The organism is Proteus terrae subsp. cibarius, from assembly GCF_011045835.1.
GTDB lineage: Bacteria > Pseudomonadota > Gammaproteobacteria > Enterobacterales > Enterobacteriaceae > Proteus > Proteus cibarius.
This window is the reverse complement of the sequence record NZ_CP047349.1, coordinates 1,614,805-1,730,147: the sequence shown is the minus strand read 5'-3', so window position 1 is coordinate 1,730,147 and position 115,343 is coordinate 1,614,805. Positions and strand designations below refer to the sequence as shown.

At 37.0% G+C, this 115,343-nt stretch carries 112 protein-coding genes, 2 tRNA genes and 1 pseudogene (2 of these 115 only partly in view); 56 read left to right on the top strand and 59 right to left on the bottom strand.

Annotated elements, in window-relative coordinates; all coding sequences use genetic code 11:
• Positions 1-303, top strand: partial view of a MetQ/NlpA family lipoprotein gene (locus GTH25_RS08125; protein WP_109420116.1) — the 3' end only. 513 nt of this gene lie to the left of the window's left edge; the window shows 303 of its 816 coding nt (coding positions 514-816); the start codon falls outside the window, past its left edge; the stop codon is at positions 301-303.
• 129 nt (positions 304-432) lie between these two features.
• On the opposite strand, the gene acnA is transcribed toward GTH25_RS08125, so the two are convergent.
• Positions 433-3,105, bottom strand: a complete 2,673-nt coding sequence (gene acnA / locus GTH25_RS08120) for an aconitate hydratase AcnA (protein WP_099659695.1) — start codon at positions 3,103-3,105, stop codon at positions 433-435.
• Positions 3,106-3,324: 219 nt separating this feature from the next.
• On the opposite strand from acnA, the gene GTH25_RS08115 reads away from it, so the two are divergent.
• A complete protein-coding gene (locus GTH25_RS08115) occupies positions 3,325-4,155 on the top strand; it encodes a hypothetical protein (protein WP_099659694.1) in 831 nt (276 codons plus the stop codon).
• A 61-nt stretch (positions 4,156-4,216) separates the two neighbouring features.
• Here the strand turns inward: GTH25_RS08115 and cysB are convergent, their stop codons facing one another.
• From cysB to topA, 3 genes are all read right to left on the bottom strand, one after another.
• Positions 4,217-5,191, bottom strand: coding sequence for an HTH-type transcriptional regulator CysB (cysB, locus tag GTH25_RS08110; protein WP_075672088.1), 975 nt, complete (start codon positions 5,189-5,191; stop codon positions 4,217-4,219).
• Positions 5,192-5,428: 237 nt separating this feature from the next.
• Positions 5,429-5,953: a superoxide dismutase family protein gene (sodC, locus tag GTH25_RS08105; protein ID WP_099659693.1), complete on the bottom strand. Its 525-nt coding sequence runs from the start codon at positions 5,951-5,953 to the stop codon at positions 5,429-5,431.
• A gap of 155 nt (positions 5,954-6,108) precedes the next feature.
• Positions 6,109-8,706, bottom strand: a complete 2,598-nt coding sequence (gene topA / locus GTH25_RS08100) for a type I DNA topoisomerase (protein ID WP_075672092.1) — start codon at positions 8,704-8,706, stop codon at positions 6,109-6,111.
• A 307-nt stretch (positions 8,707-9,013) separates the two neighbouring features.
• Between topA and GTH25_RS08095 the strand changes: the two genes are divergently transcribed.
• Positions 9,014-9,262, top strand: coding sequence for a YciN family protein (locus GTH25_RS08095; RefSeq protein WP_088495697.1), 249 nt, complete (start codon positions 9,014-9,016; stop codon positions 9,260-9,262).
• Positions 9,263-9,737: 475 nt separating this feature from the next.
• Here the strand turns inward: GTH25_RS08095 and sohB are convergent, their stop codons facing one another.
• Positions 9,738-10,784 carry a protease SohB gene (gene sohB, locus GTH25_RS08090; protein ID WP_075672096.1) on the bottom strand — a complete coding sequence of 349 codons (1,047 nt, stop codon included), beginning with the start codon at positions 10,782-10,784 and terminating at the stop codon, positions 9,738-9,740.
• A 213-nt stretch (positions 10,785-10,997) separates the two neighbouring features.
• Here sohB and GTH25_RS08085 point away from each other — a divergent pair, with 213 nt between their 5' ends.
• Together GTH25_RS08085 and cobO are read left to right on the top strand one after the other, a co-directional pair.
• The gene (locus GTH25_RS08085) at positions 10,998-11,759 is read left to right on the top strand and encodes a YciK family oxidoreductase (protein ID WP_191902114.1); all 762 of its coding nucleotides are present in this window, start codon (positions 10,998-11,000) and stop codon (positions 11,757-11,759) included.
• A 25-nt stretch (positions 11,760-11,784) separates the two neighbouring features.
• Positions 11,785-12,375: a cob(I)yrinic acid a,c-diamide adenosyltransferase gene (gene cobO, locus GTH25_RS08080; protein ID WP_075672100.1), complete on the top strand. Its 591-nt coding sequence runs from the start codon at positions 11,785-11,787 to the stop codon at positions 12,373-12,375.
• 44 nt (positions 12,376-12,419) lie between these two features.
• Here cobO and GTH25_RS08075 read toward each other — a convergent pair whose 3' ends face one another.
• From GTH25_RS08075 to rnm, 4 genes are all read right to left on the bottom strand, one after another.
• Positions 12,420-13,367 carry a hypothetical protein gene (locus GTH25_RS08075; RefSeq protein ID WP_075672102.1) on the bottom strand — a complete coding sequence of 316 codons (948 nt, stop codon included), beginning with the start codon at positions 13,365-13,367 and terminating at the stop codon, positions 12,420-12,422.
• Positions 13,368-13,567: 200 nt separating this feature from the next.
• Positions 13,568-14,491 (bottom strand): 23S rRNA pseudouridine(2605) synthase RluB, encoded by a 924-nt coding sequence (gene rluB, locus GTH25_RS08070; protein WP_075672104.1) that lies wholly within the window; start codon positions 14,489-14,491, stop codon positions 13,568-13,570.
• Positions 14,492-14,914: 423 nt separating this feature from the next.
• Entirely contained in the window at positions 14,915-15,535 is a 621-nt protein-coding gene (locus tag GTH25_RS08065; protein ID WP_023582284.1) for an L-threonylcarbamoyladenylate synthase, read from the bottom strand.
• 24 nt (positions 15,536-15,559) lie between these two features.
• Entirely contained in the window at positions 15,560-16,420 is an 861-nt protein-coding gene (gene rnm, locus GTH25_RS08060) for an RNase RNM (protein ID WP_075672106.1), read from the bottom strand.
• Positions 16,421-16,726: 306 nt separating this feature from the next.
• On the opposite strand from rnm, the gene GTH25_RS08055 reads away from it, so the two are divergent.
• The 7 genes from GTH25_RS08055 to GTH25_RS08025 all read left to right on the top strand — a co-directional run bounded on the left by GTH25_RS08055 (position 16,727) and on the right by GTH25_RS08025 (position 23,883).
• The gene (locus tag GTH25_RS08055) at positions 16,727-18,304 is read left to right on the top strand and encodes an anthranilate synthase component 1 (protein WP_164530474.1); all 1,578 of its coding nucleotides are present in this window, start codon (positions 16,727-16,729) and stop codon (positions 18,302-18,304) included.
• Complete coding sequence (locus tag GTH25_RS08050) at positions 18,304-18,897, top strand: aminodeoxychorismate/anthranilate synthase component II (protein WP_075672110.1); 594 nt, start codon at positions 18,304-18,306, stop codon at positions 18,895-18,897. Before GTH25_RS08055 ends, GTH25_RS08050 begins: the two co-directional genes overlap by 1 nt.
• Before the next feature lies 1 nt (position 18,898).
• Complete coding sequence (trpD, locus tag GTH25_RS08045) at positions 18,899-19,897, top strand: anthranilate phosphoribosyltransferase (protein ID WP_075672112.1); 999 nt, start codon at positions 18,899-18,901, stop codon at positions 19,895-19,897.
• Positions 19,898-19,901: 4 nt separating this feature from the next.
• Entirely contained in the window at positions 19,902-21,257 is a 1,356-nt protein-coding gene (gene trpCF / locus GTH25_RS08040; protein WP_075672114.1) for a bifunctional indole-3-glycerol-phosphate synthase TrpC/phosphoribosylanthranilate isomerase TrpF, read from the top strand.
• Positions 21,258-21,296: 39 nt separating this feature from the next.
• Positions 21,297-22,487, top strand: a complete 1,191-nt coding sequence (gene trpB, locus GTH25_RS08035; RefSeq protein WP_036937130.1) for a tryptophan synthase subunit beta — start codon at positions 21,297-21,299, stop codon at positions 22,485-22,487.
• Complete coding sequence (gene trpA, locus GTH25_RS08030) at positions 22,487-23,293, top strand: tryptophan synthase subunit alpha (protein ID WP_075672116.1); 807 nt, start codon at positions 22,487-22,489, stop codon at positions 23,291-23,293. The genes trpB and trpA overlap by 1 nt, the downstream gene beginning before the upstream one ends.
• A gap of 275 nt (positions 23,294-23,568) precedes the next feature.
• Positions 23,569-23,883 carry a BON domain-containing protein gene (locus GTH25_RS08025; protein ID WP_006536978.1) on the top strand — a complete coding sequence of 105 codons (315 nt, stop codon included), beginning with the start codon at positions 23,569-23,571 and terminating at the stop codon, positions 23,881-23,883.
• Between the two features lie 676 nt (positions 23,884-24,559).
• On the opposite strand, the gene ompW is transcribed toward GTH25_RS08025, so the two are convergent.
• Positions 24,560-25,195 (bottom strand): outer membrane protein OmpW, encoded by a 636-nt coding sequence (gene ompW / locus GTH25_RS08020; RefSeq protein ID WP_164530473.1) that lies wholly within the window; start codon positions 25,193-25,195, stop codon positions 24,560-24,562.
• Positions 25,196-25,630: 435 nt separating this feature from the next.
• Here ompW and GTH25_RS08015 point away from each other — a divergent pair, with 435 nt between their 5' ends.
• Entirely contained in the window at positions 25,631-26,404 is a 774-nt protein-coding gene (locus GTH25_RS08015) for a YciC family protein (RefSeq protein WP_075672118.1), read from the top strand.
• 116 nt (positions 26,405-26,520) lie between these two features.
• Here GTH25_RS08015 and GTH25_RS08010 read toward each other — a convergent pair whose 3' ends face one another.
• Entirely contained in the window at positions 26,521-28,341 is a 1,821-nt protein-coding gene (locus GTH25_RS08010; protein ID WP_223672446.1) for a SulP family inorganic anion transporter, read from the bottom strand.
• 309 nt (positions 28,342-28,650) lie between these two features.
• Here GTH25_RS08010 and GTH25_RS08005 point away from each other — a divergent pair.
• Positions 28,651-29,199 (top strand): annotated as a pseudogene (locus GTH25_RS08005) (septation protein A); the annotation flags it as partial.
• Positions 29,200-29,571: 372 nt separating this feature from the next.
• Positions 29,572-30,003 carry an acyl-CoA thioester hydrolase YciA gene (gene yciA / locus GTH25_RS08000; protein ID WP_006536988.1) on the top strand — a complete coding sequence of 144 codons (432 nt, stop codon included), beginning with the start codon at positions 29,572-29,574 and terminating at the stop codon, positions 30,001-30,003.
• 143 nt (positions 30,004-30,146) lie between these two features.
• Here the strand turns inward: yciA and tonB are convergent, their stop codons facing one another.
• Positions 30,147-30,866, bottom strand: coding sequence for a TonB system transport protein TonB (tonB, locus tag GTH25_RS07995; RefSeq protein WP_099659689.1), 720 nt, complete (start codon positions 30,864-30,866; stop codon positions 30,147-30,149).
• A gap of 112 nt (positions 30,867-30,978) precedes the next feature.
• Positions 30,979-31,161 (bottom strand): YciY family protein, encoded by a 183-nt coding sequence (locus GTH25_RS07990; RefSeq protein WP_036913581.1) that lies wholly within the window; start codon positions 31,159-31,161, stop codon positions 30,979-30,981.
• A gap of 305 nt (positions 31,162-31,466) precedes the next feature.
• Here GTH25_RS07990 and cls point away from each other — a divergent pair, with 305 nt between their 5' ends.
• The 3 genes from cls to GTH25_RS07975 all read left to right on the top strand — a co-directional run bounded on the left by cls (position 31,467) and on the right by GTH25_RS07975 (position 33,625).
• The gene (cls, locus tag GTH25_RS07985) at positions 31,467-32,927 is read left to right on the top strand and encodes a cardiolipin synthase (RefSeq protein WP_075672124.1); all 1,461 of its coding nucleotides are present in this window, start codon (positions 31,467-31,469) and stop codon (positions 32,925-32,927) included.
• Positions 32,928-33,036: 109 nt separating this feature from the next.
• Positions 33,037-33,366, top strand: coding sequence for an HI1450 family dsDNA-mimic protein (locus tag GTH25_RS07980; protein ID WP_369961051.1), 330 nt, complete (start codon positions 33,037-33,039; stop codon positions 33,364-33,366).
• 61 nt (positions 33,367-33,427) lie between these two features.
• Positions 33,428-33,625: a hypothetical protein gene (locus GTH25_RS07975; protein WP_075672126.1), complete on the top strand. Its 198-nt coding sequence runs from the start codon at positions 33,428-33,430 to the stop codon at positions 33,623-33,625.
• Positions 33,626-33,713: 88 nt separating this feature from the next.
• On the opposite strand, the gene GTH25_RS07970 is transcribed toward GTH25_RS07975, so the two are convergent.
• The 7 genes from GTH25_RS07970 to GTH25_RS07940 form a co-directional block, all read right to left on the bottom strand.
• Positions 33,714-34,145: a carboxymuconolactone decarboxylase family protein gene (locus GTH25_RS07970; RefSeq protein ID WP_075672128.1), complete on the bottom strand. Its 432-nt coding sequence runs from the start codon at positions 34,143-34,145 to the stop codon at positions 33,714-33,716.
• A gap of 198 nt (positions 34,146-34,343) precedes the next feature.
• Positions 34,344-34,625, bottom strand: coding sequence for a hypothetical protein (locus GTH25_RS07965; RefSeq protein ID WP_075672130.1), 282 nt, complete (start codon positions 34,623-34,625; stop codon positions 34,344-34,346).
• 171 nt (positions 34,626-34,796) lie between these two features.
• The gene (locus GTH25_RS07960; protein WP_099659688.1) at positions 34,797-35,252 is read right to left on the bottom strand and encodes a GNAT family N-acetyltransferase; all 456 of its coding nucleotides are present in this window, start codon (positions 35,250-35,252) and stop codon (positions 34,797-34,799) included.
• 202 nt (positions 35,253-35,454) lie between these two features.
• Positions 35,455-35,994, bottom strand: coding sequence for an Ail/Lom family outer membrane beta-barrel protein (locus GTH25_RS07955; protein ID WP_075672134.1), 540 nt, complete (start codon positions 35,992-35,994; stop codon positions 35,455-35,457).
• Between the two features lie 467 nt (positions 35,995-36,461).
• Positions 36,462-36,779 carry a hypothetical protein gene (locus GTH25_RS07950; RefSeq protein ID WP_099659687.1) on the bottom strand — a complete coding sequence of 106 codons (318 nt, stop codon included), beginning with the start codon at positions 36,777-36,779 and terminating at the stop codon, positions 36,462-36,464.
• 63 nt (positions 36,780-36,842) lie between these two features.
• Positions 36,843-37,145: a putative quinol monooxygenase gene (locus tag GTH25_RS07945; RefSeq protein WP_075672138.1), complete on the bottom strand. Its 303-nt coding sequence runs from the start codon at positions 37,143-37,145 to the stop codon at positions 36,843-36,845.
• Positions 37,146-37,421: 276 nt separating this feature from the next.
• A complete protein-coding gene (locus GTH25_RS07940; RefSeq protein ID WP_164530472.1) occupies positions 37,422-37,790 on the bottom strand; it encodes a hypothetical protein in 369 nt (122 codons plus the stop codon).
• A 160-nt stretch (positions 37,791-37,950) separates the two neighbouring features.
• Here GTH25_RS07940 and leuE point away from each other — a divergent pair, with 160 nt between their 5' ends.
• On the top strand, positions 37,951-38,541 hold the full coding sequence (gene leuE, locus GTH25_RS07935) for a leucine efflux protein LeuE (RefSeq protein WP_229578441.1): 591 nt from the start codon (positions 37,951-37,953) through the stop codon (positions 38,539-38,541).
• A gap of 348 nt (positions 38,542-38,889) precedes the next feature.
• Positions 38,890-39,813: a tRNA 2-thiocytidine(32) synthetase TtcA gene (gene ttcA, locus GTH25_RS07930; protein WP_099659686.1), complete on the top strand. Its 924-nt coding sequence runs from the start codon at positions 38,890-38,892 to the stop codon at positions 39,811-39,813.
• 307 nt (positions 39,814-40,120) lie between these two features.
• Here the strand turns inward: ttcA and zntB are convergent, their stop codons facing one another.
• Entirely contained in the window at positions 40,121-41,104 is a 984-nt protein-coding gene (gene zntB / locus GTH25_RS07925; protein ID WP_075672146.1) for a zinc transporter ZntB, read from the bottom strand.
• A 374-nt stretch (positions 41,105-41,478) separates the two neighbouring features.
• Here zntB and GTH25_RS07920 point away from each other — a divergent pair, with 374 nt between their 5' ends.
• Positions 41,479-41,820, top strand: a complete 342-nt coding sequence (locus GTH25_RS07920) for a DUF4377 domain-containing protein (protein WP_099659685.1) — start codon at positions 41,479-41,481, stop codon at positions 41,818-41,820.
• A gap of 281 nt (positions 41,821-42,101) precedes the next feature.
• Positions 42,102-42,662, top strand: a complete 561-nt coding sequence (locus GTH25_RS07915; RefSeq protein ID WP_075672150.1) for an Ail/Lom family outer membrane beta-barrel protein — start codon at positions 42,102-42,104, stop codon at positions 42,660-42,662.
• 593 nt (positions 42,663-43,255) lie between these two features.
• Here GTH25_RS07915 and GTH25_RS07910 read toward each other — a convergent pair.
• Positions 43,256-44,875 carry a peptide ABC transporter substrate-binding protein gene (locus tag GTH25_RS07910; protein ID WP_075672153.1) on the bottom strand — a complete coding sequence of 540 codons (1,620 nt, stop codon included), beginning with the start codon at positions 44,873-44,875 and terminating at the stop codon, positions 43,256-43,258.
• A gap of 223 nt (positions 44,876-45,098) precedes the next feature.
• Here GTH25_RS07910 and tpx point away from each other — a divergent pair, with 223 nt between their 5' ends.
• The gene (gene tpx, locus GTH25_RS07905) at positions 45,099-45,602 is read left to right on the top strand and encodes a thiol peroxidase (protein WP_075672155.1); all 504 of its coding nucleotides are present in this window, start codon (positions 45,099-45,101) and stop codon (positions 45,600-45,602) included.
• A 68-nt stretch (positions 45,603-45,670) separates the two neighbouring features.
• Here tpx and tyrR read toward each other — a convergent pair whose 3' ends face one another.
• The 8 genes from tyrR to pspA all read right to left on the bottom strand — a co-directional run bounded on the left by tyrR (position 45,671) and on the right by pspA (position 52,424).
• Positions 45,671-47,236 (bottom strand): transcriptional regulator TyrR, encoded by a 1,566-nt coding sequence (gene tyrR, locus GTH25_RS07900; protein ID WP_075672157.1) that lies wholly within the window; start codon positions 47,234-47,236, stop codon positions 45,671-45,673.
• 153 nt (positions 47,237-47,389) lie between these two features.
• The gene (locus tag GTH25_RS07895; protein WP_083629079.1) at positions 47,390-47,809 is read right to left on the bottom strand and encodes a hypothetical protein; all 420 of its coding nucleotides are present in this window, start codon (positions 47,807-47,809) and stop codon (positions 47,390-47,392) included.
• A gap of 535 nt (positions 47,810-48,344) precedes the next feature.
• Entirely contained in the window at positions 48,345-49,388 is a 1,044-nt protein-coding gene (locus tag GTH25_RS07890; protein ID WP_075672159.1) for a YcjF family protein, read from the bottom strand.
• A complete protein-coding gene (locus tag GTH25_RS07885) occupies positions 49,385-50,779 on the bottom strand; it encodes a YcjX family GTP-binding protein (RefSeq protein WP_075672161.1) in 1,395 nt (464 codons plus the stop codon). Before GTH25_RS07885 ends, GTH25_RS07890 begins: the two co-directional genes overlap by 4 nt.
• Complete coding sequence (locus GTH25_RS07880) at positions 50,760-51,014, bottom strand: phage shock protein PspD (protein WP_223672449.1); 255 nt, start codon at positions 51,012-51,014, stop codon at positions 50,760-50,762. Before GTH25_RS07880 ends, GTH25_RS07885 begins: the two co-directional genes overlap by 20 nt.
• Before the next feature lie 118 nt (positions 51,015-51,132).
• Positions 51,133-51,489: an envelope stress response membrane protein PspC gene (pspC, locus tag GTH25_RS07875; RefSeq protein WP_164530471.1), complete on the bottom strand. Its 357-nt coding sequence runs from the start codon at positions 51,487-51,489 to the stop codon at positions 51,133-51,135.
• Positions 51,489-51,719, bottom strand: coding sequence for an envelope stress response membrane protein PspB (gene pspB, locus GTH25_RS07870; protein ID WP_069369279.1), 231 nt, complete (start codon positions 51,717-51,719; stop codon positions 51,489-51,491). The genes pspC and pspB overlap by 1 nt, the downstream gene beginning before the upstream one ends.
• A gap of 36 nt (positions 51,720-51,755) precedes the next feature.
• Positions 51,756-52,424: a phage shock protein PspA gene (pspA, locus tag GTH25_RS07865; protein WP_075672165.1), complete on the bottom strand. Its 669-nt coding sequence runs from the start codon at positions 52,422-52,424 to the stop codon at positions 51,756-51,758.
• A gap of 214 nt (positions 52,425-52,638) precedes the next feature.
• Here pspA and pspF point away from each other — a divergent pair, with 214 nt between their 5' ends.
• The 9 genes from pspF to gstA all read left to right on the top strand — a co-directional run bounded on the left by pspF (position 52,639) and on the right by gstA (position 62,027).
• The gene (gene pspF / locus GTH25_RS07860) at positions 52,639-53,634 is read left to right on the top strand and encodes a phage shock protein operon transcriptional activator (protein WP_099659682.1); all 996 of its coding nucleotides are present in this window, start codon (positions 52,639-52,641) and stop codon (positions 53,632-53,634) included.
• Between the two features lie 292 nt (positions 53,635-53,926).
• Positions 53,927-55,612: an ABC transporter substrate-binding protein SapA gene (gene sapA, locus GTH25_RS07855; RefSeq protein ID WP_099659681.1), complete on the top strand. Its 1,686-nt coding sequence runs from the start codon at positions 53,927-53,929 to the stop codon at positions 55,610-55,612.
• Between the two features lie 3 nt (positions 55,613-55,615).
• The gene (sapB, locus tag GTH25_RS07850) at positions 55,616-56,581 is read left to right on the top strand and encodes a putrescine export ABC transporter permease SapB (RefSeq protein WP_075672193.1); all 966 of its coding nucleotides are present in this window, start codon (positions 55,616-55,618) and stop codon (positions 56,579-56,581) included.
• The gene (gene sapC / locus GTH25_RS07845; RefSeq protein WP_075672171.1) at positions 56,568-57,461 is read left to right on the top strand and encodes a putrescine export ABC transporter permease SapC; all 894 of its coding nucleotides are present in this window, start codon (positions 56,568-56,570) and stop codon (positions 57,459-57,461) included. Before sapB ends, sapC begins: the two co-directional genes overlap by 14 nt.
• Entirely contained in the window at positions 57,461-58,462 is a 1,002-nt protein-coding gene (gene sapD, locus GTH25_RS07840; protein WP_075672173.1) for a putrescine export ABC transporter ATP-binding protein SapD, read from the top strand. Before sapC ends, sapD begins: the two co-directional genes overlap by 1 nt.
• Positions 58,452-59,261 (top strand): putrescine export ABC transporter ATP-binding protein SapF, encoded by an 810-nt coding sequence (sapF, locus tag GTH25_RS07835; protein ID WP_075672175.1) that lies wholly within the window; start codon positions 58,452-58,454, stop codon positions 59,259-59,261. Before sapD ends, sapF begins: the two co-directional genes overlap by 11 nt.
• Before the next feature lie 203 nt (positions 59,262-59,464).
• Positions 59,465-60,253 (top strand): enoyl-ACP reductase FabI, encoded by a 789-nt coding sequence (gene fabI, locus GTH25_RS07830; RefSeq protein WP_075672177.1) that lies wholly within the window; start codon positions 59,465-59,467, stop codon positions 60,251-60,253.
• 245 nt (positions 60,254-60,498) lie between these two features.
• Positions 60,499-61,203: a DUF3592 domain-containing protein gene (locus GTH25_RS07825; protein WP_099659679.1), complete on the top strand. Its 705-nt coding sequence runs from the start codon at positions 60,499-60,501 to the stop codon at positions 61,201-61,203.
• 212 nt (positions 61,204-61,415) lie between these two features.
• Positions 61,416-62,027 (top strand): glutathione transferase GstA, encoded by a 612-nt coding sequence (gene gstA / locus GTH25_RS07820; protein ID WP_075672181.1) that lies wholly within the window; start codon positions 61,416-61,418, stop codon positions 62,025-62,027.
• Between the two features lie 68 nt (positions 62,028-62,095).
• Here gstA and pdxY read toward each other — a convergent pair whose 3' ends face one another.
• The 4 genes from pdxY to anmK form a co-directional block, all read right to left on the bottom strand.
• The gene (gene pdxY, locus GTH25_RS07815) at positions 62,096-62,965 is read right to left on the bottom strand and encodes a pyridoxal kinase PdxY (RefSeq protein WP_075672183.1); all 870 of its coding nucleotides are present in this window, start codon (positions 62,963-62,965) and stop codon (positions 62,096-62,098) included.
• Between the two features lie 122 nt (positions 62,966-63,087).
• A complete protein-coding gene (gene tyrS / locus GTH25_RS07810) occupies positions 63,088-64,362 on the bottom strand; it encodes a tyrosine--tRNA ligase (protein ID WP_036913193.1) in 1,275 nt (424 codons plus the stop codon).
• Between the two features lie 132 nt (positions 64,363-64,494).
• Positions 64,495-65,148, bottom strand: a complete 654-nt coding sequence (gene pdxH, locus GTH25_RS07805; RefSeq protein WP_069369294.1) for a pyridoxamine 5'-phosphate oxidase — start codon at positions 65,146-65,148, stop codon at positions 64,495-64,497.
• Positions 65,149-65,191: 43 nt separating this feature from the next.
• Positions 65,192-66,304, bottom strand: coding sequence for an anhydro-N-acetylmuramic acid kinase (gene anmK / locus GTH25_RS07800; protein WP_075672185.1), 1,113 nt, complete (start codon positions 66,302-66,304; stop codon positions 65,192-65,194).
• 221 nt (positions 66,305-66,525) lie between these two features.
• On the opposite strand from anmK, the gene GTH25_RS07795 reads away from it, so the two are divergent.
• Positions 66,526-66,993, top strand: a complete 468-nt coding sequence (locus tag GTH25_RS07795) for an outer membrane lipoprotein (protein ID WP_075672187.1) — start codon at positions 66,526-66,528, stop codon at positions 66,991-66,993.
• Positions 66,994-67,309: 316 nt separating this feature from the next.
• Here GTH25_RS07795 and slyA read toward each other — a convergent pair whose 3' ends face one another.
• Together slyA and GTH25_RS07785 are read right to left on the bottom strand one after the other, a co-directional pair.
• Positions 67,310-67,738, bottom strand: a complete 429-nt coding sequence (gene slyA / locus GTH25_RS07790) for a transcriptional regulator SlyA (RefSeq protein WP_075674400.1) — start codon at positions 67,736-67,738, stop codon at positions 67,310-67,312.
• Between the two features lie 451 nt (positions 67,739-68,189).
• Complete coding sequence (locus GTH25_RS07785) at positions 68,190-68,429, bottom strand: DUF1289 domain-containing protein (protein WP_109418925.1); 240 nt, start codon at positions 68,427-68,429, stop codon at positions 68,190-68,192.
• 185 nt (positions 68,430-68,614) lie between these two features.
• Between GTH25_RS07785 and gloA the strand changes: the two genes are divergently transcribed.
• Entirely contained in the window at positions 68,615-69,022 is a 408-nt protein-coding gene (gloA, locus tag GTH25_RS07780) for a lactoylglutathione lyase (RefSeq protein WP_036937247.1), read from the top strand.
• A gap of 96 nt (positions 69,023-69,118) precedes the next feature.
• Positions 69,119-69,757: a ribonuclease T gene (gene rnt, locus GTH25_RS07775; RefSeq protein WP_099659676.1), complete on the top strand. Its 639-nt coding sequence runs from the start codon at positions 69,119-69,121 to the stop codon at positions 69,755-69,757.
• A 122-nt stretch (positions 69,758-69,879) separates the two neighbouring features.
• Here rnt and GTH25_RS07770 read toward each other — a convergent pair whose 3' ends face one another.
• Positions 69,880-70,221: a Grx4 family monothiol glutaredoxin gene (locus tag GTH25_RS07770; protein WP_006537039.1), complete on the bottom strand. Its 342-nt coding sequence runs from the start codon at positions 70,219-70,221 to the stop codon at positions 69,880-69,882.
• 355 nt (positions 70,222-70,576) lie between these two features.
• A complete protein-coding gene (locus GTH25_RS07765) occupies positions 70,577-71,041 on the bottom strand; it encodes an OB-fold protein (RefSeq protein WP_075673238.1) in 465 nt (154 codons plus the stop codon).
• Between the two features lie 551 nt (positions 71,042-71,592).
• Between GTH25_RS07765 and GTH25_RS07760 the strand changes: the two genes are divergently transcribed.
• On the top strand, positions 71,593-72,408 hold the full coding sequence (locus GTH25_RS07760) for a sulfite exporter TauE/SafE family protein (protein ID WP_075673237.1): 816 nt from the start codon (positions 71,593-71,595) through the stop codon (positions 72,406-72,408).
• A 142-nt stretch (positions 72,409-72,550) separates the two neighbouring features.
• On the opposite strand, the gene GTH25_RS07755 is transcribed toward GTH25_RS07760, so the two are convergent.
• Entirely contained in the window at positions 72,551-72,907 is a 357-nt protein-coding gene (locus GTH25_RS07755) for a hypothetical protein (RefSeq protein WP_075673236.1), read from the bottom strand.
• 373 nt (positions 72,908-73,280) lie between these two features.
• On the opposite strand from GTH25_RS07755, the gene sodB reads away from it, so the two are divergent.
• Positions 73,281-73,859, top strand: coding sequence for a superoxide dismutase [Fe] (gene sodB, locus GTH25_RS07750; protein WP_072062546.1), 579 nt, complete (start codon positions 73,281-73,283; stop codon positions 73,857-73,859).
• A 137-nt stretch (positions 73,860-73,996) separates the two neighbouring features.
• On the opposite strand, the gene cydH is transcribed toward sodB, so the two are convergent.
• Positions 73,997-74,080, bottom strand: coding sequence for a cytochrome bd-I oxidase subunit CydH (cydH, locus tag GTH25_RS19360; RefSeq protein ID WP_103004765.1), 84 nt, complete (start codon positions 74,078-74,080; stop codon positions 73,997-73,999).
• A gap of 268 nt (positions 74,081-74,348) precedes the next feature.
• On the opposite strand from cydH, the gene purR reads away from it, so the two are divergent.
• Positions 74,349-75,374, top strand: a complete 1,026-nt coding sequence (gene purR / locus GTH25_RS07740; RefSeq protein WP_075673235.1) for an HTH-type transcriptional repressor PurR — start codon at positions 74,349-74,351, stop codon at positions 75,372-75,374.
• A 26-nt stretch (positions 75,375-75,400) separates the two neighbouring features.
• Here the strand turns inward: purR and punR are convergent, their stop codons facing one another.
• Positions 75,401-76,303, bottom strand: a complete 903-nt coding sequence (gene punR, locus GTH25_RS07735) for a DNA-binding transcriptional activator PunR (RefSeq protein ID WP_075673234.1) — start codon at positions 76,301-76,303, stop codon at positions 75,401-75,403.
• 118 nt (positions 76,304-76,421) lie between these two features.
• On the opposite strand from punR, the gene punC reads away from it, so the two are divergent.
• Together punC and cfa are read left to right on the top strand one after the other, a co-directional pair.
• A complete protein-coding gene (gene punC, locus GTH25_RS07730) occupies positions 76,422-77,639 on the top strand; it encodes a purine nucleoside transporter PunC (RefSeq protein ID WP_075673233.1) in 1,218 nt (405 codons plus the stop codon).
• A 305-nt stretch (positions 77,640-77,944) separates the two neighbouring features.
• A complete protein-coding gene (cfa, locus tag GTH25_RS07725) occupies positions 77,945-79,099 on the top strand; it encodes a cyclopropane fatty acyl phospholipid synthase (protein ID WP_075673232.1) in 1,155 nt (384 codons plus the stop codon).
• Between the two features lie 81 nt (positions 79,100-79,180).
• On the opposite strand, the gene GTH25_RS07720 is transcribed toward cfa, so the two are convergent.
• Positions 79,181-79,852 carry a riboflavin synthase subunit alpha gene (locus GTH25_RS07720; protein ID WP_075673231.1) on the bottom strand — a complete coding sequence of 224 codons (672 nt, stop codon included), beginning with the start codon at positions 79,850-79,852 and terminating at the stop codon, positions 79,181-79,183.
• Positions 79,853-80,165: 313 nt separating this feature from the next.
• Here GTH25_RS07720 and GTH25_RS07715 point away from each other — a divergent pair, with 313 nt between their 5' ends.
• The 5 genes from GTH25_RS07715 (at position 80,166) to GTH25_RS07695 (ending at position 84,428) form a co-directional block, all read left to right on the top strand.
• Positions 80,166-81,539: an MATE family efflux transporter gene (locus GTH25_RS07715; RefSeq protein WP_075673230.1), complete on the top strand. Its 1,374-nt coding sequence runs from the start codon at positions 80,166-80,168 to the stop codon at positions 81,537-81,539.
• A gap of 148 nt (positions 81,540-81,687) precedes the next feature.
• Positions 81,688-81,764: transfer RNA gene (locus GTH25_RS07710), tRNA-Val, on the top strand.
• A 30-nt stretch (positions 81,765-81,794) separates the two neighbouring features.
• Positions 81,795-81,871: transfer RNA gene (locus GTH25_RS07705), tRNA-Val, on the top strand.
• 467 nt (positions 81,872-82,338) lie between these two features.
• Complete coding sequence (gene pykF, locus GTH25_RS07700) at positions 82,339-83,751, top strand: pyruvate kinase PykF (protein WP_156733378.1); 1,413 nt, start codon at positions 82,339-82,341, stop codon at positions 83,749-83,751.
• A gap of 437 nt (positions 83,752-84,188) precedes the next feature.
• Positions 84,189-84,428: an Lpp/OprI family alanine-zipper lipoprotein gene (locus GTH25_RS07695; protein WP_036913221.1), complete on the top strand. Its 240-nt coding sequence runs from the start codon at positions 84,189-84,191 to the stop codon at positions 84,426-84,428.
• Positions 84,429-84,514: 86 nt separating this feature from the next.
• Here GTH25_RS07695 and GTH25_RS07690 read toward each other — a convergent pair whose 3' ends face one another.
• From GTH25_RS07690 to ydiJ, 11 genes are all read right to left on the bottom strand, one after another.
• Positions 84,515-85,042 carry a hypothetical protein gene (locus GTH25_RS07690; RefSeq protein ID WP_075673228.1) on the bottom strand — a complete coding sequence of 176 codons (528 nt, stop codon included), beginning with the start codon at positions 85,040-85,042 and terminating at the stop codon, positions 84,515-84,517.
• Positions 85,043-85,195: 153 nt separating this feature from the next.
• Positions 85,196-86,113, bottom strand: coding sequence for a L,D-transpeptidase family protein (locus GTH25_RS07685; RefSeq protein WP_075673227.1), 918 nt, complete (start codon positions 86,111-86,113; stop codon positions 85,196-85,198).
• A 116-nt stretch (positions 86,114-86,229) separates the two neighbouring features.
• The gene (gene sufE, locus GTH25_RS07680) at positions 86,230-86,658 is read right to left on the bottom strand and encodes a cysteine desulfuration protein SufE (protein ID WP_075673226.1); all 429 of its coding nucleotides are present in this window, start codon (positions 86,656-86,658) and stop codon (positions 86,230-86,232) included.
• 22 nt (positions 86,659-86,680) lie between these two features.
• Positions 86,681-87,919 (bottom strand): cysteine desulfurase SufS, encoded by a 1,239-nt coding sequence (sufS, locus tag GTH25_RS07675; RefSeq protein WP_075673225.1) that lies wholly within the window; start codon positions 87,917-87,919, stop codon positions 86,681-86,683.
• A gap of 11 nt (positions 87,920-87,930) precedes the next feature.
• The gene (sufD, locus tag GTH25_RS07670) at positions 87,931-89,238 is read right to left on the bottom strand and encodes a Fe-S cluster assembly protein SufD (protein WP_109418930.1); all 1,308 of its coding nucleotides are present in this window, start codon (positions 89,236-89,238) and stop codon (positions 87,931-87,933) included.
• Positions 89,213-89,959: a Fe-S cluster assembly ATPase SufC gene (gene sufC / locus GTH25_RS07665; RefSeq protein ID WP_075673223.1), complete on the bottom strand. Its 747-nt coding sequence runs from the start codon at positions 89,957-89,959 to the stop codon at positions 89,213-89,215. The genes sufD and sufC overlap by 26 nt, the downstream gene beginning before the upstream one ends.
• A gap of 44 nt (positions 89,960-90,003) precedes the next feature.
• Complete coding sequence (sufB, locus tag GTH25_RS07660) at positions 90,004-91,506, bottom strand: Fe-S cluster assembly protein SufB (protein ID WP_075673222.1); 1,503 nt, start codon at positions 91,504-91,506, stop codon at positions 90,004-90,006.
• Positions 91,507-91,523: 17 nt separating this feature from the next.
• A complete protein-coding gene (gene sufA / locus GTH25_RS07655; RefSeq protein ID WP_075673221.1) occupies positions 91,524-91,892 on the bottom strand; it encodes a Fe-S cluster assembly scaffold SufA in 369 nt (122 codons plus the stop codon).
• Between the two features lie 421 nt (positions 91,893-92,313).
• Positions 92,314-92,934 (bottom strand): hypothetical protein, encoded by a 621-nt coding sequence (locus GTH25_RS07650; RefSeq protein ID WP_075673220.1) that lies wholly within the window; start codon positions 92,932-92,934, stop codon positions 92,314-92,316.
• A 169-nt stretch (positions 92,935-93,103) separates the two neighbouring features.
• The gene (gene menI / locus GTH25_RS07645; RefSeq protein ID WP_075673219.1) at positions 93,104-93,517 is read right to left on the bottom strand and encodes a 1,4-dihydroxy-2-naphthoyl-CoA hydrolase; all 414 of its coding nucleotides are present in this window, start codon (positions 93,515-93,517) and stop codon (positions 93,104-93,106) included.
• Positions 93,514-96,570, bottom strand: coding sequence for a D-2-hydroxyglutarate dehydrogenase YdiJ (ydiJ, locus tag GTH25_RS07640; protein ID WP_164530470.1), 3,057 nt, complete (start codon positions 96,568-96,570; stop codon positions 93,514-93,516). Before ydiJ ends, menI begins: the two co-directional genes overlap by 4 nt.
• Positions 96,571-96,786: 216 nt before the next feature.
• Between ydiJ and ydiK the strand changes: the two genes are divergently transcribed.
• Positions 96,787-97,899: an AI-2E family transporter YdiK gene (gene ydiK / locus GTH25_RS07635; RefSeq protein WP_075673217.1), complete on the top strand. Its 1,113-nt coding sequence runs from the start codon at positions 96,787-96,789 to the stop codon at positions 97,897-97,899.
• Between the two features lie 455 nt (positions 97,900-98,354).
• Here the strand turns inward: ydiK and ppsA are convergent, their stop codons facing one another.
• On the bottom strand, positions 98,355-100,727 hold the full coding sequence (gene ppsA / locus GTH25_RS07630; protein ID WP_075673216.1) for a phosphoenolpyruvate synthase: 2,373 nt from the start codon (positions 100,725-100,727) through the stop codon (positions 98,355-98,357).
• Positions 100,728-100,946: 219 nt separating this feature from the next.
• Here ppsA and ppsR point away from each other — a divergent pair, with 219 nt between their 5' ends.
• The 10 genes from ppsR to GTH25_RS07580 all read left to right on the top strand — a co-directional run bounded on the left by ppsR (position 100,947) and on the right by GTH25_RS07580 (position 112,396).
• Entirely contained in the window at positions 100,947-101,813 is an 867-nt protein-coding gene (gene ppsR / locus GTH25_RS07625; protein ID WP_075673215.1) for a posphoenolpyruvate synthetase regulatory kinase/phosphorylase PpsR, read from the top strand.
• A gap of 121 nt (positions 101,814-101,934) precedes the next feature.
• Entirely contained in the window at positions 101,935-102,981 is a 1,047-nt protein-coding gene (locus tag GTH25_RS07620; RefSeq protein ID WP_075673214.1) for a 3-deoxy-7-phosphoheptulonate synthase, read from the top strand.
• Positions 102,982-103,241: 260 nt separating this feature from the next.
• Positions 103,242-103,424 carry a hemin uptake protein HemP gene (gene hemP / locus GTH25_RS07615; protein ID WP_075673213.1) on the top strand — a complete coding sequence of 61 codons (183 nt, stop codon included), beginning with the start codon at positions 103,242-103,244 and terminating at the stop codon, positions 103,422-103,424.
• A gap of 81 nt (positions 103,425-103,505) precedes the next feature.
• Positions 103,506-105,692 carry a TonB-dependent receptor domain-containing protein gene (locus GTH25_RS07610; RefSeq protein ID WP_075673212.1) on the top strand — a complete coding sequence of 729 codons (2,187 nt, stop codon included), beginning with the start codon at positions 103,506-103,508 and terminating at the stop codon, positions 105,690-105,692.
• A gap of 68 nt (positions 105,693-105,760) precedes the next feature.
• Positions 105,761-107,788, top strand: a complete 2,028-nt coding sequence (locus GTH25_RS07605) for a TonB-dependent hemoglobin/transferrin/lactoferrin family receptor (protein ID WP_099659667.1) — start codon at positions 105,761-105,763, stop codon at positions 107,786-107,788.
• A 39-nt stretch (positions 107,789-107,827) separates the two neighbouring features.
• Positions 107,828-108,877, top strand: coding sequence for a hemin-degrading factor (locus GTH25_RS07600; RefSeq protein WP_109418935.1), 1,050 nt, complete (start codon positions 107,828-107,830; stop codon positions 108,875-108,877).
• Positions 108,878-108,892: 15 nt separating this feature from the next.
• Positions 108,893-109,708: a heme/hemin ABC transporter substrate-binding protein gene (locus tag GTH25_RS07595; protein ID WP_075673209.1), complete on the top strand. Its 816-nt coding sequence runs from the start codon at positions 108,893-108,895 to the stop codon at positions 109,706-109,708.
• Positions 109,708-110,712, top strand: a complete 1,005-nt coding sequence (locus tag GTH25_RS07590; protein WP_075673208.1) for a FecCD family ABC transporter permease — start codon at positions 109,708-109,710, stop codon at positions 110,710-110,712. The genes GTH25_RS07595 and GTH25_RS07590 overlap by 1 nt, the downstream gene beginning before the upstream one ends.
• The gene (locus GTH25_RS07585) at positions 110,709-111,503 is read left to right on the top strand and encodes a heme ABC transporter ATP-binding protein (RefSeq protein WP_075673207.1); all 795 of its coding nucleotides are present in this window, start codon (positions 110,709-110,711) and stop codon (positions 111,501-111,503) included. The genes GTH25_RS07590 and GTH25_RS07585 overlap by 4 nt, the downstream gene beginning before the upstream one ends.
• 524 nt (positions 111,504-112,027) lie before the next feature.
• Positions 112,028-112,396: a helix-turn-helix domain-containing protein gene (locus GTH25_RS07580; protein ID WP_069369334.1), complete on the top strand. Its 369-nt coding sequence runs from the start codon at positions 112,028-112,030 to the stop codon at positions 112,394-112,396.
• An 87-nt stretch (positions 112,397-112,483) separates the two neighbouring features.
• On the opposite strand, the gene GTH25_RS07575 is transcribed toward GTH25_RS07580, so the two are convergent.
• The 5 genes from GTH25_RS07575 to arnT form a co-directional block, all read right to left on the bottom strand.
• Positions 112,484-113,503, bottom strand: a complete 1,020-nt coding sequence (locus tag GTH25_RS07575) for a lipoate--protein ligase (protein WP_075673206.1) — start codon at positions 113,501-113,503, stop codon at positions 112,484-112,486.
• A gap of 77 nt (positions 113,504-113,580) precedes the next feature.
• Positions 113,581-114,072, bottom strand: a complete 492-nt coding sequence (locus GTH25_RS07570) for a C40 family peptidase (protein WP_036937364.1) — start codon at positions 114,070-114,072, stop codon at positions 113,581-113,583.
• 149 nt (positions 114,073-114,221) lie between these two features.
• Positions 114,222-114,620: a 4-amino-4-deoxy-L-arabinose-phosphoundecaprenol flippase subunit ArnF gene (arnF, locus tag GTH25_RS07565; RefSeq protein WP_099659664.1), complete on the bottom strand. Its 399-nt coding sequence runs from the start codon at positions 114,618-114,620 to the stop codon at positions 114,222-114,224.
• On the bottom strand, positions 114,617-114,958 hold the full coding sequence (arnE, locus tag GTH25_RS07560) for a 4-amino-4-deoxy-L-arabinose-phosphoundecaprenol flippase subunit ArnE (RefSeq protein WP_075673204.1): 342 nt from the start codon (positions 114,956-114,958) through the stop codon (positions 114,617-114,619). The genes arnF and arnE overlap by 4 nt, the downstream gene beginning before the upstream one ends.
• Positions 114,958-115,343: the 3' end of a lipid IV(A) 4-amino-4-deoxy-L-arabinosyltransferase gene (gene arnT / locus GTH25_RS07555; RefSeq protein WP_075673203.1), read on the bottom strand. The gene runs 1,279 nt beyond the window's last position; the window shows 386 of its 1,665 coding nt (coding positions 1,280-1,665); its start codon lies beyond the right edge, outside the window — the gene reads right to left on this strand; it ends in the stop codon at positions 114,958-114,960. The genes arnE and arnT overlap by 1 nt, the downstream gene beginning before the upstream one ends.

Genomic DNA, 115,343 nt, shown 5'->3' with positions numbered 1-115,343 from the left:
GATAATCCACTTAAACTTAAAATTATGGAGCTAGAAGGCGCACAATTACCACGAGTTTTAAACGATCCAAAGGTGACTGTCGCAATTATCAGTACAACTTACATACAGCAAATTAATTTATCTCCTACCAAAGACAGTATTTTTATTGAAGATAAAAACTCTCCTTACACCAATATTATTGTGACAAGAGAAGAGAACAAAGACGCTGATAACGTGCGGGATTTTATTAAGGCTTACCAATCACCCGAAGTTGCCACCGCGGCCGAAACCATTTTTAACGGCGGCGCAATTCAGGGCTGGTGATAGAAGCTCAATTTAGCATCAGGTCTTCTTTCAAAATACCAAGCATCATCTAAAGCAATATCTATACGAGGAATATAACGCCCCATTATTTTTATAATGAGGCGTTTGATTTATTACAACTAAACCTAATTAAAGCATATTACGAATAACATAATGCAATATGCCACCGTGTTGGAAATAGGCTAATTCAGTTTGAGTATCAATACGACAACGCGCCATAATGGTTTCAGTGCGATTATCTGCGAAAGTAATATTAACTGCGACATCTTGGCTCGGTGTTAATGCATTAAGCCCTGTGATCTCAATTTTCTCATCACCTTTTAAGCCCAATGTTTGACGTGTTACCCCTTTAGGAAACTCTAAAGGTAAAACTCCCATACCGATCAAGTTGGAACGGTGAATACGCTCAAAAGAGCCTGCGATAACGACTCGTACACCTAATAAACGTGTTCCCTTCGCAGCCCAGTCTCGACTAGAGCCTGAACCGTATTCACTACCAGCAATAATCGCTAATGGTGTATTTTCTTGCTGATAACGCATTGAGGCGTCATAAATAGCCAGTGTTTCACCTGTTGGGATATGCTTAGTAAAACCACCCTCTACTCCAGGCACCATTTCGTTACGAATACGAATATTGGCAAATGTGCCTCGCATCATGACTTCATGATTACCGCGCCTTGATCCATAAGAGTTAAAATCTTTCGGCTCGACACCGTGTTCACGTAAATAACGTCCCGCTGGACTATCCGCCTTAATATTACCCGCAGGTGAGATATGATCAGTTGTCACCGAATCACCTAAAATAGCCAAAATACTGGCTTGATGAATATCTTTAATTGGCGCTGGTATTTTTGACATTCCTTCAAAGAAAGGAGGATGTCGAATATAGGTAGAATCGGGCTGCCAATCATAGACAGGTGTATCTTGTGTTTTCAGTGATTTCCATGTTTCATCACCTTCAAATACAGCGGAGTACTCTTTATGGAACATTTCTGTTTTAACTTTCTCAACAGCATCAGCAATCGCTTTACTATCAGGCCAAATATCTTTTAAATAAACAGGATTGCCCTGTTTATCTTTACCTAATGGCTCTTTAGTGAGATCGATATTCATATTTCCTGATAAAGCATAAGCAACCACTAAAGGCGGTGAGGCTAACCAGTTGGTTTTCACTAAGGGATGAATTCGACCTTCAAAGTTACGGTTACCAGATAATACAGCCGCAATAGTTAAATCATTATCCTTAATTGCACTTTCAATCGGTGCTAATAAAGGTCCTGAGTTACCAATACATGTTGTGCAACCATATCCCACAAGGTTAAATCCTAATTCATCAAGATAAGGGGTTAATCCTGCAAGATTAAGATAATCCGTGACCACTTTAGAGCCTGGAGCCAAAGAAGACTTAACCCAAGGTTTACGCTGTAATCCTTTTTCTACCGCATTTTTAGCCAGTAATCCGGCAGCCATTAAAACATTAGGGTTTGATGTGTTGGTACATGATGTGATCGCTGCAATAACGACAGCACCATCAGTTAACTCAAATGCTGGATAATCATCGATTTTTACTTGAGGAGTATTCGCCAGTGGTTTCTTATTAGTTTCAAGATCTACTGCCGCTTTAAATGCTTTCGGAACATTAGGTAAATTAACTCTATCTTGAGGACGTTTAGGCCCAGCAAGGCTTGCTTCAACAGTTCCCATATCTAGCGATAAAGTTGACGTAAAGATAGGCTCATCGCCAGTATGGCGCCATAAACCTTGTTCTTTACTATAAGCTTCAACAAGCGCAATTTCTTGTTCTTCACGTCCTGTTAAACGTAAATAATCAAGGGTGATATCATCGATTGGGAAAAATCCGCAGGTCGCACCATACTCTGGTGACATATTCGCTATTGTTGCGCGATCAGCTAAAGGTAACGATGCTAAACCGTCTCCATAGAACTCTACAAATTTACCAACAACACCATGAGCACGTAACATCTGGGTGACGGTTAAAACCAGATCAGTTGCGGTGATCCCTTCACGTAATTTTCCTGTCAATTTAAAGCCAACAACATCAGGAATTAACATGGAGATAGGTTGACCTAACATTGCAGCTTCTGCTTCAATGCCTCCTACCCCCCAACCTAGGACACCAAGACCGTTGATCATTGTGGTGTGAGAATCCGTGCCAACTAAGGTATCTGGATAAGCCACATGACGTCCATTTTGCACTTCAGACCAAATAGCTTTACCTAAGTACTCAAGGTTTACCTGATGGCAAATTCCTGTACCTGGTGGCACAACACGGAAGCGTTCAAAGGATTGCTGTCCCCAACGTAAGAAAAGGTAGCGTTCATAGTTACGCTCCATTTCAATTTCCACGTTTTCAGCAAACGCATTTTTACTGGCATATTCATCAACCATAACTGAGTGATCGATAACCAAATCAACAGGTGATAATGGATTGACTTTATCCACTTGCCCACCCAAAGATTTCACTGCTTCACGCATAGCGGCTAAATCAACGACCGCAGGTACACCGGTAAAATCTTGCATAAGCACCCTTGCAGGTCGATAAGCAATTTCACGTGATGCATGCGCTGTTTTTTGCCACTCAACCAACGCCTTAATGTCCTCTTCAACAACAGTTTCATTGTCGAGATAACGCACTAAGTTTTCTAGTAACACCTTCAGAGATTTAGGAAGGCGGGTAATATCGCCTAATTGACGGGCAACTTCTGAAAGACGGTAATACTCATATTCTTGAGATCCGACTAAGAGCGTGGAATGGCTCTCTTTTTTCAAACGTAACGACATAGCTCCTCCTTCTTATTTTTATACTGACAGCATGTTTAAACCATCAAAATAGGTAAGGTTATCTATTAAACATATCATATAACATTGAATTTCGCTTAAAGATCACACGATTTGTTAACGCAATGTTATGACTGTCATGATGTTAATAAATTTTAGTCTCTAGATTTTCACTTAATTAGACTTTAATGGCGGAGGTATAACTGTGTAAGGATAATATTTATGAATAACAAACAATCTGATTTACTAAAAAATATTATGAATGCCGATCGCTATTTTGCGGAGCCTGTTACACCGCCTTTTCCGCAAACCTTATCGATGAATGCATTACATTCTCAAAACATAAAAGATGCAGAAGGTTTAGTGCAGTTTATCATCGCATCACCAAAACCTTTTGAGCCTTCCGAAATAGAAAAAATGTCACAACTTAAAAATATTCAAATTGGACTCATTTCTATTATGGCAAACCATCTTGCTGCATTAAAAAAAGAGGATAATGAAGCCTATTATCGCCCTGAACATTGGTTAGATACCCTCAATCATTTACCCCTTCTAGGGCACAATAAAATCGAAACAAAAAAGCTTCATAAGCAAACCTTTGATTTTTCCGTTGCTCAAGCATTTATTCAGTTATTACTAGGTGCTGCAATCAATGCCACATCACCCGCACTTGGAGAGTTTATTGATTTCTTACGTACCCAAGGACAAAAAATAGAAGTCGGCTTACGAAAATCATTAGACAACTATCAAACGATAACTATTGCGGGGATCACAGAGATACTCAATCATAATAATCATCTTATTTTTGTTCCAAAGCTGAAAATTTTGAGTCTACGTTTTTCTTATCAATCAGCGAAAATGCTACTCGCCAGTTGTATAGGTCGTAAATTTACCCTCTCTTTAGAGTACACGACTATTACTTCTGTATTTGATGCTAGCGCACTTGATGATCCACTGATTAATCAGCAATTTTATGATTTTTTAAATAAATATCGTCAGTTAAGTATTGCAAAATCCGATGCTTTTTTTAGTGGGGATTTTTATTTGAAATGAGTAATAGCAGAAATTAGGTTTATGAACACGCTTGAAGGCGGGGATCACCCGCCTTTCAGTATTACACTAAGGGTAATTCGATATCTTTAAATAACTCTTCAATCTCTTCGTTAGTTCGCAATGCAACCGCTTGTTCAATCAAATTACGCGTAAGATGAGGGGCAAAACGCCACATAAAATCATACATATAGCCACGTAAGAAACCACTACGACGGAATGCAATTTTAGTGGTGCTATAACTAAACTTATCACGCATATCAATTGCGACTAAATCGCTATCGAGTACAGGATCAAATGCCATACTGGCAATCACACCAATACCTAAATGTAATCTCACATAAGTTTTAATAACATCCGCATCGGTTGCAGTGAAAACAATTTTAGGTTTTAACCCTACTTTACCGAAAGCATCATCAAGATCAGAACGCCCAGTAAAACCTTGGGTATAAGTGACAATATCGTAACCCGCAAGCTCTTTCAGCGTCACCTCTCGTTTTTGTGCCAATGGATGATCTTTTGAAACCACCACAATACGGTTCCAACGATAACAAGGTAACATCACTAAATCGTTATAAAGATGCAGTGATTCTGTCGCGATCGCAAAATCACTTTTACCTCTGCATACATCTTCAGCAATTTGTGTTGGCGACCCTTGGTTCATATGCAATGAAACATCAGGATAGCGCTCAATAAAACCTTTTATTACTGGAGGTAATACATAACGAGCTTGTGTATGCGTTGTTGCAATCGATAATGAGCCTCTATCTGGATAAGTGTGTTCACCCGCAGCAGACCGAATAGCTTCTGTTTTTGATAAGATTTCTCTAGACAGCCTTACAATTTCTTCACCCGCAGGTGTCACATGCGTTAGATGCTTACCACTACGAGAAAATATTTGTATACCTAACTCATCTTCTAACATGCGAATTTGTTTACTTATTCCCGGTTGAGATGTATACAAACGCTCTGCCGTGGTTGAAACATTTAAATCGTTATTCACCACTTCAACGATATAACGCAACTGTTGTAATTTCATGGAGAGGCTATCCCTTCAACAAAAGACTTATTATTCCGTTATTCTATTTATATTCATATAACTAAAAAGAATAATAAAGATGTAATATATAACCACTATATCACTTATTTCATTTCGGTCTAACGTAATTAATAGCGTTATTTAGGTTTTGTTATATCGAATAGTTATAAGCTATAAACAAGCATAAAAAAAGCCGACGTTCACTGTCAGCTTTTATTTCATAATAATGGTACTAAATTATTTAATCACACCGCATGCCATTCTTGCACCACCACCGCCAAGAGCCTCGGGATCATCAGAATAGTTGTCTCCCCCCACATGCACCATGATTGCTTTATCTTTCACTTGCTCAAGTTTGGTGAGTTTTGGCGCTAATACTGCATAATCTGCAACACCTTTGTCATTCACGACTAATCCTGGTAAATCACCTAGATGCCCATTTTTATTATAAGGCCCCAAGTGAACACCAACTTTTTCAGGATCTAAATGGCCACCCGCTTTTAAAGCGGGTACAGGTTTGCCATCTTTCATATCTGGTTCACAAGAACCATTAGCATGAATATGAAAACCATGAATACCCGGTGTTAATCCAGTGAGTTTTGGCGTAAATAACAGCCCATAATCAGTTTCAGTGATAGTGACAACACCAATATCGTTGCCAGCACCCGTTGGTAAGGCTTCTTTTAACGTGACATCTAACGTTGCAGCGCTCGCCACAGAAGTGAAGAGTAAGCCAGATAGTAACAAAGGCATCAGTTTCATAGTATCTCCGTCTTATTATTAGCAAAATAAAATATCAGACAAATAGAAATCAACCATTAATACTGTTTCAATATCTTTAATTAGCATACCTTCTAAATACAAAAAAGCGACTAACTCTCATTAGTCGCTTTTTTATTTAGCACGTAATGCCGATGTTATTTGGTTTTTTCAACCCATTTACCATCGACATAAAACGCAGACCAGCCTGTTGCTTTGCCATCTTTCTCTGAAGAAACATATTGCTGTTTTGTTTTACGGCTAAAACGCACAATCGTTGGGTTTCCTTCAGGATCAGCCACCGGCGCTTCTGCTAAATAACGCATTTTCTCTGCTAAACGGTCTTTAAAGCGAACCAGTTCTTCTACTTTTGGTGCACGCGTTTCTCTTGATTTAGGGAACGTGTTTGCAGCCAAGAATACGCCCGCAGCACCGTCTCGTAAGACAAAGTAAGCATCTGATTTTTCACATGGCAACTCTGGAAGCGGAACGGGATCTTCCTTCGGTGGTGCAATTTCACCGCTTTTTAAGATCTTACGGGTATTTTTACAATCATCATTAGTACAGCCCATGTATTTACCAAAACGCCCCATTTTCAGGTGCATTTCAGATCCACATTTATCGCACTCAATAACTGGACCTTCATAACCTTTTAAGCGGAACTCACCTTCTTCAACTTCATAACCATCACATGCAGGATTATTACCACAAACATGTAATTTACGATGAGTATCAATCAGGTAACTGTCCATTGCAGTACCACATTTCGGGCAACGACGACGAGCACGTAATGCGTTGGTTTCTGCATCTTCCCCTTCAAGAATATTTAATAATTCATCTTCAGGGATAAGGTTAATGGTTTGCTTACAACGCTCTTTAGGCGGTAAAGCATAGCCTGAACATCCTAAGAATACGCCTGTTGTCGCCGTTCTAATTCCCATATGACGAGAACAGGTTGGACATTCAATCGACGTAATAACCATTGGATTTGGTCGCATTCCGCCTTCTTCAGGATCTTTTTCAGCAATTTCTAATTGCTGACTAAAATCGGTGAAGAACGCATCTAATACCGCTTTCCAGTTTTCTTCATTATTAGCAACATGGTCGAGGTGATCTTCCATTTGCGCAGTAAAATCATAATTCATTAAATCGCTAAAATTCTCTTCTAAGCGATCGGTTACAATTTCACCCATTTTTTCTGCATAAAAACGACGGTTTTCAACTTTCACATAACCACGATCTTGAATGGTGGAGATGATAGATGCATATGTTGATGGACGGCCGATACCGCGTTTTTCTAATTCTTTAACTAACGTCGCTTCGCTAAAACGAGCTGGTGGCTTAGTAAAGTGCTGAGTAGGTTCTAATTCAGCTAAAGCTAGTTTTGCCCCTACATCAACGGCTGGTAAGGTTTTATCTTCATCTTTATTACGCATCGCTGGCATGACTTTCGTCCAACCTGCAAAACGTAAAGTCCGACCTTTAGCACGTAGTTTATAATCACCTGATTCGACTGTTAATGTGGTCGAATCGTATTTTGCCGGTGTCATTTGGCAAGCAACAAATTGATTCCAAATCAGTTGATATAAACGTTTGGCATCGTTATCCATATCTTTTAAAGATTCTGCGATAACGTTGATATCTGAAGGACGGATAGCTTCGTGCGCTTCTTGAGAATTTTCTTTGCTCGAATAAACGTTTGGCTCTTTCGGCAAATACTTGGCGCCAAAATTCTCATTGATATAATCACGCGCCATTTGAATTGCATCCTGACTTAAGTTAGTTGAGTCAGTACGCATATAGGTTATATAACCTGCTTCATAAAGGCGCTGAGCTAGCATCATCGTCTTTTTCACACCAAAGCTTAAGCGCGTACTTGCCGCTTGCTGTAAGGTTGATGTGATAAGTGGTGCGCTTGGCTTGCTGGATGTTGGTCTATCTTCACGATCTTTTACCGTGAAGGTCGCATTCTGTAATGCTTTAACCGCAACCTGTGTTTCATCAGATGAAACAGGGTTGAAGGCTTTATCATTATAATGCGTGACTTCCATACGCAATGGCTGTTCATCAGGCGTTAACAGTGACGCGTGTAATTGCCAATATTCTTCGGGAACAAAGGCTTTAATTTCACGCTCACGTTCAACTAAAAGACGCACGGCAACTGATTGCACTCGACCCGCAGATAATCCACGAGCCACTTTTTTCCAAAGTAAAGGTGAAACCATATAGCCCACAACACGATCCATAAAGCGACGTGCTTGTTGCGCGTTAACGCGATCTATATTTAACTCACCCGGAGTTTGGAAAGCTTGTGTAATGGCATTTTTAGTGATTTCGTTAAAAACCACTCGACTAAATCGTTCATCATCACCGCCGATAACTTCGCGTAAATGCCACGCGATAGCTTCTCCTTCGCGGTCAAGGTCCGTTGCGAGATAGACATGATCAGCTTTCTCAGCCAATGCTTTTAGTTCAGCCACGACTTTTTCTTTACCGGGTAGAATTTGATAATTCGCATTCCATCCGTTATAGGGATCAACTCCCATACGGCTGACTAAGGCTGATTTCTCATCCTTTTTAACTTTTTTCACGCCTTTCGTGGCGGATGAGTTTTCGCTCTTCTGGCTGCCAGAACCACTCTTTGGCAAATCACGAATGTGACCCACGCTAGATTTAACTACGTAGTCATTGCCAAGATATTTATTGATTGTTTTGGCTTTAGCCGGGGACTCCACGATAACAAGAGCTTTACCCATAATTACCTTTACCTAATTAAACTTTGTTATGACGGTATCGTTTAATACCTTCAACTAAAAAAATGTTTAAAATCTCTTTTTTATATTGCGTTAGTTTTGCAATATATCAACCTGTTTTTATTCAAAGCTTTTGTTCGAGCTCAAAACTCGTGACTTTTTTTGAGGTATTTTAATCACCTCATCGCTTTGATCGGGTACAGGCAAATCATTGTTTGCTACATATAGAGTAGCTAAGCTTTTAAAAATGCCACACTCTACCTGATAAAAAGTGAGGCGCAACAAATTATTTTTCTAAGGAGCACATATTATGTCAACACAAACTACACCGATTACAACAGAGATGCTACTTGAAAAAGCGAATAAAATCATATGTGAACATGAAGATTATATACACGGTATGCGTGCTGATTCGGTTGAACAGAAAGGTAATGTCCTCGTATTTAAAGGTGAATTTTTTTTAGATGAACAAGGTTTACCTACTGCAAAAAGCACCGCAGCATTCAATATGTTTAAGCATTTAGCTCATGTGTTATCTGATAAATACCATTTAGAATAAATCATCTTCGTGATTATTTTTATTTAATCACTAAAGTAAATTTATCGATAACAAAAAAAGAGGCTTTGCTTGCCAGTTATTGCATTCATTTAGATGACAATAACTGGCATAACCAAACAAAAATAAAGAATAAAAATTCATTTTGAACATAATGCGGATTTTCTGTCACATCTCAACTCACGATTACACTTACCTATCAATACAATCAGTAATATCAATTATTTTTATTTTCTATTTACGGTTATATTGAAACCTCCTAGAAAGAGGAAATATTTACCCTGTTGTTGTTATAAGCAATATCAATTATTTCTTTGATTGCCAGTGAAATTTTCACTGGCTTTTTTTTTGTCTTATCGAAATAAAAGCTTTTAGAATAGAATATTTATTTGAAAGATTAGGGAATAGTGATAGGTAAGAAAATATGATATCAGCAATAATCCGTATCGCTGATATTATTTATAGTGTACTTATTGACTTATAGTAGCGGTTTTTTACTTCTTTGTACCCAACGCATCATCAGTTTATCAATGCTTTCCACTGCACCGCCTGTAACACGTTCGACCATTTTCTTCTTGGTAACATATTGGACAGAGAGAACTTCAAAATCATTAATATGGCCGATCAACCAATCATCACTCACACCAACTTCATCAATTAAGCCTCTGTTTAGTGCTTCTGAGCCGTACCAATACTCACCGGTTGCAACACTATCGATATCAAGTTGAGGGCGATATTTATGCACAAATGATTTAAATAACAGATGTGTTTCATTTAAATCTTGCTTAAATTTCTCACGTCCTTCTTCGGTATTTTCGCCTAATAGAGTTAATGTGCGTTTATATTCGCCAGCAGTATGTAACTCAACATCAATATCATTTTTCTTGAGTAAACGGTGAATATTAGGGATTTGAGCCACAACACCAATCGAGCCAATAATCGCAAATGGTGCAGCAACAATTTTATCTGCTACACATGCCATCATATATCCTCCGCTGGCAGCCACTTTATCGACAACCGCAGTCAGTTTAATGCCTTTTTCTTTTAAACGCGTTAACTGAGCTGCTGCTAACCCATAACCATGAACCATACCACCCGGACTTTCTAAACGCAGTAATACCTCATCACCCGATTGTGCAACAGAAAGAATAGCACTGATTTCTTCACGTAATGCACCCACTTCGTGGGCATCCATGCTACCGTTAAAATCAAGCACATATAAACAAGGTTTTACAACGCCTTTTTTACCTTCTTTCGCATTGTTTTTACTCTGTTTATTCTCTTTTTTCTGTTGCTTCTTAAATGCTTTATACCAGACTTTTAATTCAGCATCGTCCATTTTCGCTTGTTGCATAACGCGCTGTTTTTCTTCATAGGCTTCAGCAAGATCTGTGACTCTTAATGTCCCTTTACGATTTTGCTTTTTATTTCCAATCACGACGAAAAACAACACGATAGCGATAATCGCCACAACAACAGTGACAATTTCTGCTAAAAACAGTCCATATTGCAAAATATATTCCACAAAGACCTCTTTTTAAGGTTAATAACACTGACTCAAATCAATACGCCTAGTTTAACGAAATTCTGCTTTAGCGCCAGCAACAAAGGCATGATTATGTTTAATACCATAAAGAAAACAGCCATAAATTGTAAACAAAAAGTCAGACTAAACTGGTCGCTAGACAAATAAGACGTTACACTTTATTTACTTTTTACTAGACAGGATATCAATATGTTGCAATATCAACCCGATCATAGCGTGCTAAAAGATAAAATTATTCTAGTAACAGGTGCTGGTGATGGCATAGGAAAAGAAGCTGCTCTAACTTATGCGCAATACGGCGCAACACTTATCTTATTAGGCCGTACTCTATCAAAACTTGAGGATGTTCAAGAAGAGATAATCACATCAGGTGGCCAACAACCTATGTTATATCCACTTGACCTACTTACAGCGACAGAGAACGATTTTCAGCAATTTGCAGATACTCTCGTTAAACGCTTCCCTCATATTGATGGTGTATTACAAAATGCTGGTTTATTAGGTGTTGTTGAGCCTATCATTAATCAACCAAGCAACCTTTGGCATGACGTTATGCAAGTTAACGTTAATGCGACATTTATGCTCACAAAAGCCCTATTGCCATTGATGCTCAAAGCGCCTCATGCGAGTCTTATCCTCACGACATCCAGTGTGGGTCGCCAAGGTCGCTATGGTTGGGGGGCTTACTCTGTATCAAAATTCGCAACAGAAGGCTTTATGCAGGTACTTAATGAAGAATATAACGAAAGTACTTTGCGTATTAACTGCATCAATCCTGGTGGTACTCGTACAGCAATGAGAGCGAGTGCATTCCCTGATGAAAATTCACAAAAGCTAAAAACACCTAAAGATTTGATGCCGTTATATCTCTATTTGATGAGTGATGACAGTATTGATGTGAAAGGACAATCTTTAGATGCACAACCTGGCCGTAAAGCTGGCCCTGCTGAATAACGTAATCTAAGCTCGAGGTAGTTCAATGAATGATGCACAACACCAAAAACGCCAACAACGTTTAAAAGAAAAAGTAGATACCCGAATTGAGCAAGCTCAACGAGAACAAGGTATTGTGATGATTTTTACTGGTAATGGTAAAGGAAAAACAACCGCAGCTATGGGTACTGCAACCCGCGCAGTTGGTCATCAAAAAAAGGTTGGTGTTGTGCAATTTATTAAAGGAACTTGGGAAAACGGTGAACGTAACCTACTGGAGCAATTTGGCGTACCTTTCTATGTAATGGAAACTGGATTTACTTGGGAAACGCAAGATAAAAGTGCAGATACAGCCGCCTGTTTAAATACATGGCAATATGCACTCAAACTGCTTAATAACCCAGAATACGATCTCGTTATTCTCGATGAAATTACCTATATGATTAGTTTTAACTATTTACCATTAGATGAGGTTATTTCAGCGATTAGCTCTCGCCCTTCTCATCAAAATGTCATTATCACTGGAAGAGGCTGTCATAGAAAATTAATCGATCTAGCAGATACTGTGACAGAAATGCGTCCTATTAAACATGCTTTTGATAGTGGGATAAAAGCACAAAAAGGCATAGATTGGTAATAATCTCTTACCACCTTTTCATTTATGTAAAAATGAATAATTATTTATATTAAAGCTGGCTCACTTAATATGCCAGCACCAAATATACGCCCTGTTTCATTTATCAGTTTAAAGTAAGCTTCTCTATCATCGAATATATCATTCTGTATTTGCTGATTATAAACCATAGCCATTGCCATTATATGAAAATGATATTCATTATAGTAATTTTGCTTTTCATTCGGATCACGTGAAGCTAAATAGGAATTGGTTATTTTATAAATACTTTTAGCCTCTTTCAGCATTTCGCCATTATTAAATTCAATATGACTCAATGTTGGAATAAAATCATCTGTTCGCGTATTTTCATCATTTATCCAGTTGTATTTATCTTTTTCTTTATGGGCTTCTAATAAATTACGTCCTGCATAAACATTAATACCATATGGCTTTCTTGATATAAAATCTTGAAATTCAGATTGGGAAAAACACTTAGTTAATACATTTACCACTCCCTTATTACTCCAATCAGGTAAATAAGTTGGGATAGGTTCATTTAATGGGATTTCACAGCGGAAAACATTATTATCAATAAACATAGCATCAGAGCTATTAATAGCACCATGCACAAGCTGGCCATTAATCCAAATGGAACGCATTGTTAAGTACAAATGCTCACTGCCTTCTTTAGGAGAAAAAATAGAAGTAAAACTATAGTAGATTTCCCTAGATGGATTAATTATTCCGCCATGATTACCGGGATAAATCATAAAGGTTTTCTTCGTTCCATCAGCATCAACTAATACATGTTTTCCATTCTCTAATTTTATTTCTTTCACTTCACCGGTATTAAGCCAAAAAGAATTATTATCTATTTGAAATACTAACGGTGTTGTTTTATTGTTACTAATATAAAACACGCCAGACTGTGAGTTTGAATTAGTCGTTGGCTCACAACCCGTAGTAAGAGTAGTCGCACATAACATTGTTGTTAAATAAAAAGAACGATGCATATATCGCGTATACCTTATCGTAAAATATACAAATAAAATATTATTTTAATAAAAATGACTTCTCATCTCATTAATCCGTGCATCATAGTTTCATTTATGGAAAAAAGAAAGCTATCAAAAAAAAGAAGCTCCCTATTCAATGGGTGCTTCTTTATGAAAGATGATATTTTAATTTAAAATAATAAATAATTATTCGCTAATTACTTTTTATTTCCTGCTGACTGGCGACGACTTGACGCTCTTTTAGCTGGTGATGTTGAAGTGCGTGCTGAAATCTTAGTATGACGCTTAACAGCACGACGGATCTGATTCGCTTTGATGCGACGCTGATCTTTTTCTACTGCAACTTTTGTTACTGTCTCGTCGTTTAATTCAACTAACTGACGTAAATAGTTGATTTGATCTAATCCAAGTTCAACCCAACCACCACGTGGTAAGCCTTTTGGTAAATCAATATCACCATAACGAACACGAATAAGGCGACTAACTTGTACACCAACCGCTTCCCACATACGACGAACTTCACGGTTACGTCCTTCTGTAAGAGAAACGTTATACCATTGGTTAATCCCTTCACCGCCACGATAAGAAACAGAGCGGAATGAAGCTGGACCATCTTCTAATTGTACACCGCGAGTTAACTGACGAATTTTGGCATCATCAATTTCACCAAAAACCCGTACTGCGTATTCACGCTCAACTTCGCGGCTAGGATGCATTAAACGGTTAGCTAATTCACCATCTGTTGTAAATAACAGTAATCCACTGGTATTTACATCAAGACGACCCACTGCAATCCAGCGAGCACTGTTAAGGCGAGGAAGGCGTTGGAAAACAGTCGGGCGACCTTGTGGATCACTGCGAGTACACAGTTCACCTTCAGGCTTGTAATAAGCAAGCACACGACAAACATCTTTTTGTGCTTCACGAATATTTAGAATACGTCCATCTAAGCGGATTTTTGCTGTAGTGGTGACATCAATACGATCACCTAATTTCGCTTTTGTACCATCAATGCTGATACGTCCTTCTTGAAGATAACCTTCAATTTCACGGCGAGAACCGTGACCAGAACGAGCAAGGATTTTTTGTAATTTTTCAGTGCGTTGCGATTTATCGCTCATGAAACAACCTCATGTGTCGCCTTCACAGGCGTCATAAAAATAGAATTAATTTTTAAAAATCAATTAAATAAAAATAACCCATGTTTATTAAAATAAGAAATAAACACAGGTTTATTGATTCAATAGTGAACAATGTTGATGATTTTTCACATCAACATTGTGATAATAAATAGTGCCGATAAAACGATGTTGGCAAAACTATAGTGACAGCTTAACCGTTTGTCTGCTTATCAAGTTACTGTACTTAGCGCTTAAAATGCGCGTTGGTATAACTGATATCAAAAACAGTCACCGTGATTTTTATCGCAATGTATAAATTTAACACAAGCGATAGATCCCTTCACCTTTTATCTCTTTATCTCGTGATAAATTTCTTCGCTATTGAATTATTTACTTCCAAATTAGTTTAATCAACCAAATTGCTTACTGAAATGGCGTAATATCACCCGTACCTTCGCGTACGATAACAGGGGTATCTTCCGTTAAATCAATGACCGTTGTCGGTTTTTGTCCTAAATAACCACCGTGGATCACCAAATCAACTTGTTTACTTAATAAATCTTCGATTTCTTCCGGATCAGATTCCGCAAAATCATTGCCCGGTAAAATCAGGCTTGTTGACATTAATGGCTCACCAATGTTTTCTAACAATGCCAGTGCAATTGGGTTAGAAGGAACACGCAACCCTATGGTTTTACGCTTATCATTCATCAAACGCTTTGGTACATCTTTAGTTGCTTTTAAGATAAAGGTGTAATTACCTGGGGTATTATTTTTTATTAAGCGAAACACCACATTATCAACATAAGCGTAGTTAGCGATTTCGGACAAATCACGGCACATCAGTGTAAAATTGTGGTTTTTATCTAATTGGCGAATACGACAAATTCGCGTCATTGCATCTTTATTTTCTAAACAACAGCCTATAGCATAGCCAGAGTCTGTTGGATAAATCACCACACCGCCTTTGCGTAAAATATCAGCACTTTGTTCAATTAAACGAGCCTGCGGATTATCAGGGTGAATATAAAAAAGTTGGCTCATACATCCCTCAACGAATTTCTAATGTTACTCTTGCCATAGCGACCAAACGGGTTCGACGCCACTGGGTAACCATAAATTACGCCCCAATTCTATCCACGAGCAAGGGCGATGAAAGTCAGAACCTAACGAAGCTTTTAACCCATAAAGTTGTGCTAATGCTGCGTGTTGTTCCCGTTCTTGTGGTGGTTGTTGGCATTGTGCCACTTCGATTGCATCACCACCGAGTTGTTTAAAATAAAGCGTTAATCGTTTTAACCATTTAGAGGATAGACCATATCGTCCCGGGTGCGCTAATACTGCAACACCACCAGCTTCATGAATTGCCGTGACAGCGTCACCGATTGAACACCATTGTGGTGGTACATAACCGGTTTTACCTTTCGCTAAATAACGTTTAAACACTTTATTAACCGAGGCAACATGCCCTTCATTCACGAGAAAACGGGCAAAATGTCCTCTTGTCACTTGTCCACCATGCGCTAAGGCTTTTGCCCCTTCAAATGCATTTACAATACCTGCTTTTTCTAATCTCTCACCAATCATTATCGCTCGAGTTTCGCGACATTGACTTTGTGACAAAAGAAGTGCCTTGATTACGTTGTGGTTGATATCAATATTCAATCCAACAATATGGATTTCTATATTCTCCCACAAAGTCGATATTTCGACACCTGATATCAGGGTAAGAGGCAGATTTTTTTCTGCAATATAATCATTAGCAGGAGTAATCGCCGCCGTTGTATCGTGATCGGTAATCGCTAAGACATTAATTTGACGCTCTATCGCTCTATCAACCAATTCTTCTGGTGAAAGCTCGCCATCTGACGCGGTAGTGTGGCTGTGCAAATCATAAATCACTCTTAAATCAGATAGCACTTCTGTCATTGCTTCTCCCTTTTTACCTTAGCAAGATAATAATTTTTAAAGAGTATGCCATAAAGTACTTGACGAACCCAACGCAATCCAGTTTACTAGTACACAACACGAGCTAGTCTATTAACTTATTATCTGTCGTTAGCTGTAAGGAGATCTTATGAATATCAATCAACGTCTTATCGCTCTTTGGTGGCGCAATACTCTTTTATGGGCGGTTTGATCTCCGGCTTTACGTCAGTGATATCTAAAACCCGCCTACGCGGGTTTTTTTATGCATTAAAAATGGTTAGTAAAAAATAATATAGAGCGATAATAATGAATACATCACTTGCATTCTCATTTAACACCAAGGCAACGCCACTGCCTTACCACAGCGAACCAGCTTTACTTTTCAATACATTATGTGAAAACAAACATCACACACTGTTGTTAGAATCTGCACAAGTTGACACGAAAGCAAACTTAAAAAGTTTGTTAATTGTTGATAGCGCATTACGTATCAGTGCAGTAAAAAATCAAGTCACTATTGATGCATTAAGCGTTAATGGACAAGCTTTATTACCTGCATTAAAAATCGCACTAAAAGAAAAAGCTTTCTTAACACAAGAGAGCGATAAACAGTGTGTTTTTACCTTTTCAGCACCTGCACAAAATATTGATGAAGAAAGCAAATTAAAATCAGCCAGCGTATTTGATGCTTTACGCTTCTTTCTTGCTAATAAAGACACTAAAGATGCTAATGCTATTTTTGTTGGTGGTTTATTTGCTTACGATTTAGTCAGTGGATTTGAACCTATTCCTGAATTAGACACCATTTTTTCATGCCCTGACTACTGCTTTTACTTAGCAGAACAATTAATTGTGATTGATCATCAGAATAAAGATAGTCAGTTAATTTCTATTGCTTTTACTGATGATAAAACCGAGTGTCAACGCCTCACTTCGCGACAAACCGAATTAATTTCACTGGCCAAGCAACCATTAAAGCATCCTATTCGCCGTGCTTTAACAGCAGCAGAATCAACAATACAAGACAATATGGATGATAAAGGTTATGGCGATATCGTTGAAGCAATGAAAACCTATATTCGTCGTGGTGATATTTTCCAAGTTGTTCCATCACGTCGCTTTCAAGTTGCATGCCCTTCACCACTTGCCGCTTATCAAGTGTTGAAAGAGAAAAATCCAAGCCCTTATTTGTTCTATATGCAAGATGCCTTATTCACAGTATTTGGTGCATCACCAGAAAGTGCATTGAAATATCAAACAAGCGATCGACAAATTGAAATCTACCCAATTGCAGGAACTCGCCCAAGAGGACGTAATGCAGATGGTTCGATTAATACAGATTTAGACAGTCGAATTGAACTTGAAATGCGCACTGATACGAAAGAGCTTTCTGAGCATTTAATGTTAGTCGATTTAGCGCGTAATGATTTGGCACGTATTTGCCAAGCAGGTAGCCGTTATGTCGCAGAATTAACAAAAGTTGACCGTTACGCTTTTGTAATGCACTTAGTTTCAAGGGTCGTAGGCAAACTACGTGATGACTTTGATATTTTCCATGCTTATCAAGCATGTATGAATATGGGAACGTTGTCAGGTGCACCAAAAGTTAGTGCAATGCAATTAATTGCTCGTTATGAAAAAACAAAACGTGGTAGTTACGGTGGCGCCATCGGCTATTTTACTGGTGCAGGTGATTTTGATACTTGCATAGTTATTCGCTCTGCTTATGTTGAAAATAATATTGCAACTATTCAAGTTGGTGCTGGAATTGTGCTTGATTCAGACCCTCAAATGGAAGCTGAAGAAACACGTAATAAATCACAAGCGGTAATCAACGCTATTTTACAAGCTCATACTGATACACAACAGCAGGAGGCTTGCTAATGGCGACTATCTTACTGCTCGATAACATCGACTCATTTACTTATAACCTTGTCGATCAATTACGTAGCCTTGGCAATAACGTTGTGATTTATCGCAATAGCGTCACAGCCGATTTTATTGAACAAAAGCTACGTGAGCTTGATAACCCGATCTTATTGTTATCTCCTGGTCCAGGAACACCTTCACAAGCAGGTTGTATGCCTGAACTGTTAAAACGTGTATTAGGCACATTACCTGTGATTGGAATTTGCTTAGGTCATCAAGCCATTATTGAGGCTTACGGCGGCAAAGTTTCTTCATGTGGAGAGATCTTACACGGCAAAGCGACATTAGCTGAGCACGATAACAGCGAAATGTTTGTGAATTTGTCTAACCCTTTACCCGTAGCTCGTTACCATTCGCTTTCAGGAGAACAAGTTCCAGAACAGCTCATTATTAATGCGTGGTGCGATAACACTGTTATGGCGGTGCGTCACCGTCAACATAAAACTTGTGGTTTTCAGTTTCACCCAGAATCAATTTTAACCACAAAAGGCGCACAACTTTTAGAACAAACAATCGCATGGGCATTAACTCCTAAAGGAGACGCATAAAATGGAAACTATCTTCAATAAATTATTTAGCGCACAACAGTTAACATTAGAAGAAAGTCAAACACTGTTTAGCGCCATTATTCGTGGCGAGTTAACGGAATCACAATTAGCGGCAGTTTTGATCAGCATGAAAATGCGCGGTGAACATCCTCAAGAAATCGCTGGCGCAGCGCGGGCATTACTTGAAAATGCACAACCTTTTCCTCGCCCTGATTACACTTTTTGCGATATTGTCGGTACTGGGGGAGATGGTGCCAATAGTATTAATATTTCAACAGCAAGCGCATTTGTTGCGGCTGAAGTCGGTATCAAAGTGGCGAAACACGGTAATCGTAGCGTATCTAGTCGCTCCGGCTCTTCTGATTTATTAGCGGCTTTTGGTATCCCTTTAGACAGAAGTGCTGATGATGCACGCCAATTATTGGATGAAGTGGGTCTATGCTTTTTATTTGCACCTCAATATCACAGTGGTTTTCGTTTTGCCGCACCTGTTCGCCAACAACTGAAAACACGCACATTATTTAATGTATTAGGCCCTTTAATTAACCCTGCTCGCCCACCATTAGCATTAATTGGTGTATATAGCCCAGAGTTATTGATGCCTATCGCAGATACGTTAAAAGTTTTAGGTTATGAGCGTGCTGCCGTTGTTCACAGTGGCGGAATGGATGAAGTTTCATTACATGCGCCTACTCAAGTCGCTGAATTACGTAATGGTGAAATTACACGTTATGAACTCACACCAAGTGATTTTGGTCTTCGCCCTTGTGCCATTACTGATCTAGAAGGTGGTACACCTGAAGTAAACCGTCAATTATTAGCAGATTTACTACAAGGTGAAGGAAAAAGAGCACATACCGAATCTGTCGCAGCTAATGTCGCTTTATTAATGCGTTTACATGGGCAAGAGGATTTAAAAATGAATACTGAAGTTGCTATGCACGCCATTTATAGCGGTAAAGCAATAAATCGTGTCACTGCATTAGCAACAAGAGGATAAGAGCATGACTGTATTAAACGCCATTGTAAAAGATAAAGCTGAATATCTGATTGCACGTAAAACAAACCAACCATTATCAGAATTTGTGCAACAAATAGTGCCATCAACACGTTCGTTTTATCAGGCATTAACTCAGCCTAATACTGTTTTTATTTTAGAGTGTAAAAAAGCATCACCCTCAAAAGGTTTAATTCGTGCTGATTTTGATCCTGCGACGATTGCAAAAATTTATCAGCCTTATGCAGCTGCCATTTCTGTATTAACTGATGAAAAGTATTTCCAAGGGAGCTTTGATTATTTACGTCAAGTCAGCCAAGCAGTTCATCAACCCGTTTTATGTAAAGACTTTATTATTGATGAATACCAAATCTATTTAGCGCGTTTTTATCAAGCAGATGCCATTTTATTAATGCTTTCTGTCTTAGATGATGAGCAATATCGTGCGCTATCAGCCGTTGCTCATCAATTAAATATGGGTGTATTAACCGAAGTAAGCACAGAAGAAGAGCGTCAGCGTGCCATCAATCTTAATGCCAAAGTCATCGGTATTAACAATCGTGATTTGCGTGATCTCTCTATCGATTTAGCTCGTACCCAGCAGTTAAGCCAAGGATTGCCCAAAGATTCAATCGTGATCAGTGAGTCAGGTATTCATACCCACCAGCAAGTTCAAGAGCTAAGCCAATATGCTAATGGTTTTCTGGTAGGCAGTGCTTTAATGTCACAAGACAATATCGACCAAGCAGTGAGAGCACTCGTTTTGGGAAAGCATAAAGTGTGCGGGTTAACTCGTACACAAGATGTAAAAGCGGTTTATCAAGCAGGTGCTTATTATGCAGGGTTGATTTTCGCAGAAAAATCCCCGCGTAAGGTGACGTTGTCACAAGCGAAAGAGTTAATAGCACAAGCTCCCTTAGCGTTTGTGGGCGTGTTTCAAAATCAACCTATTGAGCTTATTTGTGACTATGCCGAAAAACTTAATTTATCTGCCATTCAATTACATGGACAAGAAGATGCGCAATTTATTGAACAACTTCACCAGAAAATCCAACCTAATTGTGAAATTTGGCAAGCGATAAATATGGCAAACCATACTGATATTCACCCCGTTGCACTCGTTAATAAATATGTACTTGATAACGGAACAGGTGGCACAGGAACAACATTTAATTGGCAAAAAATTCCTAATACATTACGTGAAAAAGCATTACTTGCAGGTGGTCTTAACAGTGAAAACTGTTTAGATGCGGTTAAAACAGGCTGTATCGGGCTTGATTTTAACTCTGGAGTAGAATCGGCTCCTGGCATAAAAGATATACAACGCCTGAATCAGGTATTTGCACAATTACAGCTAAGCTAAATCTCACAAAAATAAAATTTTAAACAGGATGACATCACAATGAGAAAACTTAACCCCTACTTTGGTGAATTTGGTGGCCAATATGTACCTGAAATCTTAATTCCTGCATTGGATCAACTCGAACAAGCTTTTATTGATGCACAAAACGATCCGTCATTTCAGCAAGAATTCCAAGATTTATTAAAAAATTATGCAGGCAGACCAACGGCATTAACGCTTTGCCGTAATTTAACAGAAGGCACTCGAACCCGTTTATATCTAAAACGTGAAGATTTACTGCATGGTGGTGCTCACAAAACTAACCAAGTATTAGGTCAAGCCTTACTAGCAAAACGTATGGGTAAAACTGAAATTATTGCAGAAACAGGAGCAGGCCAACATGGTGTTGCAACCGCTTTAGCCTGCGCACTGCTTAATATGAAATGCCGTATCTATATGGGTGCGAAAGACGTCGAACGTCAATCACCTAACGTATTTCGTATGCGCTTAATGGGTGCGGAGGTTATTCCTGTTCACAGTGGTTCATCTACCTTAAAAGATGCCTGTAATGAGGCTTTACGTGACTGGTCTGGTTGTTACGATCGTGCGCACTACTTGTTAGGAACAGCGGCAGGCCCTCATCCTTATCCAACAATTGTCCGTGAGTTTCAACGTATGATTGGTGATGAAGCCAAAGCACAAATTCTAGAGCGTGAAGGTCGTCTACCGGATGCAGCTATCGCTTGTATTGGCGGAGGCTCTAATGCTATCGGTTTATTTGCTTCCTTTATTCCTGAAACTTCAGTGCAATTGATTGGTGTTGAACCTGCAGGTAAAGGTATTGAAACCGGTGAGCATGGCGCACCACTGAAACATGGTAAATTAGGGATCTATTTTGGTATGAAATCCCCAATAATGCAGACAGATGAAGGACAAATTGAAGAGTCATATTCAATTTCAGCAGGTCTTGATTTTCCATCTGTCGGGCCTCAGCACGCACATTTAAATAGCATTGGTCGTGCTGATTATGTTTCTGTTACCGATGATGAAGCCATTGAAGCATTCAAAGCACTTTCTCGCCGTGAAGGGATCATCCCGGCTTTAGAATCTTCTCATGCATTGGCTTATGCACTGAAATTAATTGCACAAAACCCTGATAAAGAACAGTTATTAATCGTGAACTTATCCGGTCGTGGCGATAAAGATATTTTTACTGTAAACGATATTTTAGCAGCAAGAGGAGAAATCTAATGAGCCGTTATCAAGTATGCTTTGAAGCACTAGCACAAAAACAACAAGGCGCATTCGTTCCTTTTGTCACATTAGGTGATCCTTCTCCTGATCTGTCATTACAAATAATTGATGCGTTAATTGAAGGTGGCGCAGATGCATTAGAAATTGGTATTCCCTTTTCCGATCCACTTGCTGATGGCCCTACCATTCAAGGCGCTAATTTACGAGCACTAAATGTAGGTGTAACCCCTACTGATTGCTTTGCACTTTTAGCAAGTGTACGTAAAAAACATCCTAATATCCCTATTGGCCTATTAGTTTATGCTAACCTCGTTTTTAGTAATGGCATTGATAATTTTTATAGTAAATGTGAGCTGGCAGGTGTGGATTCCGTCTTAATTGGTGATGTACCTCTGCGTGAATCAAAAGAGTTCCGAGAAGCAGCACAACGTGCCAATATAAGCCCTATTTTTATTTGCCCACCCAATGCTGATGATGAACTTTTACAAGAATTAGCAACATCAGGCAAAGGTTATACCTATCTGCTATCAAGAGCCGGTGTAACGGGTACAGATAAACGCGCAGAACAATCGCTGACACATATTACTGACAAACTAAAAACCTATAATGCCCCTCCGGCATTACAAGGGTTTGGAATTTCAGAGCCTAAACAAGTAAAAGAAGCTATTGCAAATGGCGCGGCTGGCGCAATTTCAGGCTCAGCGGTTGTGCAAATTATTGAGAAGAACCTACACCAGCCAGATATCATGCTTAAAGCTCTGATTCAATTTGTTAAAGAAATGAAAGCGGCAACCATTGCCTAACCTTTCTATTTGATCCGCTTTAGAAGAATAGCCTGCTATTTTTCTAAGCGGATTACTCTGAAATCCATATTGATTAACTCACGCTTTTTATTACCTATTTTGCTACTTAACCCGCATAAAATGGTGCAATATTCCCTCTTCTCTTATTTCAAGAGTCTTGAACTGTACTGATAAAAATTTGGCAAAATTCTGTTTTTTGCACATACTTTATAAAGTGCTTTATATTTTCTTTTCAGAAATACTCAATCAATAATGTGATTAAAAGGAGTTTTATGATGAAACTATGGGCAAAAATATCCGCTGTTATGGCGGCGTTACTTATGGCGTTTACCTTATCTGCATGTTCACCTACTGCAACATCAGAAGGTACAGGAGGTTATTTTGATGACTCCGTGATCACCACCAAAGTTAAGACTGCACTAATAGGTGAAAAAAATCTTAACTCAACACAAATTAGCGTCGAGACATTTAAAGGTAAAGTTCAACTAAGTGGTTTCGTCTCTTCTCAAGCGGATGCTAATCGTGCCATTGAAACGACACGCAAAGTAACAGGTGTAAAAGGCGTTATCAACTCAATGGTTATTCGCTGATCTCCTCTTTATTCTAGTCTTCCTTTAGCCTTACTTTTTAGACCACCTTTTCGGTGGTCTTTTTTTTGCCAAGTATTTCACTCTCAGCATTCGCTTTTATCATAAAGTAGATCAATTTTTATAAAAAACGCCAATGGATTAAAAACAGGTTATTTTTACCTAGCATTAATAACCGTTCACAAAAAGAGCAATACAAAAGAATAATTAATCATTTACTGATTGAAATTTGATCTTCATGTTTTTATAAACATGCCCTATCTTAAACCTCTTTTATTCTTCTTTTACTTCTTTCTATCTCTTGATAGATAAAGTACTTTTTCTAAAATCAAATTAAAAGTGCATTTTAAATACATCTATTTAATACTTTTTTTTCTTTATTAAAACCTCGTTATTTTTTAATAAAAAAAATACGCTTCTTTATCTTATTTAAAAAGCGTAAAACAAAAGATATATATTAAATACATCTTTATTGCTATTCTAATATTAAATGTTTTATTTAAAATACATCTTTTTCTATTTATCTCTATTTTTAATTACTCATAAATAGTGTATTTAACAATAAACTAGAGGCTTTATATAATCTAAAAATGAAAGGCTTTATTCGAATTTAAAACATAAAAAAAGCGAAGATAATCTTCGCTTTTCATTATGAGATATTCTTTTAAAGAAAGAATAATTAGAAACGGTAACCCACACCAAACATAAATACAAATGGGTCTAGGCGTGTGCTGATTGATTGTCTGTCTTCACCAGCTTTAAATTTAACATCAGTTTCGATATTCATCCACCAAACAGACGCATTCAGCATCCAGTTTTTATCAAGGTTATAATCTAAACCTGCTTGTGCTGCAAAGCCCCATGAATCCTTGAGATCTAAGTCAGATAAACCAGCGCCTTTACCCGCTGAATTAAATTTCTCATCAAAGAATGTAGTAAAGTTAAGACCTGCACTTAAATAAGGACGTAGTTTGTCTTCACCATTACCGAAGTAATATTGTGCCATTAATGTTGGTGGTAAATGTTTAACAGTCGCAATCTCACCAAAGTTTGTTAATGATACTTTGTGCTCAAAAGGAGTAGCTGCTAATAATTCAACACCAATATTATCAGTGATCATATACCCAAAGGTTAAACCTAATTGGGTGTTATTATTAGCTTCAAAATGTCCAATACCTAATACATTATCAGAGCCTGCATTAGGACGAACTGTTGCAGTACCAGCACGGAATAAGAAATCACCTGCTTGGTGAGCGAAAGAAATAGAAGGCGCAAGAGTTGCAGCCGCTAAAATAAGCGCAGAAAGTTTTTTCATTATTTAACCCATTCCTGTAATAAGTAAAATCTCCGCTAAAAATATAACCATTTATTGATAATTATGATCTAATACCGATCACAACTTTGGAATTATTTTTGCAGAAAGTGTTATTTCTCTTTTTATTATTTATCAATGCGATTATTTATAATTGATCCACATCAAATTACCTATTAATACAATTTTTTCTTATAATTAAATTTATTCTTAGTAATACTTTTTGAATAAAAAAACATCCTAAAAAGATGTATTTAAAAATAAAGTTATTTTTGTGTTAATATAATGTTTGTTTTATTTTAAATGTTGAGATTATTTTGATGAGCCATAGCAAGAAAAAAACCAAATAAGAGAAGTAAGAGAAAATATCCCTTTTTGCTGTTGTAAAAGGTACAATAGCGCGCATTGACACAGTCTATTCTTTATAGGAGCAGTTTCATGCCTACCACGGCACGCACAATCTACCGAGACAGTCTGAATTTTTATAAGAATGAACGACGTAGCATTGTTACCCTTTCCGCTATCCTTGCTGTTGTTTTAGCGATAGTTCATGTCTTAGTTGGCCCTAATCCTCAAGAATACCAATTGATGATTGAATTTGTGGCTAATTTTAAAAATACACAGCTTTCTTCTGCTTCTTCGGCTGAATTAGAAGCAATGTCAAACAGTGTCGTGGGTATCGCCAAAAAAGTGTTATCACTGTATGCATTTGAAACACTACAGCAAAGCATCTTGGTGCTAATCTTATTGATGTTCGCTATGGCAATCTCTGCAGGTCACAACGTTACCCTTGGTCAAACATTTAACGCATGTTTACCTCGCTTACCAAAAATGTTTTTACTGATTGTTCTGTGCTCTATTTTAATTAGCGCTGGTTTTATGGTGATGATTATTCCTGGCATCATTTTGCTAATCGGTTTTGCATTAGCGCCCGTTGTCTTAGTACGCCAACAAAATATGGGAAGTGCAATACGTTTAGGTTGGAAGGTTGGATTTAGTGAGTCTGGATTACTTATTCCTGCTTTAGGTATTTGGATCTTATTGCAGTTTGGTATTGGTTTTGTGAGTAATCTTACAATTCAACTGCCTGATCTTATCCATAACTTCTTATTTTATTTTCTGAAAAATATGGCTTCAGCATGGATGATTATTTACCTATTTCGTTTGTTTATGTTGGTTGAAAACAAATACACAACGCAACAAACACGTTAATTCATACAACATCTAACTACTCACAAAATTTATCAATAAAAAATCCCGTGTATAAGCTAGCGACTTATCACGGGATTTTGCTTTTTACTACTACTCGTAAAACTTAGCCAAAACACTTAAGGTGTTGGTGTATTTCCCTTAATTGGTACTTTTAATATCGCTTCTTCGTTATTTTCTGTTTCTTGGCTTCCAGCTTCTTGCTTTAATGCCTCTTTTCTTGCTTCTTTCTGTTTTTCTTTGATCTGCTGTCGGCTTTGATAAAGCCGGATCACAAAATAGAGATCGGGAGCGATAATTAAGTCATCTTCATTTAGTGAAATTCTATTACGTTCAATCCAACGATTTAGTTCGGTTCTGCGCCCTGCTAAAACCAATTTCACGCCTTTTATTCGCAATTCTCGTATTAGTTCATCAATAGCAGCAAACACGCTGACATCGTCATAGGTAAAGCTTACAGCCGCATCTACGGCTAACCATGCTGGTCGTTGAGGTGCACTATCAACAAGTTGAAGCACCCGTTTTTTAAAATAACCCACATTAAAATAAGTGAGTGGTGAATTAAAACGGTACATCATTAAGCCATCGATAGGCTCAATACCATTATCCTTATTCATTGAGTGAACCATTCCTTGTTCATCAACACCCAACAATTGATCGCTCGGACGAAAAACAATACGTAAAAATTGTAATAAACCTAATAAAACCGCAAAGCCGATACCATTAATTAGTCCTGCCAATAACACAGCTAATAAGGTGAATGATGCCAATGTGAATGCTTGTTTATTACGTTTGCGATAAGACCAAATATGACGAATACTCAGCAATGACCATGAAGAGACGATCAACACAATTCCAAGTGAAGATAATGGAATATAGGCAAGAAAATCAGTCATAAATAATAGCACTAGCAGAATGACTAGTGCTGCGATAATAGAAACTAATTGTGTTTTACCACCAACAGAATCATTGACTGCGGTACGGCTACTTGCTGCACTTACAGCAAATCCTTGAGAAAGCGCTGCCGCAATATTAGCGATACCTAATGCTTTTAATTCTTGGTCCGCATCAACATCATAACCATTTTTGCTAGCAAAACTGCGGGCTGTCATCATAAAACTCACAAAGCTAATGACAGCCAAGTTTATGGATGGGACCAATAATTCTCGTAATACACCAGGATGAAACCCACTCATTGATACAACGGGTAGAAAGAGATCAACATTTCCCGCTTCTTTATTCACAATAGCAATACCATAGCTGGCTAAATCAAATTGCCAGCTAAGGTAAGTCATCACAACCATAGCAATTAATGGTGCCGGCCATCGGCTACGAAAATAGCGAATACCCAATAATAAGGCGAGTGTTATCCCAGACATCAATACCGTGGGTAAATGTGCATCCATTAATCGAAATGGGACTTCAATTAGTTTTTCGATTAAATGATCTGGGGAAGTTTCAAAACCAAATACTTTACTAATTTGTCCCACCATAATGGTGATCGCAACACCATTTAATAGCCCTTGAAGGATCGGACGAGACAGAAAATCCGTAAAAGCCCCTAATCGAAAATGGCTGGCTAAAATACACCAAAAACCCGTCATGGCTGTCATGATAATTGCAAGTTGCCATCGTGTATTTTCATCACCAGCAGATAATGGAATAACGACCGCAGCAATAACGGCGCATGTTGCAGCATCAGGCCCTGTAATTAATTGGCGAGAAGTACCAAATAATGCATAAATAATCATGGGGAAAATACAGGCATATAATCCAACAATAGCATTAATGCCTAATAATTCGGTATAAGCAATGGCAACAGGTAGCGCAACGGCAGCAACCGAAAGCCCTGCTTTTAAGTCATAGCCAAAATATTCGCGCTTATAGTTAAATAATAAGCCTAGTCCTGGCATCCATTTTATTATTCTTTTTCCGTTCATTGATTTCCTCTTATCAGAAATACTTTTTTATTTATGCATTCATCAAAAAGCGGCGAGTGATAATGATGAGTTAATGAATCATATACTAGAGCAATATTTAAATCCTCTTTCATAACTCAAGCTTGAGTTTTAATTTTACATAAATGCAATTACGTTGATTTTTCATTGAGTTATTTAAGATAAAAATAACGTTTTTTGTATAAATTAACACTCTGTCGTTAAAGATATGCAATTGTTTACCCATTTTCTGTCGCTTTGCATTAGAATAGCCAAGTTTATGAATTTAATTACCATAGGTTCCTATCTGTTATGAAAAATGGCTGGCTTAAGCAATTACTTGATTTTGCTCCACTATTAGTGTTTTTTATCTTCTATAAATGGCAAGATATTTTCTATGCTTCAGGTGCATTAATTATCGCGACGTGGATCTCAGTCGGCTTGACATGGCTTATTTTCCATAAAGTTGAGAAAGCGCCACTCATTACCGCCATTGTGGTCACTATTTTTGGTTCATTAACCATCTTCTTCCATTCTGCCGATTTTATTAAATGGAAAGTGACGGCTATTTATGCCATTTTTGCTATCGTTTTAATTGGTATGCAGTTATTTACGCCAAAAACGTTAATGGAAAGAATGTTAGGCAAAGAGCTTGCAATGCCACCAGCAAACTGGAAAAAGCTCAATATTGCATGGGTGATTTTCTTTTTTGCTTGTGCTCTTGGTAATATTTATGTGGCATTTTCTTTGTCGGAAGAGACTTGGGTTAATTTTAAAGTCTTTGGCTTAACTATTTTGACCTTTGTTTTTACTATCGCCAGTGTGGTTTATATCTGGAATAACCGTTTACCAGAAGAACAAACTGAAGACGAAACTACAGAAAATAATGAACACAAATTATCAGATGATATGACAAAACAAGCATCTAAACCGACATCACACGATGCTCATTCAAAATCTGAATAATCATTTTTATTTTATTGGGAGATATGTGCTCTAAAAATACCTCAAGTGCAACTATTAGAGTATAGCCAGTAGATACTTTAAATAATTTAAGTTGTAGCTAGGCGGTAAGCGAATGAGTCACTAGGAGCATACATAAGTATGTGACTAGTGTGAATGAGTGCCGTCAACAACGCTACAGCTTAAAGTATGACGAGTAACACTGCAACTTGAAGTATGACGAGTAATTATCTCTTTGGTTTTAACATTATTTACAGATACTTTATACCCATGACTGAACAACAATCTTTGCCTAATGGTGAGCTCGTTTTACGTACTCTTGCCATGCCTGCTGATACTAACGCCAATGGTGATATTTTCGGTGGCTGGTTAATGTCCCAAATGGACATCGGTGGTGCAATTTTAGCGAAAGAAATTGCGTTAGGTCGTGTCGTTACTGTAAGCGTAACAGGCATTACCTTTCTTAAACCTGTTGCTGTTGGCGATGTCGTTTGTTGCTATGCCCGTTGCTTAAAAACAGGTAACTCTTCAATTACTGTTAATATTGAAGTCTGGGTTAAGAAAGTCGCCACAGAACCTGTCGGCCAACGCTATCGTGCAACAGAGGCAGTATTTACCTACGTTGCCGTTGATGAGAACAATTCAGCTCGTCGCTTACCTGAAGGTAAAGCACATTTCACGCTAACAAGTACAATGGAATAAAACACCATTACGACAATTCGCTTATGACGAATAGTGTGAAAGCATTAAAAATTGAAACTAAAAAAGGCACTTATTAAAGTGCCTTTTATTTATCTGGTATCAAATAGTGATATCGCTCTGTTTAAGCGCTAGTTTTATAAAAATTAGCTTGTTGATATTCCGGTCATTTTGAATTCAATCAGAACCACTTTTCCTTTATAAGGAATTTTTTCATAGCGCCATTGTCGCATGGCTCTTTTTACTTCTCGCTCAAACACGTTTTTAGGATCAGCAGAAATAATTTCTACATTATCGACTCTTCCATCAGCATCAACATCAAAGCGAACTTTGATTGTACCTTCCATACCTACCGCTCGTGCTCGTGGTGGATATTCAGGTAAACCTTGGCGTACTGCATTAGGTACTTTACCTTCCCCACTACTTGCCACTGCAACCGGTTTTTCATCGCCTTTATCACTTGGCTTTGCCGTCGGATTAAGATTTTTGAGATCATTACCTTTATTAACAACTAAAGGTTGTGGTCGCTCAACAGGCGGTTTTGGTTTATCCACTGGTTTTGGCTTAGGTTTCGGTTTAGGTTCTGGTTTTTTCTCTATTGGTTTTTCGATAATAGGTTTTACATCAGGAATAGGTTCTGGCTCTGGTTCAGGCTCAGGCTCAACAACCGGCTCAGGTTCTGGAGGAGTAACTTCTTCAACCACAGGTTCTGGTTCGCCAGCCGGTTCATCTGCTGCAAATGCCAACATCTGTATAGAGATAGGTTCAGGTGTAACTGGCTTATCTTCAACAACATATAACATAGCAGCCGCAACAAGTGAGGCATGTAGACAAAGCGATATGAGTACCCAAAGCTTCCAACGCATAACTGATCTTATTTCACCTAAAGAAAAAATATGCCCTTAGTTTAAATGCAAATAGCAATCATATTCAATAACGTTTAGTAAAATGATTGATATTAGCCACTAAAAAGTGAAATTATGAGTTCCATTCTATATGTTGGACAAATAAAAGTGCTCTGTGTTTTCTAGAAGTATCAAGTTTACGCAGTTTATAAATCCGAAAATTACGACGAGATTGCCCTTCTAACCATCGACGTCGTTTACGTATAGCTTGTCTCATCATTCGCCAGCGAGCTACTTCAGTCCTACTGTGTCTCATTCTATCAGCACCTATATTTTTGAATAAGTGGACTATTATAAGACGTTCATTTTGTGATCCAAGGGGGGATTTATGGTTTGCTTAAATTTCATCCATTATTTGAGCATTTCTCACAAAGATAAAATGAATAAAGAGTTGTATCTTATTGCTTATTTAATGCTTATCTCTTAAGAAAGAGATTTGACAGAGATAATAATCCTGATTTAATAACAACATTCGGCAAATAACAAAAATAATGAACTATTTTTATTAAATTGCCTTTAGCTTATCCATGCAATTCATTTTCAACGGAAAATAGCTCTACTATGACAACATTTTATACTGTATTAAGTTGGCTAACCTTTTTCTTCTATTGGCTATTAATTGCGGGGGTCACATTTCGTGTCCTAATGCACCGACGACCTGTTACATCAACAATGACATGGCTATTGATCATTTACATCCTGCCATTAGTCGGGGTTATTGCGTATTTTGCTTTTGGTGAATTACATCTAGGAAAACGACGTGTTGAACATGCTAAGCAGATGTGGCCTTCAGTTGTTGCATGGCTTGAAGACTTGAAAAAATGTAAGCATATCTTTGCTACAAGTACGAGCGATGTGGCAACGCCTCTTTTCCAATTAACCTCTAAACGCCAAGGTATTAAAGGTGTTAAAGGTAACAAAATTGAACTTTTAACCACCTGTGAAGATTCGCTCAATTCAATTACACGCGATATTAATAATGCCCGTGACAATATTGAAATGGTTTTCTATATTTGGCAATCAGGTGGTTTAGTCGATGAAGTAACCGATGCCTTAATTAGAGCAGCTAAACGTGGTGTAAAATGCCGAGTCATGGTTGATTCTGCGGGTAGTTGGAATTTCTTCCGTACTAATGGCCCTGATGCAATGAGAGCTGCGGGTATTGAATTTGTTGAATCACTACATGTTAATTTATTCCGTTTCTTCTTACGCCGCATGGATTTGCGTCAACACCGAAAAATCGTATTGATTGATAACTATATTTCCTACACAGGAAGTATGAATATGGTTGATCCTCGTTATTTCAAACAAGATTCAGGTGTTGGTCAATGGATTGATATTATGGTCAGAATGGAAGGCCCAGTTTCGACCACATTAGGTATGATTTATGCCTTTGACTGGGAAATGGAAACTGGTGAGCGTCATTTACCCCCTCCTCCTGATGATAATATTATGCCTTGTGAACAAGAAAGTGGCCATACGACACAAGTCATCGCCTCAGGCCCAGGTTTTCCTGATGAGCTAATTCAACAATCACTTATTACAGCTATTTACTCTGCGAGAAAAGAATTAGTACTGACAACACCTTATTTTGTACCTAGCGATGATCTTGCCCATGCAATCTCAACCGCAGCGATGCGAGGTGTTAATGTAAGTATTATCGTTCCTCGCAGCAATGACTCATTCCTTGTACGTTGGGCAAGCCGTTCATTCTTTACAGAAATGCTCGAATCTGGTGTGAAAATATTCCAATTTGAAGATGGTTTATTACATAGCAAAAGCGTGATGGTTGATGGACAACTCAGTATGGTGGGTTCAGTTAACCTTGATATGCGTAGCTTGTGGTTAAATTTTGAAATTACCGTTGTCATTGATGATGAAGGTTTTGGCAGTGATTTAAGCATTGTTCAATATGATTATATTGCTCGCTCGACAGAATTAACTATGGATGAATGGGAGAAACGACCATTCTTAAATCGTGTATTAGAGCGTATCTGCTATTTCTTTAGTCCTCTGCTATAACAGAAATGTTATAATCAAAAGACTACTAAGAATGGGCAACAGATAACCGTGCCAAATTAGTAAAAATGCGATACAAATAACGTGATAATTATTGGAATAATAGACAGGCATTACCATGAATGAACCAACCTTAATCAGTGAAGACGACGCTTTAGAACAAGCTTATGATCTATTTTTAGCTCAAGCAGCGGATAATTTGGATGTTGCAGACCAATTATTGTTTAACCTGCAATTTGAAGAACGAGGCGCAGCTGAAGTGGTTCCATTAGGTAATGATTGGCAATTTATTGTTGGCCTGCCTGTCACATCAGCCCGTTTTAGCGAAGTAATTATTGGTCTTGCTCCAGACGATGATTCCGATATTGATGATATTTTTGGTCGTGTCCTAATTAGTCGCGATCCATTACAACCTATGTTCCATATTATTTGGAAATCATAATCACTTTTATCATCACCTGCTTAGATTTTAGCAGGTGACTTTTATTTCAACGAGAAATAAAATGAGTGAAAGCCACTTTATTATCGATACTATTTTTACCTTAGCTTTCTTTGGTGCATTTTATTGGCATATCTGCGTAGCTATTATTATCGTAATGCTCTTTGCTGTAATAAAAACACAAAAAATGTTATTTCGTATCTTATTTATACTCATTGCTTTAATTTTTGCTTATTTGCCCTTTATGCAATATCTTTGGTAAAATTAAACCTAAAAAATTAAAAGCGCTCTATCGGCGCTTTTCTCTTTATCATAATTTAATGATATATAATTTGCGTAGATAATACTCATTACTGGCGCAAACTCACAGCAATACGATTAAAGGCATTCATTAACCCAATTGCCAATGTCAGATCACTCATTTCTATGTCTGTAAAATACGCTTTAACCTGCTGATAAATATTATCATCTGTGTTTTTTGCTGAAATATTACTGACTGCTTCTGCCCATAATAATGCAGCTTGCTCTTTATCAGTAAAACGTTCGCTCACTTGCCAACCATTTAGTGCATCTAACTTATTTTGATCAACGCCATGATTACGCAATGAGTTATTATGCATTTCCAAACAAAAAGCACAGCCATTAAGTTGAGACACTCTTAAATAGACAAGTTCAATCAACGTTATATCCAATGAACTACCTTCTAGCGCAGTTTTACATTGAATTAAACCAGCATAAGCTTTAGGGCTTAGTTTTGGGTAAGATAAGCGAAGCTTTGACATAATTTCCTCACAATTCACAATAAAGGATAAACCCACAACTAACTGTATATAAAAACAGTGATAATATATTCAATTTATAGAGATAGGTTTATCAAATTTGTGGTATTTGCTTTTAGAGGCAATGATCTTCGGTATATGTGACTTAATTTACGACTTATTCTTTATTAGATTATTGTCACTTATTACGTGTAATAACAGTTACTCAAAACATTTAGATGAATGAGCAATAGTTAAAAACATTGTGCCTTCCCTTGTGAGTGTGCTGTCTTGCTTTATGGGTGGTGATTTGACCATTCTATCTATTTCCGTTGAAGAAAATTTATCACTCGCTTCATTATAAAAACACAAACATTGATCTTTACTCACGTTACTATAGACATTTAATGTATCCATACAATATTCAATAACTTTATTTTCTTGTGATTCAGAGCAAGCAGGTAGTAAAAATAAAGATAAAATAACAATTAAGGTTTTGTTCATAACTATGCCACTGTTGTGTTAAATTTATTTAATTATGAAAAAATTATTTCATTAAAACAGGGAAGTTATTACGATATAAATCAAATTTAAGTGGATAATTGTTATTTATATAAGATAAAAAGAGAGTTTTTTTATTTTCCTCCCTATTTTTTACCTTTAATATCTCTTTATTTAGTATTTATACTTATTTTTATTTAATTTTAAATGTAACAATGGGAAAGGATTGCCTTGTCCATCTAATTCAGAACGTCCTATTTGCTCAAACCCAATATAAAAATAAAAACCAATTGCTTGAGGGTTCTGCTCATTTACATCTAATTCATCAATATGTAGTGTATTTATCGCGAAAGTTGTAAGCAATTTACCACAGCCATTCCCCCTAGAATTCGCATCGACAAAAAGCATCTCTAACTTATTTTCTGTTGTACCTAAGATCCCGTGAATAACATTATTATCATCTATCGCAATATAGGTATTAAGCATAGGAAAATACTGTTCTACAATATCTTTTTTGAGTGACAAAATGATATCTTCAGATAGAAATGTATGTGTGGCTCTAACTGATGATTCCCAAACTGCAATCATTTCATTATAGTGCAAAGACTCTGCTTTTATTATAGTTAACATACTTCTCTCTCCATAAAATACTGCATCTTAGAGATCCATTATTAACAGTCAAGCCACCCAAAGAAAAAACACACATATTGTGTATATTAAATAAGTTTTGATAAGACAAAATCCCCAATATAGCGATAAGTATTTACATTCATATAAAACAAAAAAGGCCACATAACGTGACCTTTTAAATATATTATTTATCAGCTTAATACTAGAAACGGTAACCAACACCTAATATCCAAGTACCAAATTTTGCATCATCTATTTTTGAATATTCATAAGATGCATCAATGGCCACGTTTGGAATTGGATTGATTTGTAGACCTAATCCATAAGCCATAGACGATTTACTTAACTTATCATTGTCATTATCATAGAAAAAATTATCTTCTTGATTAATATGACCAAGGCCAATTAAACCATACGCACTAAAATAGTCATTAAAACGGTAGCTAGGACCCGCTGTTAATGAAACATAATCAATTTCAGTTGAACCAATTTTTCCCCAGCGGCCATAATAATTATAAGTTAATTTTGTATACGTTAGTGATCCAATAACTCCCCAGTTATTATCAAATTCATGATTATATTTAAAGTTAATTCCTTTAAGATCATCATCCATTTTATCATCAACTTTAATTGAAGTCTGGGCATAACCCACAGATAAAGTATTATCTAATGCTGCTTGTGCATTAAAAGAAAGTGTAGAAATAGCTAACAGTGAAGTTGAAATAAATAAATTACGACGCATCTTTATTCTCTATATAAAAACAAAAGGATAGACAAATGGAACTAAATTATAATTTAGCTCTCTTGTTAAATTGAGTGTAACACTCAATAAAATTTATTTATAAATAATACATTAACAATAATATTTTATAAAGAAAATCTTATGATTAAAGTTATAATTAAAACACCATTTCTCTCAATAACAAACTTACCTTATTTTTCACTATTATTAAGTAAATATTAAGATCATAACATTATGAAAAAAAGACTAATTTTAATTTTCATCAGTTTTAATTTTCTTAAAACCACTATTGTCGTTCTATTTATGCTTAATCATTAGGATAAAAAAACTCACTAAGTCAAATTAACTTATCTTAGTCTATAAAATGTTAATTAATATTTAATATAAAATTTAAAACAGTATGGAAATAAGTTATTTTATTAATTTTAATACGTATAAAAAAACCACTTATAAAGTGGCTTTCTTTTTTATTTATTATTAGAAAGTTGCATTTTTAACCAAAAGCTTTGCTGACATAAATTAAAAAATTCTTTTCTATAAGGAGAGATAGGTTTGTTATTCGATTCGACAATTTCCCAAGTGATCCAATGTTCTGGACATTGAGCGTCATTATCATAGTATTCTGTTTCTATCTCTTCTGTACATTTCAAAATGACACCATCAGGAAATAACCAAGTGTGGATTACTCTGGTTATTTCTGTTAAGTCATCCAAAAGTTTCTGGGTACTTAAAATTTGATAGCTATCTTCTTGGTTTACAACTTGAGATATATACTTCGCTAACATCACCTTCTCTCTTGTTTTACTTTTTCTTATTTAATGTACCCACTATAAATTAGCCACTTTTTATTACTTTTGTTTTTCATCAAAAGCATCTGCCATAAGTAAAAATTTAGGCTCTGCTTTTGTATATGCATTAATCATAGGGACTAATCGCTGAAAATGTTCACTAGCACAATGCTCATCAAGTGCAGCATGATCAGGCCATTGTTCAACAAAGACAAAATGACCAGGATCTTTTTCATCAACGTATAGATTGTAGCTAATACAAAGAGGTTCTTTCTTAGTCGCCTCAACAAGTTCACGATAAAGAGGTAAAACAATTTCTATCGCTTCTGTTTTAATAAAATCTTCAGCTATCACTTTTAACATCGCATTTTCCTTACCGTAATTGATTGACATAAAATGCTGTATAAAAACACAGTTAAATGTAGTCTAGTTAACGTAAGAGATCTACCCTATTTACATAAAAAAGCGCTTTTTTTAAAACAACAAAACTCCTCTAGCATCTCAGGCTATATCCTCTTTATCTTTCTTTAAACACTCAATTTCTAACCAATGCATAAATAGCTTTGCTTTGTGTATAAACGCCTCTATATCATCGCTTGGATTTATGCTTTCAGATAAAAGATAATTAATATTTTTATGTTACTCAGAGTAATTAGCCTCTAGTATTTTTACGTGATCCTTTAGTGTTTCAGGCCAATATTCATCTTTTTCACTACGCAAAATATTCACTGAGCGAATTAATTTTCGAGCAATGGCTCTTTGTATATGACGTTTTTCAATAAGAAGATCTTTTTGGTATATTTGCTTAATATATCCCTCTACAACTTGAGCAAAATCACCATTGATTGCTAAAGCAATTTTTCTTGATGGAACAAATGGCGAAAAATGTTGCGTCAAATCATCACCAAAAATACAACGACAGTGGTGTGTTAACCAATATCCCCAACTGTATAAATCATTTATTGAAGTGGTAAAAAAGTACCGTTTTAACCAGAAAGCAGTAAGCATCAAATATTTATCTTCTATATGAGTGAAAATATGCGTTTAAATAATGTGGATTCTCTTTATATAATAGCAATTCATTAAGTAAAGCAGAGAAGTGAGATTGGGGGTTAACGTGTGGCTTGAACAATTTGGTGTACTCAATATCTGGACATACCTTGCAGGCATGTTTTTTATTATTCTTGTTCCGGGCCCTAATACACTCTATGTGCTAAAAACAAGCGCATCAGGCGGTGTTCGAGATGGATATCGTGCTGCATTTGGTGTTTTCTTAGGTGATGCTATTTTAATTTTCCTCGCCTTTATTGGTGTTGCATCTGTAATAAAAGCCTCTCCTTTACTCTTTACTATTGTTCGCTTTTTAGGTGCTTTTTATCTTCTCTATTTGGGAATAAAAATTATTCATGCAACTTTTTTCTCCAAAAAAGTACATTCAGAACAAACAACAACTGTACAGAAACACGTTTTTAGAAAAGCACTTACATTAAGTATGACTAATCCTAAAGCGATTTTATTTTATATCTCATTTTTTGTTCAATTTATCGATTTTAATTATGCACATACGGGATTATCTTATTTAATTCTGGCTTCCATGCTTGAAGCATTTAGCTTTATCTATCTCTCTTTTCTGATATTTGGTGGTGTCGCCCTTGCTCGCTTCTTCGGCTCACGTAAAAATATCGCTAAACTAGGTAATGGGGTTATCGGGCTTTTCTTTATGGGATTTGCGACTAAATTAGCAACATTATCATCCTAAATTTTAGTAATTGACGCCTGATTAAGTCCTATACTGATTGCCAATCTCCTAGTAATACAAAAGTTTAATAGCCTTATTCTATTTATATAAGGCTATTACTTCTTACTTTTTACCACCTTGAAAGCGCTTAACTGTAGTTATCTATATCGAAACCACCCTACCATCTGGTATCATTGTTGACTTATCAATTTTCTTGCCATAAATAACTTTGTTTTTCACACAACTTATCATTTGAGCCTATAAGATATTTTATTGATTTATCATGTTATTAAGGTATCAAAACAGCGAAGAACAAAGCCTTGGTTAGCAAGTTACAGAATAATCAGCAACGATATAGAACCGTAAAAAATGAGCATCCCAAAAGAGCAGTATAATTTCAACAAACTACAAAAACGCTTACGCCGCGATGTTGGGCAAGCTATCGCTGACTTTAATATGATTGAAGATGGCGATAAAATCATGGTCTGCCTTTCTGGTGGTAAAGATAGCTACACGCTACTTTCTATCTTAATGAATCTGCAAAAAAGTGCGCCAATTAGCTTTTCGCTTATTGCAGTCAATTTAGACCAAAAACAACCCGGATTCCCTGAGCATATTCTACCTGAGTATTTAAATGAGCTTGGTGTGGAATATAAAATTGTTGAAGAGAATACCTATGGGATCGTTAAAGATATTATTCCTGAAGGTAAAACAACCTGCTCTTTATGCTCACGTTTACGTCGTGGTATTTTATATCGCACAGCAACAGAAGTTGGTGCAACTAAAATTGCTTTAGGACACCATCGTGATGATATTTTAGAAACATTATTTTTAAATATGTTCTATGGTGGCAAGCTTAAAGGTATGCCACCTAAATTAATGAGTGATGATGGCAAACAAATCGTTATTCGTCCTCTAGCTTACGCTCGTGAAAAAGATATTGAGCGTTTCGCGCAAGCTAAACAATTCCCAATTATTCCATGCAATCTTTGTGGCTCACAACCTAATCTTCAGCGCCAAGTGATTAAAGAGATGCTAAGAGATTGGGATAAACGTTATCCTGGTCGTATTGAAACTATGTTTAGAGCAACTCAAAATATTGTCCCATCACATTTATGTGATACTCAATTATTCGATTTTGTAAATATCAAACATGGTGATGAAGTCATTAATGGTGGCGACTTAGCTTTTGATAAAGACGATATTCCCACCGTTCCAGTGATGTTCCAAGAAGAAGATGATGAACGTCCTGACTTTAGCCAAAATAAACTCGATATTGTTGAAGTGAAATAATGCACTATCTCCTAAGCCTTGCATTCGGGGCTTAGGATTTTTATGACTAAATAATATCCCACAGTAAATTTAAGCAAAAAAAAACCGATGTTAATAAACATCGGTGTAATAATGGTCAATTATTCTGTATTAAGAACTCAATATGAGAAAAACTACAATTATGGAGCACAACGTTCATCGCTCAACGTTGTATTCACCTGCGAGAGTTATAATGCCAGATGTTCTATTTTAAAAAATTGATATATCTCAAACAGGGCTAGAGAATTCTTTTTTAAATCCATTTAGTTACGATTAATTTGCTGAAAATTTACAACCATCTACTACGCTTTAACCACCAAGTAACAATCACAATCAAAACAAAGAGAGATAAACAAAAGATAGTAAAACCATAAGGAAACTCATTTCCGGGTATTCCACCTAAATTGACACCAAATAGCCCTGTTAGAAATGTTGTTGGTAAAAATAACATCGCCATTAGCGACATCGTATAAGTACGTCTATTCATCGCATCAGCCATCATTGATGTTATTTCGTCAGCAATCACCGCGGTACGAGAAATACTACTATCCAAATCCTCTAAACGTCGAGAAAGCCTTTCTGAAATTTCTAACATCGTAACTCTATCGCTATCACTCATCCACGGTAATTTCTCAATAGAGAGTCTTGAGAATACATCTCGCTGAGGCGCCATATAGCGACGTAAAACTATCAACTGCTTTCTTAATAATGCGAGTTCACCTCTCGCGGGTATTTGTTGGTCGAGGATCATATCTTCCAATTCAATTAATTGGTCATGTAGAGTCTCAACAAATTCGCCTATTTCATCAGTCACAGCATCAGCCATCGTAATTAGCCAATCACCACTATTTTCAGGACCATTACCTAGTTCTAAAGTATGAATAACAGAATCTACAGAATTAACTCTGCGGTGACGGCTTGAAACGATTGTTTGACTGTTAATATAAATTCTAAAAGCAACAAGCTCATCAGGTCGATCATTAGGATTATTATTAATTGTTTGCAGATTGATAACGATACCTTCACCAATGCGTTGTGCTTTTGGTCTGACGTTCTCTGCAAGCAATATATCTTTAGCAATAGGTGGAAGTAGCTCTGTCTCTTGTATCCATTGAGCACTTTGTGGTTTACGATAATCTAAGTGCACCCAGTATGGGTTTTCATTTGTTGCTACAGTCTCCGCTGTGATTTCTGTTGCGCCTCCATGCCCATTAAGTTGTGCTGTGTAAATAGCATCTGAATCTTGTATAACAGAGTCATTAATTGTTTTCACTTAGCTTCCTCCATAACTTTTGCTTTTTAAAGGTAATACTTGAACTCAATGCTCAACTGTCAAATATGATTGATCTACCTTCATTTTATAACGCTATGTTTTGAGCTGTTATTCTATACTTTTTTCTAGTTATCTGTATATCAACGCTATTTTTGTTTAATTCATCTAAAACTTCTATTAATCTTCATCACTTTAGGATTATTACACTAAATTAAATACTGATAGTTACGATAGGATATTAATACTTAGAGTAACAACAGGTAACTTATTTATAGGGAAAAAATTACCTGCTGTAATTTATAATAATTATCTGTCTGGTGTATACTAAATATTCTTTAATGCACTTATTGCACCCTAAAAATCAGGTCATCAATATGAAAAAATTTATCGCTATTCCTTTATTTTTGCTTTTAGCTGGATGCAATGATTCAACTTCAACTAAAAGTGCAAATACAACCCCAACTACGGGAACAACAAAAACGCTTCTAGTAGATTCACAACTGTATGATTGTGTTGGTGTGGCACCAATGAAGTGTATGAAGGTGAAAGAGTTACCTTCTGGCGAATGGTCGCTGTTCTATCAAAATATTGATGGTTTTGAATATAAAGTAGGTACTGAATACACATTAAAAGTTAATGTTACAGATATTCCTAACCCTCCAGCAGATGCACCAAGTGTGAAATATACACTAATTGAAGTTGTAGATAAGAAATAAAACGCTGCACTAAAATCTAGCTCACAATAGGTATTAAAACTTATTGTGAGTATTTTCACCTATTACACTCAATTTCCGCTACCTTCCATTTAAATAATAATGCCTCATTATATCACCACTTAAAATTATTAATAATTAGCTAGTTATAATAATTTTATTCTTATTGAGTTTAAAAATAAGCACACAAACTTTTTTTAAGAGTAATTTCAATCAATTAATATTGAAATCAACATTTATTTTACTAAAAATAGCGTTCTACACATCAACATAGAAACCCTACAATGAATAAATCAGCCCTTATTTTAATTAGCTTTGCTTTATCTTATTCTTCTACATTACATGCCTATGATAAAACACATACCCTCTCTGCGGGTTATATTTACGGCAAAATAAAAGGTAACACAGCAAAAGGAGAGATAATCAGTTATCGATATGAAACAGAAAACACTTGGGGAATATTAATTTCTCTACTGCGTTTAAATACAAATCATAAAGAATATTTTATTGATCCTCGCTTTACTACACCATCAACAATAAAATACCGAACCAAAACCACAGGCCTATTAATCGGCCCAACTTATAGAATAACACCTGAAATTTCTGTTTATGCTCAATTGGGTCCTAATAAATTAAAATATCAGGAAGACAAACATCACCCTAAAATAAATACAACAGATTCTCATATTGTAAATACAACAAGTGTAATTGGTCAAATTGGCATCGATTATAATCCTGTTAAGAATATCTCGTTTAGCTTGGGCTATCTTTACTCTGATACCACAGCAAATAAGCGACATCTTGAATTAAGTGTTTTACAATTATCTCTAGGATTCCGTTTTTAGACGACTTTCTAATAAATATTGATAACCCGTAATTTTATTTAATAATAAAGAAAAATGAATAGATAGCTCTACTTTTAAGTGGCTCAAACACCATGATAAATACATTAGATTTTATTACAAGTAAGTATTTATATCTATAAATAAAGCAAGGCATAATATTTAACATCAAGCACATTGCACAATTAGTCAAAACAATGCCATAAAAATGTATTAACATAACTCTTGCAATGTTTATTCCTTTTGAGTCTCCTTCTGTTTTTATAACAGAGGGATTTTTTTGTTATAAATATTTTATTAATCACTGTAACAGTTAGATACAATAAAAAGCGTGCAAAGAAAGCCTTAAAAATATAATTTATATCCAGACAATAAATCACCCTGCTTTACTTTGCTACGCCCCTTTTTTAAAGGGGTTCTTTTTTTATTGATACTCTCTACTATTTTCTCATACTTCTTTATTTTTCTTATTATTGATACATGCTAACGTGTAAATCACAACACCTTTACATTCTATTTGTACATAAAATAAAAAAATGCCCCAAAATAGATATTAACTTTGAGGCATAATTTAAACTTTTAATTTAGTTTCTATGTTAGTGCTTCAGAATATAAAGCGTATGGCTATATGCAACATCTTCTGGATTCTTAATTGGGTAGCCTTTTAACCACGGCTTTATTAATCGCCCATTTGTATATTGATAAATAGGTGCTATTGGTGCATCTTCAGCAATTATTTGTTCAGCACGATTATACAAACTATTTCGCTCATTTGTATCAATAGCCATACTAGATAAGGTTAACACTTCATCATATTGCTTATTCTGATATTTAGAGATATTACCGGTGTGTTTAGAACCTAATAGGCTTAAAAAAGTAGAAGGCTCATTATAGTCACCAATCCATGATGCCCTTATAACATCAAAATCTCCTGAATTTCGGCTATCAATATATGTTTTCCATTCCTGATTACGTAATTCGACTTTCACTCCTAATTTTTTCTTCCACATAGAAGCAACTGCAATAGCAATTTTCTGATGATTCTCTGAATTATTGTATAGCAATGAGAGAGTTAATGGATTATGAGGGCCATATCCAGCTGCCGCTAACAAGATCTTAGCCTGACTGTCTAATTCATCTTGATTGTATTTATCATAAATTGTAGGTTCTGGGGTAAAGCCCGCCGTTACATCAGGTGTGAAACGGTTTGCTGATTTCTCCCCTGTTCCTAATACTTTATCAGTGATAATTTTTCTATCTATCGCCATCGCTAACGCTTTACGTACACGAATATCTTTTGTTGGCCCTGATTGAGTATTAAAAGCATAATAATAAGTTCCTAACTGGTCAGGAATATAAACCTCATTAGGAATATCTTTCATTAATTTATGATATAAATTTTTCGGGAACGACTCTGTAATATCAATATCACCAGCTAAATAACGTTTAGTCGCATGTGATTCATGATTAATAGGTACAAAAGTGACTTTAGTTAATACTGTATTTTTATGATCCCAATAATAAGGATTTGGCGTTAATACAATCTTCTCATTAACGACTCTGTCTTTTAAAACAAAAGCCCCATTTCCGACTAAATTGCCAACTTTGACCCACTCAGCGCCATGTTTTTCAATACTATGATGAGGTACAGGATATAACGAAAAATTAGTCGTCAAATTTGGAAAATAAGAAACTGGTCGTTCTAACGTAACTTTTAGTGTTTTTTCATCAATCGCTTCTACACCTAATGATGTTGGTTTTAATTCTCCATCAATAATTTTTTGTGCATTTTCAATCGATGCGAGTGAGGCATACCATGCAAAAGGTGAAAGATTTTTAGGGTCGACCAACCTTTGCCAACTATAGACAAAATCTGTGGCTGTTACTTTTTCACCATTAGACCATTTTGCATTATCACGTAAAGTGAAGATCCACACGCGATTATCTTCTGTGCGCCAACTCTGAGCAACTCCCGGAATGGGACGTCCATACTCATCTTCTATCGTCAACCCTTCAAACAAATCACGTTGCACTTGAGCTTCTGTTAACCCTACTGCATTAATAGGATCGAGTGATGCAGGCTCATCTTTTAAATGTCGAACCACTTCTTGCTTTTTATCGAGTATCGTTCCTGCAGGGACTACTGCCGCATTTACCTGTGATGTGAGCAATCCTTGAACGACAAGTGCACATGAGATGACGAATATTTTGCGCATGTCTGTTTCGTCCTGTAATCTGTATGAGAATGAACTGCATAATTATAAGAGCCTGATAAAAAGGCACAATCACTGATTACAAATATTTTATAAATTTTTATGTTTTTAGTGATGACTATGCCAATAGTGGCAAATTTTAATAATGGTTAAGCATTAACGAGAATTATCGTTAATAATGAGTATTAATAACAGTTAGTCTGACAACTAATAAAGGAGAACAACAATGGCACATCAAGTTACTTTACAAGGAAATGCAGTGGCACTAGCGGGTAATTTCCCAGCAGTAGGCCAAAAAGCTGCAGATTTCTCTCTTGTTGGTAAAGATCTTAATGATGTTTCTTTAGCGAATTTTACAGGTAAACGTAAAGTTCTAAATATTTTCCCAAGTGTAGATACCGGTGTTTGTGCTGCAAGTGTTCGCCAATTTAATAAAGTTGCAAATGAATTAAATAATACCGTTGTTTTATGTATTTCAGCTGATTTACCTTTTGCTCAAGCACGTTTTTGTGGCGCAGAAGGCTTAGACAACGTTGTGACATTATCTACAATGCGTGGTGCTGAATTCAAAGAAAATTACGGTGTTGCAATTGCATCAGGCCCATTAGCAGGCTTAACAAGCCGTGCTGTAATTGTTTTAGATGAAAATAACACCGTTATCTACACCCAGTTAGTTGATGAAATCACAACTGAACCAAATTATGATGATGCATTAAACGCATTAAAATAATACTGATAGAAAAATAGACGGGCATTATGCTCGTCTATTTTTATTATGCACAAAATCCTACAGCCAAATTAACCTTCAGACTTTTCGTTCTTTTTATTTGTTAGATTATATTCTCTCAGTTTATTGGCAATCGCTGTATGAGAAATACCTAAACGTTTTGCTAATTTCCGAGTACTTGGATAATCACGATATAAGCGCGTTAAAATTGAAGCCTCAAAGCGTTTTGTCATTTCATCTAATGAGCCTTCTAATAAATCCTCATCAAATAGAGCTTCATCTGTATGTTCAGGTAAAGTAATATCCTGAATTCGTAGAGTGTTTCCTACTAATTGCGCCATTGCTTGATAAACAGTATTTCTTAATTGGCGAACATTACCAGGCCAACCGTATTGCGTTAAATAAACTGATAACTCTGGTGATATTGCAGGTTTAGTTGCTTGCTGCTCAATGCAATATTGGTTAATAAAATGCATCGCTAACGGCATAATATCGGCTTTTCTTTCTCGCAACGGAGGTAGAGTTAAAGTTAATACATTCAGGCGATAATAAAGATCTTCTCTAAACAACCCTTTTTGTACCAATTCCCACAAATTTTTCTGCGTTGCACAAATAATGCGAACATTGACATTAACCTCGCGTTCCTCACCTACACGACGAAATGTCCCATCATTTAAAAAACGTAGAAGCTTAATTTGCATTTGAGGCGACATTTCACCAATCTCATCAAGTAAAACGGTTCCTCTGTCGGCCTGCTCGAAGAAACCTTTTTTTCCTTCAACAGCATTAGGGTAAGCTCCTGCAGCATAACCAAATAACTCACTTTCTACGACATCATCAGGCATTGAAGCACAATTGAGCCCCAAAAAAGGATTTCTAGCACGGGAACTAAGGAAATGACAGGCTTTAGCAAATAAATCTTTTCCTGTACCGGTATCTCCCACCAATAATAGTGGCGCATCCATTCTTGCCATTTTTTTGGCTCGTTCAACAAGTTGTTTCATTTGAGAACTAACAGCAATAATTTTCTCAAACTCATGATTATCACTGACAATTAATTTTGAATGATCATGAACAACATCTCGATATTTCAATAAAATAAGCGCACCAACACAATGATTAGATTGGTTATCATCTGCAAGTTTTATAGGTACTATTTCCATATCAAAATTTTGTTTTTTTAAATTGATAGGAATAATTTCAGCAGAAGGATCTTTTTGTTCTAACCAACGATGAATATTAAAACTAGGGATCAGTTGATTGAATGATTTCTCGCTATTATCGTTAGCATCCAATTCAAACAGTTGACGAGTTGCCGGATTTTGTAATTTTATTTGGCCTTTAATATTAATAGAAAAAACCGGAACTGGCACAGATTCTAGCAGTGTCCACATGGCTCGATGCTCTTGTTCTGATGGCATAAATGCAACCGTCCGAACATCGATAACACCATTTATTCGCCGTATTTCCGCCATTAGCGGTTGGAATATATCAAAATCAATCTGTGAAAAATTCAGGTAGATAAGGCCTATTGGAAATATTTCAATTCCACGTAAATCAATATTTTTTAATACTAGTAGATCTAATAATTCACGGGTTAACCCGATGCGATCTTCACAAGTGATCTCTAAACGCATTATAAACCTTCTTAATACTGAGTGACCCTGAACTGATTTTAGATATTATACATAAATATCAACCAAATAAAGAGCCTTGTCAGCAAAAGTTGACACCACTAGCATTTATTTTTACACAACTAAATTAATTTCCTGATTTTTAACCAAGATTATTTATGCTTTAAAAAGGCCAAATAAAGAAAATGAATAGGTTTTTATTATTTTTTTCAGTTCAAAATCGATAAGATATTCGACATCCTTGACTAAAGGGCTTAATTCTCGACGGATCACTTTTTTGATAGTTTTACATCCATTATCAAAACAGAAAAGGAGATATTCTAATGCATTTATTGCCTTTTCTTTCTTATCTGGCTCAGTTAGATATTCAAAAAATTGGGACATCTCTTTTATTTGAAATGACTTAGATTTCTTTTGATGTTGCCTCTTTTTTATCTCACAGATCGTTTCACTAAGGATAGGGATTAAAATACTAAGTTGATTATCAATATTTGAGACATTAAATGCCGAACTCAAATAGAGTTGACGCCTTTGTTTAGAAAGTTTTTTTATTACTGACATTTGTATTTCTTTCATATTTTAACCTAATTAGAAGGATTATTTATTAACCACTTTTCTATTTTTTATAAATAAAAAACTTCTCTATTTATTAAATAGCAAGTCGCTTACAAATTAGACATTTAAAAATATATTGAAAAAATAGCTTTGTGGTGCGTTTTTGAGATGGTATTTAACGCTATTTATCATACTAAACTCAATACTATTTTCTTTCAAAAAAGGAATATTATAAATAAAATTACAAACATTTCACTACAAGAGCACACATTAACATTTAAATACAATTAGTTATAAATTATCCTTTATCCATAAGAACTTACTCTTTTTAAAATTTTTTATCACAATAATTTCTTATTGAAACAATACCTTCATTATCAATAAAATAATAAAAACACTTTATATTATTTAATGCCTTATTTTAAAATAATATCTTATTACTTCCTTCATTAGGGTTATTTTATATAAACAATACTTTTACCAATTTTTATACAAAAAAACCGCAGAAGGCTTCTACGGTTTTTATTTAAAATTGCTAAAAGGTAAGAATAATAATTTATTCCTTTTTCTTGCCACCAATTGTAGTTTTTAATTTTCCTATTAGCTCTTTTCTAAAATCGCCTAACTTAGGTTTATTATCATCAATCCACGGTAAAGGACGGCATAGTTCCATTGCTTTTATTCCTAAGCGTGCTGTTAGTAAACCGGCACCAATACCTTGAGCAGCTCTTGTTGATAATCGAGCTGCAAGATCTTGTGAAAGCCAGTCCATCCCGACTTCTCTAACCAGTTCTGTCGCACCCGCAAATGCAATATTAACCAGAACAAGACGAAAGAGTTTTAAACGACTATAGTAGCCTAATTCGATACCGTAAATCTCCGCTATGCGATTAATTAAACGAATATTACGCCAACCAATAAAGGCCATATCAACCATCGCCAGCGGACTAACCGCGATCATTAAGGTTGATTCAGCAGCAGAACGGCTAATTTCGGCTCTTGCTTGTTTATCTAAAATCGGTTGAACAAGTTGGCTATAAAGTTCTAATACCTCTTTATCATTATGTGTGTCATGTAATGCACTTTGCCAACGAATTAATGCTGGATGTTGAGAACTTATACCCGCTTGTTTAGCAAGTTTTTCACAAAATGGTCGACCATTTCCCATTGCATGGCTATAAAGTAATTCTTTTGCTTTATCTCTTTCATCTGCACGTTGGCGTAAACGATAAATACGACGCCACTCAGTTATAACTGATCCTATGCCAGCAACAACAATTAACCCCCCAGCACTAGCTGCACCTAATGCAATCCAATCAGAATTTATCCATGAGTCATAAATCCACTGTCCAGTTTGAGCAATAACACTAATCCCTAAAATAGTACTCGCAATCGTTAATAGCCGTTTCCAGACACTTTTTTTCGGTTTTAAAATTGATTGAACATCACCTTCTAATTGCCCTTCATTCTCTTCATCTAATTGTGGATCAATAGGTAAAAATTGCTCATTTTCATTAAAGCCAACACCTTTTTTCAAGATGACTTCTTCTTGAAGTATGGGCTCTTTAAAATCAATTCGCGATTTTAATGGCTCATTCATTTTAATTTATCCCCTAACAAGAATTCCATTGCACTATCCATACGAATATGAGGAACCGCACTATCTCGTGATATTTGCTGTGGTCTAAAAGATTCGAAACTAAAACCTTGTTTTTCCCAAAATGCTTTTTCTGGTAATCGCTTAGGAACCTCACCAGGGAAATACACCAAAGGTTTGTTATCGCTTAAACGAAAACCTTTTAATGCTGGAATTTTTTCACCGTGATGATCAACGATCCCACTTTCAGTCGCTGCAATAGAAGCGAGCCCCATGCAATCAATGCTGATCCCTTCAAAAATAGCATTTTGTTTAGCATCTTGAATAAGCTGTTGGAGCAATGACACTAAGTTTTCATGTTGATCAACAGTGATATGGTCAGCTTTTGTGGCTGCAAATAAAAGTTTATCGATACAAGGTGAAAATAAGCGTCTAAGTAAGGTTCTTTTTCCATAATGAAAACTGCGCATTAATTGTGTTAATGCTTGGCGCATATCATTAAAAACATCCGCTCCTTGATTTAAAGGTTGTAGGCAATCAACCAAAACAATTTGTCTATCAAATCCTTGGAAATGATCACGATAAAAGCCTTTTACCACATGCTGTCCGTAATATTCATAACGCTGTTTAAGCATGCCAATATTAGTACGTTTATCTGCGTTCTTTAATTTAGCAATATCATATTGTTGTAAATCAGCCCAAGGGAAAAACTGCAAAACAGGTGCTCCCGCTAATTCGCCTGGTAAAACAAAACGTCCTGGTTGAATAAAATGAAGCCCTTCTTTTTTACATGCTAATAAATAATCAGTGTAAGCAGAGGCAATATCAGCTAATAACGTTTCATCAGCTGGTGCAAAAGGATCACACTTTTTAAGAAGTAATTGCCAATTTTGTTCTGGTGATGTTCTTTGGCTATTGACCTTATTTATTTGCTCTGACCATTCAAAATAGTCTTGTTCGAGCATAGGTAAATCCAATAACCATTCGCCGGGATAATCAACAATTTCTAAATAAAGTGAAGATGTCTCTTTTATAAAACGTGTTAAAGATTCATTAGAACGATAACGAAGCTGTAAACGAATTTCACTAACCCCTTTAGTAGGAACAGGCCAACTTGGAGGCGTATGATAAAGCGATTCCATGCCTTCATCATAAGTAAAACGGGGAATATTTAAATTATGTTGAGGAATACGCTTTACACCTAGTAGCTGCTTATTTCGTGCTGCCGAAAATAGCGGTAAACGCGCCCCAGTGTGCACATTAATAAGTTGATTAACTAACGAGGTAATAAATGCTGTTTTACCACTTCGACTTAACCCAGTTACGGCCAAACGAAGATGTCTATCAACACCGCGATTAATAAAAGCTGTAAGTTCATTTTGTAGGCGTTTCATGTTTCTCCCAAGACACTTGACGCGATAGCTTATTAAAGCCTGCCTTAATAACAGGTTCAGCTATCAATAGAACCAGCCAACGTAGCGGTTTGCTACTTACTCGTTTTAATATACCGCCTGTAATTGCTGCTGGCCCAAATAAAGTGAATAACATTAACCCAAATGTTAACCCTTTTTTAGCTAGTTGGGTGAGTTTATTTGTTTTTAAAGAAACGAATACTTGATTAGAATTCACAATACTCTCCTCAATCAAAAATTTTACTCTCTCATAATACAAGCGTTGAAAAGACAAACGAATTGAAAGAAAGACGCTCCTAAAATGGAGCGTCTTATCAGATTAAATGGCAAAAATATTACAAATCTCGAAAACGTTTATTTAGCTGATAAGTAGAAGAGGTAATATAACGTTCCATTTGTTGTAAACGTTTTTCACCTTGCATCAATTGATTATCAACTCCGCTTAAAATTTCTTTTAAGTTCTCTTGCTGATCTTCACCTTGCTTGTAATTATCAGGAGCTGGCTCCATAAAGAAACTTAAGACAAGATAAGCAATAATAGTTAAACCGAAAAAGCCAGCAAACAGCGCAATCACCGCAATAACCCTGACAAGCAAAACAGGAATATTAAAATAATGGGCTAGGCCTGCACATACGCCACGGATCACGCCCTCTTGTGGCAAGCGATACAATTGTTTGCTCTGCATCGTCATTATGATTGCCTCCAGTTAGGATGTTCTGCATCAAGTATTTGTTCTAATGTCTTAATGCGCTCCTGCATTTGCTGAGCTTTATCCACCAGCGCGCTCAGTCGCTGCATTTCTTGTTGGGTTAGCTGAACATTACCTCCACCTTTCTGGCTGTTGTAATGCAACCACAGCCAGATAGGAAGAATAAACAAAATAAAAATGGTCAGTGGTATTCCCAGAAATATATAGCCCATTACATATCCTTTATAAGATGGTTATTACGCTTGCTGTTACTCTTTGTTGGTATTGATTTTAGCTTTTAATGCCGCTAATTGCGCGCTAATTTCATCATCAGCTTTTAATTCAGCAAACTGTTGGTCTAATGATTTCTCTTTACCTAACCCGTAACTTTGAGCTTCACCTTCCATATGATCAATGCGACGTTCAAACTGCTCAAAGCGCGCCATTGCTGCATCCATTTTGCCACTGTCTAATTGACGACGAACTTGGCGAGATGAGTTTGCTGCTTGATGACGCACAACTAAAGACTGCTGTTTTGCACGTGTTTCAGTCAGTTTGTTTTCTAATTCGCTAATTTCGCCTTTTAAACGAGTTAACGTTTCATCAATAATAATTAGCTCGTGTTTTAATGTGTCATTAACTGACGCTACACGTTGTTTTTCGATTAATGCTGCACGAGCTAAATCTTCTTTTTCCTTAATAAGAGCCAGCTCTGCTTTATCCTGCCAATCTTTCATCTGTTTTTCAGCTTGTTCGATACGGCGCTCTAATCCTTTCTTTTCAGCTAAAGTACGTGCAGAAGTTGTACGAATTTCAACTAACATATCTTCCATTTCTTGGATCATTAAGCGGATCATTTTCTCAGGATCTTCCGCTTTATCTAATAAAGAAGCGATGTTGGCATTAATAATGTCAGCAAAACGTGAAAATATACCCATGATGTCATCCTTAATAGCTATGCTAATTAGTAACGTTGAATTATTTCAATAATGGCGCACTGTCGTAACGCCTGCATACTTTTATTAATACAATTTGCGTGCCAACTTTTGAAATTCACTTAAGTTATTAATAATTGGTGATTTATATTACTCGCCTATTTTTCGAACACCTGATAAACTGGCAAAAAACACCTCAATATGGTGAATTTAACCAATGAATGAAAATTTAGAGACAATAATCGGCGTTGATAGTCAATTTATTGATGTATTAGAACAAACTTCAGCACTTGCTCAATTAAAAAAGCCTGTATTAATTATTGGTGAAAGAGGTACAGGTAAAGAGTTGATCGCTCATCGATTACACTATCTTGCTCCTTGGTGGCAAGGGCCTTTTATTTCAATCAACTGCTCTGCACTTAATGATAATTTACTTGATTCTGAACTGTTTGGTCATGAAGCTGGTGCTTTTACGGGCGCTAAAAATCGTCATCAAGGCCGTTTTGAGCGTGCTGATGGCGGTTCTCTTTTTCTTGATGAACTGGCGACAGCGCCTATGCTTGTACAAGAAAAGCTCTTACGCGTCATTGAGTATGGTCATTTAGAGCGTGTTGGAGGCAGTCAATCTCTACATGTTGATGTTAGGCTTATTTGCGCGACAAATGCAGATTTACCCGCAATGGCAGAAGAAGGTAAATTTCGAGCCGATTTACTCGATAGATTGGCGTTTGATGTGATTAGGCTCCCCCCATTAAGAGAGCGACGTGCAGATATTATGTTGCTTGCTGAAAATTTCGCTATCTCAATGTGCCAAGAGTTAGGTTTACCCTTCTTTCCTGGTTTTAGTGATAATGCCTGCCAAGTACTTTTAGATTATTCGTGGCCAGGTAATATTCGTGAGCTAAAAAATGTTGTTGAACGTTCAGTTTATCGTCATGGAACCAGTGATAATGTACTCAATAATATTATTATTGATCCCTTTGCTGGACTTCAAACACCAAAAACACCCATATTAAAAAACTCACCTAAAGAAAATTTTTCAATACCTACATTACCGTTGAATTTACGCCAATGGCAAAATGATGTAGAAAAAAAATTAGTAAATGAAGCATTAAAAGAGTGTTTATATAACCAGAAAGAGGCGGCTGAAAAATTATCACTAAGCTACGATCAATTTAGAGGGCTAATTAAAAAACATCAAATAGTAACTTAATATATTGATAAATATAGTTTTTTAAATCACTAGAGAATCTAGTAAACAATAGACAAAAAAAAAGCCAGCACCCGAGCTGGCTAGTAAAAAATACTGGAAGCAATGTGAGCAATGTCGTGCCCTTGACGGAAAACCTCTTACCGACAAAGGACAATACGGATGATAATCTTTATCATTAGCGTTTGTAAAGCATTTTATTGAGAATTTTTCTCACTTTGTTTTTTGGACTATTTGGGGATAGAAAGTTTTTTAAGTTACAATAGCAAAATCGTTTCTCTAAAAGACATTATTTATGCGCCCTATTTTATTTATTGGTACTTTGCTACTCACCTTTACAAGTGCAACTTGTATCGCGGATGTAGCACCCAAAACACAAGCGCCATCTATAACGCTTGAGCCAATTCCAATTAATCAAAATGGCTTTGTTTATTGTGTTGATGGCAGTGTAAATACCTTTAATCCACAATTATCAAGTAGTGGATTAATTATTGATCCTCTAGCTGCACAGCTCTATGACCGTCTTTTAGATGTTGACCCTTACACTTATCGATTGATCCCTGAAATCGCAGCTCGATGGGAAACATTAGATAACGGCGCGACCTACCGCTTTTATTTACGTAAAAATGTCTCTTTTCAACAAACATCTTGGTTTACACCAACACGAAAACTTACCGCTGATGATGTTATTTTTAGTTTTGAAAGGATGATTAATCCACAAAATTCTTTCAATCAAGTTAATGGCGGTAAATATCCCTATTTTGACAGCTTAAGTTTTGCCAATAATATCAAATCAATAAAAAGACTAGGCCAATACACTGTAGAATTTAGCTTAAAAGAGCCTGACGCTTCTTTTCTATGGCATTTAGCAACACATTACGCCCCTATTCTTTCTGCTGAATACGCACAGAATTTAGAAAAATCAGGCGATCAATCGCTGCTTGATTGGAAACCAGTAGGAACAGGTCCTTTCTTTCTAGATGAATATCAACCGGGACAATTTGTTCGTTTATTTAGAAATAAAGATTACTGGAAAGGCCAACCAAAGATGCAACAGATTGTTATTGATATGGGTGCAGGTGGTACAGGCCGTATATCTAAATTACTCACAGGTGAATGTGATGTTCTAGCCTATCCAGCTGCAAGCCAATTAAAAGTCTTACGTGACGATCCGCGACTAAGATTAACGTTGCGTTCTGGTATGAACATCGCTTATTTAGCCTTTAACACCAGTAAACCACCCCTCAATAATCTTAAAGTTCGTCAAGCTATTGCTTATGCCATTAATAATGAACGTTTAATGGAATCTATTTATTATGGTACGGCTGAAACGGCAGCATCAGTACTTCCTCGTGCATCTTGGGCTTATGATAACCGAGCAAAAATTACAGAGTATAATCCTGAGAAATCGAAACAAATCCTTAAAGAGCTAGGCCTTGATGGACTGAAATTAAATCTTTGGGTACCTAGCGCTTCGCAATCTTATAACCCAAGCCCATTAAAAATGGCTGAACTTATTCAAGCAGACTTAGCGCAAGTTGGTATTCAAATGAATATTCGGCCTATTGAAGGTCGATATCAAGAAACGAGCATGATGGATCGCACCCATGATATGACCCTATCTGGTTGGTCAACTGACAGTAACGATCCCGATAGTTTTTTCCGTCCTCTCTTTAGCTGTGCAGCCATTGGCTCACAAACTAACTTGAGTCATTGGTGTTTACCTAGCTTTGATGATATTTTAAAAAAAGCGCTTTATAGTCAGCAACTTGCTTCAAGGATGGATTATTATCATGAAGCTCAGGATGTTCTTGCTCAAGAGTTACCGGTGTTACCTTTAGCTAATTCTTTACGTATGCAAGCATATCGTTATGATATTAAAGGATTGGTATTAAGTACTTTTGGTAATGCATCTTTTGCTGGAGTTTATCGAGAGGCAGAAGTAGACGAACAAAATCACAAGAAAGAGGCTATAAAATAATCCATGATTATTTATTCAATACGTCGATTACTTTTATTACTTGTGACACTGTTCTTTTTGTCGCTAGTGAGCTTTAGCTTGAGCTATTACACGCCCAATGCCCCGTTAAGTGGTGCATCACTCACAGATGCCTACTTTTTTTATGCCCATAATATGATCCACTTTGATTTTGGTATTTCCTCTATCAATGGTGAACCTATAAAAGCACAATTAGTGGAAGCACTTCCAGCGACCATGGAGCTTTGTACATTAGCCTTTCTTTTTGCCCTTATTGTAGGTATTCCTGCTGGTATTATTGCAGGGGTTTGGCGTAATAAATCCGCTGATATTATTATCAGTAACTTCGCGCTCTTAGGTTTTTCTGTCCCTGTATTTGGACTTGCATTGCTGTTAACTCTTTTCTTCTCATTAAAGTTAGGTTGGCTACCTGTTTCAGGTCGCATTGATTTGCTTTATAACTTACAACCTATTACAGGTATTGCATTAGTGGATGCATGGTTATCTGATTCACCTTATCGCCAACAAATGATCATGAACGTATTGCAGCATCTGATTTTACCCGTTATCACGCTGGCTATTGCACCAACCACTGAAGTTATCCGATTAATGCGTAACAGTACTGAAGAAATTATGTCAGAAAATTACGTGAAGGCAGCTGCAACTCGGGGCCTATCACGTTTTACAATTATTCGTCGTCATATTCTTCATAATGCATTACCCCCTATCATCCCTAAATTAGGCTTACAGTTCTCTACCATGCTTACACTCACTATGGTGACAGAAATTGTATTTAACTGGCCAGGGCTTGGTCGTTGGTTAGTCACAGCAATCCGCCAACAAGATTATTCTGCAATTTCAGCTGGCGTAATGTTGGTGGGTTCAATGGTCATTATTGTCAACGTCTTATCCGATATTGTGGGTGCAATGAGCAACCCAATGAAACACAAGGTGGGATATGCCTTTAGATAGCCAATTTTATAAAGAGAAAAAAACACCCACACCCGCAGCGGTGATTTGGCAATGTTTTTCTAAAGATGTTATCTCAATGGTAGGGTTTTATGGCGTTCTTTTTCTCTTAGCACTCAGTATTATAGGCCCTTATATTGCGCCTTATGCGCTTGATCAACAGTTCTTTGGCCATCAACTAACGCCACCGTCTTGGTATCAAAACGGCAATGTCTCCTATTTTTTTGGTACAGATGATCTAGGACGCGATGTATTTAGCCGAATTTTAATTGGTACAAGCATGACCTTTGGTGGCGCATTTATTGTCACTTTTGCAGCGACCCTAATGGGGTTAATTATTGGCTGTTTTGCAGGTATGTCCCATGGCTTAAAATCCGCCATTCTTAATCATATATTAGACACTTTGTTATCAATTCCATCCCTGCTGCTTGCTATTATTGTTGTGGCTTTTGTAGGAACAAGTCTTGGTCATGCCATGATAGCGATTTGGTTGGCGCTGTTACCTCGTTTAGTCAGAATGATTTACTCTGCTGTTAATGATGAATTAAACAAAGAGTATGTGATTGCTTCTCGACTTGATGGTGCATCAAACATTTCCATTTTATGGTACACCGTATTACCGAATATCACGCCTGTATTAGTTTCTGAATTAACACGTGCATTCTCAATTGCTATTCTTGATATTACAGCATTAGGTTTTCTTAATTTAGGTGCTCAACTTCCTTCACCCGAATGGGGAGCGATGTTAGGCGATTCCTTAGAGTTAATTTATGTTGCTCCTTGGACAGTCTTAATTCCGGGCGCCACTATTATGATAAGCGTTTTACTGGTGAACCTTTTAGGTGATGGTTTACAGCGTGCAATAAATGAGGGAGTTGAATAATGCCTTTATTAGACATACGCAATTTAACCATTGAATTTATGACTCCCGATGGCCCAGTAAAAGCGGTAGATCGTGTTTCTATTACCTTAAATGAAGGTGAAGTGAGAGGCCTTGTTGGCGAGTCGGGATCAGGTAAAAGCTTAATTGCAAAAGCGATTTGTGGCGTTACGAAAGATAATATCAGTGTGACCGCCGATCGTTTCCGTTTTGATGATATTGACTTACTTAAATTATCACCAAGAGCAAGGCGTCGTGTCATTGGCCATAATATCTCAATGATTTTCCAAGAGCCACAATCTTGTCTTGATCCCGCCACAAAAATTGAGCAACAGCTTATACAAGCAATTCCTGGCTGGACTTTTAAAGGACATTGGTGGCAACGATTTCATTGGCGAAAACGCCGCGCAATTGAACTATTGCACCGTGTGGGTATTAAAGATCATAAAGACATTATGCGTAGTTATCCTTATGAATTAACTGAGGGTGAATGCCAAAAAGTGATGATTGCTATTGCTATTGCAAATCAACCTCGATTACTGATTGCGGATGAGCCTACTAACGCAATGGAACCCGCAACACAGACCCAAATCTTTCGTTTACTGACTCGACTCAATCAAAATAATAATATGACCATTTTGTTGATTAGCCATGATTTGCAATGGATGAGCAAATTGGCGAATAAAATTACGGTTATGTATTGTGGGCAAACTGTCGAAACAGCATCCCCTGACGAGTTGCTAGTAACACCTTATCATCCTTATACTCAAGCGTTGATCCGCTCTATTCCTGACTTCACCAACTCATTGACACATAAGAGCCGCTTAAATACATTACCTGGTGCAATCCCCTCACTTGAGCACTTACCAGTGGGTTGCCGTTTAGGGCCTCGTTGCCCTTATGCACAGCGGCAATGTATTGAAGCACCTCGGTTACGTTTATTTAAAAACCATGCCGTGGCTTGTCATTTTCCATTAAATGTGGAGCCAACTGATGTTCGATAAACTGCTTGAGGTGAAAAACCTGTCAAAGACATTTCGCTATCGTACTGGATTATTTCGGCGTCAACAGTTAGAAGCCGTCAAACCTGTGAGTTTTACGCTAGAACCCAAGCAAACTTTAGCCATTATTGGCGCTAATGGTTCAGGAAAATCTACACTCGCGAGAATGCTATCAGGTGTAACTGAACCTACGGGTGGTGATATTTTTATTAATGGGCATCAACTCACTTTTGGTGATTACCCTTATCGTAGTCAGCGAATTAGAATGATATTTCAAGATCCCACTAACTCATTAAACCCACGACAGCGTATTGGTCAAACATTAGAAATCCCTTTACGCCTGAATACAGACTTAAGTGCAATTGAGCGTGAGAAACGAATTTATCAAACATTACGTCAAGTGGGTCTTTTACCTGAACATGCAAACTATTATCCTCATATGTTTGCATCAGGCCAGCGCCAACGAATTGCGCTTGCACGAGCATTAATATTACAACCTCAAGTTATTATTGCCGATGAAGCTATAGCTTCGCTGGATATGTCTTTGCGCTCACAAATTATAAATTTGATGTTAGAACTGCAAGAGACTCATAATATTGCCTATATTTATGTGACACAAAACTTAGGCATGACAAAACATATTAGCGATAAAATTATTGTGATGGATAATGGTGAAGTCGTTGAACGTGGCAATACAGCGGAAGTTCTTGCATCGCCATTACATGAAGTTACACGAAGATTAGTCGCAAGTCACTTTGGTGAAGCCTTAACAGCAGAAGCTTGGCGTCAAGATTTAACTTAAGTGTAAACAATATAAGCATAATGTTAATTGCACATTATTTCGCCCTTTTCCCTTAACTCCTCGGAGGTGCTAGGGAAATTAAACAAATTTACAAATGTCGTGGTAGAATCAGCCACGTTTATTAACAATAAGCGTGATAACCTAACAGATAAAACTGTGAATGATGTTATTATCGCGATTTACGAAAAAACAAGGATACAGCTATGGGCTTTATGACCGGCAAACGCATTCTTATTACTGGTGTTGCTAGTAAATTATCAATTGCTTATGGTATTGCCAAAGCTATGCGTGACCAAGGTGCAGAACTTGCATTTACTTACCAAAATGAAAAACTTAAACCACGCGTTGAAGAATTTGCAGCATCATTAGACTCAAATATCGTATTAGAGTGTGATGTGTCAAAAGACGAAAGCATCGATACTATGTATGCAGAACTTGCAAAAGTTTGGCCAAAATATGATGGTTTTGTTCACTCTATCGGTTTTGCTCCTGCTGACCAATTAGATGGCGACTACGTTAATGCAGTAACTCGTGAAGGCTTTAAAATTGCTCACGACATCAGTGCATATAGCTTCGTTGCTATGGCGAAAGCAAGCCGTGAAATGCTCAATCCAAACTCAGCGCTGTTAACTCTGACTTATTTAGGCGCTGAACGTGCAATCCCTAACTATAACGTTATGGGTCTGGCGAAAGCTTCTTTAGAAGCTAACGTTCGTTATATGGCAAATGCTATGGGTCCTGAAGGTATTCGTGTTAACGGTATCTCTGCTGGCCCAATCCGTACATTAGCGGCATCTGGTATCAAAGATTTCCGTAAAATGTTAAACCATTGCGAGTCAGTCACTCCTCTGCGTCGCACTGTAACAACCGAAGATGTAGGTAATACAGCAGCATTCCTATGCTCTGACTTATCTGGTGGTATTACAGGTGAAATCGTTCACGTAGATGGTGGTTTCAGCATCGCTGCTATGAATGAATTAGAACTGAAATAATTCTGTTCTATGAATAATAAAAACCAGCCTCATTGTGAAGGCTGGTTTTTATTAAGTTGTTTCTACTGTTTTTACTCTTAACGCCATTAACTATCGAAATTTTATCCAATATAGTTCTTATCCTTTTCATTTTTAATAATGCTACGTTTTAGATAAATTTCACTTTTGTTTTTTTAGTTTATTCCTATAATCTTTTCTTCATATTAGCGATAAAATAATCACATATTAATAAAAGGATTTAATGTATGAAGAAATTTAAATTTCTGTTTTATATTTTTGCTCTTATTGGTGCGATTATTTTTATTGTAGCTTTATTTGTAATTAAATCTGAATTAAATGTAGTAAGGAATGGAATAGAAACAACAGGTATTGTTATTGACCAAAGTGTGAGTAAATCTTCTGATGGTGACTATTTTTATCACCCTATTATTCAATTCAATACTGAAGATAATCGAGAAATAACGTTTCGTTCACCAGAAGGTAGCAGTCAATCCCGCTTTTATCTTGGTGAAAAAATTAATGTTATTTATCTTCCAAATGATCCACAAAGAGCGACTATTAACAACTTTTTAGGCTTATATGGTGCTGGGACTATATTAAGTATTTTCGGGTTGTTATTTGCATCAACAGGGCTTATCCCTTTGTATTTTATCAGAAGAAGAGCTACAAGGGATCAACGATTAAAACGCGATGGAATGCCTATTAATGTAAAAATTTCTGAAATTATTATTAATAGTAATATCAGTTTTAATCACCGCTCTCCCTATCAAATTATTGCTGATTATCATGATACATTAAACAATCGATTAATTCGTTATAAGAGTGGTTATATCTTCTTTGATCCCACACCCTATATTAATAGAGAGCTTATTACAGTTTATGTTGATAAAAAGAATCCCAAAATTTATTACCTTGATATTTCATTCTTACCTTCGTTTGAAGAGTTATAATAAAATACTCCTTATATATTATAAATATAAGGAGTATTTATTTCGTATATTTTCATCAATTAACAGCCTTGTTCACAGATTTACAAAAGCCTTTTTTATTCGCATCATTTGAGTTTGCTAATTTCTTAGAACCTTTTATCATCTTATATTAGTGAAGATATTCTGATATCTGTAAGTTAATTCACCACCTTATTGATAGGGAGCTATTCAACATGAAATTGTACTACACACCCGGTAGTTGCTCGCTTTCCCCTCATATCGTTTTACGTGAAACAGGTTTAGATTTTTCAATAGAGCGCATCGATTTACGTGCTAAGAAAACAGAATCGGGGAAAGATTTTCTAACCATCAATCCAAAAGGCCAAGTCCCTGTTCTTCAATTAGATAATGGTGATATTTTGACTGAAGGTGTTGCAATTGTTCAATACCTTGCAGACTTAAAACCGGATAGAAATTTAATTGCACCACCAAAATCACTAGAACGTTATCATCAAATTGAGTGGTTAAACTTTCTCGCAAGTGAAGTGCATAAAGGCTATGGCCCGTTATTTTCACCAGATACACCTGAAAGCTATGTACCTATCGTTAAAACTAAATTAAAAAGTAAATTCGCTTATATTAATGATGTATTGAGCAAACAAAAATGCGCATGTGGTGAGCATTTTACAGTTATTGATGCCTATTTATTTACATTAAGCCAATGGGCACCGCATGTTGGTTTAGATTTAACTGATTTAACACACCTACAAAACTACCTAAAACGTATTGCACAACGCCCTAATGTGCACAGTGCACTGGTCACTGAAGGATTAATTAAAGAGTAACTTTTGATTTAAATAGCTCAAGTTATATAAAATAATTTGAGCTATTTTTTAAGCTTGTTATAGAACTATTAATCTATTTGTGTCGCACAGAATCTATGCGTTGGATGCACCATTTGATCTTGAGCCGCAACAAGTTGCAGTTCATACTCATTCATCTCTTTTGTTTTTAGCATCACTTCATAAACTGCCGCAGCAACGTGTTCCAATGCGGTTTGTAATTCAACACCTTTGAGTAAATCCACCAGCATTAAACCACTGGTTAAATCACCAACCCCCACAGGTTGACGCTCACCAAAATCGACTAATGGACGACTAACATGCCAGCTATGTTCTGCGGTTACTAACAGCATTTCAAAGCGATCATGACGATATCCAGCACGTGATAAGTGTTTTACTAATACAACTTTAGGGCCTTGTTTACACAATTCACGAGCGGCATTTACGCACTCATCAACATTATGAAGGGCTTTGCCACCACTTAATGTTTCAAGCTCTAATAAGTTAGGTGCAATAATATCACTAATAGGTAATGCTTCTTCACACAGCACACCTGAAACAGCAGGAGGAACAATACACCCTTTTTCAGGATGCCCCATTACAGGATCACAGAAATACCATGCGTTAGGATTCGCTTGTTTCACTTTTTTCACAATATCAACAATACGCAAACCTTGTTCAGCCGATCCTAAATAACCACTTAACACTGCATCACATTGTGAGAGTTTACCGATTGCGGCAATACCATCAACAATATCAGTAATGTGCTCTGCTGACATAACGCACCCAGTCCATTTTTCTGGATATTGCGTGTGATTTGAAAATTGCACTGTATTTAGAGGCCAAACATTCACCCCCATACGACGCATTGGAAACTCAGAGGCGCTGTTACCGGCGTGGCCGAAAACAACATGTGACTGAATAGAGAGTATATTTTTCATGACATAAACCGATTATTGTGAATACACACAACACCCAAGCTTTATCATCATAGGCGAGGTATATACGTTTATTTATTGTTATTAAGAAAAAGGGCAACTCATCGGCTGCCCTTTACTGTCAATTATTTCCAGATAACGAGGCAGTAATGTTTTTTACCGCGACGTAAAATGGAGTAATGACCAAATAAGAAATCTTTTTCTTCAAAGACGTATTCAGGATTGTCCTGTTTTTCGCCATTAATTGAAACTGCGTTAGAGCCAATCATTGTACGAGCCTGGCCACGAGAAGGAACTAATTCTGCGTTAACCAGCGCTTGTTGCAAATCACTGCCTTTTTCTAATTCAATTGTTGGCATACCGTCTTGTGCTAATTGTTCAAGGTCAGCTTGTGTTAAGTCTGCAATTGCACCAGAGAATAAGCTTTCTGTAATACGTTTAGCGGCGATTAACCCCTCTTCACCATGAACTAAACCAGTAACTAGTTCTGCTAATACACGCTGAGCTCGAGGCGCTTGACCGCTATTTTTATCTTCTTCCTCAAGTGCATTAATTTCTTCAATACTCATAAATGTGAAGAATTTCAAGAAGCGATAAACATCAGCATCTGCTGTATTAATCCAGAACTGGTAGAATTTGTATGGGCTGGTTTTCTTAGGATCTAACCAAACCGCACCACCTTCTGTCTTACCAAATTTAGTTCCATCAGATTTAGTAATTAATGGTACGGTCATACCAAATACTTGTTTCTGATTGAAACGACGGGTTAAATCGATACCTGAAGTGATATTACCCCACTGATCAGAGCCACCGATTTGTAATTCAACACCTAAATGCGTATTTAATGACGCAAAGTCATAAGCTTGTAATAGGTTATAGGCGAATTCAGTAAAAGAGATACCCACATCGTCACGGTTTAAACGCTGTTTAACCGCTTCTTTGTTGATCATTTGGTTCACAGAGAAGTGTTTACCGATATCACGCAGGAATGTCAGCACATCCATTTGACCGAACCAGTCATAGTTGTTTGCTAATTCCGCACTGTTTTCACCACTGTTGAAATCTAAGAAAGGTGATACTTGTTTACGAATTTTTTCTACCCATTCGTGAACAGTATCTTGGGTATTCAGTTTGCGCTCGGTGGCTTTAAAACTAGGATCACCAATTAGACCCGTTGCACCACCCACCAACGCCACAGGCTTATGCCCGGCTAGTTGGAATCGTTTTAAACACAGCAAAGGAACCAAATGCCCCAAATGCAGGCTATCAGCGGTAGGATCGAAGCCACAATAGAGAGCGATAGGACCTTGCTCCAAACGCTCTACTAAAGCTGCCTCATCCGTGACCTGAGCAATTAGCCCACGCTCCTGCAATTGTGTGATTAGGTTCTTGCTAGACATCAATGACTCCATCGGTTTATTGTTTTTTGTCTATTTAAAATATAAGTGAAACATAAGTGGTATAGCATAAAGCGCCACTACATTAAGTACCAGTAGAAAAAGACTTTTTGAGGCAAATTTATTAACACACTATTAAGGTGCTAGTCGCTCAATATCCCATCCTTGTGGTGATTTTTGGTAGATAAAGCGATCGTGCAGACGATTTTCTCGCCCTTGCCAAAATTCAACAGAATCAAATGTCACACGATACCCTCCCCAGAAACTCGGTAATGGCACTTCTCCATTTTGGAATTTCTGCTTTAATTCTAAGAACTTACTCTCTAACACACCTCTTGCGGAAATGCGAGAAGACTGTTGAGAAGCCCAGGCCGCTATTTGGCTATCTTTAGGGCGACTATGGAAATATTTAATCACTTCAATAGGGGAAAGTTTTTCTGCTTTTCCTAAAAAACAGACTTGTCTTTCTAAGGGGTACCAAGGAAATAATAAACTGACTCGTTGGTTGTGCTCTAAATGACTCGCCTTGCGACTACCTAAGTTGGTATAAAAGACTAAACCATGTTCATCGAAATGTTTTAATAACACGATACGTTGGTAAGGCTGTCCATTTTCATCAACTGTTGCGACACACATTGCAGTAGGATCACTCAAACGCGCTTCACAAGCCTGCTTTAGCCACTTTTCAAACAAAACTAACGGCTGTTCAGTTAATTCATGACGTCGTAGTCCACCGTTCATATATTCACGGCGTAAATCTGCAACATCAATAAAATCAAGTTCTGTCATTTTTCACTCTCTCTTTTGAGAAACTGCATTCAGCATATCACGCTTAACGAGGATTTGTAGGGTAAATCGCCCCTAAAACAGTTTCTCTTGATGCCCCTGTTACGGAAGGTAAATTCCCTGATTCATTCGCAATAGTGCGAGCGGCTAGCCAAGCAAATGCCAACGCTTCCATGTCATCACCACTTAAACCATATTTATCCGTTGTCGCGACTTCTGTTCCTGGTAATAGTGAAGCTAAGCGATGCATAATCTGCCCATTTCGCGCCCCACCACCACAAACAAGTAAACGTTCGCATCCACCGTTTAGTTGGATTTGTTGCACAATACTTATTGCGGTTAATTCAACTAAAGTTGCTTGTACATCTTCAGGAAAAACATTAGGTACTCTTGCTAAATGGTAATTTAACCATTGTGTATTGAAATATTCTCGCCCTGTGCTTTTAGGTGCTGAACGCGAAAAGTAAGGATCCGAAAGCATATCTTTCAATAAAATTGGGTTTACAGTGCCAGTAGCAGCCCATTTACCATTATCATCATAAGGTGTCTGGTTATGGATCCAATTCCAGCTATCTAATAACATATTTCCAGGACCTGTATCGTAGCCTTTAACTGCAATACCTGGTAATAACAATGAAATATTGGCGATGCCACCAATATTCAAAATAATACGTTTTTCAACAGAATGCCCTAATACAGCAAGATGAAAAGCAGGTACTAAAGGTGCACCTTGCCCACCGTAAGCAATATCTCTGCGACGAAAATCACCAACCGTCGTAATTCCTGTTAATGCAGCAACACGATTGTTGTCACCAATTTGCATAGTAAATGGCATATCACTTTCTGGCTCATGCCAAATGGTTTGTCCATGGCACCCTATCGCCGTAATATCACTCGCACTAAGTTTTACTTTTGCGAGTAACTCTATAATTGCTTGCGCATAAAGCTCGCCCAATTGGGCATCTAATAGGCCGATTTCATGCAAGGTAGTAGGTTGCCCTTGGCAAACAGCTAAAATTCGTTGGCGCAGATTTTGTGGGTAAGGCAGAAAATGATTTTCTTGTTGTGCAACGAACTTATTATTAATTGCAGCTAATACAACATCAACACCATCTAAGCTTGTGCCAGACATCACACCAATGTACCGCCCTGCTATCATGTTCTTTTCCTTATAATCAAGATGATGCAAATTTTTAACATATAATGTTATATTCTCTTTTTTCAGAAATCTCTTCTGTTTTTACTATCGGCCTTTACTATATAGTAAGCTATATATTATTAAAATCAGTGTCGACATACGCAAAAAACAAGCTATAACTGATACTAGATAACATTGGTATAATCTGAGCAACTCAACTCAGGTTTTCTTTAGGAGTGACTATGTTTAAGCATTTACTTATTGGTCTTTTTACAATGACTGTACTTACTGGCTGTGTGAATACAAATTCACTGTCCGGTGACACTTACACCGCAAGCCAAGCAAAACAAGCTCAAAATATTACTTATGGTACAGTGGTTTCTGTGCGTGCAGTAAATATTCAAGCGGGTAGCGATGAGAATATTTTAGGTGCGATTGGTGGTGCCGTTCTCGGTGGTATGTTAGGTAACACTGTGGGTGGTGGTACAGGCCGTAACCTTGCAACAGCCGCTGGTGCAATTGCAGGTGGTATGGCAGGACAACAAGCACAAGGCGCATTAAACACCACTAAGGGTGTTCAAATTGAAGTTCGTTTAGATAGTGGTAGAACTGTCGCTATCGTTCAAAAAGCAGATAATACTGTTTACAGCCAAGGTCAACGTGTTGCCGTTATTGGTAACGGAAATAACTTAACTGTTTCTCCTCGCTAATAATGAGCAATTAGCAACAAAAAACAGGCAACATTAAAGTTGCCTGTTTTATTTTATGACTTAATAATAAGTAACCGAAAGAGAGCGCGAATATATAATCTAGTTATCACAATTCAAACTATATAAAGATTTACGTTATATACTCGTCATATTTCAAGTTTCAGTGTTGTTGACATCGTTTACTCACACCAGTTACATACTTTATATGTCCTAGTGACTCATTCACTTGTTATCTAGCTGAGTACTGAACTCTTTAGAGTATAATTATCATGTAATTAATATGATTTAAATAGAATATATATTAAATTTGAAATTATTAGTCATTTAGCCTATTTATATTTTTTTCTAATTTTTTGATTGTACCTATTAACCTTTCGATTTCTTCTAGTTGGATACCACCTAATATCTCTCGTCTCGTTTTTTCTATTACTGTGTAAACCTCATTAATAAAAGGCTCAGATTCTTTTGTTAATTTTATACGTTTTGCTCTACGATCATTTGCACATGTATGCCGACATATCAGTTTTTTTTCTTCCAGTTGATCTAAGGTTCTCACTAAAGATGGTTGCTCGATTCCTATTGCTTTTGCCAATTGGATTTGTGACTGCTCTGGAGGTAATTGGCTGATATTATACAAAGTCACCCAATGGGTTTGGGTTAGTTTTAACGGTTTGAGACGATGATCAATTAAAGCACGCCATAATCGAACTAAACGCGCTAAATCAGCTCCTAATGTTGATTCCACTTATCTCTCCTTAATTAGCATTTTCAGTCAACTTATTACAAAGTTTAGATATTCATTTTTAATACAATATTTACCTATTCTTTTTAATTAAAATATTACCTTTAATAACTAATATAGTTATAATCCTATTTATTAGATAAGTAATTATTTTCCAGATATAATTAAACCATTTCTTTCTAGCAACGAAAGTCCATAAAGAATAACCTTGTTATAAAAACTAATCTATATTTTTTTACATAATAATTATTATTATTTTAAACTCAACACTAAAAAATAAGAAAAATATCATTATTATCAAATAGTTAAAAATAAAAAACCAGAATGATACTTTAAAGTTATAACTTTATATTAATAAAGAAAAAATAATAAACCACATGACTACAATAAATAAAAACAATGAATTAAAAAAATAGTTAATTATTATTTTAATATTAAAAAATAAGTGGAATATTTAAAATAAATTGAGTTGTTCATTCTCTTTTTCAATTGAGGAACCCACTCTTTTTAATGTTCTTAAATAACGTTGCTGACAAAGTCGTAATATATTTCTTTTCTCATATTGATTCATTTTTGACCAATCAAACCGCTCTTGACGGCTACGATAACACCCCATGCAATATCCTTGTGCATTCATTTCGCAACGTCCAATACAAGGACTAGGAATATCAAAAAATTCTAATTGTTCTTGCATTTGATTTTCCCTCCCTATTGTTTGTTACAATAGAGTATAGTTAATAGAGATATTATCTGCACAACATGATTTATTGAACTGTTAAAGGCGTAGTAAAATTGAACTTTAGGGCTTTAACGCGTTATAGTACTCCGCCATCAGTTTATCTGTAGGGTTTAATCATTAGAAAAACACAAGAGGTTTATATGCGAGTACTTCATACCATGATCCGAGTGGGCGATTTGCAACGTTCTATCGACTTTTATACCAAGGTTTTAGGTATGCAACTTCTACGCACTAGCGAGAATGAGGAATATAAATACTCGTTAGCTTTTGTTGGTTATGGTGATGAAAGCACCGGTGCGGTTATCGAATTAACCTATAACTGGGGTGTAAACAGCTACGAAATGGGAACTGCTTTTGGGCATGTAGCATTAGGTGTTGATGATGTTGCTGCAACCTGCGAAGCCATTCGCCAAGCTGGCGGTAATGTTACCCGTGATGCAGGCCCAGTAAAAGGCGGCTCAACAATTATTGCTTTTGTTGAAGACCCTGATGGATACAAAATCGAGCTCATCGAAAACAAAAGTGCAAGTCACGCTCTAGGTAACTAATTTTTATTAAAACCAGAAAGATAACATGCTTATCTTTCTGGCCTTACTGATTATCAATTTCCGATACTCTATTTTTTGTCGGATAAGTACAACTTAATGCCTGATATAAATAATCCCAATAAGCTTTGTAACCGTTTTCGGGGTTACTACCCTGTTGTCATCGATGTTGAAACAGGTGGATTTAATGCGAAAACAGACGGTTTACTTGAAATCGCCGCTATTACATTAAAAATGGATGAACAAGGTTGGCTAAAACCAGACAACACATTACATTTTCATGTTGAACCCTTTGATGGGGCTAATCTAGAACCTGCAGCCTTAGAATTTACAGGTATTGATCCGACCAATCCTTTACGTGGTGCAGTCAGTGAATATGAAGCCTTTCATGCCATTTTTAAAATGGTACGTAAAGGAATGAAGGATGCTGATTGTAACCGCGCCATTATTGTAGCTCACAATGCAAATTTTGATCACAGCTTTGTTATGGCAGCCGCTGAGCGAGCTGGATTAAAACGTAATCCTTTTCACCCTTTTGCCACCTTTGATACAGCAGCTTTAAGCGGATTGGTATTAGGGCAGACAATTTTAGCGAAAGCCTGCATCACTGCTGGTATTCCCTTTGATAGCAAATTAGCACATGGCGCGTTATACGATACAAATCGCACATCATTACTTTTTTGTGAATTAGTTAACCGCTGGAAAAAGCTTGGTGGATGGCCATTACCTACACCTTAAAATCATGGTGTCTCTGGTACATTTATGAATAACAGAAAAAAGCCAGTTCAATGATGAACTGGCTTTTTTATTGAAGATCTCACTATCTTTATACGTTTCAATACCGAGACGATAAAAATGAATTACTGTGCTTCTTCTTCACCACGATATTTATCAGCAGTCTCTTTTAATAACTTCTGTAATTCACCACGCTGATACATTTCTAAAATAATGTCACATCCACCGACTAATTCACCATCTACCCATAATTGTGGGAAGGTTGGCCAGTGTGCATATTTTGGTAATTCTGCACGAATATCTGGGTTTTGCAGGATATCAACATACGCAAAACGCTCACCACAAGCAGAGATAGCTTGAACTGCCTGAGCAGAAAAACCACAACTTGGTAATTTTGGTGAACCTTTCATGTATAAAATAATTGGGTTTTCGTTGATCTGGCGTTCAATTTTTTCAATAGTCGTCATTTGTAAGTCCTTACAGCCTTTTATATTCGATATGCTTTATAGGGGAAAACATGAAAGAAGAATACCACTTTATATTAGAAACCTCTATATAAGTTTAATTATCGATATAAAACAACAGATTGGTACTAAACCACAGTACTATTGATGAGAAAATACACAATGAAACATAAAAAATAAATCAATACGTTACAGATGTTTATAAGTGTGTTTTATCTTGTTATTTCATCTCTTACTACCGACACAATCACTGAATAAAATGTTAGGAGAAATAAAAAGCCTCAATTAAGAGGCTGAGAGCATTTCAATTAAGAAAATTGCCAATGCTCGAATCGATTGGTTCAATTGAAATGACTTATTACTGTATGGTTCCGTTCTCTAAAAGGATCAAACAGCCCAGTGTATAAGTAATATCGCTTATTTCACCTTTTATTTTTGCAGTTTGTCCTTTCTTAATTTTAAGAACATTATCTTCTTCACTTGGTTTTAAAGTATATGAAGCACTGGCTTTATTATTAAATGAAATAGCAACAACTTTAGGTGGTGTTGGTTTATAGAGGTCATATCTGACTACTTCTTCTAAACTTGCGATAGTGGTCACTCTTCCTTCTAAAATAATCCACTTCCCTCTCCATTTTTTCTTCGCCGCAATCTCATTATCACTAAAATCCTTACATATTCCCGCATAAGTCGCTTCAGTTACTGGAGATTCCATTGATGGAACAATTTGGTTTACAGCACTATTAACTGAACGAATAGCCTCGTTTATTTTACACCCTGATAATAATGTGATCATAGATAATAATAACACCGTCTTCTTCATACAAATTCCTTTATAAAGTCAAAAAAAGATAGATAAAATATAAATTCAATAAGATAAAAATCTATTTTAATCAAATAAAACAACGCCCTTGCCTACATTATGGATAAATGTTTGACTCTTTCTAAATCGCTTAATATTTTGAGCTGACAGTATAGAACATAAAAAATAGTAATATAAGTTCTCGTTGTTTTATTTTAAATAAGAAAAATCCTGCCACCCTAAGCTTCCATAAATAAATAAATAAAAAATAAGATAGTCATATTTCGATTTGTTTTACCTATAAAATTAATTTTATTATTTTTATCTTGTGGTTTTAAAATATAATTTACTATTAAATCCAAGATTAAATATTTAATACATTCCTTTATTTGAATTATATTTAGCTATATATTCTTTTATATTTAAGAAGTAACAAGAGAAGAAATAACAATTTTCATCTCAAAATCAACACATTAATTTTCATAATCTATACATTAAGATAAAACGCTACCTTCTTAAAAGGATATAATGTATATAAATGGGTTTGTTATAAACCCTGATGAGTATTAACTATGGACATGATTTTACTGTTTCTTTTAGTGGGATGTATCACTGGCTTTTTTGCTGGGCTACTTGGCATAGGAGGCGGTGCAATCATTGTTCCGGTGGTTATGTATGTGGTCAGTCAACAAGCTATCCCAACAGATATGGTAATGAAAATTGCCTTATCTACCTCATTCTCTGTCATTATATTTTCTACAGCATCTTCAGCGTATTCCCATAACAAACATAAAGCTATTTTATGGCAGCAATTCCCTCTATTATCTCTCGGCACCCTCATTGGTATGTTCGTGGGAACATTTCTGGTACAAAAAATGTCAAACACGATATTACAAGTCGTGTTCTGTATTTTCATGGTATATACCATCTATGGGTTATTAACTAAAAAGAAAGAAGCAGAACGCATTGAAAATGTGAAAGATCCTACGGTTTCAAAGCCAGCCTTAACCATTGGTGGCTCTTTAATTGGCTTTATATCCAGCTTTATTGGTATTGCAGGTGGCACTATCACCATTCCTCTTTTAAGTCATTGGGGATTTAATACACGTAAATGTGTTGCAACCTCGTCTATGATTGGTGTCATAATTGCTTCTATAGGCACAATCATGGGTATTATCTATGGTTGGAATCAAACAAATATTGATAACTATTACTTCGGCTTTATCTATTTACCTGCCTTTATCGGAATAAGCATTACCAGCGTACTCTTCGCACCCATCGGTGTAAAAGTTGCTTATCGCCTACCAATTCCTAGAGTTCGCCAAATATTTGCATTATTTCTATTCTTAGTCGTCGTGAAAATGATGTATACGCTTATTATGGGATAATCGTGTGCTCTAAAAAATAATAGAATAGATGAGGGAAATAATTATTTTATTTTTCCTCATCTATTCCTATAAATAACAAATAAAACCAATGCAGTCTAAAATACAGCATATATCATAGCTAAAACAATTAGCTACAATATATTTATTTAGCATTAAAAACTGCTCCTTGTTGCCAATCAAGGACTGAAATTCCCATCTTATTTGCTAATTTAATAACAACAGGAAGAGCTTCATCTACTTTAGAGTAAACAAAACCAACGACTGGAATTTTGGTCATAAAATTATTGATTAAGGGCCCATCACACCATACGCTGTCATCTATTTCATCGTCAGGTAATTCACAAATACACGGATATAGATGAGAGATTTCTTGGTAAAAAAGCAACATTAATGGGCTTAACTCCTGAATATCTTCATCGTCATATTTTTCAAAATATTCACACGCTTTTTCAAAATCATTCGGGATGGGAAAATCAAATAGTGCTACGTTATAACTCATTTTAACTCCTACACTCTATTTGTATAAATTCAATATGAAATACGGTTGCTACAATAAATATACAAATTTCATTAAATCACATAAATAGAATAAAATTTATACTCCCCCCATTTTTACATCTCTTCTTACAAATGCGCTTTTGCTACTTTACGTGCAGGCAAGAGGGATATACTCTTATGAATATAATTAATCTATATGGCTTATAACTATAGATAAAAGATATTTAGCTGTTATTTCAGCAGATTTTTGTTAAAATAATTAGCAAAATAGTAACAACTTAGTGATTCATTTGCCTCATTCTATCAATTCAAATGATTTTGATTGAATGATTTCAGGCACAAAACCCGAAATAGATAGTTTAAAGGAGTACGCAATGTCTTTCGAATTACCAAAATTACCTTATGCGTTAGATGCTCTTGAGCCACACATCTCTAAAGAAACTTTAGAATATCACTACGGCAAACACCACCAGACCTATGTAACCAATTTAAATAATCTGGTTAAAGGTACTGATTTAGAAAGCAAATCTTTAGAAGAAATCATCAAATCTACTGATGGCGGTATCTTTAATAATGCTGCTCAAGTATGGAACCACACTTTCTACTGGAACTGCTTAGCACCAAATGCAGGTGGCGCACCAACAGGTAAAATTGCTGATGCTATCAACAAAGCATTTGGCTCTTTTGAAGAGTTCAAAAAGCAATTCAATGATGCTGCAGCTAAAAACTTCGGTTCAGGTTGGACTTGGTTAGTTAAAAAAGCTGACGGTTCAGTTGCAATTGTTAACACCTCTAATGCTGCAACTCCAGTTTCAGGGGCAGACAAACCACTGTTAACAGTAGACGTATGGGAACATGCTTACTACATCGACTACCGTAATGCACGTGTTAAATATTTAGAAGAGTTCTGGGCACTGGTTAACTGGTCATTTGTTGAAGCTAACCTGGCTTAATTGAGCTTGATAATCAAAGGTGAGTGATTGAGATTCATTTTTGGTGACAAAATAACAAAGGGCCTTGAGCCCTTTGTTATATTCAGATATTCGATAATCTATTATTTAAATTGATCGAATATTCTATAAAGCAGTGATTAGAACAACATAGTCGAAAATAAAACAATCATAACAAGCGCTGCTACTGCTGTACTCAAACCAAATTTCAGATCCGTATCCATCTATTTCTCCCTCAAAATGATTATAATACACATTTTTAACCATAACCTTGTCATGGTTAATTATTATCACATATCAAAATTTGCTAAAATAGCGACCAGTGCACAATTTATAACATTGATTAATACTTTCACTTTTGAGCTAGATCATACAAAATTCACAGCTAATCGCTAAATTATTGCCAGTGTTTGCCCTATGTATGACTATACTGGCAGTTAAACCATAAAATTAGATAAAAGAGACCAATGAAGGTCAGGAGTTTTCCACACCATGGCAACAATAAAAGACGTGGCAAAACGCGCAGGCGTATCAACCACGACTGTTTCTCATGTGATCAACAAAACACGTTTTGTTGCTGAGAACACACGGGCAGCAGTTTGGGCCGCTATAAAAGAATTAAATTATTCACCTAGTGCCGTTGCGCGTAGTTTAAAAGTCAATCACACCAAATCTATTGGCCTGTTAGCCACGTCCAGTGAAGCTCCTTACTTTGCTGAAGTGATTGAAGCTGTTGAAAATAGTTGTTACAGCAAAGGGTACACACTGATTTTATGTAATTCACATAATAACCTCGATAAACAAAAAGCCTATTTAGCGATGCTGGCACAAAAACGTGTTGATGGATTATTAGTCATGTGTTCTGAATATCCCGATCACCTTCTTACTCTTTTAGAGGGCTATCGCAATATTCCAATGGTTGTCATGGATTGGGGTAAAGCGCGTGGCGACTTTACAGATACCATTATCGATAACGCTTTCCATGGTGGTTATATTGCGGGTCGTTACCTTATTGAGCGAGGTCATCGTGATATTGGTATTATCCCAGGCCCATTAGAACGTAATACAGGTGGTGGCCGCTTACAAGGTTTCTTAAAAGCCATGGAAGAAGCCAAAATCACAGTCAAAGACGAATGGATTGTACAAGGCGACTTTGAGCCAGAATCTGGCTATAAAGCTATGTACCAAATGCTAAACCAAAAACATCGACCGACTGCTGTCTTTTGTGGTGGTGATGTGATGGCGATGGGTGCAATTTGTGCTGCGGATGAACTTGGCCTGCGTGTTCCTTTAGATATTTCTATTGTTGGCTATGACAATATTCGAAATGCACGCTATTTTACACCCGCACTAACAACCGTCCACCAGCCAAAAGAACGTCTAGGTCAAATGGCATTATCGATGTTGCTTGATCGTATCGTCAATAAACGCGAAGACGCCCAAACAATCGAAGTTCATCCACGATTAGTTGAGCGCCGTTCAGTTGCTGACGGTCCTTTTATCGACTACCGTCGTTAATTCATATTTATTTAGCTACCTGATTTCTAGCGAAGCCATTCCTCATTTAAGGTTTGGCTATCTCCAAGATAATCTAACAACCATGTCAAAGCAGGTGATTCACTTTTATCGACCCACGTCAGGCAGCATGGGCTGTCTGGCAATGGTTGTGCCAGTTGCAAAGTTACCAACTTACCTTGTTCAATTAAAGGTTCAGCACGGTGCCAAGGCACCATTCCAACGCATAATCCCGCTAACAAGCACTCAAGCCCCATATCCCATGTCGGAACAACCATTCTACGCTGATTATTGAGTGCCCATGTATCACGTTTTGGTAAACTGCGCGAGGTATCCTCTAAACATAAACTTGGATAAGGTCGCATTTCATCATCCGTTAGTGGATGTTGTGCTTTCACTAAAGGGTGATCAACATGGCAAACACAGCGCCAAGGCATAAATCCCATATCTCTAAAACTATAACGTTCACCGATTGGTGAGGCTCTTGTTGCACCAATGGCTAAATCAACACGACCATTAACTAAGGAGTCCCATACGCCATTAAACACTTCAGGGTAGACATACAGTTCTATATCCGGAAAATGGCGGTAGAAGTCGAGAATAAGTTGTTGTGTTCTTTCAGGTTTAACTATGCCATCAACTGCTATACTAAATTGACCGCGCCATCCATTAGAAACCTGTTGACAAAGGTGCCGAGTGTCATTCATTTTTTTGATAACAGACCGTGCTTCTTTGATGAAAATTTTACCTGCGTCGGTTAATTCCACATCACGATGACGGCGCTCAAACAAAGGAACGGCAAGCCATTCCTCTAATTGCCGAACAGTGTAACTAACGGCAGATGGCACTCTGTGCAATTCTTGAGCAGCCGAGCTAAAACTTCCTGTTCTTGCGACTGCATCAACAACTTCTAAAGAGTATTCTGACCACATAGAGTTTATTCCTTTGAAAATTTTTCACAGCATTAACCAAATATTCCCGTTTCACAAGTAAAATAGGTCTTAGTTACAATATATAAAATGTTCTACATCACATAGCATAGAAAATAAAATGAATTCTAAAACATCCACACAATCAAAAACACCTATGAGCTTTATGGTGTACCTAGCCGGTTTAAGTATGCTAGGTTACTTAGCTATTGATATGTACTTACCTGCATTTGGTATGATGCAACGTGAGCTCTCTATCAGCGAAGGTGCTATTAGTAATAGCTTAAGTATCTTTTTATTTGGCTTTGCTGTTGCTCAGTTACTTTGGGGACCACTTTCTGACAAAGTCGGTCGTAAACCTATTCTTCTTATTGGTTTAAGCCTTTTCTCTTTAGGCTGCCTTGGTATGCTGTGGGTTGAAAGTGCAACTGGCTTACTTGCTATGCGCTTCCTACAAGCTTTCGGCGTCTGCTCTGCTGCTGTTATTTGGCAAGCTCTTGTCATCGACCGTTTTGATGAATCTCGCGCTCAGCACGTTTTTGCTTTAATTATGCCACTGGTTGCATTATCACCAGCACTTGCTCCTTTAATTGGTGCTTCATTATTAAATCACGGTGGCTGGCGTATGATTTTTATGCTGTTAATGGCCGTAACGTTAGTTCTCATGTTACCGACACTAATGCTAAAAAACATTAAACAAAAATCAATTACAGATGCAAACCAATCTTCTGCATCATTTATAACTTTACTAAAATCCCCTCTCTACACAGGTAACGTATTAGTTTACGCTTCTTGTAGTGCAGGTTTCTTTGCTTGGTTAGCAGGCTCACCAATCATTCTTGAAAAGATGGGCTACTCTCCACAGGATATCGGTTTAAGTTATATTCCACAAACTATTGCCTTTATGGTCGGTGGTTATGGTTGTCGTATTTTACTGTCAAAAATGACAGGTAAAACACTGCTACCACTGTTATTAATTGGTTATGCTGTCAGTATGACTGCCTTATACCTTGTTGCTAAATTTACGGAACCAACATTGACAACTATTTTAATTCCGTTCTGTATTATGGCTGCAATGAATGGTGCATCTTATCCAATCGCAGTATCTAATGCTTTATCTGCTTATCCTGAAATTAGTGGTAAAGCAGCTGCGTTACAAAATGCGCTTCAACTGGGTCTTTGTAGCTTAGCAAGTTTTATCGTATCTGCATTTATTAGCCAACAACCTCTGATTAACACCACAGCAATTATGGCGTTAACAGCAATTCCAATGGCAGTTGGCTACTTTATTCAGCGTAATAAATCTGTTACCAAACACACAGTTCAAACCGCAGAATAATCACGTTTATTCTTTTAAGAATTATCTTAAAAAGGCTGTTTTATAAAAAATAGCCTTTTTCTTTTCTAGAGAAAAACATTCTACGTCTCTATACTTACCTATACGCTGTAATAGCGTTTTATCTATTTTTCTTTCGGATTTTGAGGCATTAAGCAGATTATTAGCTGATTATGTCAGATTAGTTGTCTTATTAATTCTATTCGTTCAACCCATATTGAACACGATACCATTTTAATACTGTCAATCTGTACACACTCTTTCTTAGCTTATGTCTCAAAACCCGCTTAGTTTACGCCGGAGAGTATATGAGTACATCTTGTGTAGAAGAAGGCCGAAAGACCTCCAATGATCCTTATGAAAGGATTGCTACAGAGCTACTAACTCACGCTGATATTCGAGTTAATGGTTCAGAACCTTATGACATTCAGGTTCATAATCAAAATTTTTATAAAAGAGTATTGCAACAAGGCTCATTAGGTCTCGGTGAAAGCTATATGGATGGTTGGTGGGATTGTGAGCGACTGGATATATTCTTTCATAAAGTTTTACGTGCTGGCCTTGAAAATAAGCTCCCACAAAATCTACGTGATATTGTTAAGATTGCGACAGCCCGCCTTTTTAATCTACAAACTCAAAAACGCGCATGGATGGTAGGTAAAGAGCATTACGATCTTGGTAATGATTTATTTACAGCCATGCTCGATCCTAATATGCAATATTCCTGTGGTTACTGGAAAAACGCAGATAATTTAACTCAAGCTCAAGAACATAAATTAGATTTAATTTGCCGAAAATTAGATTTAAAACCAGGAATGACCTTATTAGACATTGGCTGTGGTTGGGGTGGACTTGCAGGCTATGCAGCCAAACATTTTGGTGTTTCTGTAACGGGAGTCACCATTTCTGGTGAACAGAAAAAATTGGCACAAGCTCGATGCCAAGGACTTGATGTAAATATTATTTTAGAAGATTATCGCGATTTACATGAAAAGTTTGATCGTATAGTTTCAGTGGGTATGTTTGAGCACGTAGGGCCCAAAAATTATGCCACTTATTTTGATGTGGTTCGTCGTAATTTAAAGGAAGAAGGTCTGTTTTTATTGCACACCATTGGCTCTAACCGCGATAAAGTGAATGTAGATAGTTGGATAAGCAAATATATATTTCCTAATGGATGCTTACCATCTATTCAAAAAATTGCTCACGCAATGGACAGCAAATTTGTGATGGAAGATTGGCATAACTTTGGTGCTGACTACGATAAAACATTAATGGCATGGTATCAGCGTTTTTTAGCCTGTTGGCCAGATATTCAGTCTAATTATACACCGCGTTTTAAACGTATGTTTAGCTATTATCTTAATGCCTGTGCGGGTGCATTTCGTGCCAGAGATATTCAGCTATGGCAAATCGTACTAAGCCCTAAAGGTCATATTGGCGGTTTACAAATCCCTCGCTAATTATTCTTTTTATAAAAAGAGAAAAGCCAGTTTATCAATCAAACTGGCTTTTTCTTTAGTTCTGTTTTAAGAGCAACAACATTAATTATGTGAAGCTTGTTCTTCATTTTCAATTTGTTGTGTTGCTAATAAAGCTTGCTGCTGTGCTTGTTGCGCCATAACGCGCTCTACTGTATCGACAATCGCTTGGGTTTGAGGATCAAGTTCAATATTGACTTTATCACCAAGACGTTTGCGACCTAATGTTGTTCTATCACGCGTTTCAGGAATTAAATGTACACAAAAACGGTTATTAACCACATCTCCCACAGTTAGGCTTATTCCATCAATACCAATAAAACCTTTGTGTAAAATGTACTTCATTAATGCTTTATCAAAGATGCGAAACCAAATTTGTAAATTATTTTCTGATGTAATAATTTTGGCAACTTCAGCAGTTGTTACAATATGACCAGACATAACATGGCCACCAATTTCATCACCATACTTAGCTGCACGTTCAATATTCACTTCAGAGCCAACTTTTAATTCACCAAGGTTAGTTAAACGTAATGTCTCTTTCACTAAATCAAAACTAATATGTGTATCTTCAATTTTAGTGACCGTTAAACAGCAACCATTATTTGCAACAGAAGCACCTGTTTCTAAATTGCCGACTAACTCTTTGGGTAATTCAATGATATGGGTACGAAAATCGCCTTTATCTTCGATAGCAATAACCCGCCCTTTTCCCTGAACAATACCTGTAAACATCTTACATCTCCTTGGATCGATAAACTGGTAAACTCAATTTAGGCTTATGCTATAAAGGATAACATAGCTCGTATTAATACAAAGGAACAATTATCGTATTTATTCCTTGTCGATGATTGCCGTTAAATATAACGTAAAAACACCTAATAAATTATCAAAATCCTGTGTTTGAAAAGCTAAACTTCTTTCGTTGCTTATTAAACTTTTATCATTAGAATAAGCGGTCTTGAGGATCTCTTTACGTCATTTTAACAATACGACGTTTGTTCTCTTCCTTTCCTTTCGTTTTCTTATAATAAATAAAGGTGTATGCGTGCAGAAGTACATAAGAGAAGCGCGTAGCTTACTTGCTCTCGGTATCCCCGTTATCATCGCGCAATTTTCCCAGACAGCAATGGGTGTCGTTGATACTGTCATGGCGGGTGCTGTAAATGCCACAGAAATGTCGGCGGTGGCAGTAGGTACGTCTATTTGGTTACCAACGATTTTATTAGGCCAAGGCATATTAATGGCATTAACCCCAATCGTTGCACAATTAAATGGTTCAGGACAACGAAAACATATTGCTAATCGTACACAGCAAGGTTTTTGGCTCGCTACTTTTTTATCAATCATGGTAATTGCTGTTCTTTATAACAGCCGTTTTATTATTGAAGCGCAACATGATATAGAACCCGAATTAGCCGAAAAAGCCATTGGATTTATTCATGCCATTATGTGGGGGGCACCAGGTTGCCTTTACTATCAGGTATTGAGAAGCCAATGTGAGGGATTATCTAAAACGAAACCCGGCATGATAATTGGTTTTATTGGCTTGTTAATTAATATCCCTGTTAACTACGCCTTTATTTACGGTAAATTTGGTGCCCCACAATTAGGAGGAATTGGTTGTGGTGTTGCAACGGCCTCCGTTTTCTGGGCAATGTTCTTAATGATGCGTTATTACGTGCGTCGAGCGCCAACACAACGTGACGTTATGCCACAGAAACGTTTAGTAAGCCCTGATTTCCACACAATAAAACGTATTACGTTTTTAGGATTACCTGTTGGCTTAGCCTTATTCTTTGAAGTAACTCTATTTGCCGTTGTTGCGTTATTAGTTTCACCTTTAGGCGTTACTGCGGTTGCCAGTCATCAGATAGCACTTAACTTTAGCTCACTGATGTTTATGTTCCCTCTTTCATTGGGGATAGCAGCAACCATCCGTGTCGGCCATAACTTAGGGCAACGCTCTACAGAGCAAGCGCGTACTTCAGCCATTACAGCGCTTGCTGTTGGACTAATGTTGGCAAGTTGTACCGCTATTTTCTCTATCATCTTCAGAGAAAAAATCGCGTTAATGTATAACGATAATATTGAAGTAGTGACATTAGCTTCTCATCTTATGTTATTCGCTGCGCTTTATCAGTTATCAGATTCTGTGCAAGTTATTGGCTCAGGTGTATTGCGGGGTTATAAAGATACTCGTTCTATATTCTTTATTACCTTTATTGCCTACTGGGTAATTGGGCTACCTTCTGGTTATATATTGGGGCGTACTAATTATTTTGTTGAAGCGATGGGACCTGCTGGTTTTTGGATTGGCTTTATTTTAGGTTTAACTGCCTCAGCAATTATGATGGGTTCTCGTATTTGGTGGATCCAACGCCAACCTGATGAAGTGGTATTATTACGCTCAGAGCGTTAAACAAAAACGGTTATTTAGGCAAAGGAATGACACAAATATCAACAAATAGCTTTAAATACGAGCAGTTGAATATAAATTTGTGTTTTTCCTCTTGCCAGAATCGAATCATCTCGTTAATATTCGTCCCCGTTGTCACCCAATAGATAATGCGTCCATAGCTCAGTTGGTTAGAGCACCACCTTGACATGGTGGGGGTCGGTGGTTCGAGTCCACTTGGACGCACCATTTATTTTTTCGACAACATCTCAATACAGTGCGTCCATAGCTCAGTTGGTTAGAGCACCACCTTGACATGGTGGGGGTCGGTGGTTCGAGTCCACTTGGACGCACCATTTCTCTTTCTCTATTTTCTTATTTTTACTCATCTTACCTACCCTACAAAATAATTAATTTAGCTTGCAATATTTTATTGCGCAACAAGGTGTTTAAAAAACAAGCAATCAGCGCCGTATTTTGATCACATCACTTAAATTTACCTTTTTTCGATTTTCTTCATAGAAATTAACCTCTATAATACGAAACATAATTTTGTTGAAAGGTTTCAGCGTATTGATTTACGGGCATCTTTAGAAAACAGAACAAATGAATCATGATAGACTATAATGTAAGATGTCTGCCAACCTTTGATACAAAATAGTGACAAGATTTTTATGATGTTGCTGAACCATTAACATGTTGCGCAACTTATCCATTAGAGATGAGTTTGTACACCCTGTTTTGCACCGTTGATACTGTTAATAGAAAACAGCGACATTAATCCTTATTCATCCATTACAATACAACCATTAAATAGACTGCCATGAAAAAGACAAAAATTGTTTGCACCATCGGACCAAAAACCGAATCTGAAGAAAAACTGAATCAATTACTGGACGCAGGCATGAACGTTATGCGTCTAAACTTCTCTCACGGTGACTATGAAGAGCATGGCAACCGTATCAAAAACCTGCGTAACATTTGCGCTAAAACAGGCAAAAAAGCCGCTATTTTATTAGATACTAAAGGCCCAGAAATTCGCACCATCAAATTAGAAGGTGGTAATGATGTCGCTTTAGTTGCTGGTCAAACTTTCACTTTCACCACAGACAAAACTGTTGTGGGTAATAAAGACCGCGTTGCTGTAACTTACGGAGGTTTTGCTAAAGACTTAACTGTTGGTAACACCGTTTTAGTTGATGATGGTCTTATCGGCATGAAAGTCACTGCTGTAACTGATAAAGAAGTTGTTTGTGAAGTTTTAAACAACGGTGACTTAGGTGAAAACAAAGGTGTTAACTTACCTGGCGTTTCTATCGGTTTACCAGCATTAGCTGAAAAAGATAAACAAGATCTTATCTTTGGTTGCGAGCAAGGCGTTGATTTCGTTGCTGCATCATTCATTCGTAAACGTTCTGACGTTGAAGAAATGCGTGCTCACTTAAATGCACACGGCGGCGAAAACATCATGATCATCTCAAAAATTGAAAACCAAGAAGGTTTAAACAATTTTGATGAGATCTTAGAAGCATCCGACGGTATCATGGTTGCTCGTGGCGACTTAGGTGTTGAGATCCCAGTTGAAGAAGTTATCTTCGCACAAAAAATGATGATCGAAAAATGTAACGCTGCACGTAAAGTGGTTATCACTGCAACGCAAATGTTAGATTCAATGATCAAAAACCCACGCCCTACTCGTGCTGAAGCGGGTGACGTTGCGAATGCTATCTTAGATGGTACTGATGCTGTTATGTTATCAGGTGAAAGTGCAAAAGGTAAATACCCAGTAGAAGCTGTGACCATCATGGCAACTATCTGTGATCGTACAGACCGTATCATGCAATCTCGTCTTGATTACAAACAAACAGCTGCAAAATTACGCGTAACTGAAGCAGTTTGTCGCGGTGCAGTTGAAATGGCTGAAAACTTAGATGCGCCTCTGATTGTTGTAGCAACTTTCGGTGGTAAATCAGCTCGTTCTATCCGTAAATATTTCCCAACAGCACCAATCTTAGCATTAACAAACAACGAAGAAACAGCTCGTCAGTTACTGTTAGTTAAAGGTGTAACCACTCAATTAGTTAACGAAATCGCCTCTACTGATGACTTCTACCGTATTGGTAAAGAAGCTGCATTAGCAAGTGGTTTAGCGCATGCTGGTGAGCGTGTTGTTATGGTTACTGGTGCCCTGGTTGATAGCGGTACAACAAATACTTCATCTGTTCACGTTCTGTAATTTTTACAGTACGAATACATTAAACGCCACTCAATGGGTGGCGTTTTCTTTACCTGTTTCCAAAAAAACCTCTTTTTCTGCTATTCTTTTTTAGAGTGATATACTTTCCTAATCTCATCTCTTACCCTACGTATTTATAATTATTTATCAATTAGTTGACGTGTAAATCACCTGTCTAAATTTGTGTAATTTTCAGTCAATAAATAGCTATTTAATGATTAGGATTTTTACTAATAAAGGTATTTTGTGAGAAAACACGCATTTATTGTGCTGAATATTTACAATATAAGTGTTATTTTTCCTATTGTTATAGGGAACGTAAGATACACTTATTACGAATAAATCCGGCATTTTCCTATATGTGTGCCATACTTATTAATGGTTTCATATAAATGCTACTTGTTCCTTTACACAAACTAATAATAGAGGTTGTAACTATGAAAGCGAAACTTGTACTAGGTGCGGTAATTCTGGCTTCAGGCTTATTAGCAGGTTGTTCTTCTAGTAATAATGCACAATTAGATCAAATCTCTTCTGATGTAAGCCGCCTGAATACTCAAGTCCAGCAACTAAGTGGTGATGTACAATCTGCTCGTGCCGAAGCTAAATCAGCTTACGACGAAGCTGCTCGTGCAAATCAGCGTTTAGATAACCAAGTCACTACTTATAAAAAGTAATTTGACTTACCAATAAGCTGAAACAGCTTTAGGCAAGCATTAATCGCAAAGCCCTAACATTGTTAGGGCTTTGTTTTTTTATAAGGTTATTGCTTATTGGTAAATTTATCGATATTAAGACCTTTTATATGAGCAATTAAATTATAATTCGTTGCTAGGTTTGAGCAAATGTTGATATTTTTATTAGCTTGAATAAGTAACGCCTTAAATGTATCTATAATTTTATTAACATATTTTTTTTGAGCTAATGTCAGCACAGTATAATCTATATCACTTACTTTTTTGAGTTCATTCTCTAGAATATAAAACAGCTCTGTCACTGATTTTGAAGATTTTGTGTAGGGTATTCTAGAACTAGCCGTATCCGGCAAAGTCTCTATTCCAATTAACTCATATTCCCTAGCTCCCTCTTTGGGAATGAGTCGTTGGAGGATCTCATCGCACATTGATTGAATATTTTCACTTTTTAGCTTTTTATCTCCAATTAAAAACGTTTTACAGCTATTTGTCACCTGAGATAAATCATTAAATAGTCCACTTAAACCATCTTCCATGCTAGAAGAGATATTACGATTTTCTTTTATTATGTGTCCATTATTAACTAAAACTTTCATTAAACTCCCTTATTATCAATAGAAAACATTTTGATGGTAAGGTATTTTTAGCACTATTGATTTTATAAAGAAGTCTTTTTTATTTTTTGAAACCTAAAACAAAACAGCCGCCTAAAGCACCTGTTTTGTTTTTAATAGTATCATCCTCACTGACTAGTAAGCAGTAACCTCTACTGGAATACCAGAGCGTCGAATAAGCTCTGCATCAGCTTTATCTTTATTAACCTTGCCACTCTCATACCAAGCATTAAATTGCTTTGTGAATGTAAGAGGCATGGTTTGTGGATCGTCATCTTCATTACGTGATAGTGGCTGATGAACTTCAATAAACTGTCTACCGTCTGCGGTTTCAGTAAATTTAATTGGTTTATTGATAACCTGGACTCGACTCCCTTTAGGTACCACGTTAAATAAGGTCTCAATATCATTTGGGCGTAAACGAATACAGCCTGAACTCACTCTTAAACCAATACCAAAATCAGCATTAGTACCATGTATAAGGTATTCACCTCGACTATGTGCCAATCTTAAAGCATATGCCCCCATTGGATTTTCAGGGCCAGCAGGAACGACAGCCGGTAGCGTGATCCCTTTAGCTGCATAATTTTTGCGAATATTCGCCGTTGGTGTCCAAGTGGGATCTTTAATTAATTGAGAAATCGATGTCACCATCTCAGGTGTTTCTCGCCCTAATTGACCAATTCCAATAGGGTAAACATCAACGGTTCCACCCTCTTTTGGATAATAATAAAGGCGCAATTCAGCAAGATTGATAACAATACCTTTGCGCACAGAGTCAGGTAAAATCATCTGCAAAGGGATTGTTAAGGTTTTACCTGCATCAGGCAAAAGAGGATCAATACCAGGATTCGCTTCCATCATATTGAGCAATCCCACTTGGTATTCGGACGCAATAGCCTCTAAAGAGCGTTTATCATCGGGAACTATATATGAAAAATTTTCACCAATAATACGCTGGCCATCAGCAGGTAGTAGATATTCTGTCGCATAAGATAAGTGACTACTCATCCCTAATAGCGATACACCTAAGAGAGTTAACCATTTTTTCATCGTTTATCCCGTGTGTTAGAAATAAAATAAACTGACTATTATGATGATAACATTATCATTGTTATGCTTTCATATAATAAGTCAGTTTAGAACATTAATGCGGGATCAGGTAACATTTATGCTACAGCGTATTCTGAAAAACGCGTAATAAGCGTTGTAACCATCGCATGTAAACCTTGCGTGCGAGATGGTGTTAAGTGGCTTTCTAGGGCTAATGATGAGAAGTAATGTTTGATATCTGTCTCTAATGCTTGTTTGATAGTTTTACCTTGAAATAAGATAATCACTAAGGCAACAAGGCCTTTTACAATACCTGCATCACTATCACCAGCCAGCACTAACTGTTTATTCTCATTAAGAGAAACCGCTATCCAAACTTGGCTTTGGCAACCTTCAATAAAATTAGCTGAAATACGTTGTTCATCCGTTAAAGGAGTAAGGCGCTCACCTAACTCCATCATATAGAGATAACGTTGTTCCCAATCTTGACAACGAGAAAAATTGCGTAATAGCTTTGCTTCATCTGGCAAATTGGCAACTGCCATGAATAACCTCTTTTTTTAATTTTTAACCTAATAACATCTCAACACGTAATAGCGCATTAACCAACGCATCGATATCATTTTTATTGGTATATAAACCGAGAGATGCACGACACATCGCAGGAACTTGGTAATAATCCATAATTGGCATCGCACAGTGATGCCCTGTACGAATAGCAATACCATAATTATCAAGGAATGCCCCAACATCATAAGCGTGATGTTTGCCTAAATTAAACGCTATCACACCTTGTCGAGAATCATTGCCATAAAGCGTTAAGGATTTTACTTTTTGCAACTGCTCTTGAGCATACTTCATTATATGATTTTCATACTCAGCAATATTATTCATACCTAATTGTGAAAGATAATCTAATGCCGCACCTAAGCCAATCATTCCCATAATATTAGGTGTGCCTGCTTCAAAGCGCCAAGGCGCATCTGCGTAGGTAATATCGCCATTAATATGAACATGCTTTATCATTGCACCACCGCCTTCCCATGGCGGTAATTCATCCAGTATCGCTTTCTTACCGTATAACAAACCAATACCTGTAGGCCCATAAAGTTTATGTCCACTACAAACAAAAAAGTCACAATCAAGTTGTGAAACATTAATTGTTTGATGCATTGCACTTTGAGCACCATCAACCAATATATGTAATTCACCACCTCGCTCAATTGCATATTGACGAGCATCACGAATAATTTGAGCGACTGGATTCACTGTGCCCAATACATTTGATTGATGAGTGAGACTGAGTAATTTAGTTCGCTCATCGATTAAGTGAGGTAATTGAGCAAAATCGAGCGTGCCGTCTTGTAATAGCGGTAACACACGAACATTAAAGCCATACTGTTTTGCCAACATATACCATGGAACAATATTTGCGTGATGTTCCATTTCTGTGATGATGATATTGTCACCATCATTCAAAAATCGTTGGCTATAAACGTTCGCAATTAGGTTGATCCCTTCCGTTGTTCCTTTAACAAAAACTATCTCTTCTTCACTATTGGCACCTAAAAAATCACAGGCTTTTTTACGGACATTTTCAACTAACATTGTCGCATTTGCACTTAATGTGTGAATGCCGCGGTGAACCGCGGCATATTGTGTTAAGGCAAATTGTTTTTCATGTTCAATGACACAAGCCGGTTTCTGAGCACTTGCGGCACTATCGAGATAAATCAGAGATTTTCCTTTCACTTGTTGTGAAAGAATTGGAAAATCAGCTCGCGCTTTTTCAATGGAATGCGTCATAATGCCTTATTTTATACCTCTAATAAGCGCTGATTAATTCTTTCTAATACCTGCGCTTTAATCACACTATTTTCTAGCGATTCAGTTAATTCAGCCGCAAATGCATGAATGATCATTTTACGGGCATCACTTAAGGAAATACCTCGTGAACGCAGATAAAATAGCTGCTCATCATCAATTCGTCCCACAGTAGCACCATGACTACACTTCACATCATCAGCATAAATCTCAAGCTGTGGTTTAGTATCAACTTGTGCTTTTTCACCCAGCAACAGATTGTTATTAGTCATTTGACCATCTGTTTTTAATGCTTGAGGTGTCACCGTGATCATACCGTTAAATACAGCTTTCCCTGCATCCATCGCAATACTTTTATGCAGTTGACGACTCTGGCAATTTTTCTCACCATGAACCAACCATGTGCGAGTATCTGCAATCTCTCCGGCTTTAGGTAATACAACGCTATTCATCGAAAGCTCTGTATTTTCACCTTTTAATGCAGAACTTGTGTGATGACGACTTAGCTTAGCGCCTAATAAAAAAGCGTAACTGTTAACACGAGCATCACGGCCTATCGTCATATCATTATGGGCAAAATGCTGACTTACACCATTCTCAAAACTTAATTTGATATGGTTAAAAGAGGCATTATCACCGATCGTCGCGGTTAACCTTGCTCCTGTAAAATGGCGGTTTTCACTATCACTGCTAATATAGTGCTCTATCACTTGCATCTGGGTATTTGCACCAACATCAAGATGAAAACGATAATTTCCACTATTTACCTCAGCGCTTTGATCCCCTTGAGTAATATTGAGGATATAAAGTGGTTTATCCGCAATAACACCGTTTTTCAGGGTAATAAGCAAAGGATGTGGCGCTAAACTTTCAACTAAATGCAGAAAGATTTCACCATTTACCGCTTTAGGTAATTCACTTTGGTTATCGAGTAAAGTGACTTGATAAGGACCAAAGTCTTTACTGCTTTCTATTGGTGAAAATGTACCATTCACCATCACAATACGATAACAGTCAAAAGATAATGCATATTTAGCCATTAAACTTTGCACATCAAAAGGTGGCAATTGTTGATAGCGCAGACTGAGCGTTTCTTCTAACGGTGTATAATGCCAATCTTCATGGCGATAAACTGGGAAACCGATTTTCTCAACTTGAGACCAATGATTACGAGCATTGAGGCTATTATTACCTTTGCGTTGATGATATAACGCTGAAAACATTTTTAATGCTTGTTGATTACGCAATTCAACTTGGCGCTGTTTTTCACGCTTTTCATTGAGGGTCAATAAGCCAGCCATAACCTTGTTCCTCCAATTTTTGCGCCAATGAAAAATCACCTGATTTAATGATTTTTCCCTGATAAAGCACATGCACAAAATCAGGTTTAATATAATCTAGAATACGTTGGTAGTGTGTTACAACGATGAAAGCTCGCTTACCATCACGTAAGCTATTAACACCATTAGAAACGATTTTTAATGCGTCTATATCAAGACCTGAGTCTGTTTCATCTAAAATACATAACTCAGGCTCTAACGCAGCCATTTGTAAGATATCGTTACGTTTTTTCTCACCACCAGAAAATCCCACGTTAACAGAGCGTGTTAGCAAATCTTGTGGCATATCCAGTAATTTAATTTTATCTTCAATAAAATCTTCAAAATCAAAGCGATCTAACGGCTCTTGACCACGATATTCTCTCACTGCATTTACAGAAGATTGTAAGAAAAACTGATTACTGACACCGGGTATTTCAACAGGATATTGAAATGCCATAAAGATGCCTTCACCTGCGCGATCTTCCGGCTCTAACTCCAATAAATCTTTACTTTTAAAGGTAATTGAACCTTCATCAACTTCATATTCATCACGGCCAGCAAGCGTTGCAGATAGCGTACTTTTACCCGAGCCATTTGGTCCCATAATCGCGTGAACTTCACCTGCACGCACCTGCAAATCTAATCCTTTAAGGATCTCATTGCCTTCAACACTGACATGTAAATTTTTAATATCTAACATAATATATGCCTTCGGTATCTTTATACTCAGAATTTGGTTAATAGTTAACCGACGCTATGCTCTAAGCTGATTGCTAATAATTTTTGTGCTTCCACAGCAAATTCCAGCGGTAATTCTGAGAACACATCTTTACAAAATCCGTTTACAATCATTGAGATTGCATCATCTTCGCTTAATCCACGCTGACGACAATAAAACAACTGATCTTCACCAATACGTGACGTTGTCGCTTCGTGTTCAAGTTGTGCTGAGTTGTTCATTACCTCAACATAAGGGAAAGTATGCGCACCGCACTGTGTACCAATTAACATGGAATCACACTGGGTGAAGTTACGAGCATTTTGCGCACCAGGAAGTACTTTTACGAGCCCGCGGTAACTGTTTTGACTTTTACCCGCAGAAATACCTTTAGAGATAATGGTTGATTTGGTATTTTTGCCGATATGGATCATCTTAGTCCCCGTATCTGCTTGTTGATTGCCATTGGTTAAAGCAACCGAGAAGAATTCAGCGGTGGAATTATCCCCTTTTAAAATCACACTTGGGTATTTCCATGTGATCGCAGAACCCGTTTCTGATTGCGTCCATGACATTTTGGCGTTTTCGCCTTCACAGATAGCGCGTTTAGTCACAAAGTTCAGAATACCGCCTTCACTATCACCACCAGAGAACCAGTTTTGTACAGTAGAGTATTTTACTTCAGCATCTTTATGGATAATGACTTCAACCACAGCAGCATGAAGCTGATAGCTATCTCGAACAGGTGCTGAACAACCTTCGATATAACTGACATAACTGCCTTCATCTGCAACCAAAATAGTTCGTTCAAATTGGCCTGTTTGAGCGGCATTAATACGGAAATAAGTCGATAACTCCATTGGGCAACGAACCCCTTTTGGAATATAGACAAAAGTACCATCAGATGCGACCGCAGCATTCAGTGCAGCAAAGTAGTTATCATGGCTTGAGACAACAGTGCCTAAATATTGGCGTACTAGATCAGGATATTCTTGTATAGCCTCGCTAAATGAACAGAAAATGATGCCATGTTCAGCAAGCTCTTCACGATATGTTGTTGAAACAGAAACTGAGTCAAAAATAGCATCAACAGCAACGGCTTGCCCTTCTCTTACAGGTACTCCTAGTTGGTTAAAAGCATCTTCAACTTCTTTGGTTAAATAATCCTGTGCAGCTTGTTTATCGCTCGTAACAGCTTCATTTGTGCCACCAGCACAACTGCCGTTAGCACAACATGAACTACAAGATGGTGCTGAATAATAGCTATAATCTTGATAATTAAGCGATGGATAATCTGCTTTTAGCCAATGTGGCTCTTCCATTTCCAACCAATGGCGATAAGCATCTAAACGAAATTCCAGCATCCACTCTGGTTCGTTTCTTTTTGCCGATATTGCACGTACAACCGCTTCATTTAATCCTTTTTCTAAGGTGTCGGTTGAGATATCGGTATAAAAACCTTCTTTATAGTGGTGATCGCTTAACCATCCCTGAACTTCATCACCAATTTCAACATTGCTCTGAGACATAATCTGACTTCACTATGTTATACCCCGAAGCTCTCACCACATCCGCAGACGTTTTGAGCTTTAGGATTATTAAATTTAAACATTTGATTAAGTCCTTCACGAACATAATCAACAACCAACCCATCGATAAATGGCATTGCTTTTAATGAAACAAAGAGTTTTGCACCATTATGTTCATAAACAAGATCATCATCATTTGGGGTAGTAGCGAGTTCAATAACATAACCATACCCTGTACAACCAGAGGGTTTGATATTTAAGGAAAGCCCTTGTTTTTCAGGGTTTTTCTCGACTAAATGGCAGATATGCTTTGCCGCATTATCCGTTAATACAATGCCTTGCCAAGCTGTGTCATTAAGAGAAAAAGTTTCAACGTTGTTTGTCATTTCTGACCTCATTTCGAAAGGAGATTGATATCTTTCCTGACACTAATGGTAATGATAACCCTTATCACTTCAACCATGTCTTTTGAAAGGATATTCCGTAAATGTGTATTTTTTGTTCTATTTTTACGCTTGTTTTGTTAAAAAATCATGTTAACGCAATGTAATATAACACTTTTATATTTTTTCATTCTAAAAAATAAAACTTTTAATTTTTCTTATATTTCGCACAATACGCATATAAGTTGCAAAATAAATACACTTTATATGTTATCACTGAAATTTAGAGAAAAAAGCATAAAAATGTGCTTTTTACAGCTAGCTTATTGAGCCTATTCACATTCATTTTTATGCTTTTGATGAGAGAAGATAAGATAGCACCACTTATATGATGACCTCTTATTGGTTTGTGTGCTCTTCGATGTTATTTATTAATAGTGATGGTTTGAATATATTTGTTTGTACATTCAAGAATTTGACTGTTTTTTTGTTTGTTCGATTGGCTATTGAAGTTACTAATTAATTGCAATTGCCATACTCGATTCGTTTTAAGATCTGCCGCTAAAATACCTTCATAGCTCACGTTCTCTTTTGCATATTTCCCTTCAAAAAAGACATGTCGACTTTCCACATTTGGGATAGTTAATGGTTTTATCGATGTAGATATTTCATTCATGCCATCTATGATGGCAATATTATCTACAATACCTTGTGCTCCTGCATCCACATCATAACTCATTACATCGATCATTTTAAAATAAACCAGACGAACTTCTGTTAAATCACAAATAGGCTCTGATTTATAAACCATCATTTCTGTTGTGACGTCCTGAACATTATCAGGTAAGGATTTAAAATAATTTTCAGTATCTTCTCTACTCATTGTAAATGAGGTGGGATAAGCCATATTAAAACCAGAAATAGCTTGTATTGGAATATTACGTATATCATTACTCGTTTCAGAGGTAGAATTATTATCACATCCGCTGAGTAATAAACCCGCAATTAATAATACTGTGGTATTAAATTTATAAGAAGTTAACATTATTGATCGTCTTATCTTTTATTATGAAGATAATGATTATCATTAAAAATAAAATCTAAATAAAGAAATAATTTTATTTTCTCTCTGCTTTTATTTTTTAACATTATCTATAAACACAAAAAAAACGCATAAAGAGAGTATTTCACTTTATGCGTCTGTCTTTTTATTTTTAAGAAATAACAGATGTCGTTAATCTAGAAATACATACTTGACGATCTTTGTCATCAAATATTTCTATTGACCAAACTTGGTGTGAGCGTCCTAAATGAATAGGCTTACACACACCTCTTACTTTACCTTCTCTCGCTGAACGAATGTGATTTGCATTGATTTCTAACCCGACAATCTTTTGTTCACCTTCAGTACAAAGATAACCCGCAACAGAACCTAATGTTTCAGCTAAAACAACAGAAGCACCGCCATGCAAAAGCCCTAAAGGTTGTTTAGTACGGTGATCAACAGGCATTGTTCCTTCAAGATAATCATCACCAAGACATGTTAACTCAATGCCCAAATGGCTCATCATATTGTTTTGTCCAATATGATTAAGATACTCAATTGTCGTTTCACGTTTCCATATCATGGCATAATCTCCAAAAGTGCCTGTAGTGGGTGTTTTAGCTCAATATTATCAATACGTTTCACTTGACTACGACAAGAGTAACCTGTGCTTAAACAACGCATTGTTGGTAATGTTTTTAATGCATTTCCCCATGAGAGTTGATAAATGCCCAACGAGTTTTCATAATTATTTAGTTCATGTCCATAAGTACCTGCCATTCCACAACATCCCGTGCTCACAAATTCGAGTTGCTGCCCATAACGTTGGAAAATAGCCTGCCACTGTTTCATACTTTGTGGTAGCGCCGTCACTTCTGTACAGTGCCCGAAAAGATACCATTTTTCAGCATCATCACGAACTGCTATTGGCTCAGATACCAATTTACTTAGCCATTCATGAACAAGTTGAACATTAAAATCCCCACGCTTATCACCCAGTATTTCACGATATTCATCGCGATAACAAAGCACTAATGCAGGATCAACCCCTACCATAGGAATACCTAATTGTGCGACACGATTAAGCATGGTTGAGGTTTTTTGTGCCGTTTTACTAAATTGCTGTAAAAAACCTTTAATATGTTGCGCTTTTCCATTAGGTGAAAATGGCAGTAAAACAGGTTTAAATCCAATTTTTTCAATCAGTTTGATAAAATCGGCAACCACTTTTGCATCGTAATAACTGGTAAAGGGATCTTGTACCACCAGCACATGATGGCTTCGTTGCTTTTCAGATAAACGCTCTAAGTCTTCCAGCGTCATATCTAACGCTTTGTGCCCAGCCAATTGCTGTCTTAATGTAGGCGATGACAGCAAAGGTAAATCGACCATTCCTATCGTGTGTTTACTTAATGACTGCACCAATGGCTGTTTCATAAAAAAGTTAAAAAATCCGGGAGCCTTCGCCATAATCGGCGTTGTTAATTCAACATTCGCGACAATATGATCTTTTAGCGGACGTAAATAACGTTGGTGATAAAGTTCAGTAAACTTAGAACGAAACGATGGCACATCAATTTTAATCGGACATTGTGTTGAACAGGCTTTACAAGCCAAGCAACCGTTCATAGCCGCTTTCACTTCATGAGAAAAGTCATATTCGCCACGTTTGGCTTTCCATGTATTACGTGTTTTCTCAATCAAACCTCTTAAACTTGGTTTATTATTTTCAAAGCTAGATTCAAGTTGTTTTGGGCTAACGCCTTGCTCTGTCAATAAGCGTAGCCACTCTCTTACAAGTGCAGCTCGTCCTTTAGGTGAATGAATGCGTTGCCCGCTAATTTTCATTGAAGGACACATTGGGCTTTTGGCATCAAAGTTAAAGCAAAGTCCATTACCATTACAATCCAGTGCACCTTTGAAATCTTGACGCACAGATAAAGGGATTGTGCGATCAAAAGTACCTCGTTTGATGGTATCGACTTGCTTCATAGGTTCATCGACCTCTAATGGAGGGCATATCTTCCCAGGATTCAGTCTATTTCGAGGATCGAATACCGTTTTGATTTGACGCAGTTCATGATAGAGCGTTTCACCGAAAAATTCGGGGCTGTATTGCGCTCTAAAGCCTTTTCCATGTTCACCCCAGAGTAACCCACCATATTTGGCTGTTAACGTGACAATGTCGTCTGAGATAGATTTCATCAATAGTTCTTGTTGTGGATCGCACATATCAAGAGCTGGTCTTACGTGCAATACCCCTGCATCAACATGTCCAAACATGCCATAATTGAGCTGATGACTGTCCAGTAACGCTCTAAATTCGGTAATATAATCAGCAAGATGTTCTGGTGGCACACAGGTATCTTCTACGAAAGGAATTGGCTTTGCTTGCCCTTTTGCATTACCTAATAAACCAACGGCTTTTTTACGCATAGCATAAATGCGATTAATATCCGCCAAATCTTCACAGACTTGATAACCGATAACACCGCCTTGGCCCTCTTTCATTAATGAATCTAAGCGTTGGCATAATGATGCGACTTGTGATCCGATAAGGTTTTCATCATCGCCAGCAAATTCAACAATATTAAGCCCTTGCATATCTTTATCAGGAATATCAGTGATCAACTCTTTTACAGAGTGCCACACGATATCTTCACGGGCGAGATTTAATACTTTTGAATCAACCGTTTCAACAGAAAGTGCTTTCGCTTTAACTAAAAAAGGGGCATTGCGTAATGCTGAATCAAACGAATCGTATTTTACATTGACTAAACTGCGCTGTTTGGGAATTGGCGTGATATCCAGTGTCGCTTCAGTAATAAAAGCTAGCGTTCCTTCAGAGCCTGTTAAAATTCTCGTTAAATCAAATCGTTTCATGTCATCACTAAAGACATGACGCAAATCATACCCTGTTAAAAAGCGATTTAACTTAGGGAATTTTTCAAGAATAAGTTTTCGTTGCTCTTTGCAACGAGATAAGACGGTACGGTAAACATTGCCGATTGCGGAACTTTCTTGGGCAATATTTTCAGCTAGTGCCGTATCCATAGCTCGTGTTTCAAGCAGTTCACCACCTAACAAAACTGCCCTAACACCAAGAACGTGATCAGAGGTTTTACCATAAACCATTGAACCTTGTCCTGAGGCATCAGTGTTAATCATTCCACCTAATGTAGCGCGATTACTGGTAGATAGTTCTGGCGCGAAAAAAAAGCCATAAGGTTTTAAAAAGAGATTTAACTCATCTTTTATCACCCCTGCTTCCACTTTTACCCAACGCTCTTGCGGGTTTATCTCAATAATACGCTTCATATAGCGAGATAAATCAACCACAATACCATCCGTTAACGCTTGCCCATTAGTGCCTGTACCGCCCCCTCTAGGAGTCAGAGAGAGTGAATGAAATCGAGGTTCATCAACTAAGCGAGCAATAATAGTTACATCAGCGGTTGAGCGAGGAAAAACAACAGCCTGTGGTAATAACTGGTAAATACTATTATCTGTTGCCATAGTGAGTCTGTCAGCGTAACTGCTGGAGATATCACCGGTGAAACCGTTTTTTTGAAGAGTATCAAGAAATTCTGTTGTGAGTTCACTGACTTGCGGTGCTTGCGATATACGTGGGATCATTTGTTATAGCTCTTTAATCTAATAGTCCACATTGCTTAATTTTAGATGTTGAAATGTATGCTAAGAGGTACTTTGCCTCATTTTGTACTTTCAGACCGATACCTGTTCACCTTATCATACAATTCTGGCAAATTGCGTAGTGATATAAACAACGTGATATTTGCAATGTTTATTCATCTGCTTCTAGCATTTTTATTCGTGTAGGGATTTAAAACCATGGAAAAACCGCAGATCCATACAGATATACCCAAAGTTTTATTCACTGTTCTTTTTATTTCTTTTTTTATTATCGCCAGTTTTTGGATCCTAAATCCCTTTATTGTGGGTTTTATTTGGGCTGGAATGATTGTTGTTGCAACGTGGCCTTTACTTCTTATTATTGAAAAACGGGTAAAATACCGTTGGCTATCAACCATGATAATGATGATTTTGATATTACTGATCTTCGTTATCCCTATTATCTTATTAATTAGTAGTGTCATTGATAATAGTGCGCCTTTAATAGAATTAGCAAAATCACCTTCAAGTGTTCAGCCTCCTCAACTATTATGGCTTAACGATATCCCAATGATAGGGAGTAAGCTTTATGATACATGGCACTCTATCCTTGTCTCTGGTGGTAATGCGTTAATCTCAAAAATCCAGCCTTACGTCGGGCAAGCTGCAAATTGGTTTTTTGCTCAAGCCTTGAATATTGGTCGATTTGCCCTACATTTGGGTGTGATGTTGTTATTTTCCGGCTTACTATTTTTACAAGGCGAAAATGTCGTATCTTGGTTACGTCATTTTGCCATTCGTTTAGCCGGCCAGCGTGGTGATGCTGCAATCTTACTTGCATCCATGTCTATTCGCGCTGTCGCATTAGGGGTGGTTTTAACCGCCTTAATTCAAGCGATTGTTGGTGGTATCGGTCTCGCTGTGTCTGGCGTACCTTATGCGACTGTATTAACCGTCATTATGTTTATTTGCTGCCTTGCTCAAATAGGCCCTTTATTAGTATTGATACCTTCCATTTTATGGCTATTTTGGACAGGTGATACCACTTGGGGCATTGTTATGGTGATTTGGGGTGGCGCCGTTGCGACAATGGATGGTGTATTACGGCCTTATTTAATCAAAATGGGAGCTGATTTGCCTATGGTATTAATTCTTACGGGTGTTATTGGTGGGATTTTAACATTAGGTATGATTGGATTATTTATTGGCCCTGTTGTTCTCGCTGTTGCACATAGTTTATTAAATGCATGGATTAATGAAGTACCAAAACCTAATCCTGATTTAACTGAGACAGTAGAATTTATGAATAAAAACTTTATCGAAAAAGAATAAATAATAATAGAGCATGTAAGTGTAGCTACTTACATGCTCTAAAAATAACAGAGTAAAGTTTAATAAAGATTATCAATTTAGGAATAAACCATTATATTTTTATATTAAAACTTACAATTTGAAACAAATTACATTTTTTTAAACCCGTTTGTTACCAGCAAGTTATATTCACTTTCAAATAAGCTTATATTCTTTTTATTGAGATAATTCTTAGAGCATAATTAACGCATTTCTCTTAATATAAATATCAACGAAACAAATGTTTCATCGAATTAATAATTTTGCCTTTCATATTAATAGATTAATTGGCGAGATTAAAGAATATAAAATATTGCTGTGTGTAGTCTTTGCCTGTCAGCCCATGATAGGCTTTTTTTTTGCCTATTATTTAATAATTGTATAAAAAAAGCTCACATTATATTGTGAGCTTTTTATTTATAGCGATGATATTAATTCTATTGTGCTAATTTTACCCAAGTTTTAATTACAGTATCTGGGTTTAAAGATAAACTATCAATTCCCTCTTCCATTAGCCATTGTGCAAAATCTTCATGATCAGAAGGTCCTTGACCACAAATACCCACATATTTTCCATTACGTTTAGCAGCTTGGATTGCCATTGATAATAATGCTTTCACTGCATCATTGCGTTCATCAAACAGTGCAGAGACCACACCTGAATCTCGGTCAAGACCTAATGTTAATTGGGTCATATCGTTAGAGCCAATAGAGAAACCATCAAAGTGTTCTAAGAATTTATCTGCTAATAAGGCATTTGATGGAATTTCACACATCATAATGACTTTTAAGCCGTTCTCACCACGTTTCAAGCCATTTGCCGCTAATTCATCAATAACTTCTTCAGCTTGGCGTACAGTACGAACAAATGGGATCATGACTTCAACATTCTCTAAGCCCATATCATTACGAACACGTTTTACCGCTTCACACTCAAGCGAGAAACAGCGACGGAAATCGTCAGAAACATAACGGCCCGCACCACGGAATCCTAACATTGGGTTCTCTTCATCTGGCTCATAACGATCGCCACCCACTAAGTTGGCATATTCATTAGATTTAAAGTCAGATAAACGAACGATAACGCGTTTAGGCCAGAATGCCGCCGCTAATGTTGCAATCCCTTCTGTTAATTTACTGATGTAATACTCAACTGGAGATTCATAGCCTGCCATCATTTCATTGATTTCAGCTTTCAGTGCTTCAGTTTGGTCGTCATACTCTAGTAATGCGCGAGGATGCACACCAATCATACGGTTAATAATAAATTCTAAACGCGCAAGACCGACACCATCATTTGGTAAGCCTGCAAAATCAAATGCACGATCAGGATTACCGACGTTCATCATGATTTTGAGCCCTAATTCAGGCATATTATCGATTGCGGAGCTCTGAATAGAAAAATCCAGTTTGCCATCGTAAACAAACCCGGTGTCACCTTCAGCACAAGAAACAGTTACAACTTGTCCTTCAGCAATACATTCTGTTGCATCACCACAACCCACAACCGCAGGAATACCTAATTCACGAGCAATGATTGCAGCGTGACATGTTCTACCACCGCGATTAGTTACAATCGCAGAAGCTTTCTTCATGATAGGTTCCCAATCTGGGTCTGTCATGTCAGTAACCAGCACATCACCCGCTTCAATCCTATCCATCTCACTTAAGTTATGGATAACTTTGACAGCCCCCGTACCAATACGATGACCAATAGCACGGCCTTCAATAATAACAGAGCCACTTTCATTTAATTGATAGCGTTCCATTACTTGTTGGTTAGAACGAACTGTTTCTGGACGAGCCTGAACTATGTATAAACGACCATTATGTCCATCTTTAGCCCATTCGATATCCATTGGACGACCATAGTGACGTTCGATCAATACAGCTTGTTTAGCCAGCTCTTGAACTTCATTATCAGTCAAAGAGAAACGATTGCGCAGTGACTCTGGCGTATCTTCGATACGGACTTGTTTACCATGTTCAACGCTGTCTGCGTAAACCATTTGGATCTTTTTAGAGCCAAGATTACGACGAACAATAGAAGGTAGGCCTTTTGCTAAAGTTGGCTTGTGTACATAAAACTCATCTGGGTTAACAGCACCCTGTACAACCATTTCACCTAAACCATAAGCTGATGTAATAAACACAACTTGATCAAAGCCAGATTCAGTATCGATGGTAAACATCACACCTGAAGAAGCGAGATCAGAACGCACCATACGTTGAACGCCGGCAGATAATGCAACACCACGGTGATCATAACCTTGGTGAACACGATAAGAGATTGCGCGATCGTTAAATAACGAGGCAAATACGTGTTTGATTGCAACGAGTATGGCATCAATACCTTGAACGTTTAAAAACGTCTCTTGTTGACCGGCAAAAGAAGCATCAGGCATATCTTCTGCAGTCGCAGATGAACGAACGGCAAATGAAGCTTCAGATTCACCTTCACTTAATGTGAGATAAGCATCGCGAATGTCTTTTTCAAACTGAGGCGTAAAAGGTGTATCAATTACCCACTGGCGAATTTGATTACCTGCTTGAGCCAGTTGATTAACATCATCAACATCAACGCTATCAAGTAATTCATAAATACGCTGATTGATACCGCTCTGTTCCAGAAAATCATTAAACGCTTGCGCTGTGGTAGCAAACCCATTAGGAACAGAAACACCCAATTCCGCTAGGTTTGTGATCATTTCACCGAGGGAAGCATTTTTCCCACCAACACGATCAACGTCATTCATACCTAATTGGTTATACCAAAGCACATTGCACGGGGTGAGGCTATTGCTGGACATTGAGAACAATCCTTTTTTAAACAATTATGAGAGAGAGAAAAAAAAGAAAAACCCGCTGTCAAAACGACAACGTAAATAAGCGTATCACAATGTGATGCTGAATATAGAAAGGTGAATCGATCAACCAGAAAACTTTATTTTTTTATCCTTTATAATCACTAAAAATGCTTTAGATAATATTGTTTGATTTGCTAATTCAGCTAAAAAAAGGTGAGCGTTATGATATTAAGCTTGAATTCTATTAATTGTGATAATAATGAACCCATTGATAGAACAGTCTTTTTTATCTCTGATGGTACAGCAATTACGGCAGAAGTATTAGGTCATGCGGTACTTTCTCAATTTCCATTAAAAATGAAAAGTTATACATTACCTTTTGTTTCTACTGTGGAAAGAGCTGAAGAAATAAAACAGAAAATCTCTGAAATTTATAAAAAGAGTGGTGCTAAGCCTCTTGTTTTTTATTCTATTATCAGCCCAGAAGTTAAACAGATAATAAATAGTAGTGAAGGTTTTTGTCAGGATATTGTGCAATCTCTCGTAATACCACTTGAAAAAGAAGTAGGGATCCATGCATCGCCAAAATTAAACAAAACCCACGGATTAACTGAAAAAAACCTTAGCAAATATGATGCTCGTATTGCTGCAATCGAATACACCCTTTCCCATGATGATGGCATATCATTACGGAATCTCGACCAAGCTCAAGTGATCTTAATTGGTGTTTCTCGTTGTGGAAAAACGCCCACCAGCCTCTATTTAGCGATGCAATTTGGTATTCAAGCCGCTAACTATCCATTTACTGCAGATGATATGGATTTCTTAAAACTACCTGCGGAACTAAAAGAATATCAACATAAATTATTTGGCTTAACCATTGCACCAGAACGTCTTGCTGCTATCCGTGGTGAACGTCGTGAAAATAGCCGTTATGCATCAATTCGCCAATGTAGAATCGAATTAGCTGAAGTGGAAGCCCTTTTTAGAAAAAATAATATTCCTTATCTCAACACCACAAATTATTCTGTTGAAGAAATTTCAACCAAGGTAATTGATTCCATGGGATTAGCGAGAAGAATGTTTTAACTCTTTCTGGCGACTTTTTTATTCGTTTTTCTCTGTGAACGCTGTTGAAATTAGCTGAATTTCGTTTATTGTGATCTTAATCACTGGGTAGACTTACCCTGTATATTTATTGAGATGAATTATGTTAAAGACAGACGAACTACGGACTAAGGTGCTAGACAGTCTGGTAACACCAGAAACCTTAGCAAAAGAGTTCCCCATTTCTGATGAGATAACCCAAAATATCACATCAGCACGTAAACGAATTGAAGCGATCCTTACCGGCGAAGACAAACGACTATTAGTGATTGTAGGACCTTGCTCTATTCATGATCCTAAAGCCGCCAAAGAGTACGCAACTAAACTTAATCAGCTAAAAGAGCGTTATCATGAGCGCTTAGAAATCGTCATGAGAACCTACTTTGAAAAGCCACGTACGGTTATTGGCTGGAAAGGCTTAATCTCTGACCCTTACCTTGATAACTCTTGCAATGTCAACGAAGGTATTCGCCTTGCGAGAAAGCTATTAATTGAAATAAATACGTTAGGTTTGCCCACTGCAACTGAATTTCTCGATATGGTTACAGGCCAATATATTGCAGATTTAATTAGCTGGGGCGCCATTGGTGCAAGAACAACAGAAAGCCAAGTTCATCGTGAAATGGCTTCTGCACTCTCTTGCCCTGTGGGATTCAAAAATGGTACCGATGGTAATACCCGTATTGCCATTGATGCTATTCGCGCTTCTCGTGTAGGTCATACTTTCTTATCCCCTGATAAAAATGGCCGTATGACGATTTACCAAACCAGTGGTAATCCTTATGGACATATTATTATGCGTGGAGGTAAAAAGCCGAATTATCACGCAAGCGATATCGCTGACGCGGTGGATGCACTAAAACAAGTGGATTTACCAGAATATCTTATTATCGATTTTAGTCATGGCAACTGTGAAAAAATTCATCGTCGCCAATTAGAAGTAGCCAGAAATGTTGGTCAGCAAATTAAAGATGGCTCACAAGCGATCGTAGGTGTGATGGCTGAAAGCTTTTTACAAGAAGGCTCACAAAAAGTCGTACAAAATAAACCGCTTAATTATGGGCAATCTATCACTGATCCTTGTTTAAGTTGGAATGACACAGAACAGCTTCTTGAGTTATTAGCACAAGCCGTTGAGAGTCGATTTTAATAAACTTATCTATTCAGGGGTAATCTTTACCCCTTTTATCTTGTCTTCTACTTTCATCCAAACTCCCCCTTTTATTGACATTATATTTTGAGAAAAATATAAGTCTCTTTTATTCCATTGTTTTAATTTTCATCGTATAGCGTTTAGTTATTCACAATATGGCTTAAATTTACCTGTTTAAGTTAAAAAAAGCTTGTCTAAACACTTTTGTTAACGATAATGATTATCATAATGATAACGCTTATTACTCTTGATATGTTATGAATAAAAAAGCTAATAATTTGGATAGTTCTTTAATTAAACAGAATTCTCATTCTTCGATAATTCAATCAATCAATAGCATTGAGTTATTGGGTAAAGATGGCGTGGTTTACATTCAACACAACGGAGAGTTGTATCAACTGCGTCAAACAAAGGCGGGAAAATTAATCCTGACTAAATAATCATTTTTGATAATAACTTGCAAGCCACCTACCCCCTCAGCTAGGCAGCCAGCTAAATAACTCCATATACAAGGACTTTTTATGGACATTTATGGTATGTGTATGCTGAAAAAACATTTCAAATATTCAGGTATAGCGACAGCTCTTTGCTTGTTGTACCCCCCTATTGCCTCTGCACAATCAGACAATACAGAGATGGACTCTCTCACGGTTGTCGGTCATTCCATTGATAAAACAACTCACGACTTTCATTCCATTCTTGATAGTTCGATACCTCAAGCACAAACTGCATCAACCACTGGTGAAATGCTAAATAAAGTGGCTGGCGCAACCCTATCAGGAACAGGTGTTACGAATGGCGCGAACATCCTTATGCGTGGCTATGATCAAAAAGGCGTTAAGATCTTAGTCGATGGAATCGAGCAACCTTTAGAAAATACGATCAATAATTTAGGTGGTATTTTTCTCGATCCTTCATTAGTTAAACGTATTGATATAAAACATGGTTCATCCCCTGTGTTACACGGTAATGGGGCAATGGGCGGTGTTGTTTCATTTCAAACGCTTGAGCCTCGTAACTTATTAAAAATAGATGAGAAACTCAGTGCCAAATTATTTACCTCGCTTTCATCTGCTGATAGGCACTTCACTTATGGAGGGATTATTGCGGGACGATACGATATTGCTGAAGGTTTATTTGCTTACAGCCAGCGTCAACGAGGCCCTATTCACTTAGCTAATGGCAAAAAACTCGAAAACCACGAACATATTAATAATTTTTTTGCTAAAGCCTATCTCTATCCAACAGAAAATCAGACATTCATTTTTTCAGCACGACACTATGAGAATAAAGGTACTCAGAGAGAAGTTTTGCATCGCATAGGTGGGTTTGGTAAGAATGAAAGTAACCAAGTAGAACGCAAATCTGAACAGAAAAATTATTCTGTTACTTATCATTATGAGCCTGAAACACAAAGTTGGGTTAATTTAACCAGTCATTTGTATTACTCACAATTCAATATTAATCAAATATTTTTAACCGATACTTCCCTTTCTGATTATCAACGTAGAAAAAATCAACAAGGGAAAATAGGTAGAAATGAAGATCGGACACAATTAACTTATGGGCTAAAAATTGAGAATAGCTCTCAATTTTCCTATTTAGATAAATTAAATCAAAAAATCATTCTAGGATCAGAAACTTATCAACAAAAAATGGTTTCTAACCAAGCAGCAAAGAATTTCCCTCTCGCAAAAATGGTTTATGTTGCTGGTTGGGTGGAAAGTCAACTATCAACACCACATTTACCTTTAGCATTAACAACCGGTTTGCGTTATCACTATTATAAAAATAAACCTCAAAGTGAGCTAAATTCGCTTTTAGCGGATTTTAAACAACATAAACCCGATTTTCATCAAACAAGTGAAAGCGATATTAGTAAAAATATTGCTCTAACCTTTACACCAACACAATGGCTACAACTCTATACCTCATATTCAACCAATATGAGAGTGCCAACGCTAAATGAAATGTTTAACGACTCTCTTCATTTTGAAATACCCGCTATTTTTGGTCGTACTGCAAAAGGATTTTGGATCCCAAACCCTAATCTTAGTCCTGAAAAAAATCGTACTTGGGAATATGGTGGAAAACTGACTTTTCCACACTTATTAGCATCTAATGATGAATTTTCTCTGAATGCGGCTTATTTTGATACGAAAACGATAGACTATATTACGTATGATATTTGGGATGCTAATGTATTAACGAAAAAACTTCACCTGCAAGCTATTAATATTCCACAAGCACTTATCGACGGTATTGATCTCGGCTTACGCTATTCACATCCATTAATTTCTATTGGGTTAGGTTATAACCGTACTCGAACCCTTGAATTAACTACACATGAAACCATTTCGCCTGTTCGCCCTGAAATACTCACAACCTTTATTCAACTTCCTATTGCTAAAACTTCCTTCTCATTAGGGTGGTCAGGAAAATTTGCTAGTGCAACTGAAAATAAAGGCACACATAAAGGAAGAGCACCTCACGTAAAAGGCAAAACAACAAATCGAATGCAAGAGCTTATTGCTCAATATCCGGGCTATGGCATTCACGATTTCTCAATCAGTTATCAATCTCAAAACAATAAAGATATTCAAGCTGCATTGGTACTCGCTAATGCCTTTAATCGAGAATATTTCTCGGCATTAGGTGTGCCACAAGAAGGCAGAAATATCAAAATATCCGTCAGTTATCGCTGGTAGATAAGGAGCAATGATTTACATAACAAAGGGCTGTTTAACAGCCCATTAAATAACGGAGATCCATCTGCATGTCTCAGTCATCTTTATTGATTAAATTTAGTTTGCTGGCTGTTGCTGTCTCTTCTGCTTGTGTGTCTGCACAAGAGAAAACACAAACTAATGAGGGAAGAAAATCAGAGGTACTTACTGTTTATGCGACAGGTAGTGAACGCGATAGCTTTACATTGCCCATGATGTCAACGGTTATAAAAAATAATAATGCGTTATCAGAAACCGCAGGAAGTGCTTCTGAATTACTTCGTCATGTACCCGGAATTTCTATTTCGGGTGCAGGTCGTACTAATGGTGAAACCATCAGTATGCGTGGATACAGTAAAAATGGAATACTGACACTTGTAGATGGCGTGCGCCAAGGAACAGACACCGGTCATATCGACAGTATTTTTGTCGATCCTTTACTTATAAAACAAGTTGAAGTTATCCGTGGCCCTTCTGCTCTTTTATATGGTAGTGGAGCTCTTGGCGGTGTTATTGCTTACGATACTGTTGATGCAAGCGATCTACTTTCAAAAAATGAACAAGGTGGCGTACGTATTACTGGTCTTGGTAATACTGCTCAACATAGCCAAGGTTTAGGTGTTACTGCTTTTGGTAGACACGATAACCTTGATGGACTTGTTACATTATCAGCTCGCGATAAAGGCGATACCCGCTATGGTGGCGGTTATCGTGCTCAAAATGACGAAACCATTATTAATCTTCTTTCTAAAGGGCGCTGGTTAATTGATGATAGCAACACGTTAAGTGGACAATTCCGCTATTATCATAACAATACAAATCAACCCAAAAACCCTCAAGTTCCCTCAAATCCTACACTTGCCAATGTAGAAACTGATCGCACCACAACACAAAAAGATGTTCAGCTAACCTATCAATTTGATCCTTCAGATTCACAATGGATTAATTTGAAAACACAGGCTTACTACAGTGAAGTTGATATCAATGCCAAAACGATACAAAAAGGTTTTGAAGGTCGAGAACAAAAAACCTATGGCGTAAAACTCGAAAACCGCTCACAAGTAGGTACATACAGCGTTGCATCACATGAATTGACTTATGGCGGCGAAGTTTATAAACAAAAACAATCACCAAGTCAAAATGCAGAAAGCTTCCCACAAGCCGATATCCGCTTTATGTCAGGTTGGGTACAAGATGAAGTCACTCTACGTGATTTACCTGTCTCCTTAATTTTAGGAACGCGTTTTGACAAATATAAAAGCCAAAACAATCGTTATGATGATATTACTGCGGATAAATGGTCATCAAAAGGAGCAATCAGTATTACACCGACTGATTGGTCGATGCTTTATACCTCTTACTCACAGGCGTTTAGAGCGCCAACTTTAGGGGAGATGTATAACGATGCAAAACATTTTGATGCACCTTTCCCCGGTGCGCCAACAAACTATTGGCGTCCAAATCCTAATTTAAAGCCTGAAACCAATTCAACAACTGAATACGGATTCGGTTTTCAATTCGACGACTTATTATCTAATAATGATAATCTGAAAATTAAAGCAGCCCATTTCAATACTCGTGCAAAAGATTATATTGATGCAGATGTTGCTATTTTTCAGGGATATACACAATCAACAAATATTTCAAGGGCAACTATTTGGGGATGGGATGTTTCTATGAGCTACCAATCAAAATTCTTTAATTGGGATTTAGCCTACAACCATACCAAAGGAAAAGATAATGCGACTAATGCCTCAATTACCTCAATTGAGCCAGATACATTAACCAGTCGCTTTGATGTTCCTGTACCAAATACTGATTTTTCTGTGGGTTGGGTCGGTCAATTTACCAAAAAAACGGATTTTACCAACCATGACCGTTTTAATCGCCCAACTAATCGCCAACAAGCGGGTTATGGTGTTAATGATTTTTACCTTCGTTATGAAGGTGATGCCTCATTAAAGGGGCTAACAACCTCATTTGTACTGAGTAACGCATTTGATAAAACATATTATTCTTCTGCAGGTATTCCTCAAGAAGGCCGAAATGCAAAAGTACTTGTGAGTTATCAATGGTAATTAACAATAAAATCAACGATAGATACAATAGGAGTTTCTGTGAATAAACCTCTTTATGAGAGCTACCTGCAAGCAAAAGCGGATAAAAAAGCACCTTACGCCCGTGATCTGGCAGCATACTTAAATGTAAGTGAAGCCGAATTAACATATGCACGCGTAGGACATGATGCAAAACGCTTACGTAACGATGTACAAGAATTATTAAAAGCCTTAAGTAAAGTGGGTGAAGTCAAAGCCATTACTCGTAATGATATTGCTGTTCATGAACATCTTGGTGAATACACAAATGCCCGCTTTAACGATCACGCAGGTTTAATTTTAAACCCGCGTGCAATGGATTTACGCTTTTTCTTCGCTTACTGGTCAAGCATTTTTGCATTTACCGAAGAGACATCAAAAGGGACGCGTTATAGTATTCAGTTCTTTGATATGCATGGTGATGCATTACATAAAGTCTATGCGACAGATAACACGAATATGGATGAATGGGATGCACTTATTCAATCATTCTTATTGGAAGAAAACCCGGCTCTCGATATCACACCTGTTGAGCCATACTCAAACACACCTGTTAGTAATGAATTAGCAGAACAACTTGAACAACAATGGCGTTCAATGACTGATGTTCACCAATTCTTCAAATTACTAAAAGAAAATAACTTAAGTCGTCAACAAGCATTCAAAGCTGTTCCTGACGATCTTGCTTATCAAGTCGATAACAACGCCCTGAAAACCTTGTTAGAACTCGCCAAAGAAGCACAAAACGAGATCATGATATTTGTCGGTAGTCGTGGCTGTGTACAAATTTTCACAGGCCAAATTGACCGTCTAGTCCCTCATCAATTTGAAAATAGCGAACAAGTTTGGATCAATGTTTTCAATCCGGCTTTTACTCTTCATTTAATTGAAAGTGAAATTGCAGAAAGTTGGGTAACACGCAAACCAACTCAAGATGGATTTGTTACTAGCCTTGAGATCTTTGATAGCAAGGGGCAGCAAATTGCTCAACTCTATGGACAACGTACTGAAGGCACTGCGGAGCAACTACAATGGCGTGAACAAGTGAATACTCTCACTAAAATCGCCTAATCGGAGAATGATTTAATGAAAAAATGGCTTCTTTTGATCCTGTGTAGCGTAATGTCGTTCATCACTTCAGCTAATGAACGTATCGTTACTATTGGTGGTGATATTACAGAAATTGTTTTCGCATTGGGTGCCGGCGAACAAATTATTGCAAGAGACAGCACCAGCTTAGTTCCTGAACAAGTGAAAACACTTCCTGATGTAGGTTATATGCGAATGCTAAATCCTGAAGGGATCTTATCTGTCAAACCAACATTGATCATTACCAGTGAATTAGCTCGCCCTTCTTTGGCATTACGCCGTATTAAAGAAGCCGGAGTCGCTGTAAAAACCATTACAGGTACACATTCATTAGAAGCCATTAATGAAAAAATAGACACTATTGCGACTGTTTTAAATAAAGAACAAGAAGGCAATCAACTAAAAGAGAAACTCGCCCTCTCTATCAAGCAAATTTCAACCACTCCTATCGATAAGAAAATCATTTATATCATGAGTCATGGTGGTGTTATTCCAATGGCAGCGGGTCAAGATACTGCCGCAGATACCATTATTTCACTGGTTGGTGGTAAAAATGCTATGCAAGGATTTACAAGCTATCGCCCACTTTCTCAAGAAGGTGTTATTGCAAGCCAACCTGATATTTTGCTTGTAACCAAAGAAGGTATTAAAGGCATTGGTGGAATTGAGAAACTATGGGAATTACCCGGCATAAAATACACACCTGCAGGTAAAAATAAGCATTATGTTGTTGTTGATGACATGGGATTATTAGGCTTTACCCTTTCAACACCAGAAGTCATGCATCAAATTCGTCAAGCGTTGGAGCAATAATGTCTCGTTTTCGTTCACCGTGGATGAGTATTTTAGTTTTATTCTTTTTACTCACCACTGTTACATTAATTTCTGTGAATAGCGGAGCATTAGCCCTTTCGTTTCATACATTATGGAATAGTTCTTTTGATGATATGGAATGGCAAATTTGGCTAGATATCCGTTTACCTCGCGTATTATTAGCCATTCTTGTTGGAGGCGCTTTAGCAATATCCGGTGCGATAATGCAAGGGTTATTTAGAAATTCGTTAGCTGATCCCGGTTTATTGGGTATTAGTAGCGGTGCAGCACTGATGGTTGCCATCGTTATTATTCTACCCTTCTCTTTTTCACCAGCCTTTGCATTCTATAGCCATATTGTCGCCGCCTTTGTTGGCGGTTTAATTGTAGCTATGATTATCTTCTCATTACATCAATTGAGTGATGGTAATTTAGCGCGCTTATTGCTTGCAGGTATTGCTATCAATGCGCTTTGCATGTCCTTTATTGGTGTATTAAGTTACATTAGCACTGACCAACAGTTACGCCAATTCTCACTTTGGATGATGGGTTCATTAAGCCAGATTGATTGGAAAACCTTATCTATTGCTACCCTTGTGATCATTCCTGTCAGTATTTTGGCATGCTGGCAAAGCCATAAATTAAATCTATTACAACTTGGTGATGAAGAGGCACATTACTTAGGGCTAAATGTAAGAAGAACCAAGTTTATTTTGTTGCTTCTTAGCGCCATCCTAATTGGTTGTGCTGTTGCACTGAGTGGTGTTATTGGATTTATTGGACTTGTGGTTCCACACCTTATTCGCATGCGTATTGGTAGTAATCATGTATGGTTATTACCTGCCACCATTTTGGGTGGTGCAACACTGTTACTCGCCGCTGACACATTATCACGAACACTAGTATCTCCAGCTGAAATCCCTGTTGGACTCATTACAGGATTAATTGGTGGCCCTTATTTCCTTTGGCTTATCTTACGACAACCCGCAGGAAGAATGTCATGATTGAAAATCAAAACACGCCATTGCTCTATGGAAATAACTTAACTTATCAAATTGGCAACAAGATCATTATTGATGATGTGTCACTTTCACTTAATGCTGGGGAATTGGTTACCATTATTGGTCCCAATGGGGCAGGAAAATCATCGCTATTGCGCTTATTAACAGGCTATACAACACCAACGCAAGGTCAGTGTTATTTTAAACAAAAAACCTACTCACAATGGAATAGCCAACGATTAGCGCAAAACCGCGCCGTTATGCGACAAAACAGTCAGCTTTCATTTTCATTTTCAGTAGAAGAAGTGGTTGCTATGGGAAGAACGCCTCATGGACAACAACATAAGAAAATTGCAATTGAGACTGCTCTGCTCCAAACGGACTGTTTAAAATTTAAGGATAGAGACTATCGCCAATTATCAGGCGGTGAGCAACAGCGAGTACAGCTTGCTAGAGTTCTAGCGCAATTATGGCACCCTATGCCACAAGAAGCTGTCTTATTCCTGGATGAACCTACCTCCGCACTTGATCTTTATCACCAGCAACATAGCTTACGTTTATTAAAACAATTAGTAAAAACACAAAATCTTATGGTGTGTTGTGTTTTACATGATCTTAATTTGGCGTCTCTTTATGCTGATAGAATTTTATTACTGCATCAAGGAAAGTTAGTTTGTGAAGGTACACCATACGGTGTACTCACAACAGAGAATATTCAAAAATGGTATGGTGCAGATGTGAGTGTTAATACTCATCCAGAACATTTTTACCCTCAAGTCTTTCTACGTCCTTAAAAGAATGTTAACCGCGGTTATTTTTACTAAGTCACCTCTTAGCTTTATTTTTTAAGGGGTGACTTAGTTATTTTATTCTCAATAAACTGATCAATTGAAAATAAAATAGTGAAGGTACACCACGCAAATTGATTAATAAATCTTATTTTACTTTTTCAACATTTAGTCAAATAAATTGACTTTAAAATACACTTTAATCAATGATTAGCTTTTATTTCGCACAAAAAACATAACAAAGCTAAAAATAAAAGGTATAACAGAACTATTAGGTTAAAAAATAAATCAATAAATTCAACAAAGTAAAAGTCATACAAATTAACATCTTTGATCATAAAGATTCAGCAAACTGAACCTTACTTGAGCTATATAAGCCACACCTATCGTTGTGATAATGATTATCAATCACGAAAAGCACTTTTTGCCTACCTGTTATTTTCCCCATGCTTAAAATAGATTATAAATAACATACGTTACTATTCTATTTACTTGGGCACTGTGTCCCCACCATTTTTGTGGGAGGTTTTATGGCTGAAAATGTCGTTAATGATATTCTGAAATGGTTAGAAACCCAGTTACAACGTAACGAAGGTATAAAAATCGATACGATTGCAAATAAAAGCGGCTATTCGAAGTGGCACTTGCAACGCATTTTTAAAGATTTTAAAGGTTGTACATTAGGCGAATATGTTCGTAAACGTCGCTTATTAGAAGCGGCTAAATCATTACAAGAAAAAGATATGTCTATTTTAGATATCGCTTTAATGTATGGCTTTAGCTCTCAAGCAACATTTACACGTATCTTTAAAAAGCATTTCAATACTACGCCCGCTAAATTTAGAGAAAATGGCAAAATGCCAGACACTCATTGCTTTATGTCATGTGAAAATCACTAATCAATTTCACATCATATTATTCTTCATGAAAAAACCAGCTCTTTTAGCTGGTTTTTGTTTTTTATTATTTTCTAACATTGATAAAAATCACGCTATCGCTGCAACAAGCCATTCTTGAAGCTCATTAAGCTCTATTTTATTATTAGGATAACGCACAATGAGTTGCTCAATAAGCCCTTTTAGAGACTCAGGTGTATAACGTTCCCCTACCAACATCTCAGATAGTGCTTCTAATGGTGCGGGATCTAAACTGTCTGTATATATTTGGCTTCTGATAACATTACCACGCTCAATATCAAAATGCAGCTCAACCCCCCCCCATTTAAAACGGTTATCTAAAAGATGTGAAAATGCAGGAGCTTGCCCAAAATTCCATTCCCAACTACTTTGCTTAGCAAACGTTTCTTCAAAACCAGGTAAATCAGGTAATTTTTGTGGAGATATAATCTCTGCTTCTACTTGCTCACCATAGTATTCAAAAAAGCTTTCAGTGATAGTTTCACAAAGTTTTTCGTGGGTAATATCCGGTTTAAGCTCAACTAAATTAGCCACTCGGGAGCGTACAGAAGTGATCCCTTTAGCTTGAAGCTTTTTCGGATCTGGATTGAGGTAATTAGCTAATCTAGACAAATTAGCATTTATTAATAATGTACCATGATGAAAACCACGATCTTTTGTCTCTTTATAAGCTGAGCCTGAAACTTTTCTTTCACCATCATCTTGAGGAACCACTAAATCATTACGTCCTGATGCCGTAGCATTAATGCCCGCTTTTAATAATCCATCAAGAATAATTTGAGTTGAAATCGTTTTATTATACTCAGGCTTTCCTGCCATAAAGGTAAAACAGGTATTACCAAGATCATGGAAAACGGCACCACCACCACTTGAGCGACGAGCTAATTTCACACCATCTTCATCCATTTTGCGGGTATTACACTCTTTCCATGGATTCTGTGCTCGACCAATAACTACCGTATTATCGTTACGCCAAAGGAAAAGCACTCGTTGATCAGCGGGCATTTGTCTAAAAATACACTCTTCAACAGCAAGGTTAAACCAAGGATCATAAGACTCGGAAATTAACAGACGCAATTTGCCTGACATAAGGAATACCTATATGAAGAAAATAAGGTATAAGATACCATAACTCTCAATATATTAGGCTGTTAAATGGCACGAAACTACAATCGGCGGGCTTGCCAGAATGTTTTTTTCCAATAGACGTTATCAAGGGACGAACGAGTTACCCCTTTGCTAGTTGATGCGTGAATAAACGTATTATCAGTATCATAAATACCAACATGGAGCCCATTCTCACCGCCCCCCGTTTTGAAGAAAACCAAATCACCCGGCATTAAATCACTTTTGCTGATTTGTGTACCATATTTGGTTTGATCAATAGTCATTCGTGGAAGTTTTATATCAAAACGATCACTGTAAGTTTTATACACAAAGCCTGAGCAATCAATACCAGAAGGAGTCATTCCACCATAGCTATATGGCGTGCCATACCATTGCTCAAGTTGCGACTTTAATTGCACTATCACCATGATAGGATCGGAAAGTTGTGTTTTTAAGGGAGGAGCTGGTGGAATACGCTTCGACGGGCTAGATGAACACCCAGCCAGCAGAATAATACAGAGTAAGAAAGGATAGAAAACGGACTTTCTCATTACATCCACCATTATTGTTCCCATAGATTTTAAAATCTATCTGCTTTTTTAAGCAAAAACAAGTTATTGAAGATGAATGAGTGATGATTAATAGAATAAATCGCACAATTAACAACAAGGATCAGAAAATAAATTTTATAATCATTAATTTAATGTGATTGTGCCTCTTTCGTTTTTTGACTTATCAACCACACTCCAATCATAATAAATGCTACACCCGCTGTTTTTGTCCATGATGGTGTTTCTTGAAACCACGGTAATATCACTGCAAGAATATAAACAAACACATAACTCAAACTGATCAGCGGATAGGCTTTATTTAAAGGAATGGTACGTAAAGTGAATAGCCAGCAAACCATAGAAAGGACATAACCGACAAGACCAACAAACACGATAGCAATTGGCGCTATATTCGCCCATAACCATGTAATATCAAACCACTGTTTTTCTAGCTGTAGTTCTGGTAGTTCAGACATGCCAAACTTTAACAACAATTGAGCTGCTGTTACTAACAGTGCGCTTCCAATTGCCCATAAATAGCCTTTCATGCTTGTATACTCATCAATACAATGCCGACCATAATTGATGCGATGCCAATCCAATGTTTCACATTAACAGGCTCTTTATAAACAAACTGGCCAATTAATGTCACTACAATAAAATTAATGCTTAACATAGGATAAGCAATACTTAGTGGGAGAATTTGTAATAGTCGTAACCAAAAAAGCATCCCCAAGCCAAGCATTACAATGGCAACAAAAAGCCAGAAAATCGTTTTTCTGGCTTTTGTTAATGAATCACTTTGCCAGCTAACCACCGCTTGTTTTTGACACACCTGTCCTATGCAGGTCAAAAAGCTCACGATTAGCAATAAAACAAATGACATTAATTACGCTTCTCATAAGTTAAAATAGCAACTCGATGGTTTGTCACCAGTTCTTCGGGTCTTGGCAATTGTGCTAATTTCTTAGGATCTTTAAACGTAATAACAACTGAAACACGACCTTCTTTTCTTGCATCTTCTAACCACTGAGCAAAATTATCAGGTTTAATTAATTTATACTGAGAATCTGGATATTCTTCAACACCATAAGTTAATTCGCCCGTTCTTTCATAAAGATAAATATCGCTACGTTGTAATTCCCATGCTAACCCCGCACCAATACCTACACTATTACTCACAATGTATTTACTTGTGTTTAATGTCTCTATATTTTGGCGAATAAATTCTTGAGGTAATTTGCCATCTACGCTGCTATTCGGTATTGCTT

Excerpts from the sequence above, each read along its gene's own strand:
- acnA (WP_099659695.1), bottom strand. The coding sequence starts at position 3,105 with ATGTCGTTACGTTTGAAAAAAGAGAGCCATTCCACGCTCTTAGTCGGA.
- GTH25_RS08115 (WP_099659694.1), top strand. The coding sequence starts at position 3,325 with ATGAATAACAAACAATCTGATTTACTAAAAAATATTATGAATGCCGAT.
- cysB (WP_075672088.1), bottom strand. The coding sequence starts at position 5,191 with ATGAAATTACAACAGTTGCGTTATATCGTTGAAGTGGTGAATAACGAT.
- sodC (WP_099659693.1), bottom strand. The coding sequence starts at position 5,953 with ATGAAACTGATGCCTTTGTTACTATCTGGCTTACTCTTCACTTCTGTG.
- topA (WP_075672092.1), bottom strand. The coding sequence starts at position 8,706 with ATGGGTAAAGCTCTTGTTATCGTGGAGTCCCCGGCTAAAGCCAAAACA.
- GTH25_RS08095 (WP_088495697.1), top strand. The coding sequence starts at position 9,014 with ATGTCAACACAAACTACACCGATTACAACAGAGATGCTACTTGAAAAA.
- cobO (WP_075672100.1), top strand. The coding sequence starts at position 11,785 with ATGAATGATGCACAACACCAAAAACGCCAACAACGTTTAAAAGAAAAA.
- GTH25_RS08075 (WP_075672102.1), bottom strand. The coding sequence starts at position 13,367 with ATGCATCGTTCTTTTTATTTAACAACAATGTTATGTGCGACTACTCTT.
- rluB (WP_075672104.1), bottom strand. The coding sequence starts at position 14,491 with ATGAGCGATAAATCGCAACGCACTGAAAAATTACAAAAAATCCTTGCT.
- GTH25_RS08065 (WP_023582284.1), bottom strand. The coding sequence starts at position 15,535 with ATGAGCCAACTTTTTTATATTCACCCTGATAATCCGCAGGCTCGTTTA.
- rnm (WP_075672106.1), bottom strand. The coding sequence starts at position 16,420 with ATGACAGAAGTGCTATCTGATTTAAGAGTGATTTATGATTTGCACAGC.
- GTH25_RS08055 (WP_164530474.1), top strand. The coding sequence starts at position 16,727 with ATGAATACATCACTTGCATTCTCATTTAACACCAAGGCAACGCCACTG.
- GTH25_RS08050 (WP_075672110.1), top strand. The coding sequence starts at position 18,304 with ATGGCGACTATCTTACTGCTCGATAACATCGACTCATTTACTTATAAC.
- trpD (WP_075672112.1), top strand. The coding sequence starts at position 18,899 with ATGGAAACTATCTTCAATAAATTATTTAGCGCACAACAGTTAACATTA.
- trpCF (WP_075672114.1), top strand. The coding sequence starts at position 19,902 with ATGACTGTATTAAACGCCATTGTAAAAGATAAAGCTGAATATCTGATT.
- trpB (WP_036937130.1), top strand. The coding sequence starts at position 21,297 with ATGAGAAAACTTAACCCCTACTTTGGTGAATTTGGTGGCCAATATGTA.
- trpA (WP_075672116.1), top strand. The coding sequence starts at position 22,487 with ATGAGCCGTTATCAAGTATGCTTTGAAGCACTAGCACAAAAACAACAA.
- GTH25_RS08025 (WP_006536978.1), top strand. The coding sequence starts at position 23,569 with ATGAAACTATGGGCAAAAATATCCGCTGTTATGGCGGCGTTACTTATG.
- ompW (WP_164530473.1), bottom strand. The coding sequence starts at position 25,195 with ATGAAAAAACTTTCTGCGCTTATTTTAGCGGCTGCAACTCTTGCGCCT.
- GTH25_RS08015 (WP_075672118.1), top strand. The coding sequence starts at position 25,631 with ATGCCTACCACGGCACGCACAATCTACCGAGACAGTCTGAATTTTTAT.
- GTH25_RS08010 (WP_223672446.1), bottom strand. The coding sequence starts at position 28,341 with ATGAACGGAAAAAGAATAATAAAATGGATGCCAGGACTAGGCTTATTA.
- yciA (WP_006536988.1), top strand. The coding sequence starts at position 29,572 with ATGACTGAACAACAATCTTTGCCTAATGGTGAGCTCGTTTTACGTACT.
- tonB (WP_099659689.1), bottom strand. The coding sequence starts at position 30,866 with ATGCGTTGGAAGCTTTGGGTACTCATATCGCTTTGTCTACATGCCTCA.
- GTH25_RS07990 (WP_036913581.1), bottom strand. The coding sequence starts at position 31,161 with ATGAGACACAGTAGGACTGAAGTAGCTCGCTGGCGAATGATGAGACAA.
- cls (WP_075672124.1), top strand. The coding sequence starts at position 31,467 with ATGACAACATTTTATACTGTATTAAGTTGGCTAACCTTTTTCTTCTAT.
- GTH25_RS07975 (WP_075672126.1), top strand. The coding sequence starts at position 33,428 with ATGAGTGAAAGCCACTTTATTATCGATACTATTTTTACCTTAGCTTTC.
- GTH25_RS07970 (WP_075672128.1), bottom strand. The coding sequence starts at position 34,145 with ATGTCAAAGCTTCGCTTATCTTACCCAAAACTAAGCCCTAAAGCTTAT.
- GTH25_RS07965 (WP_075672130.1), bottom strand. The coding sequence starts at position 34,625 with ATGAACAAAACCTTAATTGTTATTTTATCTTTATTTTTACTACCTGCT.
- GTH25_RS07960 (WP_099659688.1), bottom strand. The coding sequence starts at position 35,252 with ATGTTAACTATAATAAAAGCAGAGTCTTTGCACTATAATGAAATGATT.
- GTH25_RS07955 (WP_075672134.1), bottom strand. The coding sequence starts at position 35,994 with ATGCGTCGTAATTTATTTATTTCAACTTCACTGTTAGCTATTTCTACA.
- GTH25_RS07950 (WP_099659687.1), bottom strand. The coding sequence starts at position 36,779 with ATGTTAGCGAAGTATATATCTCAAGTTGTAAACCAAGAAGATAGCTAT.
- GTH25_RS07945 (WP_075672138.1), bottom strand. The coding sequence starts at position 37,145 with ATGTTAAAAGTGATAGCTGAAGATTTTATTAAAACAGAAGCGATAGAA.
- GTH25_RS07940 (WP_164530472.1), bottom strand. The coding sequence starts at position 37,790 with ATGCTTACTGCTTTCTGGTTAAAACGGTACTTTTTTACCACTTCAATA.
- leuE (WP_229578441.1), top strand. The coding sequence starts at position 37,951 with ATGTTTTTTATTATTCTTGTTCCGGGCCCTAATACACTCTATGTGCTA.
- ttcA (WP_099659686.1), top strand. The coding sequence starts at position 38,890 with ATGAGCATCCCAAAAGAGCAGTATAATTTCAACAAACTACAAAAACGC.
- GTH25_RS07920 (WP_099659685.1), top strand. The coding sequence starts at position 41,479 with ATGAAAAAATTTATCGCTATTCCTTTATTTTTGCTTTTAGCTGGATGC.
- GTH25_RS07915 (WP_075672150.1), top strand. The coding sequence starts at position 42,102 with ATGAATAAATCAGCCCTTATTTTAATTAGCTTTGCTTTATCTTATTCT.
- GTH25_RS07910 (WP_075672153.1), bottom strand. The coding sequence starts at position 44,875 with ATGCGCAAAATATTCGTCATCTCATGTGCACTTGTCGTTCAAGGATTG.
- tpx (WP_075672155.1), top strand. The coding sequence starts at position 45,099 with ATGGCACATCAAGTTACTTTACAAGGAAATGCAGTGGCACTAGCGGGT.
- tyrR (WP_075672157.1), bottom strand. The coding sequence starts at position 47,236 with ATGCGTTTAGAGATCACTTGTGAAGATCGCATCGGGTTAACCCGTGAA.
- GTH25_RS07895 (WP_083629079.1), bottom strand. The coding sequence starts at position 47,809 with ATGAAAGAAATACAAATGTCAGTAATAAAAAAACTTTCTAAACAAAGG.
- GTH25_RS07890 (WP_075672159.1), bottom strand. The coding sequence starts at position 49,388 with ATGAATGAGCCATTAAAATCGCGAATTGATTTTAAAGAGCCCATACTT.
- GTH25_RS07885 (WP_075672161.1), bottom strand. The coding sequence starts at position 50,779 with ATGAAACGCCTACAAAATGAACTTACAGCTTTTATTAATCGCGGTGTT.
- pspC (WP_164530471.1), bottom strand. The coding sequence starts at position 51,489 with ATGACGATGCAGAGCAAACAATTGTATCGCTTGCCACAAGAGGGCGTG.
- pspB (WP_069369279.1), bottom strand. The coding sequence starts at position 51,719 with ATGGGCTATATATTTCTGGGAATACCACTGACCATTTTTATTTTGTTT.
- pspA (WP_075672165.1), bottom strand. The coding sequence starts at position 52,424 with ATGGGTATATTTTCACGTTTTGCTGACATTATTAATGCCAACATCGCT.
- pspF (WP_099659682.1), top strand. The coding sequence starts at position 52,639 with ATGAATGAAAATTTAGAGACAATAATCGGCGTTGATAGTCAATTTATT.
- sapA (WP_099659681.1), top strand. The coding sequence starts at position 53,927 with ATGCGCCCTATTTTATTTATTGGTACTTTGCTACTCACCTTTACAAGT.
- sapB (WP_075672193.1), top strand. The coding sequence starts at position 55,616 with ATGATTATTTATTCAATACGTCGATTACTTTTATTACTTGTGACACTG.
- sapC (WP_075672171.1), top strand. The coding sequence starts at position 56,568 with ATGCCTTTAGATAGCCAATTTTATAAAGAGAAAAAAACACCCACACCC.
- sapD (WP_075672173.1), top strand. The coding sequence starts at position 57,461 with ATGCCTTTATTAGACATACGCAATTTAACCATTGAATTTATGACTCCC.
- sapF (WP_075672175.1), top strand. The coding sequence starts at position 58,452 with ATGTTCGATAAACTGCTTGAGGTGAAAAACCTGTCAAAGACATTTCGC.
- fabI (WP_075672177.1), top strand. The coding sequence starts at position 59,465 with ATGGGCTTTATGACCGGCAAACGCATTCTTATTACTGGTGTTGCTAGT.
- GTH25_RS07825 (WP_099659679.1), top strand. The coding sequence starts at position 60,499 with ATGAAGAAATTTAAATTTCTGTTTTATATTTTTGCTCTTATTGGTGCG.
- gstA (WP_075672181.1), top strand. The coding sequence starts at position 61,416 with ATGAAATTGTACTACACACCCGGTAGTTGCTCGCTTTCCCCTCATATC.
- pdxY (WP_075672183.1), bottom strand. The coding sequence starts at position 62,965 with ATGAAAAATATACTCTCTATTCAGTCACATGTTGTTTTCGGCCACGCC.
- tyrS (WP_036913193.1), bottom strand. The coding sequence starts at position 64,362 with ATGTCTAGCAAGAACCTAATCACACAATTGCAGGAGCGTGGGCTAATT.
- pdxH (WP_069369294.1), bottom strand. The coding sequence starts at position 65,148 with ATGACAGAACTTGATTTTATTGATGTTGCAGATTTACGCCGTGAATAT.
- anmK (WP_075672185.1), bottom strand. The coding sequence starts at position 66,304 with ATGATAGCAGGGCGGTACATTGGTGTGATGTCTGGCACAAGCTTAGAT.
- GTH25_RS07795 (WP_075672187.1), top strand. The coding sequence starts at position 66,526 with ATGTTTAAGCATTTACTTATTGGTCTTTTTACAATGACTGTACTTACT.
- GTH25_RS07785 (WP_109418925.1), bottom strand. The coding sequence starts at position 68,429 with ATGCAAGAACAATTAGAATTTTTTGATATTCCTAGTCCTTGTATTGGA.
- gloA (WP_036937247.1), top strand. The coding sequence starts at position 68,615 with ATGCGAGTACTTCATACCATGATCCGAGTGGGCGATTTGCAACGTTCT.
- rnt (WP_099659676.1), top strand. The coding sequence starts at position 69,119 with ATGCCTGATATAAATAATCCCAATAAGCTTTGTAACCGTTTTCGGGGT.
- GTH25_RS07770 (WP_006537039.1), bottom strand. The coding sequence starts at position 70,221 with ATGACGACTATTGAAAAAATTGAACGCCAGATCAACGAAAACCCAATT.
- GTH25_RS07765 (WP_075673238.1), bottom strand. The coding sequence starts at position 71,041 with ATGAAGAAGACGGTGTTATTATTATCTATGATCACATTATTATCAGGG.
- GTH25_RS07760 (WP_075673237.1), top strand. The coding sequence starts at position 71,593 with ATGGACATGATTTTACTGTTTCTTTTAGTGGGATGTATCACTGGCTTT.
- GTH25_RS07755 (WP_075673236.1), bottom strand. The coding sequence starts at position 72,907 with ATGAGTTATAACGTAGCACTATTTGATTTTCCCATCCCGAATGATTTT.
- sodB (WP_072062546.1), top strand. The coding sequence starts at position 73,281 with ATGTCTTTCGAATTACCAAAATTACCTTATGCGTTAGATGCTCTTGAG.
- cydH (WP_103004765.1), bottom strand. The coding sequence starts at position 74,080 with ATGGATACGGATCTGAAATTTGGTTTGAGTACAGCAGTAGCAGCGCTT.
- purR (WP_075673235.1), top strand. The coding sequence starts at position 74,349 with ATGGCAACAATAAAAGACGTGGCAAAACGCGCAGGCGTATCAACCACG.
- punR (WP_075673234.1), bottom strand. The coding sequence starts at position 76,303 with ATGTGGTCAGAATACTCTTTAGAAGTTGTTGATGCAGTCGCAAGAACA.
- punC (WP_075673233.1), top strand. The coding sequence starts at position 76,422 with ATGAATTCTAAAACATCCACACAATCAAAAACACCTATGAGCTTTATG.
- cfa (WP_075673232.1), top strand. The coding sequence starts at position 77,945 with ATGAGTACATCTTGTGTAGAAGAAGGCCGAAAGACCTCCAATGATCCT.
- GTH25_RS07720 (WP_075673231.1), bottom strand. The coding sequence starts at position 79,852 with ATGTTTACAGGTATTGTTCAGGGAAAAGGGCGGGTTATTGCTATCGAA.
- pykF (WP_156733378.1), top strand. The coding sequence starts at position 82,339 with ATGAAAAAGACAAAAATTGTTTGCACCATCGGACCAAAAACCGAATCT.
- GTH25_RS07695 (WP_036913221.1), top strand. The coding sequence starts at position 84,189 with ATGAAAGCGAAACTTGTACTAGGTGCGGTAATTCTGGCTTCAGGCTTA.
- GTH25_RS07690 (WP_075673228.1), bottom strand. The coding sequence starts at position 85,042 with ATGAAAGTTTTAGTTAATAATGGACACATAATAAAAGAAAATCGTAAT.
- GTH25_RS07685 (WP_075673227.1), bottom strand. The coding sequence starts at position 86,113 with ATGAAAAAATGGTTAACTCTCTTAGGTGTATCGCTATTAGGGATGAGT.
- sufE (WP_075673226.1), bottom strand. The coding sequence starts at position 86,658 with ATGGCAGTTGCCAATTTGCCAGATGAAGCAAAGCTATTACGCAATTTT.
- sufS (WP_075673225.1), bottom strand. The coding sequence starts at position 87,919 with ATGACGCATTCCATTGAAAAAGCGCGAGCTGATTTTCCAATTCTTTCA.
- sufD (WP_109418930.1), bottom strand. The coding sequence starts at position 89,238 with ATGGCTGGCTTATTGACCCTCAATGAAAAGCGTGAAAAACAGCGCCAA.
- sufC (WP_075673223.1), bottom strand. The coding sequence starts at position 89,959 with ATGTTAGATATTAAAAATTTACATGTCAGTGTTGAAGGCAATGAGATC.
- sufB (WP_075673222.1), bottom strand. The coding sequence starts at position 91,506 with ATGTCTCAGAGCAATGTTGAAATTGGTGATGAAGTTCAGGGATGGTTA.
- sufA (WP_075673221.1), bottom strand. The coding sequence starts at position 91,892 with ATGACAAACAACGTTGAAACTTTTTCTCTTAATGACACAGCTTGGCAA.
- GTH25_RS07650 (WP_075673220.1), bottom strand. The coding sequence starts at position 92,934 with ATGTTAACTTCTTATAAATTTAATACCACAGTATTATTAATTGCGGGT.
- menI (WP_075673219.1), bottom strand. The coding sequence starts at position 93,517 with ATGATATGGAAACGTGAAACGACAATTGAGTATCTTAATCATATTGGA.
- ydiJ (WP_164530470.1), bottom strand. The coding sequence starts at position 96,570 with ATGATCCCACGTATATCGCAAGCACCGCAAGTCAGTGAACTCACAACA.
- ydiK (WP_075673217.1), top strand. The coding sequence starts at position 96,787 with ATGGAAAAACCGCAGATCCATACAGATATACCCAAAGTTTTATTCACT.
- ppsA (WP_075673216.1), bottom strand. The coding sequence starts at position 100,727 with ATGTCCAGCAATAGCCTCACCCCGTGCAATGTGCTTTGGTATAACCAA.
- ppsR (WP_075673215.1), top strand. The coding sequence starts at position 100,947 with ATGATATTAAGCTTGAATTCTATTAATTGTGATAATAATGAACCCATT.
- GTH25_RS07620 (WP_075673214.1), top strand. The coding sequence starts at position 101,935 with ATGTTAAAGACAGACGAACTACGGACTAAGGTGCTAGACAGTCTGGTA.
- hemP (WP_075673213.1), top strand. The coding sequence starts at position 103,242 with ATGAATAAAAAAGCTAATAATTTGGATAGTTCTTTAATTAAACAGAAT.
- GTH25_RS07610 (WP_075673212.1), top strand. The coding sequence starts at position 103,506 with ATGGACATTTATGGTATGTGTATGCTGAAAAAACATTTCAAATATTCA.
- GTH25_RS07605 (WP_099659667.1), top strand. The coding sequence starts at position 105,761 with ATGTCTCAGTCATCTTTATTGATTAAATTTAGTTTGCTGGCTGTTGCT.
- GTH25_RS07595 (WP_075673209.1), top strand. The coding sequence starts at position 108,893 with ATGAAAAAATGGCTTCTTTTGATCCTGTGTAGCGTAATGTCGTTCATC.
- GTH25_RS07590 (WP_075673208.1), top strand. The coding sequence starts at position 109,708 with ATGTCTCGTTTTCGTTCACCGTGGATGAGTATTTTAGTTTTATTCTTT.
- GTH25_RS07585 (WP_075673207.1), top strand. The coding sequence starts at position 110,709 with ATGATTGAAAATCAAAACACGCCATTGCTCTATGGAAATAACTTAACT.
- GTH25_RS07580 (WP_069369334.1), top strand. The coding sequence starts at position 112,028 with ATGGCTGAAAATGTCGTTAATGATATTCTGAAATGGTTAGAAACCCAG.
- GTH25_RS07575 (WP_075673206.1), bottom strand. The coding sequence starts at position 113,503 with ATGTCAGGCAAATTGCGTCTGTTAATTTCCGAGTCTTATGATCCTTGG.
- GTH25_RS07570 (WP_036937364.1), bottom strand. The coding sequence starts at position 114,072 with ATGAGAAAGTCCGTTTTCTATCCTTTCTTACTCTGTATTATTCTGCTG.
- arnF (WP_099659664.1), bottom strand. The coding sequence starts at position 114,620 with ATGAAAGGCTATTTATGGGCAATTGGAAGCGCACTGTTAGTAACAGCA.
- arnE (WP_075673204.1), bottom strand. The coding sequence starts at position 114,958 with ATGTCATTTGTTTTATTGCTAATCGTGAGCTTTTTGACCTGCATAGGA.